Here is a 115343-nt window from a genome sequence, read left to right on the forward strand (position 1 = left end):
TGTGCAAGGCGGTTATGGGCCTGTTGGGAGGGAACTACCAGGCAGAGGGAGTTATTGATTACGGCGGGGAAAACCTCCTGACTTTGTCCAGAGCGCGTCTGGCCCGGATTTACGGCAAGGACATCTGCTATATCATGCAAAACCCTATGACTGCCTTCAACCCCTCTTTGCGGATAGGCAGACAGCTGGAGAAGACCTTTCTTCAGCATCATCCCCAAGGCTCCAGGGGGGAGGTCTTGCCCAGGGCGGCCCCTATCCTGCGCCGCCTGGGCATAGAGGATACAAAACGGGTCTGGCAAAGCTATCCCTTTGCCCTTTCCGGGGGGATGCTGCAAAGGCTGATGATCGTGGCGGCTTTGCTGAACGAGCCCCGTCTGCTGATTGCGGACGAAGTGACCACGGCCATTGATGCCTGCAACCGGATGGAGCTGATGAAGGAGCTGCGCATGCTCTGCCATGAGGGAATGTCAGTGTTGTTTGTGACTCACGATTTGCGTTCGGCGGCCTGTTCGGAGCGCATCCTGATTATGAGTCAGGGGAGAATCATCGAGTCCGGGCCTACGGAGCAGATCTTCAATGACCCGCAGAAGGAGTACACAAAACATTTGCTGTTGGCCTGCCGGCTGGAGAGGAGGTCATGAGGATGATCGAAGTGCGGGATTTAAGTTGTATATTTTCCGGGGGCATCCTGTCGGGAGGGACATTAACCGCTGTATCGCCCCTCAGTGTCAGCTTCCGGAAGGGAGGGCGGTACGCCATTGTGGGGGAATCCGGTTCCGGCAAGACCACCCTGGCCAGGATGATGGCCGGCTTGCAGAAACCCCATGGGGGCAATGTGTATGTGGAGGGAAGGCCGGTGTTTGGCCGGCATAGAGCGGGCAAAAGCCACTTCAAGCAGGTGCAGTTGATTCAGCAGAATTCTGCCGGGGCCTTAAACCCCAAAATGACCATCGGCAAAGCCATTGAGGAGCCCCTGCTGTGTTTTTTCCGGCTGAACAGGCAGGAACGCCGGAAGCGGTGTGCAGAATTGCTGGCTCTCTGCAACCTCCCGGCGGACTATTACCGACGCCTGCCCTCGGAATTATCGGGCGGGGAACAAAAAAGGGTAGCTATTGCCAGGGCTTTGGCTGCGGAACCCGCTTGTCTGATTTTTGATGAAGCGACCAATGGTTTTGATTTGCCCTTAAGGAAGAAGATCATGGAAGAAATTCTGGATTTACAGGAAAAGCTCAGTTTTACCTTGATTTTTATTACCCATGATATGGAGCTGGCCCTGGCGGCGGCAGACGACATTCTGGTGATGCGGGATTCGGTGCTGGTCGAGCAGGTGCCCTTCGGGGGGGATTACGCCGTGTTTCAGAATCCATACACGAAGGTGCTGCTGGCGGCCAGCGGCATAGCTGAGCCGGTAAATCAATATGAAAGGAATGCTTAGCAATGAAGATGAACATGAAGATAAAGATGAGGACGAAAAGATGGTTGGCGGTTGTATGGTCCGGGGTGCTGGTGTTTTCGCTGGCCGCTTGTTCTCAGGACGTCAGCCATCAAGGAGGCTCACAGACTTCCGGCTCAGGGGAGCAGGCCGTTCATTTGAATCTGCCCGAGAGCTGGGGCTTTGAGTCATTCTACCCTGTCATTACCCCCGCCAATTCATCAAGCGGCTATGGGATCACTTATTATCTGACCAGTTTTTACGATACTCTGGTCACTTATGATGAGAAGGGTGAGTTGGCCGGACTGCTGGCGGAGGAATGGTCTGTGAGCACCGACGGCAAGGTCTATACCTTTAAACTCCGGGAAGGGGTGAAATTCTCCGACGGAACCCCGTTGACTGCCGAGGATGCAGCCCGCTCCCTGCTGGCGGTTCCGGTCAATTTGGGCCAATATAACGGCGGCTATGGCAAGCTGTCCACTATTATTGCCGATGCTGTGGCCAAGGACGATCATACGGTGGAATTGCATCTGACCCAGCCTTATTACAGCACCTTGCGGGATTTATGCCTGGCCAACCCCTTTGCCATCGTGTCCAGTGAGCAGCTCAACGGGGATCTGACGGCGAAAACAAGCTTCAACACGGTAAGTTATGGAACAGGGCCTTATATGTACGGGGGGGACGGAGACGGCAAAAAGTATACCTTTGTGAGAAATCCTCATTACTGGGGAGAGCGGCCGGATGTGGACAGTTTCACCATCAAGGTGATTGCTGATAACGATGCCAAGGTGCTGGCCCTGAAGAACGGCGAACTGGATTTTATGTCGGGTATTGCCAAAGTATCCTCGGAAAGCTATCAGGAAATGAAAAACACCAAGGGCTTTGGCGCCGCGGTGGATAAGGCCCCCACTCAAACCTATTATCTGGGCTATAACCTGAAGAATCCCCTGTTCGCGGAGCAAGTGGTCAGGGAAGCCATGGCCGCCGCTATTGACAAAGGGAATATAGTGGAGGGGATTTTCGGCGGCATTCATGAGCAGGCGGATACTTTCTTTGCCCAATCCCTGCCCTATTGCGATGTGGAGCAAACCACCTATGAATTTGACCTGGCCAAGGCCAACCGTTTGCTGGATGATGCCGGCTATGTGGATAAGGACGGGGACGGTATCCGCGAGATCAACGGAACCAGACTGGCCGCTGAGTTTGTCTATCAGACCGAGTCCGTAGCCAACAATGATATGGTGGTTTATCTCTGCGATCAGTTTAAAAAGATTGGCGTGGAATTGACGCCGAAATCAGCCCCGATGATGGAGTGGTATGCCATGATTACGGGAGGACAGTACGGAGTGACTGTTTTCAAAACCCAGGGAGGCTATTATGATCCGGCGAATATTGTCAGCGCTATGAATCCCAGCCAGTCCATGGACCCCATCATCATGCAGGCCGGTGGGTTTTTGCCGGATGGTGTGAATCTGATCAATGAAGTAAATTCAACAACGGATGAGGCCAGAATAGAGGAGATTTATGCCACTATTCTAAACACCATCGCGGATAATTGCCTTATGACCCCCCTTTATTACACCCATCAGGTCGCCTTGTATAATGATAAGGTTGCCGGCTATGATTTCCCGGGAGATGCCAGCTTCACCTCCATTCAGAACATAAGGGCGGCCAAGTAAAGGACGGCAGGACGGCGCGAAAGCGAGACAGCAAGGACAACGAGGGAGAAGGACACGAGACAGAAGGACAGCGAGACAGCAAGGACCATGAACCATAAAGAACCATAAGGACGGGGAAATGTTATGAATCAGCAATCAAGCGGGATAAAACGGCTTCTTGAATTTACCGGCCCCAGCCGGGGGCTGCTCACCCTATCCCGTATCTTATCCGGGATCAGCGCCCTGTTTATCCTGGGACCGTTTCTGTGTGTCTACTTTGCCGCCAAGGATTTGCTGGATGTCTTTGCGGGGGGCTCCCTGGACACGGAGAGCCTTGTCCGGTGGGGAGTGCTGGCCCTTATCCTGGAGTTGATCGGGCTGGCCCTCTATTTTGCGGCCCTGCTTTGCTCCCATGTGGTGGCTTTCCGCACGGAAAAGAATTTAAAGATGGCCGCCCTCACCCATCTGGCCAAAATGCCCCTGGGCTATTTTGATCGGAATCCCAGCGGCAAGCTGCGTAAAATTATTGATGACAACAGCTTTCAGACCCAGACCTTTATCGCCCACCAGCTCCCGGATTTAGTGGGGGCTCAGGTTACCATGGCCGCCAGCCTCGTCCTCATGCTGCTCTTCGACTGGCGGGTGGGTCTGCCGCTGCTGCTGCTGTTTGGGGTGGGCTTTTACCTGCAAGGCTCCCTGAACGGCAAAGACAGCATGAAGTTTATGCAAAGCTATCAGGACGCTTTGGAGACCATGAATCATGAGGCCGTAGAGTATATAAGAGGGATCTCGGTGGTCAAAGTCTTCGGGCAGACGGTGCATTCCTTCAGCAAATTCAATGCCGCTATCCAATCCTATCGGGATGACGCCCTGGCCTTTACCATGTCCTGTAAAAAAGGGATGGTGGCCTTTAACTCCATCGTCAATGCCAGCTTTCTGGTGCTGGTTCCGGCGGCCTTGCTCATCGGGCTGGTTTCTCCCGATTTGCCGGGCTTTATGCAGAGCTTTCTGTTTTACCTGATCTTTTCGCCGGCCTGTGCCGTCATGCTTAACAAAATCATGTATATGACCAGCTACAAAATGCAGGCCGAGGAATCCATGCGCAGGATTGATGGGATTCTGAGCGCCGAGCCCCAAAGGGAAGCGGCCCGGCCCCAGACGGCCGGCGGCCATGAGATCTCCTTCGCAGACGTCACCTTCAGATATGAGGGGACGGACCATCCGGCGGTATCCCACCTCAGCTTCGTCGCCAAGCCGGGGACCACAACGGCCTTGGTGGGACACTCCGGTTCCGGTAAGAGCACCACGGCCAGCCTGATCCCCCGTTTTTACGATGTTCAGGAGGGTGTGATTAGGATCGGCGGGGTGGACATCAGGGAGATGGCCTCTGAGGATTTGATGAAAAAGGTGGCCTTTGTCTTTCAGAACCCCAGGCTGTTCAAGGATACCCTGCTGGCCAATATTTGCGCCGCCCGGCCGGAGGCCACCAGGGAGGAGGCCTTGCAGGCGGCCCATCTGGCCCAATGCGATGATATTTTAGCCAAGCTGCCCCAAGGGATCGATACGGTGGTGGGCAGTAAGGGGGTTTATCTCTCCGGCGGTGAGACCCAGCGGATTGCCATCGCCAGGGCGATTCTGAAGGACGCTCCCATCGTCCTGCTGGACGAGGCCACCGCCTATGCCGATCCGGAGAGTGAGCAGCAGATTCAGCAGGCCTTTAAGGGGCTTACCAAGGGCAAAACAGTGGTCATGATTGCCCACCGGCTGTCCACGGTGCGGGATGCCGAACAGATTGTGGTGATGAAGCAGGGGGGGATTGTGGAAAAGGGGACCCACGACGGACTGGTGGCTCAGGGAGGGGAATATGCCCGGATGTGGGATAACTACACAAAATCCACCCAATGGCATATTGGAGGCGAGGTAAAGTCATGCTGAAGCGTATGTTTGCCCTGAGCGATCAGGGGGCAAGGGATTTAAACAAAGGGATCGCCGCCACCACCCTCAGCAATATCGTCCTGATTCTGCCGGTCAGCCTGCTGATCCTGGTGGTCATGGAGCTGCTCAATGGGATCGGGGGGGAAACCGCCGGACTGCAGAGGACCGTTTCCTGGATGCCCTTGTATGGGGTGCTGACAGTGGTGCTGTTCGCCATGGTCTTTGCCAGCCAATGGCTGCAGTACAACAAGACCTATACGGTGGCCTATCAGGAAAGCGCCAACCGCAGAATTGTGCTGGCGGAAAAGCTCCGCAAGCTGCCCTTATCTTTTTTCGGGCAGAAGAATCTGGCCGATTTGACGGCGACCATTATGGGGGATTGCACAGCCCTGGAGCGGGTCTTTGCCAACGCTATTCCCCAGCTGTTGGGAACAATCTTTATGTTTATACTGACGGTTCTTGGCTTAATTATCCTGGATTGGCGGTTGGGCCTGTGCATTGCCCTGCCGGTGCCGGTGGCCGCCCTGGTGGTCATCGCCGCCCGCCAAGCCCAGCAGAAAGCGGAAAGAGCTAATCTGGACGCCAAGCGCACCGCTTATGACGGGGTCCAGGAATATCTGGAGACGATTGGGGAGCTTAAAGCCTGCTCCCGGGAAAAAGAGTATCTGGAGGGGCTGGAACAAAAGCTGGATCAAGTGGTGCGCTGCTCCTTCCGCAATGAGCTGGCCCCGGGGGCGGCCACTACGGCAGCCCAGTTTATCTTGCGCTTCGGCCTGGTGGCGGTGCTGCTGGTGGGGGGCTACCTGGTTGCCAAGGGTTCCCTGTCCATTCCCATGTTCATCCTCTTCCTGTTGTTTGCCGGCCGGATTTATGATCCTTTCACCAGTTGCTTTATGATGCTGGCGGAAGTCTTTTCCTCCCTGGTCAGTGTGGGGAGAATGAAGCAGATCGACGCCACACCGGAGCAGACCGGGGACCCGGTTTGCAACAACCAGGGATATGATCTGGAGTTCGACGGGATCGTGTTCTCTTATAACGATGAACCCGTACTAAACGGGATTTCCTTCCTGGCCAAACAGGGGGAGATCACAGCCCTGGTGGGCCCCTCGGGCAGCGGGAAATCCACCATTTCCAGACTGGCCGCCCGTTTCTGGGATGCGGATTCCGGCCGGATTACCCTGGGCGGAGTGGATATAACCAGGGTCGAGCCGGAAACTCTGTTCCGGAATTTCGCCATTGTCTTTCAGGATGTGATGCTGTTTGATGATACGGTCATGGAGAACATCAGGCTGGGCCGCCGGGAGGCCACGGATGAGGAAGTCAGGGCGGCTGCCCGGGCTGCTCAGTGCGAAGAATTTATTGAGCGTCTGCCGGAAGGCTACCGGACGAACATCGGCGAAAACGGCAGCGCTTTGTCGGGCGGGGAGCGGCAGCGTATTTCCATTGCCCGGGCGCTGTTGAAGGATGCGCCGGTTGTCCTGCTGGATGAGGCCACGGCTTCCATGGACGCTGAAAGTGAAACCCTGGTCCAGGAGGCCTTGTCGGTCTTGTTGAAAAATAAAACCGTGATGGTCATTGCCCATCGGATGAGGACCGTGGCCAATGCGGATAAGATTGTGGTTCTGGACAAGGGCCGCATCCGTGAACAGGGCACTCCGGCCCAATTGATCGAGCAAGGCGGGCTTTATGCCCATTTGGTATCCCTTCAGCAAATTTAGGTCTTGTGGGGGCAGGGCCCATTTTTTTAAAGAAAAAGTTAGTTTGTACTAACTTTTGGGAATGGTTGGGAGGTGACGAAGAGAAGGCATGATGAGCAATCCCTATTTTGTAAGGACCTTCAAGGGAGCGGCCCGCAACAGACTTTTTTTGTTTCCCTATGCAGGGGGCGGAGCCTCGGCTTTCCATTCCTGGCAAAAGCATTTTACAGACACAGAGATTCTTCCGGCCCACTATCCGGGCCGGGAGACCAGAATCAAGGAAAGGCCGCTGGAAAGCCTGACCCTGCTGGTTGAGGAATTGTGGGCCGGGATGGAGCCCCTGCTTAGGGATGGGACCCCCTATTACCTATTCGGACACAGCCTCGGTACGAAAGTGGCTTATGAACTGGCCCTGCTGATCCGGCAAAGGAATCTTCCCTGCCAGCCCGAGGGAATGATTATCGCCGCCGGAAAAGCCCCCTGCCTCAAGGAAACCCATCCCATTCATCAGTTGGATGATGCTCATTTTGTCCGGGAAATCGGCAGGTTTTCAGCCACACCTCCTTCCATCCTGGACTCCCCGGAATTGATGAGCCTTTTCCTGCCCACCCTCAGGGCGGATTTCCGCCTGGACGAAACCTATCACCGCCGGGAGATCGAAAAGGTTAAGTGCCCGATTCTGACTCTGATGGGGGATCAGGACCCGGAGCTTACCCTTGATGAACTACTGATGTGGAGAAATTATACCCAGGGTGACTTTGCTGTTCAGATCGTGGCCGGGGCACATATGTTTATTCTCAGCAATAAAGAGGCTGTGCTCAGGATACTCCAGGACTATCTGGGCTCATGAACACCCATGGGGAGCGGTTTAAGCTATATCACATCACCGGCAGTGAGGAAGTGGTCACTCCTGAAGTAAAAGAGGGGCTGAACAAGGGGATCCCCCAGCTCTTTCTCGTTAATACCATCAGGGAGGCGTGCCGAATGGAAAGCTTCCGGTATCTAACCAAAGGGGAGGAGCGGCTGCTTGGCTCCTACAGGAAAGAGTCTGATCGAAACAATTACCGGGTGACCCATAGTATTGTCAACTCTATCTATGCCAATTTATTGCATTGCGGGATTGAGGAGCTGCCTTTCCGGCGGGGAAAGCATCAAAAGCCCTTGATAAGCAATGATTTGAATTATCACTATAACCTGGCCCATTCGAAAAACTTTGCCCTGGTGGGGCTCCATGGCCGGGAGCTGGGGGTGGATATCGAGTTCATTGATGAAGGGCTGGACTATACAGCCATTGCCCGGGGCCTGTTCACCCGGGAAGATCGGGAATACATACAGAGGGAGCCCAGGAATTTCTTCAGGCTTTGGGTGGCCAAGGAATCTTATCTGAAATTCAGGGGAACAGGGTTTTACAGTGATCTGAAAGACCTTGCCGTCAAAGGGGAAGAAGAGGGGAGGATCATCCTGCTGGACAAAAGCAGGGGGTCCTGTCACCCGGTCTTTATGGCGGAGCATCTGTCCTGCAGCATAGGATTCAGTTGTCTGTAAAGGAAAGTGCCTGTAGAGGGGAGTGTCTGTAGAGGAAAGTGCTGTAGAGGAAAGTGCTGTAGAGGAAGGTGTTTGTAGAGGAAAGTGTTTGTAGAGGAAAATGTCTGCAAGGGAAAGTGCCTGGAGAAGAAATTGTCTGTAAAAGAAAGTGGGGGAGTTCATGACTGGAAGTCTAAAGGAGAGTCTGGAAAGCTTCTATGCCGCCAAGGTGTGGGAAGATATGACCCTGGGCAAAGCGCTGTCGGCTTGGAGCGAAAACTATGGGGACAACATCGCCTTAACCGAAGCGGACCGGCAAGTGACCTATCAGGAGCTGGAAAGGGAAGCCGGGAGAATAGGGGCCGGTTTGCAAAGGCGGGGATTTGGCAAGGGGGATAAGATCGTCTTGCAGATTCCCAACTCCATTGAGTTTGTCGTCAGCGCTTTTGCCCTGTTCAAATTAGGAGTTATCCCCGTCATGGCCCTGCCGGCCCAGAGAAAAACAGAGATCAAAGGGATTATGGAAAAATCCGGAGCCAAAGGGTATGTGATCAAGGATAATTACCTGGGATTTGACTATAAAAGCCTGGCCAGGGAAATCTGCCGGGAGAGCCAAACCCCTCCGGCGGTGATCGTCATTGGCCAAAGTGACGAATTTATCGCTTATGAGGATTTGCGGGAAGGCCCGGAATTAAGTGATGAACCGGAGATCGGCTCCGGGGAGGTGGGGTTGTTTTTATTATCGGGAGGAACAACGGGAATCCCCAAGCTGATTCCCAGGAGGCATGCCGATTATCTCTATGTGGCGCAAAAGACGGCGGAGCGCTGCCGCCTGGATCAGGAGTCCGTCTATTTGGCGGCCCTGCCGGTGGCCCACAATTTTCCCCTGGGTTGCCCAGGTTTGCTGGGTACCCTGACTGTTGGCGGCAGGGTCGTGATTTGTCCGGTGGCCAGCCCGGACGAAATCATCCCCCTGATTGAGGAGGAAGGGGTGACTATAACCGGCCTGGTGCCGGCCCTGGCCCATATGTGTATTGAGTTTTTGGAGCTGGATGACGGGTACGACATCTCTTCCCTTAAAGTCATCCAGGTGGGGGGAGCGGTCTTGGATTCCTATTTAGCCGCCCGGATCGAAAAGGCCTTTGCCTGTACCCTGCAGCAAATATTCGGAATCGCCGAAGGCTTGATTTGTTGTACGGATTTGGCAGACGGGGAGGAGATCCGGTATCACACCCAGGGGAAACCCATCTCGGCATACGATGAAATATTGATTGTGGATGACAAGGGCAGAGAGGTCCCGGAGGGGGAGTATGGTGAGCTGACGGTCAGGGGTCCCTATACCATCTATGGCTACTATAACCTTGAAGAAGTCAACCAAAGCTGCCTGTCGGACCAGGGCTACTTTAAAACCGGAGACAAAGCCCGCTGGCAGAATGGCAATCTCCAAGTGGCAGGAAGGCTGAAAGAGATGATCAACCGGGCCGGGGAGAAAATCACCCCGTCGGAGCTGGAAGAGCTGCTGCTGAGACATGAAGACATAGGGGATGTTCAAGTGGTGGGGATTGAGGATCAGGAGCTGGGGGAGAGGATTTGTGTCTTTATCCTGGCTCAGAACAAGGGGCTGACGCTGAATGGGCTGCGGAATTATTTAGTGGGGCAGCAGGTGGCTTCATACAAACTGCCGGATCAGCTTGTTTATTTGGAAGCCTGGCCCCTCACCAATGTAGGGAAAATCGACAGAAAGCAATTAAGGGTCTTGGGAACACAGAGGTAAGCAGGAGGTTTTTCATGGAACATAAGGATCTAAAAACAGCGGCCATGGAGTTTGTGGTCCAAAAAGTCCGGGACCTGTTGGCCGCGGAGCAGATCGCCGCCCATAGCAACCTCATTGAGGAGGGGCTCAGCTCCCTCATGATCATGCAGATTGCCGGCGGCCTCCGCAAATACAAGCTGAAGATTTCCTTTGCCGCTTTAATTGAGAAGCCTACCCTGAGGGGCTGGGCGGAGCTCATCAACAAGGCAAAGATCAGGGAAGCCGGGAAGGTCCCGGAAGGGGCGGCGGAACGGGCAGTGGAAAGGGCGGCGGAAGAATCAGGGGGAGAGCCCGGAGGTCAATTCCCCCTTACGGATGTGCAATATGCCTACTGGGTGGGCAGGGATGACGGTCAGCCTTTAGGCGGTGTAGGATGCCATGCTTATCTGGAATTTCATGGACAGTTTATCGATCCCTTAAGGCTGAAGCAGGCCTGGAATGCTCTGCAGAGACATCATCCCATGCTGAGGGCGAAATTCTTCCCCAATGGCCGGCAGGCCATCATGCCTTCCCCTTACAGTGAGGAGATGGAGGTGTTTGATCTGGGGGGATTGGCCCCGGATGAGCTGGAGGAAGAGCTTTTATCCATAAGGTCCGCTCTGTCCCACCGCAAACTCAGGGTGGAGGAAGGTGAGGTGGCCGGCCTTGCTCTGGCTCTCCTTCCGGACAACACCGGCAGGCTTTTCCTCGATGTTGACCTGCTGGTCGCCGATGTTTTAAGCCTCAGCCTGATCATCCGGGATCTGGCGGAAGCTTATCTGGGGAAGAAGCTTGCCGAACCGCCGGAATATACCTTTCAGGATTATATCCGCAGCAGAGAAGCGGAATCCGCACACCAGGACCGGGAGGAAGATAGAGGGTTTTGGGAAGGCAAGCTGCAGGCCATGGACTGGGCAGGGCTGCGGATGCCCCTGCAAACCAAGCCTGAGTTGATCGGCAAAACCAAATTCAGCAGAAGGCAGGTCAGCGTAAGCCGGGAGGATTGGCAAAGAATCAGGCAAACCGCAGCCCGCTACCAGTTCACCCCCTCCATGCTCCTGCTGACCGCCTATGCCCTCGTCCTGGAAAGATGGTGCAGCCAGGAGAGCTTTTTCATCAATATTCCCTTATTCAACCGGGATCTGGAGGACGAGAGGATCAGCACCATGGTGGCGGATTTTACCAATCTCCTGCTGGTTGAATTCAGGAGAAAACCCCGGGAAACCTTTCTCATGACCATGGAACGGGTTAAGAGCACATTTTTGGAGAATGTTGCCCACAGCGGTTATTCCGGTGTGCGTGTGCAAAGAGATCACTTTGGGAAGATGGGGGGGATGGGTTTTGTGGCGCCGGTTGTGTTCGCCTGCAACATCGACTACCCCCTGGAGACCCCCTTATCCCGTCAGGCCTTTGGCAAGGTGGGCTATATGGTGTCCCAGACACCCCAGGTATGGCTTGATTTTCAAACCTATGTCCATGATGAAGAGCTGATGCTCTGCTGGGATGCGGTGGACGAATTATTCCCCGGGGGTTTACTGGATGATATGTTCGGCGCCCTCCAGGACCTGATCCAGGGGCTGGCCCAACATGATGACTGGAATCAGGAGTTTGATGTCCTGCCCCCGAGGCAGCAAGTTCAACGGGCCGGGGAACTGGCAAAGCTTCTTCCCTTAAATCCTCCCTCCAGGACTCTGCTTGACGACTTCCTGAGTCATGTCCGCCAAAACCCTGACAGCATCGCCCTTATCGACAGCGGGACTCAGAGGGAGGTCACTTACGGGGAATTATACCGCAGGGCATTGGCCGTGGCTGGATTATTGGTCCGGAAGGGAGTCCAACCCGGCGACTATGTCGGCATTTTCCTGCCAAGGGGATGCGGACAGATCTATGCCATATTGGGTATTCTCATGGCCGGCGGGGCTTATGTTCCCATCGGCATTAACCAGCCGGAGGAGCGGCGGCGGAAGCTGTATAAGCAGATCGGCTTAAAAGCGCTGGTAACCCATAGAGAAGCTTTCCCCGGCGGGCCTCCGGATCATGAAGGTATCCTGGTGGTGGGGCCGGAAGCGGGGATGGATAGAAAGGGGAGCGATAGAGAGGGGATGGACACAGGAGGCCTGGAGGTGGGGACAGACACAGGAGGTCTGGAAGTGGGGACGGACAAAGGAGGCCCGGAAATGGGGACAGACAAAGGAGGTCTGGAAAAGCCGGTCATGGCTTCCCCACAGGACAGCGCTTATGTCATTATGACCTCCGGAAGTACCGGGAGCCCCAAAGGAGTGGAGATCAGCCATGAGGGAGCGGTGAATACCATTGAGGATATCAATGGCAAATTCGGGATATCAGCCAGGGATTCGGTCCTGATGGTTTCCGCCATCGATTTTGATCTTTCGGTGTACGATCTCTTTGGCATGCTCTCGGCGGGGGGCAGGGTCATTGTCCTGGACGAAGAGAACTATAAAGATCCTGATGTCTGGCTGAGGCTTATGCAACACTATTCCCTATCGGTTTGGAATTCGGTTCCGGTCCTTTTTGATATGCTGGTGACCATGGCGGAGCAGCGGGGTGCGCCTGTTGACTTAAGGCTGGTCATGCTTTCCGGCGATTGGATAGGGCTTGAGCTGCCCCGGCGATTCTATGCTCTGAACAGAAAGGCCACGGTGGTGGCCCTGGGAGGGGCGACGGAGGCTTCCATATGGTCCAATTATCAGGTTGTGCCAAAGAGGCTGCCCCCGGACTGGATCACCATTCCTTATGGTCACCCCTTAAAAAACCAGATCTATAAGGTCATGGACCCTTGGGCCAGGGTCTGCCCCAATTATGTGGCCGGGGAACTTTGGATAGGGGGAGCCGGGGTGGCCAAAGGCTATAGGGGTGATGAAGCCTTGACCGGGCAGAAATTTAAAACGGACACCATCCCCTGGTACAAAACTGGTGATTCAGGAAGAATGTGGGAAGACGGCACCATTGAATTATTGGGCAGGCTGGACAATCAAGTCAAAATCAAGGGTCACCGCATTGAGACCGGAGAAGTGGAAAGTGCCCTGATGAAGCTGCCCCATGTGGCCAATGCTGTGGTGTGCCTCAGCGAAGAACATGGGGATCAGGTGCTGGCGGCCTATCTGGTGGCCAAGGAAAAAAGGTATCTGGAGAGCGAGGGGGTAAAAGAGGCTCTGGCAGACTGCCTTCCCCATTATATGATCCCGGCGGTCTATGTTTGTGCCGGGGAGCTGCCTTTAACGGTCAATGGAAAACCTGACAAGAAACAGATCCGTGAGCTGTTAAAGAACCGTTGGCAGAAGAGGTCTTTCTCGCCGCCGCAGGGGGAAATGGAAGAGCAGATAGCCAAAGTGTGGCAGGAGGTGCTGCACAAAAAAGAGATATCCCGCCATGATAATTTCTTTAAATTAGGGGGGGATAGTCTGAAAGCGGTGGAGATCGTCACCAGAGCAGGAGCGGTGTTAAAGCTTCCCCTGATGATATCCATCCAAACCCTGTTCCGCTTCCCCACCCTGGGGGAATTTGCCCTGGAAATAGCCAAGCTGGGCAGCGGCTATGAAGAAGAGATCATCTGAAGAAGTTCATGAGCTAGGTTAGAGGAGGTTGCCGTCAATGACGATTGAAAAAAGAATGAAGGAATTCCGCAACCAGGGGATTGTTTTATGGCCTGAAGGGTCAGCCTTGAAATTCAAAGCGCCGAAAGGTGCGGTTACGGAAGAGATAAGAGGCTTTTTAAAAGAAAATAAACAAGGGATTATCCAGTACCTGGAGGGGAACCAGCAGGCCGGTTTGGCCAGGAACACGGGGGGCCGGTTCAATAAGTTTCCTTTGACCGATATCCAGAATTCTTATGTGGTGGGCCGCAATAAGCACTATGAATTAGGCGGGGTGGCCTGCCACGGCTATCTGGAAATCGAGTTTGAGGAAATTCTGGATATGAGGAGGCTGGAGGCGGCCTGGAATAAGGTCATCCAAAAGCATGATATGCTGCGGGCCATCGTCTACGATGTGGGATACCAAATCGTTCAGGAAACGGTTCCCCTGATAAGGATTCCGGTCCTTGATCTGGGCGGGGAGAGGAATGACCAGGGCCGGGAAGCCCTGCGGGAAAGCCTGGCCCATAAGCAATACCCCTTGGGCCGGTGGCCCATGTGCGAGGTGGCGGTCAGCCTGGATGCCGAAAAATCAGTGGTCCATTTTTCAGTGGATATGCTGATCGCTGATTTTTCCAGTATGAACATTATCCTCAATGATCTGGAGCATTTTTACAGAAACCCTGAGGGGCCCATCAGCTACCCCACCCTTTACCGGGATAGTGTCATATATCAAAATGACCGGAAGAGGCTGAATCCCCGGGAGCGGCAGGCCGCCGAAGCCTATTGGGAGCAAAAGCTGCCTTCTCTGGGCGAAGCCCCGGAGCTTCCGGTCATCAAGAAAACCGGACTGACGGAGCATACGTTTTCCCAAAAGAAGCTGTTCCTGGAGAAGGAAAGGTGGCAGGCCTTTTGCGAGCGAGCCAAAGAGGCTCAGATTACTCCCTCCGTGCTGGTCATGGCGGCCCTGGCGGAAGTGACCGCCTTATGGTCCTCAAGCCATAAGTTCAGCATCAACACAACCATCTTCAATCGTCCGCCCCTTGCCGAAGATATCCAGCAGGTTGTGGGGGATTTTACCGATGTCATCGTTTCTTCCATCGATCTGGATTTCAGTATTCCCTTCAGCCAAAGGGCCCAGGCTATCCAAAAGGATCTTTGGGCGGATTTGGAACACAGCGCTCTGTCCGGGGTGGAAGTGCTCAGAAAAATGACCAAAGAGCGTAAAAAGAATATCATTATCCCGGTGGTTTTCACAAGTACGGCAGGGATTGCCGGCAAGGAGGACGCCACGGTCCGCAGAAGGGTCCGCTACAAGATCAGCCAAACTCCCCAAGTGTATCTTGACTGCCAGGTAGCGGATGAAAATGGCGGGGCGAAAATAAATTGGGATGTCAGGGATGGGGTTTTTGAAGAGCCGGTGCTCAACGACATGTTTGAGAGTTTTTCCCGCTTAATCAGCTCCCTTTGTGATCCTGAGCAGCAGGTTCTGGCAGATCATTTTCCGGTGGAATTGCCCCTGGGAACCAGGGAAGTAAGAAAGATCATTAACGCCACGGCCAGGGAGTATCCTCCCCGGATGATGGAGGAGGGGTTCCTTCATTCCCTGAGGCACTATCCCAACAAGACGGCGTTGATCACAGACCGGGAGGAGTTTACCTATGCATCCTTTTCCCGCTATGTGAAGACCGTGGTGGATCTGTTGAAAAAACAGGATGTGCAGCCCGGGGACAGGGTGGGCATCAGCATCGATAAAAACCAATGGCAGATCGCGGCGGTCATGGCCGTCCTGTTGGTGAAGGGGACCTATGTGCCCATTGATGTCCACCAACCCTCTGCCCGCCGGGAAAAAATCATGAGGGGAGCCGGCATTAAAGTGCTGTTAATCCAGGATGAGGGCTGCTCTCCCCGGGAGGGCCGTATCGCCCGGGAAGGCAGCCCTGCCCAGGAAGGCTGCCCACCCTGGGAAGGCTGCACCACCGTCAATCTGCAGGAAGTGTCCTTGGGAAGTGAGCCTTTGGATGTCTTTACCCCCGATCCCGATTACGACCGGCCGGCCTATATTATCTTCACCTCCGGGACCACCGGGGAGCCCAAAGGGGTGGTTATTTCCCACCGGGCGGCTATGAATACCATCATGGATGTCAATCACCGCTATGGAATAGACGAATCCGATGTGTTTCTTTGCTTAGCCAATCTCTCCTTTGATCTGTCGGTCTATGATATTTTCGGCTGCTTTGCGGCGGGGGGCACCTTGGTTATGCCCGCTTCGTCACAGATCAGGGACCCCAAATATTTGTATGATCTGATCCTGCTGAACCGGATCAGTGTATGGAACTCGGTTCCGGCACAAATGCAGATGGTGGTCAATTATCTGGAATCTGTGGAGAGCATGAAGAAGAAAACCTCCTTGAGCAAGGTGTTTTTATCCGGGGATTGGATACCGGTCAACCTGCCTGGGCGCATTGGCGCCATGTTTCCCCAGGCCAGGGTGGTCAGCATGGGCGGGGCCACGGAGGCCTCCATTTGGTCGATTTATTATGATATTGCCAAAGGTGAAGTCTTTGGGAAAAGTGTTCCCTATGGGAAGCCCATGGCCAATCAAAGGTTCTATGTGCTGAACGGTGAGGGGCGGCCCTGCCCGGATTATGTGGAGGGGAACCTGTATATAGCCGGTGATGGCTTATCCCTGGGGTATTTGAACGATGAGAAGCTGAACGGGGAAAAGTATGGCAGGCTGTCGGCGACGGGGGAAAGAATTTACCGGACCGGGGACAGGGGGTACTACAGGCGGGATGGCAATATCATGTTCAGAGGCAGGGAGGCCGGTGATGAGCAGATCAAAATCCACGGCCACCGCATCGAGCTGGCTGAAATACGTACGGCCTTAACCGACTATCCCCTGATCGATTCAGCCCTGGCCCTGGCCGTAGGGACGCCCCCCGATGAATTAAAGATCAGTGCGGTGATTACGCCCAAACGCAGGTCGGAACAGCAGGATATCGGGGCAGATGATGAGGAGCTGGCCATGCTGGCCGCCGCGGGCCGGTTTTATGAGGCAGGCATGGACGGGGAATTGCTGGAAAAATGGACGGCCAAATCGGAAGAAGTGGTGATCAGCGATATCTATCATACCTTCAAAGGCTTTGGGATCTTTGCGGAAGTGGATAAGCGCCATGCCTGGGAGGAAATCATTCAAACCATGAACATTCCCGAAAAGCTCCATAAGCTGACCAAATTATGGCTGCAGGTGCTGGTGAAAGAAGGGGTGCTCCGGGAAGAAGAGCAAGCCTTTGCTTTGATGGAACATAACCTTCACCTCGATTCCGGGGCCCTCTGGGATGAGTTCTACCGGATTGAAGAGGAGTTCAACTACAGCCGGGAATTTGTGGATTATCTGAAAAAATCCAGCGATGTGCTGCCGGAAATGATTCAGGGACAGGAAAACCCTCTCAACGTGCTCTTCCCCAAAGGGGATGTGGCACCGGCCATGGCGGCCTACCATGATAACAAAATCAATCAGATCCAGAACGGGATTGCGGTTAAGGAGGTCCTTTATCTGTGCCGCCAAGCCAACCAAAAAGAGCCGGGCCGGCCCTTCCGGATTTTAGAGGTGGGGGCGGGAGTGGGCGGAACATCCCTGGATCTGATCCCCCAGCTGGAAGGCCGGCAGGTGGAATATCATTTTACCGACCTGTCCGCCTTTTTTCTCAATCATGCCCAGGAGAATTTCCGCTCCTATGAATGGGTGAACTATGGACTGTTTGACATCAATCAGGATTTTGCCCTCCAGGGCTATGAGGCCTTTTCCTTCGATTTGATTCTCTGCGCCAATGTTCTGCACAACGCCAGGGATATTCATGAGGTGATGGATAACCTGAAGCACCTGCTGGTGGACCGGGGAACCATGATCATTCTGGAGGAAACCCGCGTCAGCTATATGCTGCTGACCTCCATGGAATTTAAGGACGGACTGACCGGATTCCAGGACGAGCGGGGGGAGGAGCAAACCTTTTTCACCAGGGCCCAGTGGGAAAAGATCTTCAGCCGCCACGGCGGGGAGGTAGTTTTTGAATTTCCCGGTCAGGACAGCAAGCTGGATATCTCCGGCCAAACCATCTATATCACCAGGTATGCCGGGGAGTATGAGCCCTTGGACAAAGGGCGGGTGCAGGAGCATTTAGCCAATACGGTTGCTCCCTACATGATTCCAAGCACCCTGCTGGTGCTGCCGGCCCTGCCCCTGACGGACAATAAGAAGGTGGATATGGGCAGGGTAAGGGCCTATCTGGAGCAAAACCACCAGGCTTCCGGGACGGAGCCGGGAGAAAAAGCCTTGCCGGAAACGGAGCTGGAGAAGCGGATTGCCGCTATCTGGTGCCGGGAATTAAAAATAGCTTCCTTAGGCAGGGAGGACAATTTCTATGAGGTAGGGGGAGATTCACTTCTGATCGCCCAGGTGGTGGGCAAGATGGTGGAAGAGATCGAAGAGGCGGAAGGCTGGGAATGGAGCGCCTTGCTGACGGAAATGATGCAAACGCCCACGGTCAAAGAGGTCGCCGCCAAGATAGAGAGATTCTTCAGCCATAGGGACACCTTTATTGATCCCTCCCTGATCCAAATCAAAGACAGCCGGCTGCCCCGGGAGCAGTCCGTGGCCAAGGTGCTGTTCCATGCGGGAACAGGGACCCTCTCCGCCTATACGGATCTCATCGCCTATATTGAAAAGGACAGCAAAGAGGATGAAAGTGTCCTGGGATTTTCCTTTGGCAATGAGGTTGACTATATTTCCATGGAGACCCAGGAGACCTTCAAGCTGCTGGGCAAAAAATACGGCAAAATTCTCAGCGGCTTAGGGTTTGCCAATTATATTCTGATTGGGCATTGTGTAGGCGGGGTGATTGCCCTGGAGGCGGCGGAGCATCTGCGGGAGTCCGGGCATCGGGTTTCCGATGTCACCTTGATCAGCGCCACCATTCAAATGCAGAAAGAGATGACCCACTACCGGGAGCTGCCCGATCAGGTGTATGCCCGAGCCTTGGAAACCAGCCTGGACAATGAGCTGCTGCTGGAGCGCACCTTTGCCCGGCTGATTAACGCCAATGAGTATGAAGCGGGATATACCACCCAGGAGGCGGATCTGGAACGGTGCATTGAATTCCTGGTCAAAGAACGCCAGGGTGAGGTAAGCGCCGAAGCCTTGTGCTCTTTGGACGGTCCGTATCAGGAGATTGGGGATAACTTTAAGGAGCTGTCCAGAAAGCCGATTTCGGAAAGGCTGAACGATCTCTACGCCACCATTGAGCGGTCTGAGTCCAATTTAATGGAGCATGAACGGAGGATGCTCAATACCTTGTTTAATATTTTTTCCCAGAATTTCGGCTGCGTGGCCAGCCATGAGCCCAGACCCTATGGGGGGCAGGTGCGGTTGTTCTCTTGTGAACAGCAGGAAGGGAGCTTCTTCCGGGAGTTTTTTGGGGAGAACCTGGAGACCTGGCTGCCCTATCTCCAAGGGGAATACAGCTATGAGGTGATCGCCGGCCAGCATTTTGATTGTATTGTTGAACCCAATCTGGAAAAGAACATCGGCAAGATCCTGGATTTCCGATACTAAAAGAGAAGAGGGGATTCTATGCACCGTATAGGGGTTTTAGGCGGTACGGGCGAAATAGGGAGCAGAATACTGAACCTGCTGAAGGGTCAATACAGCCTGATGGCTTCCTATCATAGCCAAGCCAGGCCATCTGCCGCCGGTTGTGAGTATGTAAAGCTTGACATTGCCGATACTGAGCAGCTGCAGCACTTCTGCCGGCAGTGCCATGTCCTGATCAATTGCGCGGGGGCTTCTTTCCTCAATGGGGAGAAGGTCGCCCGGATGGCTGCCGACTGGCAGGTCCCTTATATTGATCCTTCGGGGGAGGCCTTTCTGGAAGAGCGGCTGGCGGACAGAAAGGATAAGGCTGTCTTTGTGCTGTCCGCCGGCTATTTTCCGGGGATGAGCGGGCTGCTGATGCGGCATGTCTGCCAGTCCTTTGACACTCCGGAGACCATCAGCGGCCTGAGTGTAAGCGAAGAAATACCAAGCATGTCGGCTATCGAGGATTTTATTCTCACCAATTTATCCGGTTTTGGGACGGCGCTCAGCTATTATGAGCAGGGGGCTGTGGTCAGGGATGAAGGGGAAAGGAGGGAGAGGATCAGGGGCAGGGAGTTCCGCTTTCAAAATTATCTGACCGTGGAAACGGCAAGGGTTGCTCAACACTATGGGCTGCAGGAAGCCCATTGGTACCATTCATCCTTTGGCGACCGGGTGATCCGCAAACTGCAGGAGGCGGTCATCCAATATAAGCTGGGGAGAGCCGGCTACAAAAGCATTGTCCGGGAGGTGATTGAGATATTCCGGCAAACCATGGCAGGCCGTGAACCCTTCAGTTATACAAGGATTGAGGGGCAGGGGCTGCTGGGGAAGGAGCGGGCCCTGATGAGGGCGGAGGCAGCCAGCCCTTGCAGCAGCGAGACCAGCGCCATCATAGCCGCTTATGCAGCGAAAGCGGTTTTGGCGAAGCCTTTGCCCCCTGGCATCTATTACGCCATGGACATTATTGATATGGAGGAAATACTCAAGGATCTTGCTGAGCTGAAGGCAGAGATCCGGATCAGTAAGGTAGTTTTGGAACAGGAGGTTGATGATGAGTATGAAGAAGGGGAATTGTAAGCTGCACAGGCTGGGGGAACCCCATGGCCCCAAGGTGCTTTTGATTCATGGGGCGGGATTTTATTGGCAAACCTGCTTTGCCAGGATCATAAGGGACCTGAAAGACCGGTATTGCCTCCTGATTCCGGAACTGGAAGGGCATACCGCCCACCCCAGGGAATACATGGTCTCGGTGGAGGAAACGGCCGGTAAGCTTGGCGAAGCTTTAGAGGAACTTAGGGTTGATAAGGTTCAGGCCGTCTACGGGGTTTCCCTGGGTGCCAGTGTAGCCGTGGAAATGGCTATCAGGGATAAGATCAAGGTTATGAACCTGCTCCTGGATGGGGGCCAGTATGAAGCCATGGGGGAAATGACGGAACAATACGCCAATATCATGGCCGATGCTTTTTTAAAACTGCTGGCCGGGGAACACCTCCCCTCCCCGGTTAAAGAAAATATGGGCTTTGCCGCCAACAATGATGTGGAGGTTCTCCAACCCCTCATTTACGAGCAGATAACCCGGGAAGCGCTGCTCCATGCGCTTTTAGCCGCTTACCGCTATGATCTGAAAGGGAAAAACGCCAGGGTGGAGGCCCGGGTCTCGGTGATGATCGGAGGCAATGAGATCTATGGGGCCCAGTTCACCCCCTTGCTGGAAGAAATCAGCAAACAGCCCCTTGATATCTATGAGTTTCCCAACCGAGGGCATGCGGAAGTGTTGAGCAAAGAACCGGAGAAAATAGCCCGGTTGATCAGGGAGATTTTGAATTATTGTTGATGTGGAGTATCGGCAGGAGATGATAGGCGTCTGGCGGGGATTGCCTGGCTGCCATACTGATACTGAAAAAGCCCAAAGGCGAAGCCCATGTGTCGATCCCGCCCGACACATGGGCTTTGTTAAAGCAGGTATCAGCCATGCTGTTTCAATTTGAAGAGAGGGTGGATTTTTGTCAGTGGATGGAAAGGGAGGAGCATCTTATGAAAAAATACTATGAGAAAAACATCTCAATAGAAAGCAGCAAGGCAATTTATGAGATTGCCGGCCGTCTGTGCGGTGGTGAAAAGGAGAATGTCTATTTATATGAAAACAAGGATTGTGTTTCCGTAGGAGTAGGGATATATTGTGAGATCATGGTTACTCCGGAGGAGATGGTTATGGAAAAGGAGAGTGTCAGACAGAGCATCAAGGTATCCGATCTCTGCCGGGATCTTGATAAGCTGTTTAAATCTGTGGCTGTTGATTCCTGGCGAGCCTATGGAATTGCCAACTTCGGGTTGGCCAGATACTTATATGATCTGAACAGGGGAGGGGAAACAGAGGAACTCTTTCATTTCATCATACCTGATAAAGAATACAGGGTCCATAAGGACAGGATTCTGTTGCGTGCTCTTAATCAGGAAGCTATAGAAAGGATGGAGAAAAATATCGTCAATGCCTTGCAAAACAATGCAAGCGAAAACAATGCCATACTTTATGATGGGCAAGAGATCTTAATATTTGATCAAGAGTATTATAAAGAGATCGTTGAACTTGGGGTTAAAGAGATCAGGAATAAAAAATATCAGAAAGTTATCTTATCCAGAAAGATTCCGGTGCACCATCGATTGGATATGCTGCAGACCTACCTGCAGGGAAGACGGGGAAACACGCCGGCCAGGTCGTACTATTACAGATTTCCCGAGCTAGAGGTGGCGGGCTTCAGTCCGGAAACCATTGCTGAAGTGGATGATGACGGCACCGTTTATACATTTCCCCTGGCCGGAACCAGAGCTTTGCTTAATGATTCGGAAACCAATAACTATTTAAAAGAGGAATTGCTGCACGATGCTAAGGAGGTCGCCGAACATGCCATGTCGGTAAAGTTGGCTGACGCAGAGCTGGAACAGGTGTGTGAACCGGGTTCGGTAGCGGTAATCGAGTTTATGTCGGTGATTGAACGGGGAACTGTGCAGCATTTGGGTTCCCGATTAAGAGGAAAGCTCAGGGCGGAGTACAATTCATGGCATGCCTTTTGCAGCCTGTTTCCGGCGGTTACGGCTTCCGGAATCCCTAAAAAGGAAGCAATCGAAGCCATTGGCAGGATGGAAAAGGATGCCCGCAATTTATACAGTGGCGGTGTGTTAACCTATGATAACAATGGAACCTTGGATGCGGCGCTGGTCTTGAGAAGCATAGTTCAGGATTCGGAGGAAACATGGGTTAGAGTAGGAGCCGGAATTGTGGAAATGTCACATCCGGCAAGAGAGTTGACAGAAACTCAGGAAAAGGTCAGCAGTGTGGCAGGACAATTGGTTAAAGAAGGTTAATTGACGCGGACCCAGACCAGCAGGTAGAAAAGGGGCCCCTTTTCCGTGCGGTCAATATAGAGGAGCCGTCCCCCCGTGCAGCTGGCAAAGACATAGCCGTGGGCTTCTGCGTGTTCCAGCAGGGGGGAGATATCCTGGGGGCACAGTGAGAAAAGGTCCCGGGTGGTGATACAGGTGCGGATGAAGCGGCCTCCAGGCTGGTAATAGGCGCGGCCGTCCAGGGGAAGCTGAAACTTCTCCACATAATGAATAAGAGCGCCCAAGCCAATCTGAATGTCGTAAAGATCCGGTCCTTTTCGGCTGTTCAGTTCCTCCAGGGGGATGGTGGCGGATACATAGGTGAAGGGAAAATGCTTTACCCACTGCTCCACCCCGCAGTCCGGGAGAAAGCCCTTCTGCCGGTTAATCGCCGCCACTGCCCAGGTGGGCGGCCCTTCGAATTCCTCCACCTTATTGAGAATCCGTACCCCGCAGCTGGCGTAGATCCGGGTCTCCTGCATGCGGGAAAGCTCCAGCCGGATCATCTCCATTTCCCGCTCCAGCTCATCTTCCCGAGCTGCCAAAAGCTGGTTGTACTCCCCGATGCTGCCGGAGGAATCCCGGATGGATTCAAGCTGCATGCCATAGGTGCGCATTTCTCTGGTCAACAGGGCGGCAAGGGCATCGTTTACAGTGTAGTCGTAATAGCCGTTTTCCCTCACCTTGGGATTCAGCAGCCCGATCTCCCGGTAATGCCGGATGGTCTCCGGCGTCACGCCGATGCAATCCGCCAATTTGCGAATGGTGACTTTCATAAATAATTTCACCTCCGGGTATTGACTCTGTGGTTGCCCCATAGTATACCATATATTTCACAAAGTCGTATAGTCTATACGGCCAAATTAGGAGGGAAAAGGATGAAAAAAACAAAGGTTATCTCAATTCTGGCGGTTTTACTGTGCCTGACGCTGGGGCTGTCGGGTTGTGCCGCTGCTCCCGCCGGAGCAGGAAACCCGGCTCCGGAGAAGGGAGGGATAGTCCCCGGGGACTACCTTGGCGTGGGCAACGGCCGCAACGGCCCCATCGTGGTTAAGGTCACACTGAGGGCGGACAGCATCGACGCCGTTAAGGTTGTCAGTGAAAAGGAAACTTACAACACCGGTTCCGTGCCCATTAAGCAGTACCCTGATCTGATCGTGCAGAATCAGACCCTGGACCTGGATATGGTGAGCGGGGCCACAATCAGCAGCGCCGCCTTCCTGAACGCCGTCAGGAATGCCATCACCCAGGCGGGGGGCGACCCGGCTAAGTTTGCGGGCAAGGTTGCCGCCGATGTGCCCCATGAAGACACCACCGCCGATGTGGTGGTGGTCGGAGCGGGCGGCGCCGGTATGACTGCCGCGATCAGTGCGGCCAACGAAGGAAAGAAAGTCATCCTGCTGGAGAAGCTTGGCATTGTAGGCGGTACCTCTAATTATTCCATCGAGAGCTTTGGGGCCATAGGGGATAAGACCCATGTCGCCCTAGGCAGCGATGTGACTCCGGAGGAACAAGCGGCAAATTTAACAAAGCAGAACCCCAAAGGAACGGCGGAGGCCTTCAGCGTACTGACCGGCAACAATGGCGCGGCAGCGGACTGGCTGCGCAGTATCGGCGCACAACTGACGGTGGCAGGCGGCCAGATCAGCTCCACCGCTTCCCGGGAGGTGGGTGAGTTTGGCAACACCATCGTATCGGCTCTTAAGGCTGAATGCGAAAAGGCCGGCGTGGACGTGCGGGTCAACAGCAAAGCCACTGAGTTGGTGATGAAGGACGGGGTTGTGGACGGCGTCAAGGTTTCCACCAAGCTGGGGGACTACACCATTTCCGCCAAGGCGGTGGTCATCGCTTCCGGCGGGTTTGGGGCCAACAAGGAGATGGTGGCCGAGTATGCCCCTGCTCTGAAGGATTATAAGAGTTCCTGCTCCCCCGGCGGGACGGGAGACGGTCATCTGATGGCTCAAACTGCGGGGGCGGACCTGAAGAACATGGATTATATCCGTGTCAACTTCACCTATACCACCGCGGAGAACGGTTACTTCTATTATATGGGCAGTTTGTTCAACACCGGTGCGATTTTCGTGAACAAGGATGGCCAGCGTTTTGTGAACGATCAGGGCGGATATGGCGTAGGTCCCCAGGTCGTTGCCCAGGGCGGCAGCGGCTGGGCGATCTTCGACAATTCCCTTGTGGCGGGTGTCAAGGATGTGCGTGAGTACGAGAAGCTGGGCCTCTTTGTGAGTGCGGACAGCATTGAGGAGCTCGCGGACAAAATCGGCGTGAACAAGGAGAATCTCGTTAAGACCATCAACAACTACAAGGGTTATGTGGCTGCCGGCAAGGATGAGGAGTTCGGCCGTGCCATGCTGAACATGACCTTTGATGAGGCGCCCTACTATGCCTCCCTCATGACCTGCCGCGTGCAAGGCACCTTCGGAGGTATCGATACGGATGTGAATACCCAGGTGCTTAAAGCGGACGGAACTCCTATTCCCGGACTGTTCGCCGCCGGTGAATGCGCCAACGACGGGACTTGGGGCGCCAACCCGGCCGCTGTGAACCTTGTGTTCGGCCGTATTGCGGGCCAGAACGCTGCTGCCTATGTCAAATAACAGCGGAATCTGCTGACTTCATTTTTCAATCTAAAAAATACAGGGCAAGTTCAGGTATTGTCTGGGCTTGCCCTGTAACTTTAGGATTAGATCTTAATCCAAAACCCTTTGCAGATAGGTATACCGGCCTGGTAGTTAGTCTGCCCGATAAGGAATTGAAGCCTGCTAACCGGCAAATGCCGTCCTCAATTGCATAGATAAAAAATAGTTGTGATCACAGCCGGTCAAGGCTTTCTCAACAGCCGAAAAAAGCAGGGTTACCGGGTTTTGGGTGATACATCCATTTTGACAGATGGACGCTGAAATAATAGAATAGAGTGGGCATTATTGGTATTCGGCTGATCAGGCGGAGTAAGGGAGGTCTGTACGATGGTCGAAATAAAGGAATTCTCCAATAGAGAGGACTTTAGAAAATGGCTGTACGATAATTGCCTGTCAAGTGCCGGTGTTTGGCTGCTATTCGGTAAGGCAGGCGGGCCAAAAACGATCAAGGCGGGGGAAGCCCTTGAAGAGGCCCTTTGCTTTGGCTGGATTGATGGGCAAATGGCAAGCCTTGATGATAAAACCTATAAGAAATATTTCTCTTTGCGCAGAGCAAGCAGTAAGTGGTCGGATAAAAACAAAGCTTTAGTTGAAAAACTGGAGACCCAAGGGATGATGACGGATTATGGCCGCAAGAAAATAGAGGAAGCCAAGAAAAATGGTCAGTGGGATACGCCAAAACCTCCGCCAGTTACAGAGGAGCAGATAGACTCTTTAGCTGTTTTGCTGAAAGAATATGAACCCGCTTATACCCATTTTTTGTCGATGTCTTTATCGGTAAAGAAAACATATACCCGGGCCTATTTTGATGCCAAGACAGATGGGGGACGTGCCAAACGCTTAGCGTGGATGGTTGAACGGCTCAATAAAAATTTAAAGCCGATGTAAGCCTTATTTCATACGGCTTTGCGGAATATCTTATACAAAGCAAGAGCCTTTAAGCTGTTTTTTCGGTTTCCGGCCATAAAAAATATAGCCTTTCCAATACAGACGGTTGGAGAGGCTATATTATATTGATAGGTTAAAAATGTCATTAATGTAATTATTATGATCGTTTCCGGGGGGCAATACTTAATCTAAATGATACCTCATTGAAAATGATAAGTCTAGTATTTTTTGAATTTCCTTCTATACTTGAGGATGTAACTTAAGGGTGTAAATTCAAGGGATAAAGGAGTCCATCATGCTGAATCAAAAGGAAAGTGATGAAAGAAAGCATCTGAGCGGAGTGCAGAGGAAGCTGGAAGCGGCGCTGGAACAAATGCAAGCGACGATAGAGAATTACTCCCGGGAAATATTGGAGACGAAGCGGTATATCTATGAAAACCATCTTGACCTTGCCGAAAAAGCGGCCAATAGAATCGCTGTTCATGATAGCGTCGCCTTTGGGGAAAAAGCGATCAAAGAAAGGGGGAAGCTGCAAAAACTGATTCAATCCCCCTATTTCGGAAGAATTGATTTTGCTGAGACGAAAGGAAGTAAAGAAGAGACATTCTATATTGGCATCCATGCTTTTGCCGATCCCGTCACAGCTTACAACATTATTTTCGACTGGCGGGCGCCTGTCTCCAGCATGTTCTATGATTTTGAAACCGGCCCGGCTTTTTATGAGGCTCCTGCCGGAAAAATTGACGGGGTGCTGACCCTCAAACGGCAATACAGAATTAGGCACACTCAGATGGAGTATATGATTGAAAGCTCGTTGAATATCGGCGACGAGATTTTGCAAAAGGAACTGAGCCGGAATTCCGACGACAAGATGAAAAACATTGTGGCAACCATCCAAAGAGAGCAAAATGCCATCATCAGAAATGACAGTGCCCAAGTCCTGATCATACAGGGAGCGGCAGGTTCCGGAAAAACCTCCATAGCCTTGCACCGGGTGGCATTTTTGCTGTACCGCCATAAAGAGACATTCACCTCGAAAGATCTCCTGATTATTTCTCCTAATAAAGTATTCGGCAACTATATCTCCAATGTGCTGCCGGAATTAGGGGAAGAGAATATGGCGGAAATAAGCTTTGACGATATTGCCGCAGGTCTGCTGGGAAAGTATCATTATGAGAGCTTTTCTGAACAAGTAGAAAGTTTATTGGAGGATGAAGATGCCGAAAGGATTGCCCGAATTGAGTTTAAGGCTACCAATCTTTTTGTGGACCAGCTCCAATCCTATTTGGAAGAGGGGGATGAACACTATTTTGTTCCCACCGATCTGGCCTTCGGAAGTTTTTGGGTTGCCAAAGAAAAGCTGCTTTCCGAGTATCGCGCTCTGCAAAGGCTGCCCGTCAAAAAACGGCTGCGCAAAATAGCAGACGATCTCATCGAAAAATATAAAAGAAATACCGGCAAGAGGATGGACGCCGCAGTGTCCCGCCAAATAAGGGACAGGGTGCAAAAAATGTTCCGCTTTGCCGACACCCTTTCCCTGTATCAAAATTTCTACCACGCCATCGGCCGGGAGGATATGTTCCGCTTTAGCCGTAAAAATACCTTTGAGTTCTGTGATGTGTATCCCTTTATTTATGTGAAACTGTATTTTGAAGGAGCGGAACAGGATTATAAGGGCATAAAGCACTTGTTGGTTGATGAGATGCAGGATTATACCCCTATTCAATATGCGGTGTTGGCCAAGCTGTTTTCCTGCAACATGACCATTTTGGGGGACAGCTATCAAAGCGTCAATCCTTACAGCTCCTCCTCAGTGGAAAAAATTCAGCCCTACTTTGCCGGATGCCATGCCATGGAGTTGTGCCGGAGCTACCGTTCAACCCTCGAAATCAGCGGGTTTGCCCAAAAGATTTTAGAGAACAAAAAACTGATTCCCATCGAGCGGCATGGCCAGGCGCCCACCATAACCGTATGCCGGACTCCCAAGGAACAGCTGGATAAGATACGGCATTTGATCGACCAATTCAGACAGTCCGGGCATGCCTCCCTGGGTATTATCTGCAAATCCCAAAAACAGGCCAGGCTCCTTTTCGAACAACTCCGTACCGCTTATGACACGATGGCTTTATTGAGCTTTGACAGCAGTGAGTTTCAGGATGGCATCGTCATTACTTCTGTACACATGGCAAAAGGACTTGAATTTGATCAGGTGATCGTCCCCGATGTGGCCGATGAGCTTTATAAAACACAAATGGACCGCAGTCTTTTGTATATCGCCTGCACAAGAGCCATGCACCAATTGGATTTAACCTGTTGCGGCGAAAAAACGGGGTTTTTGAACTGAAGCCGGTTTGGGTATTGGCTAGCGATCTATATGGCAAGCATGTACGACAAGGGTATATGGCAAGCATATTTTGGTGTGCGGTTTATGGAAAGGTTTGTTTTATGGAGAGGTTATTGAGAAAAGATTTTTCCCGTGCCTGATATTGACAGATAAAAAGGCAGAGAGTATAATGACTTTAAAGTCAATGATTTTATAGTCAATAATTTTGGAGTCAATAAGCTATGCAAAAAAGCAACCGTCAACTGCAAAAAGAGCAGACAAAAGAGGCCCTTCTGAAGGCGGCTTATCAGTTATTCGCTGAGCAGGGCATTATGAATACCCGCATGTCCGACATTGCCCAGGCGGCAGGAGTATCTCACGGTACGGTATTCGCCCATTTTCAGACCCAGGAAATGCTGATCACGGAAGTGATCGAAACCTATGGCGAGAAGATTGCCCGGCGTACCCATGAGGCGGCAGGCACCTGCGAGCATATGGAAGAACTTCTGGCGGCACATCTGGCCGGAATCGGGGAATTCGAACCCTTTTATGCCAGGCTGGTGATCGAGAACCGGCTGTTGCCGCCTGAGGCAAGGGATGTCTGGGTTGCCATTCAATCCGCAGTCTCCTTTCACTTCAGCCAGGTGGCCCAGCGGGAAATAGGGTCGGGTCAAAGTATCGACCTTCCTCTTTATTTCCTCTTCAATACCTGGGTAGGGTTGGTTCACTATTATCTGGCCAACGGCGATTTGTTTGCCCCGGAAGGCAATGTGGTCGGCCGTTACGGTGACACCCTGGTGGATCATTATATGAAGATGATCCGCAGGGATGGGAGTAAAGGAGGGGGGAGGGAATGATGGCCAAAACGCCCCAGGTCCTTAAAGGGCGATCATGCTACGGACATCTCGGCGGAACCTTAGGGGGACGGCTGTTTGAGCGGCTGGTGGAACTGGGCTGGTTTGAGCAGGAAAAGTCTACGGTTTACTTATTGACGGAGCGGGGTAAACAAGGGTTTGAGGAATTAGGGGTGGACATTTATGAGAGAAGAAGGTAACAGTTCTGCAAAATCCGTTGATGCTCTTGTTGATGCTCTTTTAGATAGTTGAATTTCTAAATTAAGAATTTAAGAAAGAAGGATTGACCATGAAAACCTGTATTGCCTGCGGTATGCCCATGACGAAAGCCGCCGATTATGCTTTGGGAGACGAGAGCAAGGATTATTGTCTCTACTGCGCGAGGCCCGACGGCTCCATGCAGTCTTATCCGGAGAAAGTGGAGGGGATGACGGATTTTCTCATTCGCACTCAGGGGCTGGACCAAGAAGCAGCCCGGCAGACGGCTATCCGCACCTTGAGCAAGCTCCCGGCGTGGCAGGATCCGGAAATAACGTCTTGTTAGACCTGACAGCACTGAACGAACAGGGATAGGCTTTGATTTTGAGGCATAGGCTTAAATGCGCTGGAGTGGCTTTATGTAAAAAGGTCTGTCCGAAATAGGTACGCGCGTACCTATTTCGGACAGACCTTTTTTATGAACCGAAGAGCAAGGAGACTTAAGTTATGCTCGGCCTAGGCAATCTGATTCAGCAGATAACGAAGCATGGCACATGTGTAGGGTAAAAAAACCTCGCATATGTGCTTTTTAATTTCCCCTATCAAAGCAGACGGCAGGGCCGGGTCAGGGCCCGGAGCCTTGCCGCTGCTTGAAATAGGGGTTAGTGCGACAATGACCGATTATAAAAAGATGTATTTTCAACTGGCGGCTAAAGTTGCCATGGGCATCCTTTTAAAAGCACAGCATGTGGAGACCGCAATCCTGTTGCAACGTCAAAACGCTTGATATAAGCGGGTTCACAGGATTGTTGTTGAAATATGCTTTGACGTGAAAGGATGATGCTTTCACGTCTTTTCTTTTGCAAAATAATAATGGGATTACTCTACCTTACATTAAGGTGATGAAGGAATGTAGATGAAAACTGTTAGGATTATTCCCGCTATACCCAAAGAGAATATAAAGCTTAGGGTTGCCGCCTATTGCCGGGTGAGCACGTATGGACAAGCGCAGCTTCGCAGCCTGGCCATGAAGATAAATCATGTATCAATGTTAGATTGAGCAAAAGAGAGTAGTTTGTCAGGGGGGGGAGATGGGCAATAATTGCTCGTATTGCAGTTCTTGCTAAATCCCCCTATCATCTTTGTCCAAAATATGGCATAATATAAGAAAATTCTGACTCTGGTTATCATAGAGTGCCTTTTATATGCTGTTGATACTTTATACCATCGATTGTTTTAGACACATGCGCATTCAAGATCCTTTTCCAAGGCCACTGGATCACTATGATCAAGAAATGTGGAAAGCTTATTCAGTTAGAAATATAGGCTAAAAAACAGGGTGATGTAGTAAGTATCTATATTGAAAGGAACTAAATATGCCTACATTAAAAACATCTGATGAGTTACTTAAAATTTTTTCTTGAAGCCAATAAACGCTTTTTATCACAGAATGTTGAACTTTTTACTACAAGGGTGTCGGAAAGAACACTTTGTGGCGCATTGATGATGGCGATGAATGGCGTAATAAGGCGGCGAAATAGATATTTCAATTACAAAGGGTATTTTGTCGACATTGAATACAATAGAAATAGTGGTAGAGTAAAAACCATTATAAATGATGACTTTAGAATTATCAAAATAAACTGTGACTTAATTTTACATAGTCGAGGTCATAATAAATGGCAAGACAATCTCATTGCACTTGAAATGAAAAAGTCAAATCGCCCAGAAAAAGAAAGACAATCAGATCGGGAAAGATTGATTGCGCTGACAAAGGATAGCGATGGCGTCTGGTCAGCTGATGGTATTACTTTGCCTGAGCATGTTTGTGGCTATGTCCTTGGTATATATTATGAAGTTAATCAGCGAGAAAATGAAATTTTATTGGAATTTTATAAATGCGGAAGGAAATTTTCGGATAGCAAAATAAACTTCTGAAATATAGTTGCTACCAAGGCAGCACCAGATTTATTTAACATCTTTTTATCACCTAAAAGCATGAAGTATGCAGAGGGAACTTGAGCTACATGAAATAAAGATATAAGAGAATACAGAAAAACTTGTGATAAGGAGAAAAATTCATGAAGGTAAAAACAGTTAAATTAAAAAACTTTAGAAGTTACAGAGATGAGGTGTCTATCGATTTTTGTGACTTAACTACTTTTGTAGGGAAAAATGATATCGGAAAATCAAGTATTCTAGAAGCACTGGATATTTTCTTTAACGAAGGCAAAGGGGTTATCAAGATAGATAAAGATGACATTAACAAGCAAGCCGTTTCAGAAGGTGATTCCGAAATATGCATTTCTGTTTGTTTAGAAGAACTCCCGACCAATATCATTATTGACAGTACCAATGAAACGACATTACATTCTGAGTATTTGGTTAATTTGAATAGCCAGCTTGAAATTATTAAAAAATATCCCAATACTGGAAAGGAAAAGGTGTTTGTAAGAGCATATCACCCAACAAATCTACAATGTAAAGATCTACTTCAAAAAAAAGATACAGAACTTAGGGCAATAATTGATCGGCAGCAAATACAGTGCATTGATAGGACAAGAAATGCTGTTATGCGAGCAGCCATTTGGAATCATTATAATGAAGATCTGCAATTAGCTGAAATAGAACTTGATGTTACAAAAGGTGATACAAAATCCATTTGGGATAAACTTCAAAGCTATCTGCCAATTTACACACTATTTCAATCCGACAGGAAAAATAGCGATGGTGACAGCGAGGTACAGGATCCACTCAAGGAAGCAGTTAAGCTAATCTTAAACAACGAAGAGTTAAAGCAAACACTCAGTGAGATTGCTTGCGAAGTAGAAACTAAACTTAAAGAGGTTTCTGACAGAACTCTTGAAAAGCTAAGGGAGATGAACCCTGATATAGCTAATAGTTTGAATCCTGTAATTCCACCTGCTGAAAGCCTTAAGTGGTTGGATGTTTTTAAAAACGTATCTATTTCAGGTGATGAGGGCATTCCGATTAATAAAAGGGGAAGTGGTGTTAAGCGATTAATTCTCTTGAATTTTTTCAGAGCGGAAGCAGAGCGGAGAATATTAGATAGAAATAGTTCAAGCATTATTTATGCGATTGAGGAACCTGAGACCTCACAGCATACTGAGCACCAAAAAGCATTGATCAGAGCATTCTTAACGCTTGGAGCATCTCCTAACACACAAATAATTATAACGACCCATAGTGCGAGTTTAGTAAAGGAACTAAATTTTGAGAACCTGCGCTTGATTTCAGTTAGTGGTATATCAAAAACAGTTGAATCTGTTTTGCCAGGCCAATTGCCCTATCCCTCTTTAAATGAAGTAAACTTTTTGGCATTTTCAGAAGTTACAGAAGAATATCATAACGAGCTTTATGGTTATATTGAGGCCGAAGGTCAACTAGAAGCCTATAAAACAGGGAAACCAACAATAAGGTATATAAAGATTCAACGAAACGGAAGTACAAGGGAAGAACAGATAATTCTGACTGAATATATTAGGCACCAAATCCATCATCCTGAAAACATACATAATCCAAGATATACTTTTGAACAGCTAAGAGATTCAATATGCCTTATGAGAGAGTTTATTCAAACATTACCAAGGTAGTAAAATCAGCATACAAATGCTGAAGAATTTGATGATGATTCACGTCCTATAGTTCTCACCCTGAGTGATGCCTAGATATGAATAACAACATGTAATATAAAATGTGTGTAGGGCTGAATAGCATCAAGAAATTCCGTATAAAGCTTTTTGTAGGGAGATAGCCTTCGCATGCTAGCGAAGAACTCCGTCTGTCTGGTTCAGAAATGCCAGGAGCACAGACAGCTAAAACTTCAACTGCAATTAGGCTTACTACACAACGTTGCTATATTTAATACTGATTTAATGTGTCGAATAAAGCCTTTAAGAGATAAGCTCTCTTAGAAGGTTTTGTTGCTTACAATTTACTTAGATCGCAAAGCAAAAATCAGGTGCCGAACACAAAAAAGTGGCCTGCTAGGCGAAATTTTTCGGAAATATACCCAGCCGCCAAGGCCCTACCAGGCTCAAGCGGTATCTTTTTTGTATCCTCAAGGCGCGTAGAGACCATAATCTTGTTGCAGCACCTGAAACCCTGATGTTGCAAGGCTTAACGGGATAGCGGTAGGAAATATGCTTTGACGTGAGTGAATTCCCTCACGTCTTTTCTTTTGGTAGAATATTAATGGGCGTCTCATTTTATATAGATGTGAGGACAATGAAAAATGTAAGAATTATTCCGCCTAAACCCAAAGAGAATAAAAGGCTCAGAGTCGCCGCCTATTGCCGAGTCAGTACCTCAGGGCTAACCCTACTCTGGATGAAGGATGGTTGAAGGATACCATGGGCGCTGCTCTTTACCAGAACAGAGCTTATGGTGAAAGCATAATCAGGGACTGGGTTGATAAGATTCAGGTTTTTGACGCTTATATTCTGATTTTCCGCACAGATGGGTCACATGAGAAAAAGCAATTCCGGAAGGATGAAACTATAGTATAATATTCCAATAAATTGGTTTTCCGACTTAACCCAATCTGTATATTGTAGTTATATTTAAATCTATGAAAAAAAGGGAGGTTAGTTAAACGTGGAACATACACATATTATAAAGTCCGGAGACCTATCACGATATGCAGACACGCGTGATAGTCAGGGAGTGATTCCTGAACTTGTTTATCTCCTTATCCGGCAGTCGGTATCTGATATGATTGAGTGTCGTATACCTTATGGCGATGCTGTAAACCAACCAGGTCTGGACGGCCTTGTGAATTGCAAAAATGGATATCTTCAGTTTATTCCTGATGGAATCTCTTGTTGGGAAATAGGAACAGGAGGAAACCCGCAGGACAAGGCAACCGATGATTTTCGAAAGCGAACTAAGAAAGTCAGTGATTCTGAACGAGCTGCTTCTTCTTTTGTTTTTGTTACTCCTCGTTCAGCAGGAGCCAATGGATGGGAAGAACCTGAACAGACTGCGTGGATTAAAAGGCGTCAGAATCGAGGATGGAAGCAAATCCGAATAATTGACGGTGTTAAACTAGCCGATTGGCTGAGGGAGTTTCCTGCGCTCGGTCGATGGATGGCGTCAAAGATCGGAATCACTCCAAGCCTTGGAGGTATAATAACGCCTCTTGAGCATTGGAGCCTAATCCTATCTCAAGGAGAAAGGACTGATCCACCGCTACCTCCTGCGCTTTTTACTACTTCGAGAGACGGTGCTTGTGCTGCCATTGAGGCTGTTTTCTCAGGGGTATCGAAAAGGCTCTTTCTTTTTGCAGAGAGTGAACACGATGTTGATGACTTCGTTGCCGCCTACCTATCGACACTTGAAGAAGCTGAGGCACAGGAATACGCAAATCGGTGTCTTTTCATTAAAGACGAAAATGCATGGCGAACAGTATCTGAATTGCGGCAATCACACATATTAGTAGCTAGTCCAAGATTAGGTCTGGATTCAGAGCGACAAGATTTACAAGCTGTAGCTACTGGTCGGGGACATGGAGTAATCATACCACTGTGCGGAACCTTGTCAGATTATAGCCCCGAGATCATCAAGCTCCGAAGCCCCTCACAATCTCAGATTGAGGCAGTACTCAAGGCGGCAAACTTCTCCGATATTCGTGCCAGAGAACTTGGTGGGATTGGAGGCGGGAGATTGTCGGCGTTGCGGCGACATTTTCTAGGATTGGGATCTGTTCCTCCATATGTGACGTGGGACACAGCTCGTGAATTGGCAAGAGCTTGTCTCGTTGGTCAATGGAATGCCAAGAACCCGGTGGATGTCCGTGCATTGGAGGGGATGCTGGGAAAAGGTTATGGGGAGTGGATCGAGATTCTCAGAGTTGATACGCTACGCTCGGATTCTCCCCTTATTCAGACTGATGAAAAGTGGAGATTCGTCGCTCGTAGCGAAGCGTGGAGCGCACTCGGGAATAGAATCACGGATGAGGACCTCGATCGCCTCAAAGCTACAGCAGTTTTTGTTCTCGGGGAACGGGACCCAAAGTTTGACTTACCGAAAGAGCAACGATTTGCAGCCAGTATTCACGGAAAACAATTAGAGCATTCACAACATCTTAGGAAAGGTATCGTAGAAACTCTTGCGCTGGTTGGCAGCCGTTCACAAGCGCTTAGTAGTTGTTCACTTGGCAAGGCAGAAACGACCGCAGTTCTTGTCGTCCGTACCCTACTTAACCAGGCAAACTGGGAACGATGGGCTAGTTTAGATTCTCATCTTCCATTACTAGCTGAGGCTGCACCAGATGAGTTCCTTGATGCGGTTGAATCAGTTCTAGTTGATCTTCCAAACTCTCCTTTTCACGAAATATTTGCCCAAGAAGGAAGTGGAGGATTTGGTGGCTGGAATTATATGAGCGGCCTACTTTGGGCGCTTGAGGGTCTGGCCTGGCATCCAGATTATCTTTCAAGAGTAGCAGTAATATTGGCAGACATTGCCTCTATTGACCCAGGGGGAAATTGGGCAAATCGTCCCGCCAACTCTCTTGTAGATATTTTCATGCCGTGGCACATACAGACCACTGCGTCATTTGACAAAAGGAAGGCAGCAATCCAAACCATTCTGAGAGAACAGCCTAAAGTTGGATGGTCTCTACTTCTTGCCTTGCTTCCCCATAGCCATGGTGTCACAAGTGGTTGCCATCGCCCGGTCTGGCGTGATTTTATCCCTCGGGATTGGAAAGAAGGTGTGCTCAAAAGCGAATATTGGGAACAGATTATCGCTCTAACTGAACTCGCGGTGGAGTTGGCAAAGGAGGACTCTGAAAGGCTCGTCGAGCTCGTCAATCGACTTTCGGATCTACCTAAATCTGCACAAGATTCTATTCTTAACCACCTCTCGTCAGACGGCATAGTCAGCTTGCCTGAGCCTGAGCGCCTTCCAGTCTGGGATAAGCTCGATAAACTTGTGCGACGTCACAGAAAGTTTTTCGATGCAGATTGGGCGTTGCCTGAAGAAACGGTCGCCAAAATCGAGGGGACTGCGAAGCTCTTGATACCGTCTTCTCCCGAATTGAAGTATCATCATCTTTTTAATGACAGGGATTTCGATCTGTTCAACGAGAAAGGGAATTATGAGGAACAGCGGAAACGTCTTAATGTAGTACGTCAAGCAGCCGTTTCTGAGATATTAGGCAATGGCAACCTTACCAAATGCTTGGGGTTTGCTAAGAAGGTAGCGTCACCATACGAAGTCGGGCGTGCTTTGGGTGTGATAGCGTCTGATGATATTGAAGACGCGATATTGCCAGCGCTGCTAGATTCTGGCGATGACACCGAGGCGCGAGTCGTTGCCGGATTCGTTTGGGCTAGATTCTGGAACCTCAAAATTGGTTGGGTTGATACGGTTCTGAAAAGAGATTGGAATCCAGAACATCGCGCTAAGTTCCTAACACTTCTCTCTTTTGATGAGGAAATATGGGAGAGGGTTTCATCCAACTTGGGAGAGGCTCATGAGGCGTTGTATTGGCGGAATGCTCAAGTTAATCCTTATGGCCAGGAACGGGACTTAACGTTCGCGATTGAAAAGCTACTTACATACAGGCGTGAAGGGGCGGCCGTCATGTGCGTAGCCTGCACGGCCGATGATACATCCCGGTTCGACGAGACTCTAGCTACGCGTTCTCTTATTGCAGTGCTTGATAGCGAGGACGGGATTAAAGAGCTTGATAATTATGATACAGTCGAACTAATCAAACGTCTCCAGAAGTCGGAAACCGCCGATCAGGACGCCTTGTTTCGGATAGAATGGAATTTTCTTCCATGGCTTGATCGGTTCTCGTCTGGATCGCCGATCACTCTCGAAAAGCGTCTTGCTTCTGATCCTGCTTTCTTTGCGGAAGCGGTGAGACTCGTTTTTCGCTCCAAGAAGGATAGTGACGATTGCGCTAAAGAAAACGATGAGCAGAGGCAACATCTTGTTCGGAATGCTTACAAACTTCTGACAGAATGGAAATACTGTCCGGGCATTAAAGAGGATGGGACGCTTGATGTGAAGGCGTTCAACGAGTGGATCAACGAAACTCGTCGGATTACTGAAGAGACAGGGCACGCGGAAGTTGCTCAGATTCAGATCGGGCATATGTTAACCTGCGCCCCCCCCGATCCTGGTGGACTTTGGATTCACGAAGCCGTCGCTACTGTTTTAAACTACCGGGATACTGGCCGAATGCGTTCTGGCTTTACAACTGAACTCTTTAATCAACGTGGCGTTTACAATTTTACTCACGGTCAAGAGGAGCGGGAACTTGCTAAGCAGAATAGAGAGAAAGCGGAGGCGCTTGATACAAGAGGATTCACTCGTTTCGCGACAGCTATGCGTGAGTTTGCTGAACAGTATAACAGAGAGGCCGAATTAGAGGAGAAAAGAGACCTTTCCGAGGAATAGTACTAAAAAACGTTTGATGGTATATCTCTAAAGGTTATCACCTAACGACCAATCAAATTTTCAGTAATATCAGTTATTCTATTATTAAAGATCTCTTACCCTTAAACTGGAACTTATCAAAGATCTGGTGGATGATGCGCGTAAACTTATAGGTAAATAAATTACATGTTATTTGGTTGAAGTATTGTAGTAACATCAAAGAGTGGTCGTGAATTAATATAACTGTTTTTAGAATCAATTTGAAAGGGTATAAGAAATGATCTGTATATATTACAAGGAGTCATTACCATGCACATCGCAAGAACATATAATTCCGGCTGCATTAGGTGGCATAACTAAATTGCCGGTAGGGGTTGTTTCTGACAAAGCAAATGCAAAGTTTTCTCCTATCGAATTGTCTGTATTACGAAGCAGTTTTTTAGCTGTCAACAGGGAAAATGTTGGTCCGGGAAAACGGGGCTCTTTAAATGTGAAAAAAATCAAGGCACCTCAAATTCGTGTATTACAAGATTATACAATGGAGATTGACAGCTATAAACTTGGATTTGCTTTTGCGGGGCAAACTTATATGATTCCGCAACTTATGATAGATATTGATGATAACAATAATTCTTATGTGCCACTTTTTTTAGCTACACAGTTAGAAGGAGAGGGCAGAGAGTTACTTATAAACTTCAAGGAAAGGCTTATCGACTTTCTATCTGATTCACATAGAGTTTTTTCTTTACTAGATATGCCATTTGAAACGTCAAAGCATTTCATACTTATTGGTGAATATAAAAATAAATGGTTTGCGGCAACTTCTCACAAAGTGGTAAATATGGATTGGCTCTCTTTTTTTATGCTAGATGATATAAAAAGCATTAACGGTGTTTGTCAACATAGTTGTCGCTAAACCCCAAGATTCACATATAAGTTAAGGGAATTTCTTCTCCTTAATATTTTCAGGTTTAATACTCTCTGGATTGAGCCATACCTCTTGCTTCAAACTCCAATTGCGAACATCACGCGACCAGCGCTCCGGATGGGCCGCCTTAGCTGCTTCATAGAGTTTATGTCGCCTTTCGAGAATAGTTTGGTCCATTCCAGTGTGTCGTTGATGCGGTGTTAAGAACTTCAGACCACTATGTCTATGTTCGAGGTTATACCACCGCACAAAATCGAATACCCATGTTCTTGCCTGGGTCAAATCAGCAAATCCTGCTGAAGGATAATTCGGCCGATACTTGCAGGTTTTGAAAATAGATTCTGCGTAGGGATTATCATTACTCACCCGAGGACGGCTCCTTGAGGGAGTGATCCCAAGTTGATACAAGGTCTCTAATAGGGAGGCTCCTTTCATTGGACTCCCATTGTCAGAATGGAGAATAAGCGGCTTTAACGGCACGGAACGTTGCTCTGACAAGGCGGCACGCCGCACCAATTGACTCGCGTTTTCAGCGGATTCTTCCACCCAGATATCCCACGCAACGATTTTGCGGCTAAACAAATCCAGAATTAAATAAAGATAGAAGTAAATGCCTCTAGCAGGACCGGGTAACCATGTTATATCCCACATCCAGACCTGATTTGGTCCAGTAGCACAATGAGTTGAAATAGGTTTACTAATGGGAGCTTTACTACGACCCCGATGATGCTGGAGATTATGATGCCTTAAGGTGCGGTAGAATGTCGATTCGGATGCTATGTAGATTCCTTGATCTGCGAGCATTGGAACAATCTGACTGGGTGGAAGACTCTGATATTCCGGTTGATTCACAACAGAGACAATTTCTCGGGTTTCTTCTTGAGTTAGCTTATTCCGCGGAGAAGGCCGCTTGACAAAAGGTCGTTGATCCTCTAGAGGAGTTGTTTCACTTCTCCAACGTTGTAAAGTGCGTCGACTTATCCCCAATTCATTGCAAGCCATCGTTTCTCTGGCACCGGCCTGAGTGGCTTCTTTAATCAGCATGATGGCCTTTTTGCGATCCGAGGCGCTGATCAAGCGTCCTCGCTGTCCCCCCAAATCGCATTTGCCTTTTTTCTTAGAACTAACAAGGCTGCAGTCTCCGCAAGAGCTGATTCCTTACGACGAAGCTCCTGCTCCAATTTCTTAATCTCTCGTTCTCTCTCTCGCAGATCTTTCTGAAGACGTGACGCTTCTTGGGCAACTCCTCCATTGGCCTGCATACAGGCATCACGCCAAGCTTGAACCTGTTCAACATATAGCCCTTTGCCCCGGCAGTACTCAGCCATTTCCACTTCACTAAGGAGAGCAGTCTCCATGACAATCAGGAACTTATCTTGAGTGCTCCAACGCTCAACTTCCTGTTCCCCGCCGGGAACAGCCATACCCTTGGCTCTAGCTTGTCTTCTCCACACATGCAGGGTGGCTTCTGATAAACCAGTTTCCCTTGCAATTGCACTGACGGATTGATTCTGTGGTGGCATCATCTTTAACATAATTGAATGCTTAAATTCATCGCTATACTTTGCCATTGTTCTCCTCCTCCGAGTTCTCTTAACTCACTATACTTCTCTCGGAGGCCTATGACAACTATGCTAACATAGGGGGTTAACTTGGAGGGGAGTTTGCCCCAAACAATGTCAAATATTAAACAACACTATAAATGGGGATTCCCAGTTGATACAAACTCATACTGTTTCCTGTACCTGAAAACTGCATTCAATACCTGTGCATATTATATTGGAGAAGAAAAGATTCTCGAACAGTGCTTTGATCCAATTCGATACGCTATTCTAGAAAATACTAATTGTGATGATCGTATTGAAAGTCTCGATATGCTTACAATTTGGAGAGGGGCTTTTGAAAAAATTCCCGATAAAGGTCATTACGTGATTATTGAATCGACACATCAAGGAGTAACTGCATATGTGGGATTTTATTCTGAGCGTATTTGCGGGAAAATGCTGTTATCTTCACAACCAATTGGTAACTACTTTACAAATATGTTGATCTGTGATTGGCAACATCGCAACGAATATACTATATGCTTAACCAATAATATAGGCTGATAGAATGCCTTTGGTATCATTTGTTATTTGTTGCTTCCGGTATGTTTGTGATTGAAAAGAAGACATAAGTAAAAACTCAAATGACCAATTGTCCGGAAAAATAGGACAGTTGGTGAGTCTTTATGAACTACTCGAAATTCCCGAATAGCTGCCGACAAGGGGCTATCAGCTTCAGGCGGCATCTTTTTTGTCACCACAAGGCACGTTGATAGTATAATAATGACGACATCTAGTGGTTGAAAGGGCAAATGAGACGGTTCAGACACCATATATAGCGTTTATGGAGCGAAAATTGAAAAAGTGTATTTTTCGACCCATTTTTTTAACCTATATATTAATTATTTTAGCTGAGCGTATAAATATCGATATCTGTGAAGCGCTGCAGGTATTTTTGAGAAAAAAAGAAAAACCGCTGGTCGATTAAACAATGCAGTCTTACAGTATAGGATGATCATTAATGACAAAAAACCTAAAGGCATCGGGATGAAATTCTAATGCCTTTTTTATGCTTCTCTGATCTGACGGTCGATCTCGAAACCCTCTTCGAGGATAGTTAGCATTAAAAGGCTTATTTTTACTGTGACTGAGATGCACGAGCCAGGAGTCTATATGACTAGAAAGCGCAGAAGTAGGGATATAATGTGATATACACTAATGCTGCTTATTCATTCAGCAGGTTAATAGAGCATTTCAAATCATAGGGTATAAATCTATGGCGGGGGATGGAATCGGGACCATTACCTTGACTTTGGTAGCCAAGCTAAAAAGATCTGTGGAATTAAATTTGGCCAACCCTATTGACACTATCATTATCCTATGGCAAACTGAGTCTAGTTAAAACGGTGATGGCGTATTAACTTGAATTATTATTAAAGAAATCACAATTGATACTTCTGGATAAGTGATAATAATCGGATTATCTGGAACGTGGAGGAATATTATGTTATTAGAATTCTCTGTTGAAAACTTTGCCGCAATAGGTAAAAGGCAGAGTATTAATCTTATCACTGGAAAGGCAAGGGGTAAGCCTGGTCATCTTCTTAAGGCATACAAACAAGCAGTTTTAAAATTTACATCAATCTATGGTGGAAATGCTGCGGGAAAGTCTACAATTATTAAAGCCATGCACTTTGGAAAAGAAATGATTTTGAACGGCTGCTTGGACAAGCGGTTTATGTCAGTGAATAAGTCAGATGAAGTATGGGTTAAAAAACCAACGGAATTTATATACACTGTCTTTGTTAATAAAAAGGTGTACGAATACGGCTTTACGTTGTCTTGGCATGAGGAAAAAATCGTTAAAGAGTGGCTTAGTGAAAAAAACTCCAGATTAGAGCAGAAGTTAATTTTCATAAGAGATTTTACACAGCAGCACTTTGAGCTTGCAATAAAAGCCAAAAACCCTGAAATTGATAGGCGCCTGTCAATTTATTTTTCTGACGCTTCAACTGAAGAAAACACTTTGTTTTTAAAAGAGATTAATTTTAAAAAAGGTAATCTATTTGAATCTGATCCGTCGTTACAATATTTTAAATCTCTCTATCGCTGGTTCCTAACAAAGATGAAATTTGTTTACCCAAATAGCAACTCAGACTTAGGTAGATATAGTTTTTTAAATTATCCTGAAAACAATGAAAAGCTGTATGATTGCTTGTTGCAACTTGATATCCCCATCGACAAAATGTCATATGTAGACATTTCCATTGAGCAAGCATTTAAAGATGCGCCAGCCTCAATGGTAGAGGAAATTGAGACTCATTTCAAAGAAATGTACCAACGGAAGGAAAATCAAGAGGGCGAACCGATTTCAGTAACTATGCGTTTGGAGGACAACTACTACATTATTGAGGCGAACGCAGATGGCTTTCAAAGTATTAAAACCATACAATTCTCTCATGGTAAGTATGGACAATATGAGTTTAAAGAAGAATCCGACGGGACTAAGCGAATTCTAGAGTTATTAGAAATGATAACATCACCTGAAAAAGATGTTACGTACATCGTGGATGAAATTGATAGAAGCTTACATCCGTTGTTGACTGAACAACTTGTATCAATGTACCTAAATCCTGAAACTCCTAATCACAATCAGCTTATCATCACTACACATGAATCCCGTCTTTTGAATTTAAGGAAATTGCGGAAGGATGAGATTTACTTTGCCACAAATCGTAATGGTGAATCTGAATTTATCAGGTTAGATGAGTTTGAAAGTGGAGAATCTCGTTCTGATTTAAATATAGAGCTAGCATATTTAAATGGACGGTACAATGGTATTCCGACCATTGTCAAATATGAAGATAATTAAGGGGGGTGTGACTTAATGACACACAACCAAATTTTATCTGTCTATTGCTCAAAAGAAGATTGCTTTATAATCTCAAAAGAAAAAAAGAAATCATTACCAGGAATCCATTTAGATACCACAGTTATGAAAACAAAACTATCTTTGAGAAAGATATGCTTGGATCAGAGAAAGCGGTACGTACTTCAAAAAGGTGACTATATTATTGCGATCGATCATCTAGCCACATGCATATTTGAAAAAGACTATGAAGCAGAAAATCTACTACACTTTGCATCACTAAATTTCTTTTTCGAATGGTTGGATGAGAACATTAGGAAGCGATCAATTTAAATGAGAGGGGGGATTATATTGATTGTAGAAAAAAGGCATTGATATCTACGGGAATAGATATCAATGCCTTCCCGACCGAAGTCAGGGGAAAGTTGAGTACAAGCTCTTTCTAACCGTTAGAATTGTATCATTTTTTCTCCTTGACCACAATAGTAATCAAAAACTATATTAACAAGGAGGAATTCGTTATTCATATTTCGCAGAAATTCAGGAGGCTGAAGATTAACGGTCATAAAGATATAGCTTTCATTGATATTTAAGGGGTTACGATGGAAACAAAAGTACCGTTCTACAATATAGTGAACATCTTCCTGCCAGGGCTAGTGCTGCTTGGTTCAAGCGTGTTGCTGTTCTTTGACGAGGTAAAGACACTTGTGCAATCTATCGCAAATCTTGGCAGTACCGGACTGGAAATTCTGGTCACGGTGTCGCTGTTCGCAATTGCCTACGAGGTCGGTTACATCATATTTCGGCTCGGCTCGGCGGCGATAGAGCCGTTGCTTAAAAAGATGTTCGGGTGGGCTGAATACAGCGATTTCATCGCCGCAGGGAAGACGAGCGAGAAAGCCCATGACAAACTTGAAATGCTGTCGCGGGAATACGGTTATGCGAGAACGCAAATCACGTTGTTCATCGCGCTTGCCGTTCTGACAGGCGTTCGGACGCAGTGGTGGTTTATGTTTGTCTGTATCCTCTGCGTAGGGTTATTCACTCTCACCGCTCGCGGACATATGAAAAAGACTCAGAAAGCCGTGAAACAATATCTCCCCGCAAGCTGCGGCGAAAGTTAGGCTTACAATGGCTAAACGAACACTACCTGCAGGGTGGCTTAGCGTGAAGTTGGAGAGTATAGCCGGTGAGTATAAGGCAAAAAACCGTGACTTTGTTCATACATTGGTGCTGACTAACTCTGCACAGAGCAGGATTATCCCGCAAACAGAACACTTCGACAAAGAGATAGCCGTGGAAGATAACATCGATGGCTACTTTGTCGTGAGAGATGGAGGGGAGAGGTGAAATATGAGTTAGAACGTAGGCGGGTTAAGAACATCAATCTGCGTATCCGCCCCGATTGCTCCGTGTATGTTTCGGCTAACAATGGTGTTCTCCAAAGTGCGATTGAGGCGTTTCTTTCCAAGAAAGCGGGCCACATTCTCAACGCTCTTGATAGTCGGATGGAAAGAATGTAAACACATACTTGAAAGCAGCAGCAATCTACCTGTACAGAAAGGGATTTGAAACTATGAGTCAGAAAATCACATTCTACCCGCTGGGAAACGCGGAAACCGTGCTGTTGGAACTCTCCAACGGCAAGAAAATGCTAATGGACTACGCCGCTATGCGCACAGACGAAGCCGGAGATAAACGGTACGATATCACGACCGCACTTAAAAAGCACAAGTCGTTCGATGTGGTGATGTTCAGCCACGCCCACGATGATCACGTTAAGGGTGCGAAAGACTTCTTTGAGTTTGACCACGCCGACAAATATAAGGGCGATGGGCGGGTGCAAATCAAGGAGCTTTGGGTGTCATCAGCGTTTGTGCTTGATTCAAATGTTTGCGAAGATGCCCGCGTGATACGGCAGGAAGCTCGGCACCGCTTGAAAAACGGCTATGGCATTAAAGTGTTCGCCGAGCCGGATAAGCTCGACCAATGGCTTGAGGATAATGGCTTGTCAACCGACGACAGCGAGAACTCCATTATACACGCTGGAACGCTACTGAAAAATGCAGACCACAGCTTAGGCGACGAACTTGAGGTGTTTGTTCATGCACCCTTTTCGGAAGACTCTGATGAGGTTGAAGACCGTAACGACCCGTCTATTGTCCTGCAACTGAGATTGGCGAATTTTTTACGCACAACAACTATCTTCATAACAGGCGATATACCGCACGAAATTCTCGACAAGATAGTCGAGCGTTCAGAGAACGGGGGGAATGAGAATTATCTCTACTGGGATATTTACGACATACCGCATCATTGTAGCCACACAGGTCTGGCTGACGAGCGTGGCGATAAGATTACCGAAACATCAGATAATATCAAGCGGCTCTTGTCCGATTATTCTCAGCAGAGCGCCGTAATGGTTGCGTCGTGCCGGGCATTCAGCGATGTCGGCAAGGACGACACTCAGCCCCCTCATTTTCAGGCAAGAGATGCCTACATAGAATATAGCGGCGGGAAAGAGTTTTTCGCAACGATGGAGTATCCCAATGAACGCAATCCTCAACCGCTTGTGTATGAAATTGATTTTCATGGTATAACCAGAAAAGTTATCGCGGTGAGTCCGATAATTACTTCACCGGCACCGAGGGCAGGCTAAATGGAAACCATTTCCATCAATCCGGCATACGAGCTAACGAAGCAGATACTGGCCGTATTAGGCTGCGGCGACCCGTATCGCGCTTCGTTGCGCAAATTTTGGCAAGACAGTAACGCTAGTGGCATGATTGATATTTTGGAACTTGATTATGAAATCGCCGGACTATGTCAGTATCCTGATTATGAAATCCGCCGAATCGAACCGATAACAATATCAGTTCAGGACGGAGAATTGCCGCAAGTTGATGTACGAGAAGACTTTCCGACAGTACCGCACCTTATGGTCAGTCGCGATGGCAAACAGCGGTATCTTTGTTATACCGATTTGTCGTATTCCGAAATAAGGTACAGACTCAATGGGCGGTTTATTGTAGAATGTATCAATGAATGGTTTGCAAAAACTGCCCGTGGTGAGCTTCATCGTGATGATCAACCTCTCGAGCCATTTTTCTACGGGACGCAAGATGTGATTATCGTCAACCCACGGCATATTAGCAGGAACTTTGCGAGATTCAGAGAAACTCATCAAAACGGAAGGCTTATGTTATGCCAAGTCTCTGATATTGCCGACCGCACAGGAACAAGTCTGTATGTAATTATCAGGTTGAGCTTACAGCCGAGTGCGGACAATATTATCCATCACCCACCGAACACGTTGCGTGAATTATTAGGGTGGTTTTCGGTCAAACAACTTGCGGAACAACTTTTAGGCGAGCTACGGTCAATTCTTAATATTCGGCATAAACCGAAAGAATTTCAAAGTCTATTCGCAAGCACGGCGGCACTGTTTAGCTGCCCCTGCATTATAACATTGAACATACCTCAAAGAAGAAAGCAATCTGGGACTGTCGAGCGGTCTGATTATCGTGTGTTTTTAACTGAAAGAAAGACATTTGGAGATGTTCTGCGTGACTTTGGAATCCAACGCGAAAGAACGAACGGGAATAAAAATAAGAAAGGTAAAGTTAGCAATAAGCCTATTGATACCGGAAAGAATAATTTGGGCGAGAACATAGGCATTCGTCAACTCGATCTTCATTGGGCAATTACGCCTACACTCGCCCAAATTTATAACGGCATCGGAGTCGGCTATAAGCACTTGAATTACGTTCTCGTCGGGGCGGGGGCTTTAGGTTCTCAGCTGTTTGAACATTGCCTGCGCTCTGGCTTTGGGAAATGGACAGTTATAGACAAAGACGTGGTGTTTCCGCATAACCTTGCCCGGCATATACTTGCCCTTAATTCAATCGGTCAACCAAAGGCAACAGCGTTGGAAAACTACGCCAAAACCATCCTTGAAGATGCAGAGGTTTCCTCTATTGTCGCAGATGTGCTCGACCCCACAAACGGCGAAGCTGTCGAGGCTCTTGATGCCGCCGATGTGATTGTGGATGTTTCCACATCTGTCGCAGTGGAACGTATGCTTGCGATGGATGTAAAATCAAAAGCTCGTCGTATTTCTTTGTTTTTAAACCCGTGCGGCAATTGTCTTGTTATGCTGTGCGAAGACGCAGAGCGAAAAGTTACGCTTGATCAATTGGAGATGCAGTTGAACTCAATACTGGCGGGGAAAGATGATTATGCGGAATACTACAGCCTCCCATCGACAATCGCGTATGCCACTTCGTGTCGCGACATTACCAGCAGAATTTCACAAGAGTACATTGCGCTCTCTGCCGCCGCCGCGAGCAAAGAGTTGAAGCGGGCTCAGGTAGCCGCATCCGCGAACATTGTGATATGGAGTATCAGCGATGATGGCATAGTTGCCGACAGGTATGATGGTGAACGATGGCATTCTGTTTCTTGTGGTGATTGGCGGGTTTTTATGCGCGGTTCATTACTGCAATCTCTGCAAACAAAGCGCACCGAGCGGCAGCCGAACGAAACAGGCGGAGTGCTCATCGGGCAGTATGATTTTTCTCGAAAAATAATCTACATAGCCGATATGATTTTTTCGCCGGATGACAGCATTGAAGCACCAACCTCATATATCCGCGGTTGTGAAAATCTGCCGGAACAGATTCAGCAAATAGCGAAACGAACTTACAACAGTTTTGGCTATGTCGGTGAATGGCACAGCCACCCCGGAAGTTGCACCGCGATGAGTTCTGTTGATGAAAGGCTACTCTGCACAATCAGCGAAGTAAACGAATCGGACTGTCTGCTCGGTTGTATGATAATCTGCGGCGGCGTTGATAACTTTTCCATTTACATTCATGAGAACAGCGCGACGCATTCAGCGATGTTTAAGTACATTTCGAAGTCGTAGCCAAATAAGAACTTCTAGAACATACTGTTTTACTGAGGACTACCTATCCGGGCCTTTTTTATAGTATATGTCTGCGGCTTCCGGCTCCAGATAACAAGGTGTTCTATAACTTAGCCAATATTCATGCTCCCTTGCATTTTCTTTCAAACAAGCTATAATTAGGAATAGGTGGAAATTAAAAAGTCGCCGTGACCTGAAAGTGTTGGCGCACTCTCAGGCACGAGCAGGTGTAAGGGCACCTACACGTAACAGTCCAGCTGTCCACGACGACATTCTTATTATACAATGCCGCCCCTTTCCGCACAAGCGAAGCGCCTGTGCCCGGGTGAAGCGAGTGTAATGAGGTGCCGGCAGGGAACAGAGCAGACTGTGCGGCTTCACGCAGCAGGAGATTCAGCCTATTCCTGACCCAGGCAGCGGAAAGGAATTGTTCGCATACGGTTATGCGGACCGCTTTTCTGTTCACAGCCGGTTTGTTTCCGGTTGAGTGGGGTTAGGTGTTTAGGATTCAGCAGATAACGAAGCATGGCACATGTGTAGGGTAAAAAAACCTCGCATGTGCTTTTTAATTTCCCCTATCAAAGCAGACGGCAGGACCGGGTCAGGACCCGGAGCCTTGCCGCTGCTTGAAATAGGGGGTATAGACGACAATGACGGACTATAAAAAGATGTATTTTCAACTGGCGGCTCAAGTCGCCGATGCCATGGATATCCTGCTTAGAGCACAGCAGGAGGGTGAGAAGGAATACATGGATGGGGAGCCGTTTCCTGAGGGGAAACTCATGGTCATTCCGGATGAAGGCTGTGAGTGTGAATAAGGAAATCTTGGCTCTGATTAGTAAAATGCCGGGAACCGGGTTTGTCCCCAAATGCGACAACGTTGTCGTGTTTGGGGACAGGTTTCTTGGACATGTTTGTGCCGGCCGTCCCTCGCACCAGTTTTTTTAAAGGAGCCTTCTTCCTGAAAAAATAGACCTCCCAGAAAAGAGGTCTAAAGATTGTTTTGAATCCGCTCCAGTTCAGCTACTATAAAATTAAAATCAAATTCAGGGATTTTTCCCATGAAACCATCTCCTTTGATTAATTGGCTTAAGTCTGATTTCATCAGAGGATCAGCAGGCTTGGCGGGCGGCGGGGAAGGTTTGATGGAGGCTTTATAATTGTGGAAAAATACGGTAAAATAGGCTTGGGGGGTGAAGCTATGCCGGCGATTAATGAGATTATGGCTAAACGTGACCAAATTCTGTCCACAGCAGCTCAATACAAGTTTTTTAATGTGAGGCTATTTGGTTCTGTACTGAGAGGGGAAGAAAAGACGGAAAGCGATATAGACTTTTTGGTTGAGTGCGGCGAGGATTGTTCTTTATTTGATTTAATCTCCCTTAAATATGATCTTGAAGAAATCCTGGGCAGAAAGATAGATGTGGTCACTCCCGATTCTGTTCATTGGACGTTAAAAGATAAGATTCTCCAGGAGGCCAGGCCTATATGAAAGATGACAAGGTCTATCTTCACAGTATTCTGGAGAGCATTGTAAAGATTGAAACATATACGAACTCAGGAAAAGAGGAATTCATGACATCAGGAATTATCCAGGATGCGGTGATTCGGAATCTTGAAATTATTGGTGAAGCGGCAAAGCGGGTTTCCCAAGGGCTTAAGGAACAAACGCCTGAAATTCCATAGAGGCAAATGGCCGGACTTCGTGATGTGTGATCCATGATTACATGGGCATTAGTTTAAACATTATAGGAATGTGGTGCGAAATGAGTTGCCACAGCTCAAACGAAAGATGGTGGAATGCTTGGAATAAGCACTGGATGATTTTGTTCAGTGCTTAATGCCATTTAGGGCTGGGCTATGAGAATGATGCAAACTCAATGCCCGATGGGCGATTATGTTTAGGGGGAGCAGGTAATGATTTATTTTGAGACGCCAAGGTTAATTTTTCGTGACTGGAAGGAACAGGATCTAAGGGAATTCAGAATGATGAATAAGGATTCAAGGGTGATGAGATATTTCCCCGAAACCCTTACAGAGCAGGAAACCGATTCACTCTATGAGAAGATTCGCGATGAACTCAGTTTGGGATATGGACTTTATGCTGTGGAAGCCAAAGACAATCATGAGTTTATCGGGTTTATAGGCTTTCATAGAGCAACATTTGAGGCGGCCTTTACTCCTTGTGTGGAAATAGGATGGCGGCTTAACTATGCGGCATGGGGAAATGGCTATGCTACTGAAGGGGCAAAAGCATGTTTGGACTATGGATTTAATACTCTGGGATTGGATAAAGTCTATAGTTTCACGGCGAAAGTTAATCTTCCATCGGAAAATGTGATGAAGAAGCTTGGTATGAAAAAGGTTATGGAATTTAAACACCCCCATGTTGCAGAGAACAGTCCTCTATCTGAACATGTTCTCTATATGTGTCAATTGAAAGGTTAGCTCACTTAAGGGTAAGTGGGGTTGCAGCTAGAATGGTGTCCGGCCTGCTGGTATAGGGTAATAAAATAGACGGAGGCAGGGCGGTTCAAGGGAGCGGAAGCAACTGTCTTAAAGGTATGGAGTGGCTTTATAACACAGGTCTGTCCGAAATTAGTAGGGGCGTACTGCTTTCGGACAGATACCTCCGGATATTGATTCTATGGCGGCTTCATAGTATACCGTATAGTTCACAAAACCGTATAGTCATACGGCCAAAGCCGGGAGGAAGACGGCTGAAAAGAATCAAGGTCCTGTCCTGTCTGATTCGGGATAGTTGGAATAGTTGAGAAGAAAGGCTTAAAGGATTGCTGTCTTTGATTTTAGTGTTCCATATGCTAACATTATCAGGAAGGGTAGGGGACGGGCTGATTTTAGAAGGGGATGGGTTAGGTTTAATTATGTGAATTTACCGTCGGTATGGAGTAAGGTAAGGATGCTCTGGGTCTTTAGTCTGCCTATGAGGGATTGAAACATCGTGGTCGTTGTCGGCGCGGTCTTTATGACGTTATGTTGTTAGCCTGCCTATGAGGAATTGAAACGTGGTTGTTAATTCAGGCCATACCGAGGAAGGATGGGGAGTGGCAGAAAATGAATTTAGAGATTTATTTTAAACCTTTGAGGGAACCGGTTGTATTGCCTATTCACTATAATTATTTGGTTCAGGCAGCGTTGTATAATTCCATTGATCAGGAGCTGGCGGCTTTTTTGCATGAGAAGGGCTATAGCGACGGAAACCGCGCCTTTAAGCTGTTTTGTTTTTCTTTAATCCAGGGTGTGTATCAAATGGATAGGGTGAATAAAAGGATTGCTTTTGAAGGAGAGCTGAAGTTGACGGTATCCTCTCCGTTGCAGGATTTTTGTCAGTCCCTGGTCAATGTGCTGCTTACAAAAGGGGTTATGCGCTTAGGGGCCCAGGAGCTGGAGATCGATAGAATAAGTGCCGGTCAGTATAAGGTGAGAGAAAATAAGGTTATGGTGAGAACCCTTTCCCCGGTGGTGCTGTACAGTACGCTGCTCAGACCGGATGGCAGGAAATATACGGTCTACTTTCAACCGGGGGAAACAGATTATAGCCGTTTATTCAATGAAAATTTGCGCAAGAAATACCGGGCTCTCTATGGATCAGAAGGACCGGAAGGGGAAGTGGAAATCCGACCGCTGGGAATACAAAGGATGAGGATCGTCAACTATAAAAACACGGTAATTAAAGGGTATGCCGGTAAGCTGTTTTTATCGGGGCCGAAAGAGCTGCTTCAATTGGCCGTCGATGGAGGAATAGGAAGTAAGAACAGCCAGGGATTCGGGTGTGTGGAGATTATCAATGGATAGTAAACATCGCCGTTGGGTCTGTCCGAAATAGGTACGCGCGTACCTATTTCGGACAGACCTTTTCATGGTAAAGTGATACTGGAGTTTGGTATTAAAGCGGTTACCTTTTTCAACAATCCCGGAATTTTGATTTTAATTTAATCTCTTCTTATGCTAATATTAGCATGAGAGATAGGGCTGATTTCGTTTTAGACAAACTAGCCGGTTTATTACTTCTACCACTAGATTAGGGGGAGGATAAAAGGCTAAGTTTTAATCGTAGCTCTTGTCGTCGATGTGCAGTGAGGTAAAAATGCCCGGGGATCGACGACAAAGAATATGGCTAAATAAGCGGGCTAAGAAGAGAAGTGCTGATTTGGTTAACTTTGGTCAATGGCTGTAATGGCTTATTTAATGCTGGTGAAATGGGTTGTTAGCTTACCTATGAGGGATTGAAACCTCAGTCTCGTACGGCTCCCCTGTGATGGTCTCAAACGTTGTTAGCTTACCTATGAGGGATTGAAACGAAACTTAGGTCAAGCTTCTCAGGTGACCGGGTTTAGTTGTTAGCTTACCTATGAGGGATTGAAACTAGAGCAGAGAACACAGTTTCCGCGTAAAGTATGCTAGTTGTTAGCTTACCTATGAGGGATTGAAACGGAAAACAATCACCGGTTACCGGGAGCAGTATTTTGTGTTGTTAGCTTACCTATGAGGGATTGAAACCCCTGCTGCTGGAGATGGGCTTAGGTTAGCAAAACGGGTTGTTAGCTTACCTATGAGGGATTGAAACTTAGATGTTTTGAACATAGCAAAAATTAAATACGAGTTGTTAGCTTACCTATGAGGGATTGAAACATATGTATACCTAATTCATCTGCTATTACTCGGATGTGATTAGCCTACCTATGAGGAATTGAAACGTTATTATCTCGCTAAGATAGGATTGCTTAATCCCCGTGTTGTTAGATTACCTATAAGGGATTGAAACTCGGATGTTGGAGAGTATTCCCCACCCAAAGGGAAAACGTTGTTAGCTTACCTATGAGGGATTGAAACCATGGATTCCAAGCCATTCTGAATAGTTGTAATACCGTGATTAACTTACCTATAAGTGACCTTTTCTCGATAAAACGGACACTCCAGAGTTAGCGATTCTCTCAGAATCGCAAGATTGCTTCTTTTTTCATCTTAGGTAAATACTCCAAGCTGCTCTCTCAGGGGTCAGCCCCTGAAACCCCGCCCCCGCCGGGTGGCAGAAGAACGGTCTTTAAACTGTTCTGAGGCATAAGTCTTGGCCATGTTAGCCAATCAAGGGCAAGGACTTCGTCTCGGCTGACGCCGCCCCTTGACAAGCATCTACCGAGTTGATAATCAGCATCACAGATAAATTTTTCAATGGTGTCAGGTGTGGCAACATTGCCGGGAAATTCTATATTAAGGGATTAAATATGGAGAATAAAAGCAGGCTATGATATACTGTTTCCATACAATGGATATTGAGGTCGATAGTGATAGTTTCATAACGGAGGATGATCACGATGTCAATGGACGTGGCAGAAATAAAAGATAAACTTTTCCCTATATTTGAGGCTGCCCCTATTTACCAGGCGATACTCTTCGGTTCTTTTGCTCAAAATAAGGCTACCGACAGCAGTGATGTGGATATTGTAATTGACAGCCGGGGAGAATTGTTAAATATCAAATTTTATGGGGTGCTGGAGGATATTACTCAGACGTTAGGGCGCAAAATAGATCTCTTTGAAATTTCCGAAATAAGGCCTGGTTCACCCATCGACCACGAGATTAGGCAGCAGGGAGTTTTGCTCTATGACCGATAAAGATAGAATCATTCTTCATAAGATTATGAATTATGTCCAGGAGATAATCGGGTATGTCGATAATATGGACTATAAACAGTTTGTGGGTGATCGTAAAACAATAGCTGCTTGTGCCTTTTGCATCGGACAAATTGGGGAGCTGGCAAAAGATATCAGCGCCGAGACACAAGAATTAAATCCTGAGATTGCTTGGAAAAGTATTCGAGGTATGCGCAATAAAATTGTTCATGATTATGAAAATGTCGACTTGGGGGTTTTATGGGGTACTATCAGGGAAAGCCTTCCCGAGCTGGTGCGACAGATAAATCAGCTCTTGGGAGAAAAGAGAACTTAATTTTTTGGCAAAAATAAATAGAAGTATATGCAGGAATTGGTATTATTTAGTCGAATGAAAACAAGGATAGGTAAAAACCTGTCCTTGTTTTCTGTATTTCTCAGTAGATGTTCAAATATTAGAACGGTTGAAGAAAACTACAAGAAGGTGATCCAATGCTAGCCGAAGCCATCATCCGCATCGGCCGTCCGATCAAAGACAGCGACATGCCTTGCCGGGACAAAATCCGGCTGTTGACCGATGTAAGCAGTGAAAATTGCAAGAATTTTTTCCGCCATGTCTTCCTGCTTGAGATCACGGAGAAGGATATCGGCTTTCAGCTGATGGAGGTAGGGGATAGGGAGACCAAGGAAAAGAAAGAAACCTTCCAAGTTAATCCTATAAGAAATGTGGCTTTTCCTATTTTCTATCCCAATGGGGGCAACCCCCTCCATGCCCAAGGCATTTATCCTCTCCCGTGTTATCTGGTGTACGACCCTCATATTAAAGCCATGAAGGATGAAGAGGCCTTTAAAAAAGAGTTTCTTCTTCCCCGCCTGGGCAAAACTTTAGGCTATCGGGATAGAACAGAGGCAAAGAGAGTTGCTTTGGCCGACCGGATTGCTGAATTATTAGCTGCTCGGGGGGCTGAACTGATCACTGAGGACAAGCAGCTGGGAGTCATGATGATCTTCGACCAAGAGCTGCCGATGTTTCATAGATATCAGGAAAAGAGAGGGAATGAACAGTCTTTGTGGATTGCCGAAAGCCCGCTGACTCCCGGAGCCCATCTCCATTTAGACGGGGAAGAGGTCCTGAGAAGAATTGGCCGGGCCAAGTTTTACGAGGCTGCTGAGTTGGGGAAAGAGAGGGATGCCCTGTCTACCTTCACCAATCGCAAGACGGATGAGGTGGTCTCCATCTACAACAAATCCTGGCTTTGGCTGTCTCCCACCTGGGAATCCCCCCGTTCCATCTATTGGAATGATGACGAATGGACCAAAGGTATTAAAGTGGACGAGGAAAGCTATGCCGCCTATTTATACGGAGTGCAATTCCTCAAAGAAATCCAGGTGCCTATTTCCAGTGCTGTTCTTAAAGAGATGTTTGCGCCTATCACCAGTGTGGAAGCGAAGAAGACAATGAGCATGGAAAGCTTTGAATCTATTTACGGCATTCCTTTGGTTCTGCCTCTGATGGACGGTGACTCCCGGCAACTTTTTGCCAAGTATCAAAGGCTGCTGAAAAAGCGCGACGAGAAGCAAAGCGACGGCGATCTGCAGCTTAAAGTGCTGGCAGGCATCGACAGGATCGTTCCGGAAATGGGAGATGAGCATCGCTTGACCATCCTCTATTATTCCGGTGATTTGTCCCGTGGCAATATGCATATTCGTGCCATGATCGAAGACGTGATCCCCAGTGTGGCCGGTCAGGTGGAAAAAATACTGTATCGGCTAAGCGCGCGGGAAACAGGCAAAATCCAGGAGGTCTTTGGAGTGAGGGAACAACCTGTCTATCGTACTCAGAACCTTCCGGCGCTGCTGGCCAATGTGTATGGTCCAGGCTATGTGTGGGAGAGTTTGCGGAGTGTTTTTCACAAGGAACCCCTCAGATTGGAGCGGCTGCACATGGCCACCGCCCGGAAGCTCAATGAATCGGCCAATAGGGAAGACCGGGGGCAAATGCTCCAGGAGCTGGTGTTCCATTATAGCTTTCTATATTTTTTAAAGGAATATGAAGAGAAGATTTTGCACAAGCAAGGGGGAGTGGGAACTTTGGCGGATTGGGATGAATTCAAAGCGTTGTATGCCCAGGGGAAGCTGGAGCTGAGTCATCTGGTCAAGGCAGAGCAATTGGGCTTTGCTGCCGGTTTATTGCTGAAGCAGTTTTCCAACTCGTATTACCAAAAGACGGGTAAGGATTTTCTCAAACAGCGGGTGATGAAATTCGGCAGCAAATTGACGCCGGCAATGATCTGGAAAAATGGCTTGCTGCGCTGCGAAGAGCTGGCCCAGCAATGGTCCATGAAGCTGGGGAGCAATTTCCGTCCTATGCTGGCTCAAACTCTGCTGGGGTTTTTGGAAAAGGAGCAGGAATTGATTCCGGAAAAGGATACCTTTATGACCGCTTTTTGGTCGGGCTATTTGCTCTATAAATCGGATAAGAACAACGATGGTGGAACTGGAAGTGATCCTGAAGTTAAGGAAGAGGATGGAGGCAGAGATAATGAATAGCGGCGAGATTTTGTTTGTCAAGTCGGTGAAGGATGGGATACCCAACCGGGACCCTTTGAATGACAGTGACGCCAGGCGGCTGTTTCCCGAAGAGGACGGGCGTATCTCTTTAAGCGATGTGAGCATTAAAAGAGATGTGCGGGATTTTGTGATTGCTCTGGAGCAGGACGGCGGTAAGGACCAGAAAAACCACATCTTTGTCCAGGAAAAGGTGAATGACAAAGGGAAGCTCCTTGGCCGGGGCAGTTTGGCGGAAGGAATTGCCAAAAGCGTGGGCAAAGAGAAAAAGGCCAAGGAAGACATGAAGAGTGTCCTGATTGAACATTGCTTTGATGTGCGCACCTTCGGTATCGTCTACTCGGTGAAGCCTAAGTTCAACCTTACCGGACCGGTTCAATTTGGGTGGGCCCACTCCCTTCACCCTGTGGACACCCAATATGTGCAAGGAACGGTGGTCATGCCCAGTATGGATTCCACCGCTGACGGAGAGGGAAAGACTCAGGGGACTATCTGGACCAGCTATACAGTGCCCTTTGCCGTGTTTGCCATGCCGGCGGTGATCAACGCCAAGGCGGCGGAGCATTCGGGAATGACTGCTGAGGATCAGGAATTGCTGCTCCGGGCGCTGTGGCAGGGCACTCAGCACCGCCAGGCCCGGGGAAGAGGACAGCAGCAGCCCCTGATATTGATCCATATTGAATATAGCGATCCCTTTTACCGGATCGGTTATCTGGAAGATCTGATCACCATGTCTCCCGATACCACGGCCTGGAAAGCTGCTGGAAAGCTGCCTTCATCTCTCCAGGATATTTCCTTCGATTTGACCCGGCTTTTAGCAGCTGTCGCAGAAAAGCAGGATAAGATAGCCCAATGCCGGATTTGGGCTCATCCGGGAGTGACCATCAGCGGAGATATCGCCCCCTGGCTGCAGCCTTTATGGTAAGCTGCGCTTATGAAGAACAACACTATACTAAAAGGAGAAGGTTATGAAAGGATTGGCATTTGATGTCCTGGGCACTGTAGGTCATTTCCGCCGCCCCGACACCACGGCAACCCAGCTGACCTATCCCTTTATTACACCTACAGCGGCCAAAGGGCTGGTGGGGGCGATTCTGGGGATTGAGGATTTTGTGACCACCGACCAGGTGGGTATTGAGCTGCTGCGTCCGGTGCGAACCGTAGCTCAGCAGATGTCCATGCTGGGGAAAGATCCGGGAAGCACCTTTAACCGTCCCACCACTATTGAATTGTTAGTCAATCCCGGCTATCGCATTTATTACACCGGGGAAGAGTATACGGAGCAGTTGCTGGATTTTCTCACTGGGGAAAGGGCGGTGTATACTACTTATTTAGGTACTGCCTATGCCCTGACTAAGCCGATACTCTATAGGGTCTACCCGGAAGTATCCTATCCGGTGGCGGAGGGAAAGGAAATTGAGATGAGGACAGTTGTACCTACGGCTCTTATCCGGGAGATCGTTCTCAAGGCGGATCGCTATTATTGCCGGGCAGGTGGGTATTTGTATGAGTATAAAGGGCAGCGGACCTTTGAGAAATCAGTGGATTTCCTTTATGAGAAAGACGGGAAGCCTATTGCGTTTATCCCTAAAAGTGATGGCCTGGATTCGCCTTTGGATCTCAGAGTGGCGCAGTTCGGAGAGGACTTGGTATGTCTTGTTTAATGGCCTTGGCTTAATGGGCGGAGATTATTTTGCTATATGAAATTGTCGTCGGTGTGTAGTAAGGTAAAAATGCCTGGAGACCGACGACAAGGACTATGGCTTAACAAGCAGCTTGTGGGGGAAAACGCGGATTCTCTGGGCTGAACTTGTTAAGCCATAAATGCTGATTGTATGCGGGTAAAATGGGTTGTTAGCTTACCTATGAGGGATTGAAACTCGGTGAGCTTAGTGTAAATGACCCCGCCATTGGTGGTTGTTAGCTTACCTATGAGGGATTGAAACTCTACCAAAAGGTACTAAGTGGCACCCTGAAGGGCGTCGTTGTTAGCTTACCTATGAGGGATTGAAACAAGATTCATCTAAGAGTATGAGTAACTTTGGGGCAGTTGTTAGCTTACCTATGAGGGATTGAAACAAACTCAAGGTTGAGCAGGACGAAGAATTTCTCTTTGTTGTTAGCTTACCTATGAGGGATTGAAACCGCGGATAATAGCGAATGGGCGATCCCTGTCAAAGGTTGTTAGCTTACCTATGAGGGATTGAAACAGTCGCTCCGTCAAGCCTCAGGCTTGGAAGGATTCCGTTGTTAGCTTACCTATGAGGGATTGAAACTCAATTCTGCCGATGACCTTATCTCTTGTATGGTTGAGTTGTTAGCTTACCTATGAGGGATTGAAACTCGGTATCTGGGCAGGAGTTGATGAATGACGCAAATGTTGTTAGCTTACCTATGAGGGATTGAAACTAGATTGTGTGGGCCTGAGCAGGATAACGGCCTCCGTTGTTAGCTTACCTATGAGGGATTGAAACGCCAGGATCCGACCGGTGCCAACGCAGAGGCGTACGGTTGTTAGCTTACCTATGAGGGATTGAAACATTTCATCGACCGGCGCGTCCTCGATACTCTCTTCGTTGTTAGCTTACCTATGAGGGATTGAAACCCCTCAAGGCTCCACTCGCGGTCCTCATCGGGTAGCGTTGTTAGCTTACCTATGAGGGATTGAAACCTGTCAAGTTTTTTCATCTCATTAAGATAATCTTGAAGTTGTTAGCTTACCTATGAGGGATTGAAACAGGGACTATAAGGACTTTTATAACGTGGCGCGGTCCATGGTTGTTAGCTTACCTATGAGGGATTGAAACCTGATTCGCATACTCTCCTTGGGTCTTTGCAAAGTGTTGTTAGCTTACCTATGAGGGATTGAAACCAAAATCGCCCGTATGAATCGCAAAGCCAAAAAACAGTTGTTAGCTTACCTATGAGGGATTGAAACATGGTATGGAGTAAGCTTTTTCCGCGGCTCTTAATTCGTTGTTAGCTTACCTATGAGGGATTGAAACTTAACCCATGATTTGACTTACTTGCTCTGAATCTGTTGTTAGCTTACCTATGAGGGATTGAAACGCTTGTAATACAATTGCTCCGGAGCGATGCCAGGCCGGTTGTTAGCTTACCTATGAGGAATTGAAACCGTCTAATAGATTAAGTTTTCGAACAAGACGCTGCGTTGTTAGCTTACCTATGAGGGATTGAACATATGTATACCTAATTCATCTGCTATTACTCGGATGTGATTAGCCTACCTATAAGGGATTGAAACCGCAATGGTGGAGAGTGTACTAATTGCGAGGTTTAGTTGTTAGCTTACCTATAAGGGATTGAAACCAAAAACCTTGCGCTTCCATGCTGCCCAGGAGGTAAAGTTGTTAGTTTACCTATAAGGAATTGAAACCTAAAAAGGACACAGAATCTTTGGAGGCTGAATACAGTTGTTAGCTTACCTATAAGGAATTGAAATATGAACTTGGTAGGGCTTTGTTTGATGTTCGTTATCTTGAAAAAAGTTTTAAGACCCTTGATAATTCCCTTAAGGCCTGTGAGCAGAGTTTAAAGAATATATGTAATACATTTCGCTGGCTGCAGCTCCTGGCATTGTATTACATATATCCTTGTGGTAACATAAAAATTAGGAGGGATAAGGCATGGATGATAAATTAGATTTGATTTTAGACAGATTAACGGCAATGGATAGGGGCTTAAAAGCTGAGATAGGTTCTTTAAAATCTGAGATAGGTTCTTTAAAATCTGAAACTCAGGCGATTAGTGAAAAAGTGGATATGACATGGAGAGCTATTCAGGAATTGAGGGATGATAAAACCGAGTTGAATGAACTTCGCAAGAGAATAGAAATTTTGGAATCAAAATTAGCAATGTAATACATACCCAGCTGGCAGCTCCGCGGCTGGCTTTTCTTTTTGTATTACAAATTCCTGCTGGGGCCAGGGGGGATTCCCCCCTGAAAACGAAACGAAGTGAGTTGTAGCCGACGAGATGTTTACATGTGGTGCTCGTTGTTAGCTTACCTATAAGGAATTAAAACGATCACTTAACAGACCTGATAGAAATTACAGTTGTTAGCAGCTTCTAAAAGCCGCAAAGAGCGGTTAATCAAATGCCACCTTGGTTAAAGAAAGCCCATCTTGCTGCTGCCAGTTGTTTGCCCAGGGATGGAGGCGAAACATTGGTACAAATTTTTACAAACAAGCCTTGCTCCACTTGCGCAGGCATTTCCGAAATGGCTTCTGGACTTGACAATATAAAATAAACTGATCGAAACTATAAATAGTCATATTCTCTTTCAAGATGTGGTATATAATAAAATCAAAGAAGAGCCATGCGCTAACATGGTTCCCTGCAACAGCCGCTTAAAGGGCGGACGGCTTTAAGTTAACACGGATAGACCGCATCACTTTTGCAGGATGAGCGGTCTATTTCCGTTTATCGGAGGTAAGTAATAAGGCGACTAATGTTCCAAAAGAGATCATTAGTGCTAAAGCCTCGTATACTTCCATGGTATCATCTCCTTCCGGAGGAAAAGCCGACCTCCCTGCAAACCTTTTCTGTTACAGAATAAAGTATTTACATACGAGCACTCGTTTGCGGGTGCTTTTTCCTATTTGGAGAGAAGTCCTAACCCGGCAAGGCTCGGTTCAACATTAAATAGTGCCGATAGCTTTTGGGATTCGCCTCAAAAGAAGATATTAAAAGATAAAAATATTAAAGGATTTTACAATTTATGGTCGAAATGCCTAAATAGAGAGATGTTTTTATATAATCCCTGTGATACCATACGGCGGTGAAAGATCCGGGAGCAGGACAATAAACCTGCTCAGTTCAAGGAGGCTTGAAGATGTCCCGATTGATTCCCTTTGCTCAATGTATTGCCCGGCCCGATGAGCAGGGCAGAACACATCTGTTGAAGGACCATTTGCTCGGGGTTAAGGAGGCAGTGGAACAACGGCTGAAAAGCGAATGCTGCCCCTACTGCCATGACCGTATATTCATCCGCTTGGCCGGATTGGCCGGGGTTTGCCATGATATGGCCAAGGCCCATAGAAGGTGGCAGAGTTACATCCGGGGACAGGACAAGGGGGGGCCGAACCATGCTCCAGAAGGTGCTTTTCTTTTTTCGTATTTGGGTTTTCATCTGCTGCAACAGGAAAGTAAATGGCCCTCATATGCTGTTTTCTGGCTATGGCTGACCCGGGATATAGCCGATCACCATGGGGCGTTGAAGCATCTCGATGAGAAGCATCGGATAGGAGCAGGGACTTGGGAAAAGATGGATTTGTCCGGTATCACCAAGTTCATAGAACAAATCTATCCTGAGCTTCGCCAGGTCCCCATAACGGCTGAGGCTTTGGACCAATGGATCGACCGGCTTTATGATGTGCTCCAAGAGGCATACGATGGTTTGAATTCAGGATATTCCCCCGATTACGGCAAGGCAATGGCTCAATTGACTTTTTGGCGGGAATTAACCACAGCCCTGATTGCCGGGGATCGGTTTCACGTTGCCCCTATGGAAAGGGTCGGATTTAGTCAGGAGGATCACATCCGGCATGACCGGGCACTGGATGAATTCTGCCGGAATAATGGGGAGCAGGTCATGGCAGACATCCGCAGCCAGGCGCAAAGGCAGATTCTCAACCAGCTGGCAAGGGACCCCCGGCGCAGAATCTATACCCTGGAGATGCCCACCGGCTACGGCAAGACCATCACGGCTCTGAAAATCGCCGCCTGGCTGGGACGGGAACAAGGCTATGAAAAAATCATCTATGTAGCCCCTTACCTGTCCATCCTGGAGCAGACCAGCGGTGTGATAGAAAAGGCTATGGGTGTCTCTGTCCTGGAGCATCACTCCTTGGCTGTGCTGGAAGAAAAGCCGAAGGGTGAAGACCGGGAAGAGGAAGAACAGTTTCATTCCGGTCAACTGATCATGGAGGCCTGGGCCAATCCTGTGATTTGCACCAGCTTTCAGCAGTGGTCCAAAGCCCTGTTTCCGGGCAAGGCTCAGGACACTCTGCGGCGGGCTTATCTCCACAATAGCGTGGTGATTATTGATGAACCCCAGATCTTTGCCCCTGAAAGCTGGAATGTTTTTCTGTGCGGTTTGGAGTCCGTCGCCCAATTATATAATCTGCGCATTTTCTTTTTGTCCGCTACTATGCCTCCTTTTGATTACGGCTTGTCGGAACAGCCGGGTTGCCTGGCTGTAAACCCTGTACAGCAAATTGAACGCTACCAGGTGGAGCAGAAAGGGGAGATGGATGAACAGGGAGTGGCCGACTACCTGCTGAAGGGAAGCGAACTCTTGGCAGCGGATGAAAGGGGCCTATCTCAGGCAGCCATTCTCAACACCATTGCCGATGCCTATCTGGTCTATAAACAATTGGCCGCCAAGGTAAAGCCGTCTCAGCTGAAGCTCCTGCACGGCATGATGATTCCGCTCCATAAACGGGTGGAAATCGAGAAAATCAAGCACTTTCAGGCGAAAAATAAGGGAGAACCTCAGTATGTGGTCTCCACACAGATTATCGAAGCGGGGGTTGATCTCAGCTTTGATCATATCATGCGGGCCTTGCCTATCCTTCCTTCCCTTATTCAGGCAGCAGGACGGGTCAACCGCAATGGTTCCGGGAGGCGGGGGATTTTGACTCTGATGAGCTTTTTAAGGGGAGGAGAGAAAAATACCCGCGGCTTCATTTACCCCTCTGCCCTGCAGAAGCTCACTGATGAACTTTTGCAGAAGCAGGATGTATGGCTGGAGTCGGAGCTGTTGGAGCTGATCAAGGAGTATTATAGGAGGATGTTCGCCCGCAACTCTTACGAGACGGGCAAGCAGGCGATTATTGATGCCTATGAAGGGAATTGGCCCTTGCTGGGACAACAGTTCAAACCCTTTGGGGAGGATTACTTTAAATTGCCGGTGTTTGTTCCCTGGCAGACCGAAGAAGAGGATCAAGCCTATTTTCCCCAGCGGTTTGTCGAGCTGCAGGAGCGGTTGGGACTTTATGGGGCGGAAGATATTTACGCTTGCTACGAAGACAGGGATTATTATTCCCGCCTGTCCTTCAAGGGCAGAAAAGAATTTATGATCCTGATGAATCATTATGTGGTCAATGTTCCGGCTAAGCTGGCTTTTTCCTTGGTGGGCAAAGAACTCTATCTAAAGAACAGGATACCTTGCTTGTGGAGCGGGAATGATTATGATCCGGTGGCAGGTCTGGCCAAAAGAGCTGTGGAAGGGTTTGACGCCATAATTTAAGCAGTGGGGAGGGAGAGAGTTTATGGAGCATCTGGAGTTTAATCTTACCGGGACCCATATCTGGTATTATTATTGCTGTCCCAGGGAGGTCTGGCTGATGCTCCGCCAGGTCAATCCGGATGAGGACGACCCTAATCTGGATTTGGGACGGTTCATCCATGAAATGAGTTATGCCAGAGACAAAAACAAGGAGATCTCCTTGGGCAATATCCGGCTGGATATCGTGCGTCAGGATAAAGAGGGCTTGGTCATTGGAGAAGTCAAGAAAAGCTCCAAATACGCCAAAAGTGCCCGGATGCAATTGGGATTTTATCTTTTGGAGCTGAAAGAGCGGGGCATCGAAGCCAAAGGGGAACTGTTTTTTCCCAAAGAGCGCAAGAAAGAAGAGGTGGCTCTGACAGAAGACATGGAGAAGGAACTGCTGGAAACCATGGAAAAGATCAGAGGGATCGCCCTTCTGGAAAGGCCTCCCCAGCCCCAAAAGATTCATTTCTGCAGAAATTGTGCCTATAAGGAATTTTGTTGGGCTTAGTGCGTGTGCATAGTGTGCTGCCAAGGCTTGAGTTAGCGCACCTGGCTTGACGAAAATGGAGGTGGACTTGTGAAAAAAACCTTATATATCTTCTCCAATGGTCAGCTCCGGCGGAAGGATGATACGATTTTCTTCGTCAATGAGGAGGGGGATCAAAAATACATCCCTGTGGAAGATACCTCCGAGTTGATGGTCTTTGGGGAGGTGGATATTAATAAACGATTCCTGGAGTTCTGCACGCAAAAGGAGATTATCATTCATTACTTTAATAATTATGGTTATTATAGCGGCACCTTTTATCCCAGGGAACACTATAATTCAGGGTATATGATACTGAAGCAGGCTGAAACTTACCTGAATGAGGAAAGAAGGCTGTTGCTGGCGCGGCAATTTGTGAACGGTGCTTTTTTAAATATCAGGCAGGTTCTCAAATATTATGCCAATCGGGGCAAGGAGGTGGGACCCCGGTTAACGGAAATAGAAAAACTGAGTGAAGGTATAGGAGCTGCCGGCACGATTCCTGAACTGATGGCTTTTGAAGGGAATATCAGGGAACATTATTATAAGGCCTTTGACGCAATTCATGGCCACCCGGAATTTGTGTTCGAGGGGCGCTCAAAGCGGCCTCCTAAAAATGCAATGAATACCTTGATCAGCTTTGGCAATTCCATTGTCTACTCCACAGTGTTGAGTGAAATTTATAAAACCCATCTGGACCCGCGCATCGGCTATCTTCATACCACTAATTTTCGCCGGTTTAGTTTGAATTTGGATGTGGCGGAAATCTTCAAACCGATTTTGGTGGATCGGGTGATTTTTACTCTGATTGGGAAAAAGATGATCAAAAAGAGTGATTTTAAAAAGGAGTCTGGGGGCTTGATGCTGAAGGAGAACGGACGGAGGGTTTTTGTTGAGGAGCTGGAAAACCGTTTGAAAACCACCATCAACCACCGGGATATAGGCACCCCGGTGTCTTATCGGCGCTTGCTCCGTCTTGAGCTGTACAAGCTGGAAAAGCATCTCATGGGTGAGAAAGATTACGAGCCTTTTGTCAGCCAGTGGTGAAGCGTTGAGAGCACACTATCGAAAAGAGGGTATGCAGCGGTTTTTGAAAGGGCTAGATAATAAATTTGGGGGAGAGAAAATTGGGAAGATGAGGTATAATTATGTTTGTGATCTTAGTCTATGATATGGGGGAAAAGCGGGTAGCCAAAGCACTGAAACGGTGCAGAAAGTACCTGAACTGGGTGCAGAATTCTGTCTTTGAGGGAGAGATTTCGGAAAGCAATCTGGCAAAGCTGAAGATGGAACTGGACAGGATTATAGTGCCTGAAGAAGATTCGGTTATTATTTATACACTGAGGACGACCCGCTATTCTGAGCGGGAGATCATGGGTTTGCGAAAAGGAGGCCAGAATTTAATCATATGAAATTGTCGTCGATGTACAGTAAGGTAAAAATTCCTGGAGATCGACGACAAGGAATGTAGCTTAGTAAGCGGTCTGCAGAGAATAATGAAATTTTTGAGACGGCTCAAGGGAGCTGTAGCTGTTGATTTTATGCGGGTAAAATGGGTTATTAGCTTACCTATAAGGGATTGAAACCTATCATTGATACAATAAAAAACTCCATTGGACTTTAGTTATTAGCTTACCTATAAGGGATTGAAACTCTATTTTTGGTTTCACCTCACTTAAAAATAGCCTGTTATTAGCTTACCTATAAGGGATTGAAACCCACAAAACATACTGCTCTGCGGATCCGCCGGCAGCCGTTATTAGCTTACCTATAAGGGATTGAAACAGGGCTGCATCAACATCCGGAATATGGCTCCACCCGGGTTATTAGCTTACCTATAAGGGATTGAAACCTCGAATGGCCCAGGCATGAGGATGATAAGCCCCAGGTTATTAGCTTACCTATAAGGGATTGAAACCCGCCAAACTTCGCGAGGAGCGCGGAGCCGATAAAAGTTATTAGCTTACCTATAAGGGATTGAAACACCCATGTCGCCGCTGTGGCTGTGGGGGCTATGGAGTGGTTATTAGCTTACCTATAAGGGATTGAAACACCAAGGATCCTGAACTCCGCTACGGCCAAAGCGGAGTTATTAGCTTACCTATAAGGGATTGAAACTTTCTTCGCCGTCCTCTATCATTATCTCAGCTTCTTGAGTTGTTAGCTTACCTATAAGGGATTGAAACATTAACTACGTCCCAGATTCCCTCCCGAAACGCTTCCGTTGTTAGCTTACCTATAAGGGATTGAAACTTAATAAGGAAAACCTGCCAAAGCTAATAACGGCCGTTGTTAGCTTACCTATAAGGGATTGAAACACGTCGCTCACAGCCGGATACGTTCCCGTTCTATTTGTTGTTAGCTTACCTATAAGGTATTGAAACACTGATAATCGTTAGATTTGGCATAGTATCACCTCGCTTGTTGTTAGCTTACCTATAAGGGATTGAAACTTAAAATAACTTGTGCTTGTTCCGCTGTAGCTCCATGTTGTTAGCTTACCTATAAGGGATTGAAACAAGCCATCCAAGGTAGAGCCATTTATAAATGCGGCTTGTTGTTAGCTTACCTATGAGGGATTGAAACTGCCGATTGAGGATTTCCAGGAGCCTTTCACCGCGGGTGTTTAATCTACCTTAATTTGGTTTACTGGCGGGCCATGAAACGGGCTGCTGACAACGCAACAGGCTGTATGCTCCCATAAGAGGGAGTATACAGCCTGTCTGTTGTGGGGGATGGGTGACAAATTGGAACGGGGGCACCCCAAAGGAGGCCAGCACTGCGCCGGTCAGCGCTTCTCTCAGAGTATAGGTGAGAGCTATGCCCGCCAGAATCCCTGTAAGGAGAACGAGCAGAAAGCGAGCGAAGAGCTGGACGATGATGTCGCGGCTTGTAAATCATAATGCCTTCATAACGGCGATGGCAGGCCGATCCTTGGCAATCAGCAGCTTCATCAGCAGCAGTGTAACCCATAGGGTCATGAACAGCGCCCCAAGAAATCCCCTGGCAGAGACGCTTCCGACGGAACGGAGAGTGGCCGAAGGTCTGGGCGACATAACCGTCGATATCGGCAATCTTGGCAAAGGGAAACTGTCCGGTGTAGTCTCTTACCTTGTCACGAATAGAACTGTTGGGAGTTATTGGAGGAGGAAGAAAAGAGTGAAACTGCGGCACGTTATTTAGCCTTTATAGCCAATAGGACGGAGGCCTTGAAGCAGCTTACAGAAGAATTGTTCCGCTACTCGGTTATCCTTGCTGTCCGGGATACGATGCAGCTGGAAATGATCAGCGTCAATGCGGTCTGGGTGGAAAGGGAAGTATTTTTATCAGGAAAAAAGACAGCTATTCGCACAATGCGGAGCTGGGAATCGGAAAATTGACCTTGCCCCTGCTCTCTGCTCCCTACTTTCGTTCTTACTCTTTTACCCTATCCGCGATGTAGGCAATGATGTCCTCCGGCGTTGGTTGCCCTCTCCTATGGGGGATAGATTTCCAAAATGCCTGTGCTTGTGGCTCGGGATTTGTCATAGCTTCCGCTATGGCAATTTCCATTTCACGGTATATTTCTTTTTTGCTGATTCCTTTTTGCTTGGCAAGTTTTTTCAACGCTCTTTTGGCTTTTGCAGTATCCATAGGGTTCTCTCCTTTTCACATGGTATGTGTAAGTAGTCTAACAAGACTTATTATATCTTATTTATCAATTCTACTTAGGACATACTATAGATGTCAATAGTGTGGATGTTTAATGGGTAAAGGAGGGCTTCCGATGGAATACGGAACAATAAGAATAAAGCTGAATGAACTGATTGAAAAAGAGGGTATCAGCAAAAACAAATTGAGCCACAGAGCGGAAATGCAGCGTTCCCAGATCAATAATTACTGCAATAACAGCATCAGCAGATTGGATATTGACGTGCTGGCCCGGATATGTACGGTGCTGAATTGTGAAATTGGCGATTTGTTGGAATTTGTACCACCAAAATAGACCAGAGCGCTGGACAAAGAACAGGGAAGATTGTCCCTATTCGGCAGTTGTGAAACCAACGTGAAAAAAGGGCTCACAGGGCTGAACCTCAGCCCTGCATTCTCCCCCGCATGGCTTTGAGCAAAAAGTCATTCAGCTTGCTCATATATCCGGCATGGACCTGAGCATCAAGATTGGCCAGCAGATCCAGCTCATAGGACAGTTCCTTGAAGGCTCTTTCCAGAGCTTCATATTTGAAGGCGACCTGGCTGGTGAACAGCTTGGCTTGGGCGGCGGCCAGGTCGTTGCGCACCCTTTGATAGCTCTTATAATTCATGTTTTCTTTGAGCTTTTTATTCTGAAGTGCGGCTTTCTCTATGTTCTCCTGCAAGGCCTGCTGAGTCTTGCGCAGATCCACCGCTTCCTGCTTCAGGCTGTCCCGCTCCTTGGCCAGCTCGGTGTTTTCCTCCTTGACTCCGTCCAGAGCTTGCCGGAGGGCCGTATTTTCCTGCTCGGCCTGTTCTTTTTCCTGTTGGATTTGTTTTTGTTTGTCCACGGCCTTCTTCAGCTCCCGGGTGCTCATGTTTTCGATATCCAGATCGAGGAGGAGCTGAGTCCGTTCTTCTTCCGGGACGCCCAGCAGGATCAGGGCCTGGGTATAGCTTAACTTGGACAGCGCCTGATCCTGTGCGGCGGAGTTAAGCAGGGAGGAGTGAGGGAGACCGTAAGCATCATAGAGGCGCATCAGCTTGGCGGCTCTGTTAGGGGAAAAGTCCACCGATTCCTCCAGCCACTGCAGCCACTCCCCATGAGGGAGCAAGGCCTTGGCCTCATGCAGACGCCTGCCGATCTCAATAAAATTATGCAGCACTAATTTTTCCGTCTGGTCCTTGATGCTGTTGATTTCCACGGCAATGATCAGGGAGGTGCGTTCCGGGACAGTAGAATTCATGGCTACACCGCTCCTTTCTTTTCCTTCTTTCACATCATATGAGCAGAGAGGGACCCCAATGACTGGCAGAAAAGGCAGGACCTGTCCGAAATAGGTACGCGCGTACCTATTTCGGACAGGTCCTTTGGCATTAAAGAACCGGTAGATAAGTTTGGGGGTACAGCTTAGCCTTGCACTATCAGAAAGTATAAGCTTGCGCACTATACTTTCTAAGCATAAGGGCAACCAGCGACTTCGCCTCCTTCGTAAGTATGCGTTTAAGGCACGGCGAAGCCGGGTTTTCTTTAACGTATCAGAAAGTATAAGTTTTTTGGGGATCCCCCTTTACTAGAGTATTTGGTAAAATGGAGTTATGGAAACAAACATATTGAGACGGATATTCTTCGATGAGAATAACCATTGGGATAGATTTGTAGAGAAATACGGGACACGAATAAGACCGATTGTGGTAAAAGAGGTCGAGAAGTTCCGTAACTGTGGTAACCCTAAAAATGGATTTAAGCTCTTAGTGTGTGAAGGCTGCCATGACATACGAATAGTACCGTACCGTTGTAAGGGGAGATTTTGCACAACGTGTAGCAGTGGAGAAACAGAGGAGTGGAGCCGAATGATGGCTGAAGACGTCATGCAGGTTAATCATCGACATGTCATCTTCACAATCGATGAAGGGCTAAGAGTGATCTTTCAAAAACACCGACACTTGCTAAAACCCTTAATGGATGAGGCGGTCAGGATAGTTCAAGAGTGGTTTAAGAAGAAGTGCAAATTGACCCCGGGTGTCATAGCCGGACTGCATACCTTTGGATCCCGAATGAACTTCAATCCCCATGTCCATATGCTCGTGACCATGGGTGGAATGAAGAAAGATGGAGAATGGAAAAGCTATGACTACATTCCATTTCCCTTGCTAAGAAAGCAATGGCAAACGGTGGTCTTAAAACTCATTCGAAGCCACTTAAACGAGGAGGAAAAGAAGAAAGTCCAGCAATTGCTACAGAAAGCCTATTCAGCCAATGGAGAAGGTTTCTATGTCTATGCCCCGAAACAAAGAGGGAATGTCAAGGTGCAACTAGGATATATAGGGCGTTATATTCGTCGGCCGGCAATAGCCCTGCATCGGATTGAAGAATATGACGGTGAGTATGTAACGTTTAAGTATCATGATAAAAATGAGGGGCAAGAGAAACGAGAAAAGCTCACAGTGGAAGAGTTTATCACGCGATTAATCGTGCACATACCGGATGAACAGTTCAAAACCATTCGTTATTATGGAGTCTATGCTCGTCGGATTAAATCACAATGTAAAACACTAGTGTCCGCATGGCAGAAAGAAGTGAGGAAATGGATTGTAAAAGTTAAAAAGACAATAGCACGCAGGAAATGGGAGCAACGGCTCAAGGAACAAACAGGAAAAGACCCCATGGTATGTCCCCATTGTCAGTGTTATTATGAATACAAGGGAGAAGTGTGCCTAAAAGCCGGACACTTAGAAATTAAGCATGCGAGATGTGAGACAAGCAGAGCATGCCTGGAAAGGATGATCGATCATTTCGCCGGTATCCAAAAAACGCAAACCAAGCAAAAAGAAGAAGCCTCAAAGTGTGGAGAATTCAGTCAACTACATTTGTTTGCAGTGTAATGGACAAGAGGAGATTGCATTGAAGGTGGTCAGGGAATTTGATGCTATGGATGATGGTGACCCAACGGTTCCTCCACAGTTTAGTTGTGAAAAATGTGGGGGAGAAATGTATCCAGAGTATTATAAGGGACTTCACGGTTACGACTATAAAATTTCAGATGTGAGAGAGCAATAAAAGGACCGAGGCCGCAGCCTCGGTTTTTCTTTATCACGCCTATCTTTGCCACAAGGCTGAGCCCATCAGTCTCCCGCCCCTCAGAAAAAATTGCCGCTCCGGGTAACCTCAGCTAAAGCAGGCCCATAGACTGTAGAGGCGGTCTAAACCCTATCAATCCCCGGAAAGGAGGCGGTATAGCATGGCGGTAACATCCACCCCTTTGAGCTCAGCTCTGGTCATCGTATACCAAGCCGGGCTCACCCCCTTGGGAGCTCCGGTAACCAGGCAGAAGAGCCTGAACGGTTTGCGGTTCGACGCTGATGAGCAGGCGATTTATAATGCGGCCCACGCCTTGTTCAGTTTATCCCAGTACTCGGTGCTGGATGTCCTGAACCGGAAAACCTTCGAGCTCCTTGAGGAGTAAGAAAAAGCTTAAAGAGTACGGGAAAAATCCAGGTGGGGAGGAGGTGAGACCATGGCGATCACAACCACTAAGGTGGTGAGATTAACCTTTACCACTACGGGAGGAAAGACGTTTTCCATAACCATCCCTAATCCCAAAGATGATTTGCAGCAGGTCGAAGCAGTGGCTGTTATGAATTCCCTGATTGAAAGTGATCTGTTTTTAACTGCCGGCGGTTCTCTGCTGGGGATCAGGGATATCAAGGTTATTGATACCCAAACCAATGACCTTTATGACCCGCCTCAGGTGTAAGGGGTCCTGCTTAGCGGAGCAGTCCCTATCTGCGGGACTGTTCCCATCCATGATCCTATCTGTCGGACTGCCGGTAAAATCTGTTGCCGGCAGTCTTGATCTGTCCCTGGCCGCGGGTCTGGGATGCCCTCCCCAGAAATTTAAACCATGACCAGAGGCCGTCCTTAGGGGCGGCTTTTCGTGCGCGGCAGGCAGTTCCGCTGCCTCGTTTAACGGGCAGGGAGTCAAAGAAGATGGCTTGGCGCCCTAAACAGCTTAAATAGCTGTCCGTGCATATTCATCGGGAATTCAAGGTAAACTAACGATGCTGTGGGCATAGACAGCCAAGGGGCTGCCCATGGAATCAGAATCCGGAAGACGAGGTAGGGACGATGAACAAGAAAAAGCGCTGGGCGTTTAAGGGAATTATTTTTACACTTTTCTTTAGTTTTTGGTTGTTTGCCAATGGGGCGGAGGTCCTTGCTCAACTCAACTGCAATCAATGCCATGCCGATGTAGCCAATGAGTTTAAAAGCTCTGTTCACAGCTCCCTGAGCTGTACAAGCTGTCACAGTGATGTGACCACCTACCCTCACCGGTCAAGCGCGAAGGTAGATAAGAAAAAAAGCGTTGCCATGTGCACTACCTGCCACACCGGGCGGGTAGCGGACAGTTATCAGCATAGTTTTCATGGCAAAGCCGTATTCCTGGGCAGCCAGCGCTCCGCCAGCTGTGTGGACTGCCACAGTGCTCATGAGGTTTTAAGCCAAGATAACCCTAATTCTCAAGTGGCCAAGGAGAATGTCCCTCAGACCTGTGCACAATGCCATGATAACCCTTCTCCGGGTTTTGCCCAAGGGACGGAGCATTTCGAGCTGTCGGCCATGGGTCCGGGAAAACCCATGTATTATACGGCCAAGTTCTTTGTGTGGCTGACCATGATTGCCATGACCTTATTGGTGATTCATATTGAATTGCAGTTGTACCGTGAGTTGCGAACCATACTGCAAAAGCGCAGGAGGAGTTGATCGGAATGGGTAAGGAGCAGGTTTATCAGCGTTTTGATATCCATCAGCGTATTCAGCATATTGGCATGTTTATCAGTTTTTTTGTCCTGACCATAACAGGATTGCCGATAAAATTTGAACAAAGCAGACTATCCCAGGGCGTTGTCTCCTTGTTTGGTGGTTTTGATAATCTTTTTTACGTCCACCTGCTGGGAGGGGTGCTCATGATCTTCGCCAGTGTCTACCATCTGATTTATCTGGTGGTGGTCCCCCTGGGAGGCAAAAAGAAATCCTGGGCCATCGTCCCCACATTCAAAGATTTTAAGGATCTGATCCAGAATCTCGGCTATTTCTTCGGATTCAAAAAGGAACCGGCGCGGTTTGACCGTTATTCTTATAAGGAAAAATTCGACTATTGGGCAGTGTTCTGGGGAATGGTGATTATGGCCGGTTCGGGCCTGATGATGTGGTATCCTCAGTTCTTCACCCTGTTTTTACCACGCTGGGTGATTGATTCATCCCGCTATGCTCATACCGATGAAGCTATTTTAGCGATCAGCGCGATTTTTATCTGGCATTTCTACAATGTCCATTTCAACAACAGATACTTCCCTATGAGCAAGGCCTGGTACGTGGGAAACCTGACCCGTGAGGAAATGGAAGAGGATCATCCCATTGAGCTGGAAAGAATCGAGAGAGAGCGAAATGTACTTAGCAAGGATAAATCTAAGGAGTGAACCTGATGTCCGAATCCAGATTTAAAAACAGCATCACCTTAATTGTTATTGAGATGATTGTCTATGCTGCGGCCCTGGTCGCCCTTCTTAACTGGGGGTTCCATTCCGCTGTTTAGGGAAGCCGGCAGGGAAGAATGGAACAGGTAAGTGAATAAGGCTTAAATTCAAATGAGCAAGTCCCTGATGATGACTCCCCGCTATCCAAAGTGGCGGGTATCATCATCAAGGGCTTGCTCTTTCTCAGCTTAAGGTGAGCAGAGCTTTAGCGGGAAAGGCCGTAAAAGGTAGGTCTTAGAGGCGCTTATGACCGCTGTTGTTCAGGCAGCCGGAACGCTGATAGGCCAGGATATCCGCCGGGATTTCCTCCGGCGGCAAATTTTTCGGCACCTCCTCGGTTCCGCCGGCCAGGGCCGTGTCATAATACCAGCATTTGAAGCGGAGGGTGTTCAGGGTTTTTTGCAGTTCCTCCATTTGCTTGGTGACGACCTCAAGACGCTCATAAAATAGATTTCTTCTTTTTTGCAGAGAACTGTTGCCCTCCTGGCACCAATCCAGAAACAGCTTGATTTCCCTGATCGATAATCCGGAAGTTTTTAAACACTCAATGATGCCAAGGGTTTCGATCTCTGTATCGGTGAATTTCCGGGTCCCGCCGTGGCTGCGGTCCAAATTTGGGAACAAGCCTTCACGGTCATAATAACGCAGGGTGGAGATGGCAATACCGGCAATGTTCGCCACTTCCCCGATGGAATACTGCTGCATGATCGAACCTCCCGAAATTTTTTTTGAAATCTGACTTGATCTGAACCTGACTTTAGGTTCTATCATAGACAGTAGAGAATCCATTGACTTCTGTCAAGCTTCATGGAACAGGAAAGAAGGAGAATTTGTATGCCAAATAAGGAAATTTTCCCAAAGGGCAGTCAGGCTGCCGCAAATTTCACCGGCACAGCGTTTGTCAACATGCTCGTGCCTGATGTAAGCGGCACTTATAACTGCCAGGTGTATGACGTAATATTTGAGCCCGGCTGCCGGAATGACTGGCACACTCATCCCGGAGGACAGATCCTGCTTTGCACCGACGGAATCGGGTACTATCAGGAAAAAGGCCAGCCGGCCCGGCGGCTGCAAGGGGGCGATGTGGTGGAAATTCCGCCCCAGGTGGAGCATTGGCATGGGGCAGCACCGGATCGTTCATTCACCCATATCGGCATCAGCCCCAACACCCAAAAGGGCGGAGCAACCTGGCTTTTGCCGGTGACGGATGAAGAATACAAACAAGCAACAGGAGGAAATAACCATGTTTAATATGTATGTACCTACCCGTTTTGTCTTTGGCAGCGGCCGCCTGAAGGAGCTGCATCAGCAAAAAATGCCCGGTAAAAAAGCGCTGATTGCTATTTCCAACGGCAAGTCTGTCCGGGAAAACGGCGCCCTGGACCGCACACAGGAGCAGCTTCGCCTCGCCGGAGTGGCAACGGCTGTGTTCGACAAAATCGGGGCCAACCCCACCAAGACCGCCGTGATGGAGGGGGCACAATCTGCCCGTGACCACGGCTGTGATTTTATCGTGGCTTTGGGTGGGGGCAGTGTCATGGATGCCGCCAAAGCCATAGCCATGATGGCGACCAACGACGGCGATCTGTGGGACTATGTGGGAGGCAAAACAGGCAAAGGGCTGGCCCTCCGCCATGAGCCCCTGCCCCTGGTCTGCATTACGACCACGGCCGGAACCGGCAGCGAGGCGGACCAATGGGGCGTTGTGACCAACGAAGAGACCAATGAAAAGATCGGTGTCGGCGGCTATGATTCCAGCTTCCCGGTTTTGTCGATCATTGACCCTGAACTTATGGTATCCGTGCCTCCCCAGTTTACCGCTTACCAAGGATTTGACGCCCTGTTCCACGCCACCGAGGGCTATATTTCCAAATTTGCCAGCCCTATGAGCGATATGTATGCCCTGACGGCCATTGAGAACGTGGGCAACTATCTGGTCCGTGCGGTCAAGGACGGCAGGGACATGGAGGCCCGGGAAGGCATGGCCTTTGCCAATACCCTCTCCGGTGTGGTGATGACCGTCAGCGTGACAACGGCGGAACATTCTTTGGAGCACGCCATGTCCGCCTATCACCCCGAGCTTCCCCACGGTGCGGGACTGATTATGATTTCCCGGGCCTTTTATGAATTCTTTATCGAAAAACACGCTTGTGATCAGCGCTTTGTCCGTATGGCCCAGGCCTTGGGCAGGAAGGATGCCGCCAGGCCGGAAGATTTTATCACTATGCTGGTTAAGCTTCAGGAAGACTGCGGTGTGGCAGACCTGAAAATGAGCGATTACGGCATGACCCCCGATGAGTTTGACAAGCTGGCAGCCAATGCCCGTGAGACCATGGGCGGGCTGTTCGCAGCGAATCCCTATGAAATGACTCATGAGGACTGCGTGGAGGTTTACAGAAAATCATACCGCTGACAGCGCCGGCGGTGGCGTTTTGAACTGGTCCTTTATCCAGGCCGGCATGTGCGATGAGCTGAGTGTTCTGATCGCTGCCGCCGCTGATGGTTCCTCGGAGACTCCTACTTTATTTGAGACACGGGGCGGCCTGGCTGCAGATATCCCCGTCGGTTTCACCTTAAAAAGCGCCCAAGTCAAAGAAGGGGGAAGTGTGTGGCTGCGCTACACCGTGAATAAGTAAAATGAATGGAAAAAGCCTGCAGGCTCCATGTTTTGGATTCTGCAGGCTTTTGTGATGTGCCACGCATGGTGATTAACCGGATGATAAAAGTCGACATACTCGCAGTTTTTGAGTTGGAATGTAAACTATCATTGCAGTTGGCTTTATGTGATACTTTTTAATTTTTCAGCCAGCCAAGTCAACGCGTTAGGGGTGTTTTTCCACACTGTACAGGCATCTGTCGCGTAAATAACGGCTTCCTCTATACTCCCAGGGGAATAGTAGGCAGGCTGAGACCAGGGCAGATGTTTTGAGCCTAACAGGTATGGGGGCACATGAGGATTGGAGAGAAGGGCTTCTTTTAGTGATGCCTCAGCTTTGCGATGCTTTAACCTACGGAAGGACAAGAGGGCTTCGCTGTATAACATAAAGCAAGATGACTCAGGGTATGTTGACAGGAGTTTTTCCGCTTCCCCGTCCAGCCCCTCAGCCAGCAGGCAGTTGATCAGGATATAGCGAATTCCCTGATTATCGTTTGGATTTAAACGAAGCAGTTCTTTATAGCTCTCAATGGCTTCCTGCCGGAGTCCGTTTTTCCAGAGACATTCGGACAATCCGGCTAAAGCTCTCATATAAGGTCGGGTTTCAAGATATCCCCAGAAATGGCCTGCCTGCTCTTGAAAAAAAGAATCTCCCAAGGCCATGCGGCCAGCTGCTACTCCCTTTGTGTATAATTCCCGGCGCTCCTCAAGTAATTCGCATTTTTCAGCCAGCAGATTATAAGCATCTGCGCAATAGGGTGAGACGCGCAGGGCTTTGCGAGCCAGGGCAAGGCATTTTTGTCTGTTCGGCTCTTCCCAGGCACCATAAATTAATTCTTGGGCGTGACTGAGTTTTTCCTCAGAGAAGGGGGGATAATCGGGAGTTGCTTTTTTGCTTTTCCGAGTTCGCTTTTCCAGCTGCTTGTCTTTTGGAACCTGATTTAGCGGGATAGGAGAGGGGGCTTTGGGATCAGCGGCGGGGAAGAAGTTAACAAAATCAGAATAAACAGGAGTAGTTCTTGGATGACTTTGGTAAGTCAAACCTGCCTTCCAGTTGGAGAATTTATTGTCCCGGTGAGAAGAATTGATGAGATATTGATATACTCTGAAGCGTAGTTTGTTGAGGCCTTCCAGGCTGTAATCAACTGTTTCCCTCATAAAGAAACACAAGTCGTTTTCAATATCCCTGATGACTCTGACTCCTGAAGCAAATCCGCTGGGAGGGTGCAAGGGCCTGACATTCAAGGCCTCTAAACCCGATAAAAGCTCCTCGCTGGCAATCATTTGGGGGATAAAGAGAGAGTCCGGCATACCCCAGATGAACTTTTCCTCTCCCTTAGGTTCACTCCAGGCGTAGTGCAGGAAATCGGCAAGAGGAATCAGTCTTTTCGTAGTGGCAATTTGGAAGGTGAAAGTACCGCTGAAGTGATCCCGTAAAACATAATAGACCAGGTGCTCCTTTCGTGATTTATGGCAGCTTTTAATATTCACCCCCAAGGGTTTTTTCTGGTATGTTACATAACCGTCTTTGTCAAAATATAAATGCTGGGAAACGGAAACCAGCAGTTGATGCAGTTGGTTGGAATATTCGGTGATGATGGAATAGCTCAAAGCATCAGCTCCTTATGTTGATAGCCTTTTGATTTTATTATAGCAATGTTTTAACTCAGAATGTTAAACTATTAACACAGTACTTCAAGTTCTTCCGTTTTTTGCGATACTTTTAGAGGTGAGGTGGGTGCAGCGATGAGCAGTAAAAAACCAAGAGTAAGATATGAGCTGAACAGCGGTGATGTAAGCTATTTAACTGATGAAGAAATCAGATCAATACTCCGTGCAGCTGATGAACTCGTTGCTATAGGAGGCAGAAGCATGTTGGCCAAAATTCTCAAAGGCTCCAAAGATAAAAAGGTACGGGAGCATGGACTGGACCAATGTCCTGCCTACGGATACTATCAGGAGCTAACCTTGTCGGAAATAACAAACCGTATTGATTGGCTGATCAAGAAAGATTACCTGAAAATCGAATACAGGGATAGGCTTCCCGTACTTGTCTTCTCCGAAAAAGGCTGGGAAATAGAACGGGAAACCTATGCCGAGGAATTGCTGCAACAACTTATCCAGCTGCTGGAAGGAAAAGATTATAGTTTTGTTCAGGACTTGAAGGATAGAAACAGAGGAATGATCCTGCTGTTGCTTGAAAAAATCAGACGAACGGGCAATGCACGATTTATACCGCTCCTTAAAGCCTGGAAGGAGATTGAATACAAAAAGGTGCAGACTGAAATTCAAAAGGTCATTGATTACTTGCTGAAAGAAGAACACTACGCTAAAGGATGTGGTGATTGCAGCCGAGAATGAGATATCAAGCGGTGTATAGACGATGGAAATGATGAGAAATGAAAGCCTGCAGGCTCCATACTTTTGGATTCTGCAGGCTTTCGCGTTCTTAGTCGTTATTGTTGAAATGTTTCATGGTGCTTATCACAATTTGACGCTGTTCCTGAGTAAGCGTCCCCCATAACAGCAGGAGCTCTTTCTGGTCTGGCGTGAGCACCACGGCCTCGCCTTCATCAGCAAAGAACTGTGCCATTGTAATGCCAAACGCCCGGCATATTGCCTCTATTGTGGGGTATGTCGGAGCGTTATTTCTTTTGAACAAATGAGAGATTGTGGATTGTGGTAGGTTGGCTTCTTTGGCCAGCTTATATTCCGACCAGCCCTTTGTATCCATCAATTGCTTGATGCGTTCTTGTATGTCCATACATTTACCACCCTTCATACGGCAAGCAAAGCAAAATGACGCCGGAACTCTGCTCCGGCGTTATCTTTTATAGTAGGCCATGAATGGCCGTCAAGGCATTTCCTCTCCCTCGCTGGCCAGCAAACGCTCCACAATCTCCTCTTGGGGAGTCAGATAGAGGGTCCAGTTCTTCTCATAGATAACCATGCCCGGCTTGGCGGCATTAGGTTTTTTAATGTTCTTCACATGAGTATAATCCACCGGAACCAAAGTGGAGCCCTTAGCCTGACTGAAATGGATAGCCAGGGCAGCCGCTTCTTCCAAAGTGGCGTCATCGGGGAACTCCTCACCCTCTTCCAGGGGAATCAGCACATGGGAGCCGGGAATGTTCTTGGTGTGGAGCCAGAGGTCCTGGGGACGGCCCTTTTTCAGGGTCAGCCAATCATTCTGACGATTGTTTTTGCCCACCAGAATGGGGCGGTTTTGACTGGAAACGTAGATTTTGGGCTGGGGGGATTCTGCTTTAGAACCCTGTTTAGGGCCCTGCTTAGCTCCTTTGGCACCCTTGCCGCTCTGCCCCTGCTTACCCTGTTTATGAGGTTTGCCGTTCTGTTTGTTTTGCCCCGGATTTTTTCCTTCCCCTGCCAAGGGCTTGCCATGGTGTTTGCCGGACAAATAGTTTTCCTCAATCAGTTCCTTATGAACCTCATCCAGCTCAGCGGGTACAGTGGCTTGCTCCAGGCTTAAAAGAACGGAATTAAGATAAGTGATTTCCTCCTCCACAGCGTCTTTAAGAGGCGTTGTTTTCTGAATGGTGGCTTTGGCCTTATTGTAAAGCCGGTAATAGCGTTGGGAGTTTTCGATACCCGTAAGCTGGGGATCCAGGGGAATCGTTACTTGGGGCAGGGATTCCTCATTATAATCCTCCGCCACAATCTCCTTCATCCCCAGCTCAAGACGGTAGAGGTTGGCTGTAAGCAGCTCTCCCCAGCGCTGATAGTTTAGTCCTTTGGCGGCCGTGGCCAGGGTATCCTCATAGATGCCTTTTTTCTTGTTCAGATGCTGGAGCTGCTCCTGAATGATTTTGCGCAGGGAACCCCGTTTGGCCTCCAGGGTGTTGCTGGAGGCTTTGCTCTGATAAAAACTCTCCACGGCTTCAGCCAGGGTGGCGAAGCTCTGGGCAGGAAGGCCTTGGTACTGTTGGAAGGGCAGAAGGGTAAAGGCAGTGGGAAGAGGGGTGGGGCGGGTGAGTTTAATCGCTCCCTGATAATAGAGGGTGGGCACCAAAGGAGGAGTATGAGCTGGATTGGCTAAAAGGGTGTAAGCCTGGAAAATCCGGGAGAGGTCAATATCCCCGCACTGATCCAGGGTGATCGTCTGGGCCAATCCGGACCGGGTCATGATTTCCCGGGCCAGCTCCGGGCTGATTCCCGCGTAGTGCCTGACCAGCAAATCGACAACTTTTTCGCTGAGTCCATTCCGGAAGAGGATGGTGCGCCACTCTTCCTCAAGTTCCAGAGGATCGGCCTTTCCTTGAGAAGGAGGGGCAAGGTAAAGGCGTCCGGGCAGCACCTCACGATGACGGCTTAAAGCATGGGAGTAGCGCTTTAATCCGTCGAGGATCAGGCCGCTTTGGGGATCCACTAAAATAAGATTGCTGTGCTTGCCCATAATCTCCAGATAAAGATGAAGGGTGGCCAAATCCCCATACTCGTTATAGTTTTGCACGGTGAGCAGGACGATCCGTTCCAACCCTAACTGCTCCAGGGCCAGGATCTTGCCTCCCTCGATGTGTTTGCGCAGGATCATGCAGAACATGGGAGGGGAAGCGGGATTCTTCTTGCTTGTTTGGGAAAGATGCAGCCGTGCCGCGGTGGCAGAGATATTGAGCAGGAGCCGGTAGGACTGGCCCTGGCTGCGCAGCTGGAGATGGATTTCCTCTTTCTCCGGCTGGGTGATTTTATCAATGCGGGCCCCCGCCAGTTGGGGGGCTAATTCCTGAACCAAATGATGCAGGGTAATGCCGTCTAAGGCCATATGTAATCTCCTCTCTGAGTTGGAAGGTTTCACTCAAACCGCTAAGGGAGCCATGCTCGGCATCCCCTAAGCTTCCGGGCAACAAAATGCGGATTGTCCATAGTATAACACAAATCTTGGGTATTTTTCCTGCTCCTCCTGAATAAGCATGTACAAAAAGGTTGGACAACAGTCCAAAGGAGGACGATAGAGAAATGAGGCAGCAAGCATGGCATGTTTTGCCCTGGCTGGATGTGGTTAAGGCTTTGGAGGTGCATCCCGGCAAAGGGTTAAACCTGAAGGAGGTTAACCGGCGGCTGGGCGAAGTGGGGAGAAACATTCTGGAGACCAAAAAAGGGGTTCATCCTGTCTTTCTCTTTCTCGGACAATTCAAGGATTTTATGGTCTTGGTGCTTTTGGCTGCGACCATCGTTTCCGCACTCTTAGGAGAAATCGCCGATGCCGTAACGATTATGGCCATCCTGGTCCTGAATGCAGTCCTGGGCTTTATCCAGGAATTCCGGGCGGAACGCTCTATTGAATCCTTAAAATCCTTAACGGCCCCGGAAGCCCGGGTCTTGCGGGATGGGCTGGAAAGCAGAATTCCCGCGGCGGACCTTGTTCCGGGAGATATCGTTCTTCTGGAGGCCGGGGATCGGATTCCTGCCGACATCCGCTGGATTCAGGCCGTGAATGTGGAAGTGGAGGAATCCGCTTTGACCGGAGAATCCCACCCGGTGGCCAAGCGGTTGGCTCCTTTGACTGATGAACTGACCCCCATGGCCGATCGGGTGAATATGGGGTATATGGGCACCGCTTTGGTCAGCGGCCGGGGAGCCGGCGTGGTAGTGGCTACAGGTATGGAGACGGAAATGGGCGTCATTGCCGGTATGATCCAGAGTGTGGAAGAGGAAGAGACTCCTCTGCAGAAGCGCCTGGCCCAATTGGGCAAATATTTGGTCATTATCAGTATTATCGTCTGCGCTATTGTGGTTCTGACCGGGGTTCTGCGGGGGGAAGGTTTCTATAAGATGTTCCTGGCCGGAGTCTCCCTGGCTGTAGCGGCCATTCCGGAGGGGCTGCCGGCTATTGTCACCGTGGCTCTGGCCATCGGGGTGCAAAGAATGGTGAAGCGCAAAGCCATCATCCGCAAGCTCCCCGCTGTGGAGACCCTGGGTTGTGCCACAGTCATCTGTTCCGATAAAACCGGGACCCTGACTCAAAATGAAATGACCGTACGCCAAATCTATACGGATCGCAAAATGGTTGCCGTAACCGGACAGGGCTATGATCCTAAAGGGGACTTCCATGGGGCGGATCCCACCAAGGAAAAAGGCCCCTTACAGTCCGCCCTGAAAATTGCTTCCCTGTGCAATAATTCCTCCCTGAACCGCAAGGGGGTGCAGGTGGCGGGGATGTTCCGGGCTGCGGGCAAGGATTCCCCCTGGGGAATCGAAGGAGACCCTACGGAAGGGGCCCTGCTGGTTGCCGCCGCTAAGGCGGGAATCTGGCGGGAAACCCTGGAGCGCAAGGAAGAGCGGGTTGGGGAAATTCCCTTTGACTCGGATCGCAAGCGCATGAGCGTGATCTATAAGGGCAAACGGGAAAAGAAGGCCTATGTCAAGGGCGCTCCTGATGAGATCCTGAGGCGCTGCCGCCATGAGCTGACTTCCGAAGGCATTGTGGAATTGAATGAGCTGAGAAGAAGAGCTATTCTGAGGGCCAATGATGAGATGGCTAAAAAAGCTTTAAGGGTCCTGGCCTTAGCCGAGAAACCCTTGCAGGAAAACGAGCGGATTGACGAACGGGTAGAGGAAGATTTGACTTTCGTAGGGCTTATGGGGATGATTGACCCGCCCCGGGCCAGCGCGGCCAAAGCGATTAAAGTGTGCCGAAGGGCCGGCATCAAGCCGGTCATGATCACAGGGGATCACCGCCTTACAGCAGAGGCTGTGGCCCGGGAACTGGGAATTCTCAAAGGCCATGGCGATGGCATACTGACCGGCTCCGATCTGGACCGGATGTCCGATGAAGCGCTGGAAAAGGAAGTCATGAATATATCCGTCTACGCCCGGGTTACACCCAAGGATAAACTTAGGATCGTCCGTGCCCTCAAGAAGAACGATCAAGTGGTGGCCATGACCGGGGACGGAGTCAATGATGCTCCCGCCGTCAAAGAGGCGGATATCGGGATCGCCATGGGCAAGACGGGGACCGACGTCACCAAAGAAGCCTCGGCCATGGTCCTGGCCGATGATAATTTCGCCACTATTGTGGCCGCCGTGGAAGAGGGCCGGGCCATCTACGATAATATCCGCAAGTTTATCCGTTACCTGCTCTCCTGCAATATCGGGGAAGTTCTGGTCATGTTCCTGGCCGCTTTGGTAGGGTTGCCCTTGCCCTTGCTGGCTATCCAGATTCTCTGGGTTAACCTGGTGACCGATGGTTTGCCGGCCATGGCTTTAGGTGTGGACGGCATGGATAAAGATATTATGAACCGCAAGCCCCGGGAACCCGGAGAGAGTATCTTTGCCCGGGGGTTGGCCCGGAAGATCATGGTTCGCGGTCTGATCATTGGTTTAGGCTCCCTGCTGGTCTTTGTGATTGCCCTGTTCTTAGGAGTGAATATGCTGGCGGCCCGGACCATGGCCTTTACCACCCTGGTATTCTCCCAGCTCTTCCATGTTTTCGATTGCAAATCGGAAACCCGGGGCATTTTCGAAGTGGGAATCTTCTCCAATCCTTATCTGGTAGCGGCAGTGATCGGCTCTACCCTGATGCAGCTCAGTGTCATTTACCTCCCGCCTCTCCAGGCCATTTTTAAAACCACACCTTTAATGGGCTGGCAATGGGCATTGATCTTAGCGGTAGCCGGCGGTCCTTCCATTTTGATTGGCTTATATCGTTTAGTACGCAATACCTGGCGGGGCAAAGAAATCATGGTGGGTGGAAAATAGGCAACAGTTTTCTGAGGAGATCATCCCTTTAAGCATCTGACAAACAACTAACATGATAACAGAACAAACGGTGCTCAAAAACATTGGCTTGACCAGTTTTGAGCACCGTTTGTTATTTTTTTCAACAACTTCAGTACATACTTTTTTCAGATAGAACATGTCGGTAAGCTGTTGGCCATACTTCAATAATAGGGATGGTCATGGTTTTTTTTATAAAAAGAGATGGTAATTGAACTGTTCTTGGTTAGTCCTTATCAAATTCCAGAAACTTGTGGGGCGGAACATGGAATAAATCCGCTATGGCAAAGAGTGTTTTCAAAGAAATCGGCTGCACGCAGGATGGGGTTTCCACTTGCGATAAATATTTCGACGTAATTCCGATCCGCTCTGCAAGCTGATCCTGGGTCATTTCATTCAGTTTTCGATAATACGCGATTTTTAAGCCGATTTGGATAAAACGTTTATCGTTAATATCCCATGATTTGGACATGTCATCACCTCTTGGTATAAGTTTACAGACTTGAAGAAAAGAGGCGAACTGCTTATAATGTAGAATAATCTATATTATATATAGATATTTGTGATTATAAGTAAGAATAATCCCAGAAAGGATGGAGTGTATGAAAGCTTGTTGTATTACCGGGCCCCGCGCAATACCCATGGAGAAAATCCATTACGTTCGACAAGCCCTTCGCCGAGAAATTGAGCAGGCCATTGCCGACGGCTTTACCGGCTTTCTCAGTGACATGGACAAAGGAACAAATTCGGAATTTACAATGCTGGCGGCGGAAAAGAAGCAAGAAATCCCCGGGCTGTTTCTGGAGGCTGTTTATCCCCATGCCGGCCGCATGAAGGTAAAAAACAAGCAGGTAAAGCACCTTATGTCCCAGTGCAATGGCTTTAAGCTGATAAGTCAGGAATACAGCCGTGACTGTCAGTTTGCTGCCAATCGTTACCTCCTTGAATTTTCTGAAAGAGTCATAGCCGTTTCTGACGGAAATCCGAAAAGCAATACGGCACAAATGATCCGAATGGCTACCGCAAAAGAACTGGATGTGCGCGTCATTGAGCTTGCTGAAAATACCATTTAACTGACTGATAGGGTAGGTTAAGCGCGCTTGGATTCATGACTGAAAAAACAGCGGCAAGTGCTCCTGAACGGTTCTGTTTAAATTAAATAAAATAAAGTATATAATAATGATCAAGAACAAGTTTTCAGGGGGGCTGGTTTTATGTCCATACCAAGGGCGAATAAAAAGCATACGTATGCCGACTATCTTACCTGGCCCGGAGAGGAACGCTGGGAGATTATTGACGGCACTCCTCTTCTGCAGTCCGCACCCACTTGGCAGCATCAGGCGATTTCCGGGGAACTGTTCAGGCAGTTCAGTAATTATTTGGCAGATAAACCCTGCCATATCTTTGGCGCACCATTCGATCTGCGGCTGCCCCTGGCTGCAGAAGCAGATGAAGACGCAACCTATGTCTTTCAGCCCGACCTGACCGTAATCTGCGATAAAACCGGACTCAAAGGGACGGGCTATTTTGGGGTGCCGGAGCTTGTGGTTGAAGTATCGTCCATCTCCACCGGGAAATTTGACAAAGTTTCAAAATTTAACGCATACGAAAAGGCTGGCGTCCGCGAATATTGGATTGTGGAGCCTGAACAGAAAGTGGTCAGTGTCTTCAAGCTGCAGGACGGCAGCTACGGCAGGCCCGAGACCTATACGGAAGAGGACAATATCAGTGTCGGTATTTTCCCGGACTTGGCGATAGAGCTTAAACGTGTGTTTGCCGATCTCTAAACCAATGGCGGGATGACTTGCTTAGTCGATGGCTGGAACCGGCCGGAGGATCTGGATCTTTTTTTCGGAAGCAAAGAAGAAGAGAATGGTCCGCAAGCCCTTGATACGAGGGTTTGCGGGCTTAATATTTTGCGGAAGGTTGTGGTGTAAAAGGGCGGTGAAACAAATGAGAAAATGAGCGTTGATAGGCTCATAGGTACTGTGTTAGTTTCATCTATTGATATTTTCTATAGATGCCCATCCTCCTATAGTATTTTGGAGCACTATGTCAATAAGTATTGCATGGGCCAAGACCCGTCTTTATGATTAGGGAGGATAGACGATTTAATATTCAAAAAAGTAAACGAAAGGCGGTCTAAATATGAGTGAAATTCAGCTGCCTAGCCAATTTGAAAGCTTTGCTGAGGCGCGGAAACAAGGGTTCGTTGCGGTCAAAAATTTAAAAGAGCAGGGAAAGAAAGTGGCAGGGGTGTTCTGTACCTACGCCCCGGTGGAATTGGTCCTCGCTGCGGGAGCCGTGCCTGTCGGGCTTTGTGCTTTTAGTGACGAAACCATCCCTGAAGCAGAAAAAGAGCTGCCCAGAAACCTCTGTCCCCTGGTCAAATCCAGCTACGGCTTTGCCATCACCGACAAATGTCCTTATATGTTTTTTTCCGATCTGATGATCGGTGAAACCACCTGCGACGGCAAGAAAAAAATGTATGAGCTTTTAGGGGAATTCAAAAACCTCCATGTCATGCAGCTTCCTCAGACCCAACAGGATGAAGCCTCCCAGGAATTGTGGTATAAAGAAGTTCTGCGCCTGAAGGACAGAATCGAGCAGGATTTCGGAGTAACCATCACCGAAGAAGGTATCAAAAAGGCCATCAAGGTAAAAAATGAGGAACGTAAGCTCCTCAAAGAATTTTACGAGCTCAGCAAATCCTGTCCTCCTCCCATCACCGGGGCGGAACAGCTTAAAGTCCTCTACGGCTCCCAGTTCAAGTTCGACCCGGAGGTCAAAAACCGGGAAATCAGGGAAACCATTGACAAAGTCAAAGCCGATCAGGCTAAGGGCGTGGAAAATGTTTCCCCCGCCGCCAAGCGAATCCTGATCACAGGCTGTCCTTTGGCCGGAGTCACCGAGAAGGTGGTCAGAGCCATCGAAGAGTCCGGCGGCGTGGTCGTGGCTTATGAAAACTGTATCGGGGTTAAACCCGTGGAGCGCCTGGTTGACGAAACCATCGATCCCTACCGGGCGATCGCCGACCGGTATCTGCAGATCGGCTGCTCCGTCATGACCCCCAACCCCAACCGCTTGGAGCTGCTGAGCCGGCTGGTCCGGGAATTCAAGGTGGACGGCGTTGTGGAAATGACCCTCCAGGCCTGCCACACCTACAATCTGGAAACCACCCAGATCCGCAAGCACATGCAAAAAGAAGATATGCCCTTTATCAGCGTGGAGACCGACTATTCCACTTCGGACGCCGCCCAGCTTAAAACCCGCCTGGCTGCGTTCATTGAGATGCTCTCGTGAAAAAGATCTTTGTCGGCATCGATTCAGGCTCCACTCAGTGTAAAGCCGTGGTGATGAGTGAAGAGGGGCTCCTTGATACTCTGGCTGTAAAAACCGGCTGGAACCCCAAAACCTCCGCCGAGGAGAGCCTGGCCGTCTTAAAGGAAAGAAATGCCCTGGACAGCCGGGAAATCCTGGTTGCAGCCACAGGCTACGGCCGGGAAGCCATCGATTTTGCCGAGTATACCATGACGGAAATCACCTGCCATGCTTACGGCGGCATTTACCTGATGCCGGATATTCAGGGCATCATCGATATCGGTGGCCAGGACAGCAAGGTCATTCAGATTCAGGCCGGGAAGCCGGTCAACTTTCTGATGAACGATAAATGCGCCGCCGGCACAGGCCGTTTTTTAAAAATGGCCTGCGATACCCTGGAGATCCCCCTGGACCAGATCGATGAATTCACCGATCCCCACCAGGCGGTTTCCATCAACAGCATGTGTACGGTTTTTGCGGAATCGGAGATTATCGGGCTTTTGGCCATGCAGAAGGAGCGGGCCCAAATCATGGCCGGGGTTCTGCAATCCATTGCCCGCAAAATACAGCAGCAGGCGGGCAAGCTGGAGTTCACGGCAGATAAGCCCATCCTGATGACCGGCGGTTTGTCCCAATCCGGGCTGCTCATGGACACCATAGCCCAGCATATCGGCTATGAGGTTAAATCCTGCTCCCAGGCTTTGTACGCCGGAGCCATCGGGGCCTGCCTCTGTGCCGCTCAAAAATCCAACCATTCCATAAGGGGGGTGTAACCGGCTGTGATCTATTTTGACAATAGCGCCACAACCCTCATCAAGCCGCCGGAAGTCGGTGAAGCGGTAGCTTACGCCATCGATCATTTTGGCAATGCCAGCCGTTCCTTTTACGATGCCGCCATGACGGCCAGCCGGGAAATCTACAAGACCAGAGCGGCCATCGCCGCTTTGGTCGGCTGCGACGAGCCCCTGAATATAGCCTTTACCTCCTCTTCCACCGAGAGTCTCAATCTGGTCATCGGCGGCCTGGTGAAGCAGGAGGACGCCGTCATTACCACCGTGACGGAGCACAATTCGGTCCTGAGGCCCCTCTATCTCAAAGGATGCCGGCTGGATTTCATCGACTGCGATGAGAATGGAGTTTTACAGAGGGATGCTTTTGAAGAGCTGATCAGGCCGGAAACCCGCTTTCTCATCTGCACCCATGGGTCCAACGTTACCGGCAATATTACGGAAGTCAAACGCCTCTATGACCTGTGCCGGGCTCATGATCTGATCATGATTCTCGATGTTTCCCAGACCATGGGGCTGATTCCCGTCAGCGGGGATATGGCCGACGTGCTCTGCTTTACGGGCCATAAGGGACTGTTCGGCCCTCAGGGCACGGGGGGGATCATTGTCAACCGCCGGCTGCCTTTTGAGATTGTCAAGACAGGGGGAGCAGGGGTACACAGCTTTGCCATGTTCCAGCAAAATGAGATGCCCGACGTTTTTGAAGCCGGCACTCTGAACAGCCATAGCCTTTACGGCCTGCAAAAAGGGGTGGAGTTTATTCTCCATACAGGCATCGAGGCCATTCACAGCAGAGAAAACCGCTTGACCCGGTTGTTTGTGGAGGGCATCAAAGAGATCGAAGGCCTCAGGCTTTACGGGGATTTTTCCGGCGGTAACAGGCTGCCGGTGGTTTCCTTGAATATAGAGGGACTCCCGGCCTCCGACCTGGCCGGGCTGCTTTGGGAAAAATACGGGATCGCCACCCGGGCCGGCAGCCATTGCGCCCCCCTTCTTCATCAGCGATTCAAAACCGTGGAAACGGGGATGGTCAGATTTTCTTTTTCCTATTTCAATACTGAAGAAGAAATTGCCACAGGGAGCAGGGCCCTGAAAACTATTGCGGAAGAGTATGGTCGATAAGCATGGAATATATTATTACCTTTAAAAACACCAATTGGGCCATCAAGTCTGAACAATATCTGCTGGGGGAAAAACTCCAGGTGAAAGTCATGCCCCTGCCCGCCCAAATCAGCGCCGGCTGCGGGATCTGTCTGCGGATACCCGCCGCGGAGATAGAGACCGCTCTGGATATTCTCACGGCCAGGCAGGTTGAGGGTGTGGGGCTTTATACAAGAGTCGAGCAGAATAAAGGCTATACCTACAGCGAGATCATCGGGAGATAATCTGCTGTATAATCTTATTAAAGAAAAACGACCTTATCCCCACTTTTGTGGTAAGATAAGGTCGTTCCTTATTGTCCATACCTGGGGAAACCAAGCATTTTAAAAAGGATTTTTGCCTGTAATGCAGAATACCTAGAAGAATCATGGATGTAACTATTTCATTGATTTCAGGATAAACTATTCAAGGCAAGAGGAGGACGATCATGTTTGAATTTTTGATAGGATTTGTTTTGGCAGATAATATTGATACCCTATCCTATATTGTCGTTGGCTTATTAGCGATCTTCACGGTTTCCTTAATCATAAAAAAGGTCTTCAAATTAGCCCTCATTTTTACCTTAATCACGATTATGGCTTATTATCTGGTGCCGGATCTGTTCGCCTCGATCGCACTTCCCTAGGAAAAACACCCAGGATCATGGGTAAGGAGTTGAAGTTAGCTATGGAAATTGTCAAAATGCACGGCCTGGGCAATGATTTTGTCTTTATCGATCACTTTCAGGGCGCCCCGGCAGAGCTCCCCGATTATCCGGAGTTGGCCCGCAAGCTTTGCCACCGCCAGTTCGGGGTAGGGGGAGACGGGCTGATTATCGTCCTGCCCTCGGCAAAAGCGGACGCCAGGATGCGCATCCTGAATTCCGATGGCTCAGAGCCGGAGATGTGCGGCAATGGCATTCGTTGTTTTGCCCGCTATATCTATGATCAGGGCTATGTTACCAGAAACCCCCTCCAGGTGGAGACCTTGGCCGGGATTCTTACCCTGCAGCTCATCATCACCGGAGATCAAGTCACCGGGGTGCGGGTGGATATGGGGGAGCCGATCCTGAAGTCGGAACAGGTTCCGGTACTTATTCAAGGCGATCCTGTAGTGGGAGCCAAGCTTGATGCGGATGGGCAGGAATTCGAATTTACGGCAGTGTCCATGGGCAACCCTCACTGCGTGATCTTTGTGGAAGATTACGAAACCCTTGATTTTGAGCGGATCGGCCCGGCCATTGAAAAACATCCTCTCTTTCCCCGCAAAACCAATGTGGAGTTTATCATCGTCAACAGCCCCCGGGAACTGACCATGAAAGTATGGGAACGGGGGGCGGGCCCCACCCTGGCCTGCGGAACAGGGGCCTGCGCTTCTGTAGTGGCCGCCGTCCTTAACGGCAGGACGGAGCGTAAGGTCACCGTTCATTTGCCGGGAGGCGATCTCCTGATTGAATGGGGAGAGGATAACCGGGTGTATATGACCGGACCGGCGGCCTATGTCTTTAAAGGCGTTTTGCTGGAGGATGCCTTCAGCTAAGAGCGGGGAAGCCAGTACTCTGCAACACTTAATCCTGCCATTTCCGGCGGTTGAATTCCCGCCGGACTACGTTGCCGTCAATCGTAATATGACCGGTGGTTTTGTATTGAATTAAAGCACAAGATGGACTGCTTCATGGGGATGAGGCAGTCCATCTTGGCATATTGCCGGGGGATACTACTTATGGTAGGGATAGTTAAATCTCCTTTTCCCGGTAATCCTTTTCCAGGGCAATGGTTTTAGCCTTAACAAGCAGGGAAGGCTGTGTAAGCGAGGAATCAGGCAGGATGGCTAAATCGCGGACACTTCCGCTGCCGTATTGAGCTTTTAATTCCTCCAGCTCTCCCCAATGAATAGCCCGCAGAGGACAGGCGTCCACGCAGACAGGATTTGCACCTTCCTCGACCAAATCTTTACACATATCGCATTTGCTGATCTGCCCCAAAGCTTCGATAAACTGGGGCACACCGTAGGGGCAGTTCCAGACACAGAACCGGCAGCCAATGCATTTGTTTTTATCATGATCGACAATGCCGTTTTCCAGCTTGTGCAAAGCAGTGGTGGGGCATCCTTCCGCACATTTCGGTTTTTCACAGTGATTGCAGGTTTCAGAATAGTGATAAATGCCGGGTTGGGGAAAGATGCCTGTCTCATAAGCCCGCACTTTGCGGAAGAAAGTGCCTACATTCAAATTGTTTTTATCCTTACAGGCGATTTGGCAAGTCCGGCAGCCGACACAGGCGGTCATATCAAAATAAAAGCCCTTTTGACCCATGCGTCACCCACTCCTCTCTAAAAGAAAATTCTTTGGGGTTTTTCTATATCCGGGATAAGGGGGGCGCCGGCATACTTTTCCATGTTGACGGCACAGGTGTTCCAGCCGGAAACCCCTTGACCGGTGGGAACAGAGCCGCAAAGAATATTGTCTGCTCCGGCCGTATCAATACCGGTCTTCTCATCAATATCCACCCAGGCGCCGTGGGGCAGCCCGATGACCCCGGGCATGAAGCGTTCGGTCAGGCAAGCCCTGCGCAGGGTCTTGCCATGTCTGCTGGTCAGCAGTACGGTATCCCCATCCATAATGCCTTTGGATTCGGCATCCTTGGTATTAATAAAGACCGGGTTGGGCCAGGTTTCTCTGAGCCATTGGACATTGTCAAAAACCGTGTGGGAACGCCTTAGATAATGAGGATTGAGGACCTGATAAGGATAATCCCCTTTAACCTTGTTGCCCCAATCCTTAAAGGTGGATTCATAGCCATCAGGGGCGGGGATATGAGTGGGAATCGGTTTGATCTTGCTGAAGCCGGTACCATTGATAACCTCAGCCAGGCTCCGGCAATAAATCTCGAATTTACCGCTTTCCGATGGCAAAGGATTCTTTTCAGGATCGGTGACAAAATCCGCACAGGCGATATACCCATAGTTATCCCCGGGATAGCGCTCCACCTGATAAATGCCCTTTTCCTGAAGCTCCGGCAAAGTGATGCGGCCCTGCTGAGGTGTTCCCTGGACCCCCCATTGGGCAATATCCGCCGCAGTAATAGTGACGAGAGGCTCGAAGTCCTTGCCGTCGGGTGTAACCACCTTAGAACCGGCGATTTTATTAAAGAATTGCTGCTTCTCATCAAAAGGATAAAGCTCCTCCGGCTTAAAGCCTAAGCGTTTGGCCAATTCCGTGACAATCCATTGATCACTCTTGGCTTCATAGAGGGACTCTGTGACCTGGGAATACATAATGGCCATTTCCCGATTGCCGGTGAGGAATCCCCCTACCCGCTCCCATTCTGTATTGATAGGCAAAACAATATCGGAATACTTGGCAGTGGTTGTTAAAAATTGAGCATGGGTGACCACAAAATCCACTTTGCGATGGGCTTCAATGCCTAAATTCATGCCGTCCGTTGTCTGCAGCAGCGCCCGGCCGGCATGATAGATGACGTGGATATCCACATCACGCTCTACCCCGGGGTCCTGACCGCCGGGTCCCATATACACATATTTACCGTCCACAATACTTCGCCAGATATGAGCGTCATTAAAGACATCATCCAGAGGATTCTTCACGCCGGGAAGCCCGTCTTTGCCGGGACTGACCAGAGCATCTCCGCCGTTGCCCGCACCGGCATGGCAGCTTACCCCGGTACAGTGGCCAGGCTTGCCGATATGGCCGGTCATAGCGCCGATGGTCATAATCATTTGGGGAAGACCGTCCACATTTTGATTGCGGGCACTGGCCCACCCGGCCAGAAAGGCTACTTTTTTGGTCTTTGTGAATTGCCGGGCCAAGCTGCGGATAGTATTAGGCTCGACACCGCAAATCTCCGCCGCCCATTCAGGGGTTTTGGGGACGCCATCATAAGTGCCCAGCACATAATCTTTAAAATTCTCTTTAGGATCGGCTCCTTCAGGCATACTGTCCCCATCAAAACCGATGGTACATCGTTTTAAGAAATCCCAATCAATTAAAGGATTAGTGCTCGGATCATCTTCCGTAATCAAGGTATAAGCCACACCGGTCAACAGGGCAACATCGGTTTGCGGGCGGGTAGGGATCCAATCGGCTTCCAGCAAAGCGTAGGTATCATTATAAAAAGGATCAATACCGATAAATTTAGCCCCTGCCTGCTTCATTTGCAGGAAATGATAAGACGGGCTTCCCGCAGAACTCCAGGCAGGGTTGGAACCCAGGAGAATAATCGTCTCACAGCCCCGCAGATCAATACGGTCATTAATGGTTTCTTCACCGGCATTGAAAGAATAACCAATCTTTCCCGGAGTGAATTTCCAGGCGCCGTAAGAAGTGGTGCCCCAGCGGGTAATATGTCCGCCGTACAGGTTCAACAACCGGCCTACTTCAGTTCCACAGGCGAAAAGGGAGCGGTTGCCATAAGTTTCTTTAGCCTTTTTGAGTTCGGCAGCCACTAAATCCAGGGCCTCATCCCAGGAAATGCGTACCCACTCATCCCGTCCCCGCAGTGATTTATCCCCGCCGCCGGGTTCCCAATGTTTGCGCTTCATAGGATATTTCAAACGATCCGCCCCAAAGACCTGGTTTCTTTGGGCGCGTCCCCTCAGGCAAGCTCTCTGCTGGAAATAATCCGGGCTGTCCGGATGTGTATCATCGGTTTTCTGGCGCACAACCACACCGTCCACCACATAGGCCTTGTTAAGACAGCGTCCGCCGCAGTTATGCCAGCAGGCGGCTGTAATCCATTTCCCTTCCTGAGCAGTCATTTTATCAGCGCTGGCCGTTGTTAAGGAATTTCCGCAACCGGCAAGTGATAAGCTGGCTGCAGCGGCAGCACTTGCTTGGATAAACCTTCGGCGGCTCATTGCAGAATGGGTAATGCTGTCGAAAAGACTTGCCATTTCCTAATAACCTCCTTGATTCTAAATCGTCATTTAAGCGGTTTAACCGGGTTTGTACGCTGCCCTCCTTTCCATGTATTTTTATGGGATTGTAATAACTATCACTAAACAGATGCTAGCATAAAAATATTAATAAATTAGAGTTGAACTGAGCCAAATATTAATGAAATGTTAATGCGAAATTATTTTTTGATTATTTTTTTGAATTTTTAAATAGCATAAATCCAGCTGAGTACCATTTGGAAATTTCCATAACAAAAGATGGACTGCTTCCATTGCGGTGAGGCAGTCCATCTGATATCCATATCCTATTCATAGGAGGATCGTTGCTCTTGATTCTTGCCATAACCCCGGAAAGATGGCAAAAAATATAGCTCTCCCAATAGAGAATATTGGCAAAGCTATAGGACATAACATGCTAAAATATGTAAACAATGTTTATTTTTGCATTATTTCCTGGGGGCAATACTTAATTTAAATGATATCACAGCGAAAATTATAAGTCTAGCATTTGAAAAAATTCCTTCTATACTTAGACTATGAACTTAGACTATCAATCCAAAGGGAACCATAAAGGAGATCAAAGATGTTTAACCAAAAGGAAAGCAATGAAAGAAACTATTTAAAAGAAGTACAGAAAAAACTTAAAACAGCACTAGAACAAATAAAAGCCAAAATAGATAATTACTCCAGAGAGATCTTAGAGACGAAGCGGTATATCTATGAAAATCACCTTGACCTTGCCGAAAAAGCGGCGAATAGAATCGCTGTTCACGACAGCGTTGCCTTCGGCGAAAAAGCCATCAAAGAAAGAGAGAAGCTCCAAAAATTAATCCAGTCTCCCTATTTTGGGAGAATTGATTTTGCCGAAGCAAAAGCGGAAAAGGAAGAGGCCTTGTATATTGGCGTCCATGGGTTTGCCGATCCGGTGACAGCTCACACCATTATTTTCGACTGGCGGGCCCCTGTTTCCAGTATGTTCTATGACTTTGAAAGGGGTCCGGCTTTTTATACGGCTCCCCTTGGCAAAATCGAGGGAATGCTGACCCTAAAGCGGCAATATAAAATCAGACAAGCGCAAATGGAGTATATGATTGAAAGCTCCCTGAATATTGGGGACGAAATTTTGCAAAAGGAATTGAGCCGGAATTCCGATGACAAAATGAAAAACATTGTCGCCACCATCCAAAGAGAGCAAAACGCCATCATCAGAAATGAGACGGCAAACGTGCTGATCATACAAGGGGCGGCAGGTTCCGGAAAAACCTCGATTGCCTTGCACCGGGTGGCCTTTTTACTGTATCGCTACCAAGGGACTTTAACAGCGAAGAATCTTCTGATCATTTCCCCTAATAAAGTATTCGGCAACTACATCTCCAATGTTTTGCCGGAATTAGGGGAAGAGAATATGGCGGAAATAAGTTTTGATGATATTGCCATGAGCATGCTTGGCCAAAAGTACCCCTATCAGAGCTTTGCCGAACAAGTAGAAAGCTTATTAGCGGCTGAGGATGCCGAAGGGATTGCCAGAATCAAATTTAAGGCCACTAACTTCTTTGTCCAGCAGCTTCAATCCTATTTGGACTATGCCGATGAAAACTATTTTGTTCCCACCGATCTGGCCTTGGGAAGCTTTTTTGTTGGCAAAGAAAAACTGCTTGCCGATTACCAGGCTCTGAAAAGACTGCCCATCAAGAAGCGGCTGCGCAAAATCGCCGACGATTTAATAGCAAAACACAAGCGGCATACCCCTAACAAGATGAATCCCGCAGTTTCCCGCCAAATCAGAGACAGCGTCCAAAAGATGTTCCGATTTACCGATACACTTTCCCTGTATCAAGATTTTTACCACAGGATCGGTCAGGATGATTTGCTGCGCTTGATCCGTAAAAATACCTTGGAATTCGGCGATGTCTATCCCTTTATCTATGTCAAAATGTACTTTGAAGGAGCAGAGCAGGATTACAAAAGCATACAGCATGTGTTAGTTGACGAAATGCAGGATTATACACCTATCCAATATGCCGTGTTAGCAAAATTATTTTCCTGCAACATGACCATTTTGGGGGACAGCCATCAAAGCGTGAATCCTTACAGTTCATCCTCTATGGCAAAGATTCAGCCCTACTTTGCCGATTGCCAAGGTATGGAATTGTGCAGGAGCTACCGTTCAACCATTGAAATCACCGGGTTCACCCAAAAGATTTTAGAAAACAAAAAGCTGATTCCCATCGAGCGGCATGGCGACATACCAACCATAACCGTATGCCGGACCCCCAAGGAACAGCTTGCTGAAATACAGCATTTGATCGAGGAATTCAGGCAATCCGAATATGCCACATTGGGTATTATCTGCAAATCCCAGCAACAGGCCAGGCTGCTGTTTGCACAACTCCAGGGCTCTTATGACACTATGGTTTTATTGGATTTCGGCAGCAGCGAGTTTCAGGAGGGCATCGTCATGACGTCTGTGCATATGGCCAAGGGGCTTGAATTTGATCAGGTGATCGTCCCCGAGGTTTCCGATGACCTTTTTAAAACCCAATTAGACCGAAGCCTTCTCTACATTGCCTGCACAAGAGCTATGCACAAATTGGACCTAACCTGTTGCGGCGAGAAGACGAAATTTCTGCACAGTTGTTAAGCCCGGCCTACCCCTTAGGAAATGAGATCATTTCTTAAAAGAATGATCTCATTTTTATAGAAATCGATCATCCCTTCATCCCGCATCAGGCAAAGCTCCCGGGAGAGGGCGCTGCGGTCCACCCCCAGAAAATTAGCCAACTCCTGGCGGTTGAAAGGGATATTCACCGTATTTCCGGAGCGGCCCACAGATTGCAGATAAATGAAGATCCTGTCCCTGATCTTTTTCTGAGATAAAATCTCCACTTTTCTGCTCAGAAAGATATTATTATCCACCACTTCTTTAAGCAGATTTAAAGCCACCTGCGAGGCATAAGGGCAAGTCAGGGCCTTTTCCATAAACAGATGGGAAAGGCAGACAAACAGGATGCTGCTGTTCTGGACAGCCGTTATTTGCAATACGCCGTTGTCCATAGGATCAGCCCGGCAGGCCAAAGCTTCACCGAAAATATCTCCCGGATCAAATTGCTGAACATAATGCTCTGTGCCGGTCACACTGACCATGGACATATTGACCCGGCCGGAAAGCACAATGCCGGCACTTTTCAGGGGATCCTGCAGGCTATAGATGATCTCGCCTTTGGCATAGTCTTGAATACGTCCGTTCAGACAGGAAAGAACATTAGTATATTTATCCGGTTGGATATTTTTAAAGAGAGGCATTGATTGCAATACGGAATCAATTTTTTTCATATGACCTCCTCCGGGTTGCTATAGCAACCGATTTACCGGCAAAAATCTGCTAAAACTATAGTGAGGTTAGCTTTTGCTAACCATATTTTGCACTGTCAGAAAGTATAAACTTGCGCACTATACTTTCTAAGCATAAGGGCAACCAACGACTTCGCCTTTTGTGCAGTGTGAAACTAAAGCTCGGCGAAGGCGGGTTTTCTTTACCGCCTTAAGTTAGCTTTAGCTAACCTGGTGTTAGTATATATCAAAAAGGGAGGATTTTCAATGAAAAAGACCTTATCGAGGACTATACCAATACTGATCATGCTTTTCCTGGTTCTGACCTTAGCGGCTTGCGGCACTGCCCAGCCGGCCCAGTCGGAAGGACCAAACAACCAGGAGACTCAAGGAACTCAGGAAACAGCCTCAGAACCCATAACCATTAAAGTCGGTGTGCCCACCGCACCTCCGGCTCTGCCTGTTCTGCATATGATGGAGACCAAGGCTCTGGGTGAGAATGTGAACATCGAGCTGTCCATCTGGGATGAACCGGAAACCTTAATCGCCATGGTTCAGGACGGCGAACATGCCCTGTTTGCTTTTCCCCTGACGGTGGTCGCCAAACTCTATAACAAAGGGTTGGACGTGCGCTTGATGAATGTCAACACCTGGGGAGTCACCTACTTTGTGACCTCCGACCCTGACCTAAAAGAGTGGCAGGATCTGAAAGGGAAAACAGTCTATGTCCCCTTGCAGTCCTCGCCGCCGGATGCTTTAACCCAGTATTTCCTCCATGAAGCCGGTCTGGAAGCAGGCAAAGACCTGGAGATCATCTATGCTTCAACTCCGGAAATCGCCACACTCCTTGCCTCAGGCAAAGCTGCCTATGCAACCCTCATCGAACCCCAGGTGACAAGAGCCTTGCTGGCTAATCCCCAATTGCGGATTGCCTTTAGCTTCGAAGAGGAATGGCAAAGGGTGAACGCTACGGACACCAAAATACCTAATGCCGGTTTCGGAACAACCCAGAAATTCATCGACGCTTATCCGGAATTAACAGCTCAATTCCAGGAAGCCTATGCCCAATCCACCCAATGGGCTAATGAGCACCCTGAGCAAATGGGTGAGCTGGCCGAAAAGTATTTGGGATTGAAAAAAGAGCTGGTGGCCAAAGCCTTGCCCAGTATGGGGCTGACCTTCCAAAGCGCCCAGGATTCCCAAACAGAGCTGAAGATGTTCTATGAGCTGCTCCGGGATTTTGAACCCTCTATGATTGGGGGAAAGGTTGCCGACGACGGCCTGTATTATGGTGGTAAGTAAGGGAGCGCACGGTGAAAAGTAGAGGATTGCTGACCAAGGACTCCGGTTACAAACTCCTGTCTTTCCTCATGGTCATCAGCTTGTGGAAAGTGCTGACGTTGCACTTTTCACCCCTGATCGTGCCCACCATGGGCAGTGTGCTGGCGGAGATCCATAAAATACTGACAAGTCCTGATCTTTACGCCATGATTCCCCTGACCGCCGGAAGGCTCCTGGCCGGCTTATCCCTGGGAGTGAGCCTGGGATTGGTTTTAGGGATTTTAATGGGGAACTTTTCACAGGTTAAAGGGGTACTGTCCCCCCTGATCGGGATCATGCAGACGGTGCCCCCCGTCTCCTGGGTGGTTTTGGCTCTGGTCTGGTTTGGATTCAACGGCAAACCTGCCGTCTTTATCGTCATCCTTTCCACCCTGCCGGTGATCACCATCAACGTCTGCGCAGGATTTCGGCGCATCAATAAAAACCTTCTGGAAATGGCCTGTCTCTATCGTTTTTCCAAGGTGAAGAGATTAAGGCATGTGATCCTTCCCTCCATACTCCCTTATTTTAAATCCGCTTTCCAGATTGCCTTAGGGAGCGGCTGGAAAATTGCGGTCATGGCCGAAGTGCTGACTACCAGCGACGGAATTGGCGGGATGATCAAACTGGGACGGCTCAATGTGGAACCGGAGAGCATCATCGCCTGGTCCATCCTCGTTGTGCTCTTATTTTATCTTTCCGATTTCCTCATCGGTAAGTTTCTCTTTAGGAAGGAAAAAAATTATGCTGCAACTCCATGAGATCAGTAAATCCTTCGGCACTCTCCCGGTCCTTAACAAGGTAAGTTTCACTGTGGAAGATGGCGAAATCGTTGCTTTAATCGGACCATCAGGCTGCGGAAAATCCACCCTGCTCAATATTATCGCCGGAATCCAAAAACCCGATGGGGGAGCTCTTTCCGGAGGGTCGGATGCCATGGCCTATGTCTTCCAGGATGACCGACTCCTGCCTTGGCGGACCGTCTGGGACAATATCCGGCTGGTCAGGGACCAGGAGAATCGGTCCGTGATTCAGGAATTGATTGATACGGTGGGTTTAAGGGGATTTGAGACCTATTATCCCGCCCAGCTCTCCGGAGGCATGAAAAAACGCTGTGGAATCGCCCGCTCCTTTTACTATGAAAGCCATCTGCTCCTGATGGACGAACCCTTTCAAGGGCTTGATTATTGCTTGCGCAGGGAAATGCTCCAGCTGCTGTTAAAAGTTTGGCAAAAGCATAAACAAGGAGTGCTGTTTATTACTCATGAGATCGATGACGCTTTAACCATTGCCAGCCGGATCATCGTTTTATCCCCCAGACCCGGTGAAATCAGCAAAGAATTTAGGCTGCCGGGACAAGAAGGAAGAGATCCGGGTTCACCTGAGCTGACAGACATCCGGCGGGAGATTATTGCCGCAATCACACATTAAGGAGGGAGAACACATGGCAAGACTGAAGAATTTGCCCCAGGAGCAACCCCTACCCCTGGCTTCTTTGCTCGAAGCCCGTGACAACCAAGTACTCAGCATGGCGCTTGCTCAAAGCGACCGTGTTCAAATCAGTTTATTTAGTTTCGCTGACGGGGAATCCGTCAGTGAAGAGGAGTATTTTGGCGATACCCTGTATCTTATCCTCCAGGGCGAAGCCGTCATAACCTTTGCCGATCAAAAAATTGCTTTAGCCCCTGAGGATGTGTTGATGGTTCCGGCTCACAAAATCCATGCCATAGCAGGCAAAGGCCGGTTTAAAATGCTGCAGATAACATTATTGAATGAGGAGAGATAAATAAATGACTGAAAAACTTATTAAGAATATTGAGCACTCCGCCCCTTTTAAGCTTCTGGATTTAGTGGCATACGAACCAGGCAAAGTAGCCAGCTTAACCCTTGCCCAAAAACCCGGCGTGGGCCTGACCATTCTGGCCTTTGCGGAAGGGGAGGGCGTGAGCACTCATGCGGCCCACGGAGATGCCATGGCCTATATTATGGATGGAGAAGCGGAAATCACCATTGCTGAAACCCGTTACCGGCTTAAAGCGGGAGAAGGGATCGTTATGCCGGCCGGAATTCCCCATGCCGTACAGTCCATAACCTCCTTCAAGATGCTGCTGACGGTGGTTAAGAATTCCTAACCCTGAGCTAACCCGCCTTTGTCCCCTGCCCCGATAGGCGGCGGGCCAAAGGGCGGGTAAGCCCAGTAGGGACCAGGGTGATAATCAAGGGGATGAATCCCCCTGAATTAAGTCTCGTTCAACCCATAAGGCCACGAAATTAAGGAGAGATAGACGATGTATAGTCTAGGGATAGACATAGGGAATGTTTCGGTAAAAGTCATCCTGCTTTCCGAAACCCAAACCATACTGTATAGGAGATATGAACTCCATGGGGGAAAAGCCCTTGTGGCGGCAGCCAGGATTCTTAAAGAAATGACTGAAATCTATCCAGAAGAACATCTGTATGGGGCACTGACCGGAGTCTACGGCAAGGTTCTGGGGGATGGGTTTGGTCAGGTAAGTGATATTCCTGCCCTTGAATTGGGTCTGAAAGTTCTCTGCCCCCAGGCGAAATCCGCGATGGAAATGGGCTCCCAAAATGCCCGGTATTTAACCAGGCTTTCCGGCCATACCTTGCCCTTGTATGGAGTTAATGAGAGCTGCGCCGGGGGCACAGGGTCTTTTTTTGAGGATCAGATGCGCCGCCTAGGCCTTGAGCTTGAAGATTATTCCGGCATCATCGAAAAGGCCCAAGGGGTTCCCAGACTATCGGGCCGCTGCTCTGTCTTCGCCAAAACAGATATGATCCATCGGCAACAGGAAGGGGCGCCCGTTGCCGATATCCTTTTAGGCTTATGCTATGCTGCCGTCAAAAACTTTAAAGCCACCATCGTCAAAGGGATGCCCATTGAAAGGCCCCTGGCTTTGTGCGGCGGCATCCTCAAGAACAAAGGGGTCATTCAAGGGGTAAAGGATGTTTTCGGCTTAAGGGATGAGGAGTTAATCGCCGATGAAGACCTGATTTTTGTCCAGGCTGTGGGAGCAGCCCGGTATGCCTTGGCCAACCAGCTCCTTGTGCCCGCCGCTCAGCTGATCCATGCCTTCCACCGGACAGAGGCCCAGGTCAAACTGGGAACCTCTCTTCCCCGGCTCAGCCCTCTTGCTCTCAGGGAGGGGACGAGGACTGAGGATCCCCAATGTCGGGAAATTGCGGAAGGGACCCATTGTCTCCTCGGTATCGATGTGGGTTCCACAAGCACGAACCTGGTGGTCACCGATGGGGAGGGCCGTCTCCTTGATTTTCAATATCTGAGAACCCAGGGGGATCCCCAAAGGGTGGTCCGGGAAGGTCTGGCCTCTCTTGGCCAGCGATTGGGAAGCGGACTGATCATAGATGCCGTAGGGGTAACCGGTTCGGGACGTCATTTAATCGGGGAAATGATCGGGGCCGATACGATTAAAGATGAAATCACCGCTCAGGCCAAAGCCGCTCTGAAAGTCAATCCTCATGCGGATACCGTCTTTGAGATCGGGGGGCAGGACTCCAAATATATTTCCCTGGAGAAGGGAGAAGTCAGCGACTTTCAGATGAATAAGATCTGTGCGGCAGGAACCGGGTCCTTCATCGAGGAACAGGCCTTGCGCCTGGGTATCCCCATTGAAGAGTATGGGGGGATCGCCTTAAAAGCTCAGTCCCCTCTGGATCTGGGGGAACGCTGCACCGTATTTATCGAAAGCAATATCGGGGCGGCCTTGGCCAACGGCGAGGAGAAACCGGATATTTTGGCAGGGCTGTGCCACTCCGTCATTCGCAACTATCTCCATAAGGTGGTAGGGAACAAGCCCGTGGGCCAAGAGATCGTTCTCCAGGGAGGGGTTTGCTATAACCCGGCTGTAGTGGCCGCTTTCCAGGGGATCTTCGGGGATAGGGTTCAGGTGTCTCCCTGTTTCTCGGTAAGCGGAGCCTATGGAGTAGCTCTGCTGGCCGGTGAAAGTATCGGGTTGAGCCCCGGCCCCAGCCGCTTCAAAGGGTTTGACTTGTCCCCGCAGAATAAGGTCAAGTCCGCACAAGATAAGGCCGAAACAGCAGAAATCAGTCTCAGCAGCCATCATAACGGCTTTAGCCATAATAGCTACTTTAGCCATCATAACTACTTCGCTGAGGCCCAAAAGATGCTGTTGGGGGATTATACCGGAAGGATTGATCCGAAGAAGAAAACCATTGGGGTTCCCTATGTTTTGGTGGTCCATAAATTCTTCCCCATGATCAAAGGTTTCTTTGAGTCCCTGGGCTTCAATGTCCTTTTGTCCGCTGAAAGCAATGAAAAGACCATTGCTCTGGCCCAAAACTATGCCCAGGCGGAAACCTGCTATCCTGTCAAACTAATCTACGGTCATATGGCGGAACTGGCGGAAAAAGGGGTGGATTATATTTTCCTGCCCAGCATCCTGACCATGAAACATGAAACCTCCAGGGTGCATCACAATTATAGCTGTGTCTATATGCAAAAGGCTCCGGAATTTGTCTTTAAAACCTTGAAACTGGCAGAAAAGGGGATTCAGCTCCTCAACCCTGTCTTCAACCTTGATTACGGCAAGCCGGCCATGGCAGGAGCCATGATTGAGATCGGCACTTCTTTGGGAAAAATGAAGCCCTTTTGTGTCAAAGCCCTGGCGGAAGGAGCCATGGGAGTGCGCAGGTACACTGCTCAGGTGGAAAAAGCCGGCCGGGAACTGCTGGACTCCCTGCCGGATCAGGAAAAGGTCATCGTCATCATGACCAGGAACTATGGCATCAGCGATCCGGTGCTCAATATGGGCATACCCCAGGAGTTCATGAAAAGAGGGTATAAGGTCATCACTTTGGGACATCTTCCCGGTCATGACCTGGATCTGTCCCATGAGTATGAGAACCTCTATTGGCCTTTTGGCCAGCACATTATCGGTGGCGCCAAAATTATCAAGAACCATCCCAATCTTTATGCAGTCTATCTTAATAACCATGGCTGCGGTCCGGATACGATGATTTCCCATCTTTTCCGGCAGGAGATGGGAGATAAGCCTTACCTGAATATTGAAGTGGATGAACACTATTCCAAAGTGGGAGTCATAACCCGCATTGAAGCCTTTATCAATACCCTTGAGCATCGGCCCGCCCCCGGGAAAGTGAAACGGGATTTCCTCAAGGATCTGCCCCGGCGGGAAGTTTCTTTAAGAAAAACTCCTGAGCCGGGTGTGCCGGTCTATTTCCCCCATCTGTATCCTTATGCCGATTTGCTGGGGGATACGCTGAAGAAGCATGGCTATGAGGGGCATGAGCTCCCGCCAACCACGGTCGCCAGCCTTAATCTGGGCAAAAGCAAAACCTTGGCCAAGGAATATTTATCCTTTACGGCTCTGCTGGGGGATGTGCTGCACAAAGCTCAGGATCAGGAAAAGATGCAGGTGATTCTCCCCGCCACAGAAGGGGGAGAGATCGACGGACTCTACAGCCGGGTGATTTACGATATCCTGGCCAGAGAGCATATGGACCACGTCACGATTATTTCCCCCATCCTGGAAACCTTGCCTTTTCAATCGTCTTTATGCCCCCAGCTTTTTATCAGCATCCTGGCCGGGGATTTAATCCTGGCCGCCCCCGCGGAAAGCAGGGAAGGCCTCCGTCAAAGGCTGAAGAGCCTTGCCTCCCTATCCATGGAAGATCTGCTGGAGGCCGCCCATGAGGTCGGTCGGGATCTCCGGGATGTTCAGGCTCTTCATGATGTTCAGGATATTCAGGCTCTCCGGGATGTTCAGGCTCTAAAGCCGGGAGCCGGGAAGATAGCCGTCCTGGGGGAACCCTATGTGCTCTACAATGCCTATTTAAATGGTGAACTATTTAAAGAAGTTGAGAAAAAGGGCAAAAAGATGGCCACGATGCCCCTGAGTGAATACTTGTGTTTTCTGTGGTACACCCGCTGTGAGAACAAAAGAGAGCGGGGAGTGGTGGCCGGATATATCTCACAAATGGAGCGGCTCTCCGCTGCTTTAGGGGAAAATACCCCTTTTGCCTCCAGCTTTGCTGATCTCTTAGCCAGTGCGGATGACCTTATTCCCGATTTCGCCGGAGCCAATGGCCGCTATCGCCGGGTCAAAACCATGGACTGGCAAAGGCAGGGGATTCCCTGTATCGAAGTGGCTTCCCTCTATGAAAATGCCCAGACCGTGCTGCACTTGCTGGCGGGGGAGGAGGATGGCCTGGTTTTAAGGCTGGGCTTTGATGAATCCGGTGTTGCCACCATGAAAGACCGGCTCCATTCTTTTCTGTATTATATGGAGAGAAAGAAAGATTGAAACCTGTGCCCAATTCCCAAGCGCTTGGGAATTGGGCGCTGAGTCTTTTTAGAGGTATATAGATTGGTAAAATGCCCTATATGAGGGGGGGACAAGTGTGGTATACACAGTTAAGATGGATTGTCTTTCGGTGAGGGATACGGTAATATTTTGAGTGATAAGATAATTCTGCAAATCAAATATTATCTTAAGGAAAGGAGGAGGGCTATGCTTTTCAACAATAGTGATTATTTTAAGATTTGCTCGGACATAAAAAATCAAATACGCTCTGCGCAACATCGGGCGATAATTGGAGCCAATCGCGAGCTTATTACGCTTTACTGGAATATTGGTAATGTTATTAACGCAAACTCCAAATGGGGTAATAAATTTATTGAAAATCTCGCCCGCGATATCAAACTCGATTTCCCTGACACAACAGGTTTTTCAGTTCGCAATTTGAAATACATGGCCAAATTTTCAAGTCTTTATTCAGACATTGAATTTGTGCAGACGGTGTCTGCACAATTAAGCTGGTCACATAATGTTGCGCTTTTGGACAAGGTAAAGGATGGCGAGCAAAGAACCTGGTATGCGAAAAAAACCATTGAAAATGGCTGGTCAATTAATGTTATGGTTCATCAAATAGAGTCAATGCTTTACAAACGTCAGGTCCTCGCCGATAAAACAACTAACTTTGAAACGCATTTGGCGAGCCCACAGAGTGAACTGGCTCAGCAAACTTTGAAAGATCCTTATATTTTTGACTTTGTACAGCTACGCGAAAATGCGATAGAACGTGATATAGAAAATCAGCTTGTAAGAAATGTCACTCAGTTGCTGCTCGAACTGGGAACCGGTTTTGCCTTTATTGGCAATCAATATCACATGGAGATTGGAGGAGAGGACTACTATCTCGACCTTCTGTTCTATAATCTAAAGCTTCGCTGCTATGTTGTTATCGAATTAAAAACAGGTGATTTCAAGCCGGAATATGCTGGAAAGCTGAATTTCTATCTTTCTGCAGTTGACTCCAAGTTGAAAAAGGAACAGGATAACTCTTCCATTGGCATTCTCTTGTGCAAATATAAAAACAGATTAATTGCCGAGTATTCTTTGCGGGATATGACAAAGCCTATCGGTGTTAGTGAGTATCAAATAACGAGTCTCTTGCCAAACGAATTGAAAGATACTTTGCCGTCGGCGGAGGATATTGAAAAGAGAGTTTTGCCGGCAGAAAACGAGTAATATACCGCTTCAAGCACTATGACGTTTGCAGACCTTGCCATTCCTCTTGAAGAGGTTTTTCGTCAAAAGCAAAAAGCCAGGGCTGTATAGTGACTGTGACAAAAGTCTGTTGTTATACGGTCTTTATTTCTTTTATTTATAGAAGGAAACTTGCTTCAGACAGAATTTCAACTTCATCTGCGTACCTTCACAGCATACAAATAATGTATCCATAACAAGCCATTATCCAAGTCAAAATCAACTTAAATTGTTTTTTTGAACATTAATCGCTATAATAAATTAAAAACTTAAAAAAGAAAGTTGGTCAGAGCATGGCAAACAGTATGACAGGGTTTGGCAGGGGGGAAGCCTCCGGTTACGGTTACCAATTCACCATCGAGCTGAAAGCGGTCAATCATCGCTTTTTCGAGACGTCGGTACGGATGCCCCGCCATCTGAATAGTTTAGAAGATAGAATACGCAAAATCCTGCAAAGCAAAATCAACCGCGGACGTATTGATGTCTATGTTAATGTGAAGGAAACCGAAGAAAAAAAGAGATTGGTGAAGGTTGACAAAGATTTAGCCCTGTCGTATGATAAGACACTGAAGGAACTCGCTTTAGCCCTCAATACAACCTATGAGACGGATATTTACCGTTTAGCTGCCTTGCCCGAGGTTTTTGACCTAGAGGATACGGATATTGATCTGGAACTGATTTGGGAACCCTTGAGCCGTGCCGTAGCCGAGGCTTTGAATGGCTTCACAGCCATGCGGCAGGTGGAAGGGGAAGGCTTAGCGGCAGATCTTTTGCACCGTTTACATACCATCATGCTGGCTAAAGATGAAATAGCAGGTTATACCGACAGCATCGTTATAGATTATCAAACCCGCTTACAGGAGAGGATAGAGGTCCTTCTGGGAGATAAGGCCATTCTCGATGAAGCTCGCCTGGCCAATGAAGTGGCTTTTTTTGCAGACAGAGCATCCATTACCGAAGAATTGGTTCGTCTGCAGAGCCATATTGACCAAGGCCGGGAAGCTCTGCAAAGCTCTGAACCCGTCGGGCGCAAGCTGGATTTTCTGGTTCAGGAAATGAACCGGGAGATCAATACCATTGGCTCGAAGGCTAATAATTTAAGCATTACTCAGCATGTCGTTCAGATGAAAAGCGAATTAGAGAAAATTCGGGAACAAGTTCAAAATCTGGAATAATTGGAGGGTTAAGTTTTGGACATTAAATTGATTAACATTGGGTTTGGCAATATCGTATCCGCCAACCGCATTATCTCTATTGTCAGCCCGGAATCAGCTCCCATCAAGCGGATTATCCAGGAAGCACGGGACGCAGGAATGCTGATCGATGCCACCTATGGCCGCAGAACCCGGGCCGTGATTATCTGCGACAGCCATCACGTCATTCTGTCGGCAGTTCAACCGGAAACCGTGGCCCATCGCCTTTCCGCGAAAGAAGCCAGCAACACTGCCGAAGACCCAGCTGATTAAGGGGAGGACAAGAGTGGAACAAAATCATGGCTTATTGATTGTTCTATCCGGTCCTTCCGGGGCGGGAAAAGGAACCCTTTGCCAGGAACTGCTGAGACAGCTGCCTCAGGTAAAGTATTCCGTGTCGGCCACGACACGTCAGCCCCGTCCTGGTGAAGTGGATGGATTGCATTATTATTTCCGTAGCCGGGAAGAATTTCAAACCATGATCGAACAGGATCAACTTTTGGAATGGGCAGAGTTTTGCGGCAACTATTACGGAACTCCCCAGTTCGCTGTGGAGCAGGCCATTCAAGCCGGGAATGATGTCATTCTGGAGATTGAAATTCAGGGAGCTTTACAAGTCAAGCAGCGTTTCCCCCAGGGAGTGTTTATTTTTGTCGTGCCGCCCTCCATGGATGAACTTTCCCAGCGCATCCATAAACGGGGCACCGAATCCGAGGAAGTGATTCAAAAACGGCTGCAGACTGCCGCTCGGGAACTGGAGTATGTGAGCGAGTATGATTATGTGGTCGTCAATGATGAAATTCCTCTGGCAGTAGACAAATTAAAGAGCATTCTGCTGGCTGAGAAATGCCGTGTGAAAAGAAAACCTTATGTATTTCAGGGGGTGTAATCATGAAACAGCCTTCCCTCGATATTTTGTTGAGCAAAGTGGACAGTAAATATACCTTGGTGCTGGCGGCGGCGAAACGGGCCCGTACCCTCATGGAGGATCCGGAGTTTGAAGTGAATTACCGCGGTTCCAAACCGGTAAGCCTTGCTTTTGATGAAATCGCCAAAGGGAAATATCATTTTGAATTAACCCGTGAAGGAATTAAATAATGTTGCGGGGTAAGAAGCTCCTCATAGGCGTCACAGGGGGGATTGCGGCTTATAAAGCTGCGGATGTGGTGAGCCGCCTCCGCAAGCAGGGCGCCATCGTCTATGTGGCGATGACGAAGGGGGCTGCTGAATTTATTGCCCCCTTAACCCTGAGGACCCTTTCCGGTAACCCGGTCTATGTGGATATGTTCGCAGAGCCTAAGGTGTGGAATGTTGAGCATATCGCCCTGGCGGAAGCAGTCGATGCCGTATTGGTTGCTCCGGCTACGGCTAATCTATTGGCCAAAATGACCGTGGGCCTTGCCGACGATTTTCTCTCCACTGTCCTGCTGGCCACGCAGGCCCCTATCTTTGTGGCTCCGGCCATGAATCATCATATGTACCATCATCCAACTACCCAGGAGAACCTGAAACGGTTACAGGAACGTTCCGTACGCATTCTGGGACCGGCCACAGGCTTTCAGGCCTGCGGCACCGATGGCGACGGCCGTATGAGTGAGCCCCAGGAACTTGTGGAGGCTTTGCAGAGTTTTTTTGCCGCCTCAGGAGTGTTGGTGGGCAAAAAAGCCTTGGTCACCGCCGGGGGAACCCAGGAACCCCTTGACCCGGTCCGCTATCTCGGCAACCGTTCTTCAGGCAGGATGGGGTTTGCCGTGGCTGAAGCCTTAAGGGAGGCCGGTGCGGAAACAACCCTTGTCTCTGCGCCCAATGAACTGCCCACCCCGCCGGGAGTAAGGCGAATCAATATTATGACAGCTCAGGAAATGCATGCTGCGGTCATGGGCGAATTTGCCCGGATGGATATTGTGGTCAAAGCTGCAGCAGTTGCCGATTACCGGCCCGCGGTCAGTGCTGAGCAGAAAATCAAAAAAGCTGGGACAAATCTTGCTCTGGAACTTGTGCCCAATCCCGATATCCTGGCGGAATGCGGCAGGAAGAAAGAAAACCAGTTTCTGGTGGGGTTTGCCGCTGAGACGGAAAACCTTTATGAGCATGCTCAAGCCAAGATGCAGCGCAAAAATGTCGATATGCTGGTGGCCAATGACGTAACCCAGCCCGGAGCGGGATTTGGCAGCCCTACGAATATCGTGAGCCTGCTTTTCCCGGATGGGAAGAAAATCGATCTGCCCCAAATGAACAAATTAGACGTAGCTCGGCGGCTGGTTCAGGAGATTGCTGAGCGCCTTAGTGAAAAGGAGTGACTTCATTGGCAAAAAAACTGTTTACCTCCGAATCGGTCACAGAAGGACATCCCGATAAAATCTGCGACCAGATTTCCGATGCCATCTTAGATGCTATCTTCGCTAAAGATCCCAATGCCCGGGTCGCTTGTGAGACCTCGGTGACCACCGGCCTGGTGTTAGTCAGCGGTGAAATTACGACTAATTGTTATGTGGATATTCCCAGCACAGTAAGACAAACCATCCGTGAAATCGGCTATACCCGGGCCAAATATGGCTTTGATGCCGATACCTGTGCCGTGCTCACCTCCATCGGGGAGCAATCCGCCGACATTGCTTTGGGAGTGGATAGAGCTCTGGAAGCCAAAAACGGCGAGATGAGCGAGGAAGAGATCGAAGCCATTGGCGCCGGCGACCAAGGGATGATGTTCGGCTACGCCACCAACGAAACGGAAAGCTATATGCCCCTGGCCATTGATCTGGCCCATCGCCTGGCCCGCCGCCTCAGTGAAGTCCGCAAGTCGGATATCCTGGATTACCTCCGTCCCGACGGCAAGACTCAGGTGACGGTAGAGTATGAGGATAATCGCCCTGTCCGTATCGATACCATCGTGATCTCCACTCAGCATCATCCGGAAGCAACTCAGGAGCGGATTCGCCGGGATCTCCTGGAACATGTGGTCTTTCCCGTGGTCCCATCGGAATTGCTGGATGAGAGCACCCGTTATTTTATTAACCCCACAGGCCGTTTTGTCATCGGCGGTCCCCAAGGGGATGCCGGTTTAACCGGCCGCAAGATCATCGTTGATACTTATGGCGGCATGGCCCGCCATGGGGGAGGAGCCTTCTCCGGCAAGGACCCCACAAAGGTCGACCGTTCTGCCGCCTATGCCGCCCGTTATGTGGCTAAAAACGTAGTGGCTGCCGGTTTGGCTGAGCGCTGTGAAATCCAGCTGGCTTATGCCATCGGGGTAGCCCAGCCCGTATCCGTCCTGGTGGAAACCTTCGGAACCGCCAAAATTGACGAGGAAAAAATCGGCGAACTGGTCAAAAATAATTTTGACCTCCGTCCGGCAGGGATCATTAAGACTCTGAATCTGCGCCGTCCCATCTACCGCCAAACGGCTGCTTACGGACACTTTGGCCGCACCGATCTGGACCTGCCATGGGAAAAGACCGATAAAGCCTCTGCTTTGCGGGAGCAAGCAGGCCTATAAATTATAAATTTCAAAAGCAGATGGATCAGGCCGGAGGATTGTTTCAATAGGAACAATCCTCCGGCCTTGATTAGTTTAGAAGATAGAACAACCCCTTACTTTGGCAATAGGACGAATTTTTGACTTGACATTATTCTGGTTTTGGCTAAACTGAATTTAGTAGGTTTTAACAATTTAAGGATTTCAGGTGCCCTTCGTCAAGAAGGGAGAATAGGGAACCGGGTGCAATTCCCGGACGGACCCGCCACTGTAAAGAGGAGTCTCAGCGCTGAATGCCACTGGGTAACTGGGAAGGCAGCAAGGAGACAATGACTCGAAGTCAGGAGACCTGCCTGGATCTGGGGACACATGAAGTTTGGTAAAGTTCATGGTCATTTTGCTTTGTCTGCAAGGAGAAGCGAGGTGGCTATGGACTTTTTATTTTTATAAAAATTATTGGAGAGGAGAGTTGAAGGCCTTGGGATATCAGGGAAGAGATGTTGAGGTGGTTGCCCTGAATGATGCTCAATATCTTGTCGCAGCCTGCGATTCATGCGGTGCTATTGGTGAGAAAGAGCTGGATGCAGTCAAAGTTCCCTGGAGGGTAACCGGCAGGATGACGGCCCGGGTAGCTTTATTGGAAGTGCTGGCGGTGGGAGCAGTTCCCCAGATGCTCAGCATTGCCATTGCCAATGAACCCATACCCGCAGGGGAAGAAATAATGAAGGGGGTGAGAGAAGAGCTAAAGGCTATGAATCTGCTCTCCCTGCCTGCGGCCGTCAGCACGGAAAAGAATATGCCCACAGAACAAACCGGCTTAGGCATTACGGTCATAGGGCTTTGCGATCAGGATAAACTTCGCATTGGCAGAGCCAGGCCGGGCAACAGCCTGTTTTGTCTGGGGCTCCCCAAAGTGGGAACTGAGGCGGCTGACCCGGAAGATCCGGATATTCTGCAGGGGATACATCTTATTCAATTGCTTAATATTCCTGGGGTGTATGACATTATTCCCATAGGCTCCCAAGGGATACGGGGTGAAGCCGAAGCCCTTGCCCAAGCTGTCGGTGCCCGATTCAGAGAAGATACCCAATGTGAACTTGATCTCAATAAATCGGCAGGACCTTCTACTTGCCTCATTTATACGGCAGCAGAGGATATTGAATTAGGGGCTTTCGGCAAGCTGCCCATCCATAAGATCGGCAGGCTGGAGGAGATGGAGGCGGAGGTGGAGGCCTTCCAAACAGGACAGGAAATAAAGACTAAGCTCCAGGAAGAATATTAATGCAGCATTTAAATTTAAACAAAATGAAACTAAATTAAACGAAACGAAACAAAAAGAAAAGAAGAAATAAAGGAGAGAATAACAATGATTGAACCTGCAAAGAAAACAACGGTCCCCAAATCAGCCCAGAATATCAGACGGATTGCCATCATGGCAGTCTTTCTTGCCTTGAGTGCGGTAGGCGCCTTGATCAAAATTCCCAGCCCGCTGGGGACAGTGGCCCTGGATTCTGCTCCGGGTTTTTTCAGCGCTTTGGCTTTTGGCAGCATAGAAGGCTGTCTTGTGATTGCCATAGGTCATCTGCTCACCTCGGCGGTGGTCGGTTTTCCCCTGGGAATTCCTATGCATTTGGTCATCGCCATCGAAATGGCTGTCTTTGCCTTGATCTATCGCCTGGTCAATAAGAAAATCGGTTTAATTCCTGCCGTGATTATTACATCCCTCCTCAATGGTGTGGTGGCGGCCTTTTCCGTATTCCCCATGGGTGGTATGGGTGCAGTCTTAGGGTTAATGCCCTTTCTGTTATTAGGGTCGGTCTTGAATGTTGCCGTATCGGCCTTAGCCTATAAAGCGCTTAAAGGAAGCCGGTTGATCTAGAGGAGTGCTGGGGTGGAGAGAGTGATTGAATTAAGAGATGTTTCTTATCGTTATCCAAGAGCTGAAGAAGAGAGTTTAAAACAAATCAGCCTGACAGTGGCCAAAGGAAAATTCATCGCCTTGATGGGTCCCACAGGAGCGGGAAAAACAACCTTAAGTTTGTGTCTGAATGGATTGATTCCCCAGTTTCTGCAAGGAGAGCTGCAGGGAGAGGTCAGGATTGGAGGGAAAGACACAGGTGAGGTCCGGGTGCAGGACCTGGCTAAACAAGTAGGGCTGGTGCTTCAGGATGCAGAAAGTCAGATCGTCGGGCGAACCGTGGCAGAGGACGTGGCTTTTGGTCCCCGCAATTTCGGCATACCCTTGGCGGAGATTCAGCAAAGGGTTGCCCAAGCCTTGGCCAAGGTCCGGCTGAATGGCTATGATCAGCGCTCTACGGCAGAGCTGTCCGGCGGAGAAAAACAACGGCTGGTGATCGCCGGGGTGCTGGCCCTGGAACCGGAACTATTGGTCATGGATGAACCGGCTTCTGAACTGGATCCGGAAGGACGGTTCCAGGTCTATCGCACCTTGGATGATCTCTGTCGTGAAAGAGAGCGGACGATTCTGGTCGTTGAACATTCCAGTGAAGAAATCCTGCATAGAGCCCACGAAGTTATCGTGCTTAAGCACGGGAAAATTGCCTGGCAAGGGGCGCCGGAACAGCTTTTTCGCAATATCCCTCTTTTGCAGGAATTCGGGATCAAGCCCTTGCCGGTCAGCTTATTAGGCTGGAGTTTTTGCCAAAGAGGATGGATTGAAGGCCAGGACATTCCTTTGGATGTTGCCGAGGCCGAATCCCTGATCCGCAAATTAATAGGGGAGCCAGCCCTACACAACAGAGTGGCCCCGCTGATTGCGCCGCCGGCAAGAGGCAAAGTCCATCAAGAAAAGGAAGCAGAGAAGAGACCGCCGAATTCAGCCTTGATTCAAATTAAGCAGCTTGTGCACCGATTTGAATCGGGACAAATAGGCGTGCAGGGAATCGATCTGACCATTGAAAAAGGAGAATTTGTGGCTCTGGCAGGCTCCAACGGAGCCGGAAAAACCACTTTAGCCAAACACATCAATGGCTTGCTTAAGCCCACCCAGGGGGAAGTTATCGTCAAGGGTCTGAATACCAAAGATGTTGATACGGCCCAGTTGGCCAAAACCGTGGGCTATGTGTTTCAGAACCCTGATCACCAGATCTTTTCCGTCTCAGTGGAGAAGGAGCTGGAGTTTGGCCTGAAGAACGCCGGCTTTACCCGGGCGGAGATTGCAGAGCGGATCACCCAGGCCTTGGCCTTAACCGGCCTGGAAAACTATCGCCAGGTTCATCCCTACACTCTAAGTAAAGGGGAACGGCAGTTCATCGCCGTGGCTTCCGTTTTAGCCCTTACCCCGGAAATTCTCGTCATTGACGAACCGACAACAGGTCTTGACTGGGTGGGAGTGGAGAAAATCATGAAGCTGCTTCAGCAGCTCCATAGAGAGGGGACCACCATTCTTATGATCAGCCATGATATGGACAGCGTTGCCGACTATGCAGAACGGGTGATCATTTTGCGGGGGGGTCAGGTGATGGGGGATGCCCCTCCCTGGGGGGCCTTTGCTGATGAGTCCATGCTCCGGCAGGCGGCAGTCCTTCCTCCCCAATTATGTGTCTTAAATCAAAGACTGCAGGATTTGGGCTATCAAGCGCAATCGGCTGCGGAATTCAGGCGGGCATTGTTTCAGATCATTGAGGAGGGGGAGAGGAAATCTTGTTTATAGACTATTTGCCAGGAGACTCTCTGCTGCACCGTCTCCATATCCGTACCAAAATAGCGGGTTTTCTGGTGGTTGTAATCTGGTGTTTTTTGTTTGAAAACCCTCTCTACAATTTGAGCTTTTTGCTTGGTATCCTAATATTAGCACTGCAAAGCAAAATCGCTTATCAGAGAATTTGGCAGATGATCCGGCCTTTAATGCCCATCTGTCTCTTTCTGCTTCTTTTTACCGGCATAACCTACCCCCCGGAAAGATTTCAGAGCGAAATAAGTCAGGTTATTCTTTTCTCCGCAGCCAATGAGGGGCGGGTTGCCTTGTCCGTAGGCGGCTTTTTAACGGGGGTTAATTACATCTGCCGCCTGCTTATTATGGTATTGGGGTCCTCCCTGCTGACCCTAACGACGCCCCTGGATGAGTTCATGCTGTTTTTGAATCAGCTTAGAGTTCCAGCGGAAATAACCTTTATGATCACGACGGCCTTGCGCTTTATCCCCACTCTGGATAAAAAAAGATTGCTGATTATCGAAGCGCAAAGGGCCCGGGGTGTCAGGCTCAATGAGCAAAGCAGTATGGGGCGGCTCAAAACCTATCTTACGATTATGGTCCCCTTATTTGTCAATGCCATTTTGATTGCCGAGGACTTGGCCAAAGGTATGCTGAACCGCGGTTACGGATATAGGGCCTCGGTAATCCCCAGCCATGAACACCCTGCGACGGCAATGGATTACTGGATTCTAGGAGTTCTTTTGCTAT

98 protein-coding genes, 1 pseudogene, 3 CRISPR repeat arrays and 1 riboswitch (2 of these 103 only partly in view) are annotated in these 115343 nt (G+C 48.8%); of the genes and pseudogenes, 87 read left to right on the forward strand and 12 right to left on the reverse strand.

The features are described 5' to 3' along the window. The 13 genes from DESLBE_RS22970 to DESLBE_RS23030 all read left to right on the forward strand — a co-directional run. Positions 1 to 641: the 3' portion of an ABC transporter ATP-binding protein gene (locus DESLBE_RS22970; protein ID WP_005817506.1), read on the forward strand. It extends 133 nt beyond the left edge of the window; the window shows 641 of its 774 coding nt (coding positions 134-774); the start codon falls outside the window, past its left edge; it ends in the stop codon at positions 639 to 641. 2 nt (positions 642 to 643) lie between these two features. Next, positions 644 to 1435: an ATP-binding cassette domain-containing protein gene (locus DESLBE_RS22975; protein WP_172625485.1), complete on the forward strand. Its 792-nt coding sequence runs from the start codon at positions 644 to 646 to the stop codon at positions 1433 to 1435. Positions 1436 to 1437: 2 nt separating this feature from the next. Next, a complete protein-coding gene (locus tag DESLBE_RS22980) occupies positions 1438 to 3111 on the forward strand; it encodes a nickel ABC transporter substrate-binding protein (protein ID WP_144678315.1) in 1674 nt (557 codons plus the stop codon). Positions 3112 to 3234: 123 nt separating this feature from the next. Continuing rightward, the gene (locus DESLBE_RS22985) at positions 3235 to 5025 is read left to right on the forward strand and encodes an ABC transporter ATP-binding protein (RefSeq protein WP_144678316.1); all 1791 of its coding nucleotides are present in this window, start codon (positions 3235 to 3237) and stop codon (positions 5023 to 5025) included. Beyond that, positions 5019 to 6743 (forward strand): ABC transporter ATP-binding protein, encoded by a 1725-nt coding sequence (locus DESLBE_RS22990; protein WP_172625486.1) that lies wholly within the window; start codon positions 5019 to 5021, stop codon positions 6741 to 6743. Before DESLBE_RS22985 ends, DESLBE_RS22990 begins: the two co-directional genes overlap by 7 nt. 91 nt (positions 6744 to 6834) lie before the next feature. Beyond that, positions 6835 to 7572, forward strand: a complete 738-nt coding sequence (locus DESLBE_RS22995) for an alpha/beta fold hydrolase (RefSeq protein ID WP_243131367.1) — start codon at positions 6835 to 6837, stop codon at positions 7570 to 7572. Continuing rightward, the gene (locus DESLBE_RS23000; protein WP_144678319.1) at positions 7569 to 8267 is read left to right on the forward strand and encodes a 4'-phosphopantetheinyl transferase superfamily protein; all 699 of its coding nucleotides are present in this window, start codon (positions 7569 to 7571) and stop codon (positions 8265 to 8267) included. The genes DESLBE_RS22995 and DESLBE_RS23000 overlap by 4 nt, the downstream gene beginning before the upstream one ends. A 160-nt stretch (positions 8268 to 8427) precedes the next feature. Beyond that, a complete protein-coding gene (locus DESLBE_RS23005) occupies positions 8428 to 10020 on the forward strand; it encodes an AMP-binding protein (RefSeq protein ID WP_144678320.1) in 1593 nt (530 codons plus the stop codon). 14 nt (positions 10021 to 10034) lie between these two features. Next, entirely contained in the window at positions 10035 to 13613 is a 3579-nt protein-coding gene (locus DESLBE_RS23010) for a non-ribosomal peptide synthetase (RefSeq protein ID WP_144678321.1), read from the forward strand. 37 nt (positions 13614 to 13650) lie between these two features. Then, positions 13651 to 19245: a non-ribosomal peptide synthetase gene (locus DESLBE_RS23015; protein WP_144678322.1), complete on the forward strand. Its 5595-nt coding sequence runs from the start codon at positions 13651 to 13653 to the stop codon at positions 19243 to 19245. An 18-nt stretch (positions 19246 to 19263) separates the two neighbouring features. Then, positions 19264 to 20346, forward strand: a complete 1083-nt coding sequence (locus DESLBE_RS23020) for an NAD-dependent epimerase/dehydratase family protein (protein ID WP_144678323.1) — start codon at positions 19264 to 19266, stop codon at positions 20344 to 20346. Beyond that, positions 20321 to 21103, forward strand: a complete 783-nt coding sequence (locus DESLBE_RS23025; protein ID WP_144678324.1) for an alpha/beta hydrolase — start codon at positions 20321 to 20323, stop codon at positions 21101 to 21103. The genes DESLBE_RS23020 and DESLBE_RS23025 overlap by 26 nt, the downstream gene beginning before the upstream one ends. Before the next feature lie 200 nt (positions 21104 to 21303). Continuing rightward, positions 21304 to 22632 (forward strand): salicylate synthase, encoded by a 1329-nt coding sequence (locus DESLBE_RS23030; RefSeq protein WP_243131368.1) that lies wholly within the window; start codon positions 21304 to 21306, stop codon positions 22630 to 22632. On the opposite strand, the gene DESLBE_RS23035 is transcribed toward DESLBE_RS23030, so the two are convergent. Further along, on the reverse strand, positions 22629 to 23426 hold the full coding sequence (locus tag DESLBE_RS23035) for a MerR family transcriptional regulator (protein ID WP_144678326.1): 798 nt from the start codon (positions 23424 to 23426) through the stop codon (positions 22629 to 22631). The two genes, DESLBE_RS23030 and DESLBE_RS23035, sit on opposite strands and share 4 nt — an antisense overlap. Positions 23427 to 23528: 102 nt before the next feature. On the opposite strand from DESLBE_RS23035, the gene DESLBE_RS23040 reads away from it, so the two are divergent. The 11 genes from DESLBE_RS23040 to DESLBE_RS23090 all read left to right on the forward strand — a co-directional run bounded on the left by DESLBE_RS23040 (position 23529) and on the right by DESLBE_RS23090 (position 38895). Beyond that, positions 23529 to 25262: an FAD-binding protein gene (locus DESLBE_RS23040; RefSeq protein ID WP_144678327.1), complete on the forward strand. Its 1734-nt coding sequence runs from the start codon at positions 23529 to 23531 to the stop codon at positions 25260 to 25262. A gap of 369 nt (positions 25263 to 25631) precedes the next feature. Further along, entirely contained in the window at positions 25632 to 26192 is a 561-nt protein-coding gene (locus DESLBE_RS23045) for a YdeI/OmpD-associated family protein (RefSeq protein ID WP_144678328.1), read from the forward strand. A gap of 295 nt (positions 26193 to 26487) precedes the next feature. After that, positions 26488 to 28536 (forward strand): UvrD-helicase domain-containing protein, encoded by a 2049-nt coding sequence (locus DESLBE_RS23050; RefSeq protein ID WP_144678329.1) that lies wholly within the window; start codon positions 26488 to 26490, stop codon positions 28534 to 28536. Positions 28537 to 28757: 221 nt separating this feature from the next. Beyond that, complete coding sequence (locus DESLBE_RS23055) at positions 28758 to 29372, forward strand: TetR/AcrR family transcriptional regulator (RefSeq protein ID WP_144678330.1); 615 nt, start codon at positions 28758 to 28760, stop codon at positions 29370 to 29372. Then, entirely contained in the window at positions 29369 to 29569 is a 201-nt protein-coding gene (locus DESLBE_RS23060) for a hypothetical protein (protein ID WP_005817542.1), read from the forward strand. The genes DESLBE_RS23055 and DESLBE_RS23060 overlap by 4 nt, the downstream gene beginning before the upstream one ends. 89 nt (positions 29570 to 29658) lie before the next feature. Next, complete coding sequence (locus tag DESLBE_RS23065) at positions 29659 to 29913, forward strand: zinc ribbon domain-containing protein (RefSeq protein WP_144678331.1); 255 nt, start codon at positions 29659 to 29661, stop codon at positions 29911 to 29913. A gap of 570 nt (positions 29914 to 30483) precedes the next feature. Continuing rightward, positions 30484 to 30627 (forward strand): hypothetical protein, encoded by a 144-nt coding sequence (locus DESLBE_RS23070; protein ID WP_243131369.1) that lies wholly within the window; start codon positions 30484 to 30486, stop codon positions 30625 to 30627. A gap of 443 nt (positions 30628 to 31070) precedes the next feature. Continuing rightward, a complete protein-coding gene (locus DESLBE_RS23075; RefSeq protein WP_202980551.1) occupies positions 31071 to 31505 on the forward strand; it encodes a hypothetical protein in 435 nt (144 codons plus the stop codon). 143 nt (positions 31506 to 31648) lie between these two features. Next, positions 31649 to 33181 (forward strand): ATP-binding protein, encoded by a 1533-nt coding sequence (locus DESLBE_RS23080; RefSeq protein ID WP_144678333.1) that lies wholly within the window; start codon positions 31649 to 31651, stop codon positions 33179 to 33181. Between the two features lie 1003 nt (positions 33182 to 34184). Then, the gene (locus DESLBE_RS23085; RefSeq protein WP_144678334.1) at positions 34185 to 38000 is read left to right on the forward strand and encodes a hypothetical protein; all 3816 of its coding nucleotides are present in this window, start codon (positions 34185 to 34187) and stop codon (positions 37998 to 38000) included. A gap of 340 nt (positions 38001 to 38340) precedes the next feature. Then, positions 38341 to 38895 carry a hypothetical protein gene (locus DESLBE_RS23090; protein ID WP_144678335.1) on the forward strand — a complete coding sequence of 185 codons (555 nt, stop codon included), beginning with the start codon at positions 38341 to 38343 and terminating at the stop codon, positions 38893 to 38895. Between the two features lie 21 nt (positions 38896 to 38916). On the opposite strand, the pseudogene DESLBE_RS23095 reads toward DESLBE_RS23090, so the two are convergent. Beyond that, positions 38917 to 40478, reverse strand: a pseudogene (locus DESLBE_RS23095) (IS3 family transposase). 105 nt (positions 40479 to 40583) lie between these two features. On the opposite strand from DESLBE_RS23095, the gene DESLBE_RS23100 reads away from it, so the two are divergent. The 25 genes from DESLBE_RS23100 (at position 40584) to DESLBE_RS27190 (ending at position 67651) form a co-directional block, all read left to right on the forward strand. Further along, a complete protein-coding gene (locus DESLBE_RS23100; protein WP_207706458.1) occupies positions 40584 to 41015 on the forward strand; it encodes a hypothetical protein in 432 nt (143 codons plus the stop codon). Positions 41016 to 41955: 940 nt separating this feature from the next. Continuing rightward, entirely contained in the window at positions 41956 to 43323 is a 1368-nt protein-coding gene (locus DESLBE_RS23105) for an ATP-binding protein (protein ID WP_144678337.1), read from the forward strand. A 599-nt stretch (positions 43324 to 43922) separates the two neighbouring features. Then, positions 43923 to 44444, forward strand: a complete 522-nt coding sequence (locus tag DESLBE_RS23110; RefSeq protein ID WP_144678338.1) for a hypothetical protein — start codon at positions 43923 to 43925, stop codon at positions 44442 to 44444. Positions 44445 to 44487: 43 nt separating this feature from the next. Further along, a complete protein-coding gene (locus DESLBE_RS23115; RefSeq protein WP_144678339.1) occupies positions 44488 to 44670 on the forward strand; it encodes a hypothetical protein in 183 nt (60 codons plus the stop codon). Next, positions 44667 to 44843 (forward strand): DUF45 domain-containing protein, encoded by a 177-nt coding sequence (locus DESLBE_RS23120; protein ID WP_144678340.1) that lies wholly within the window; start codon positions 44667 to 44669, stop codon positions 44841 to 44843. Before DESLBE_RS23115 ends, DESLBE_RS23120 begins: the two co-directional genes overlap by 4 nt. Positions 44844 to 44896: 53 nt before the next feature. Further along, a complete protein-coding gene (locus tag DESLBE_RS23125; RefSeq protein WP_144678341.1) occupies positions 44897 to 45979 on the forward strand; it encodes a hypothetical protein in 1083 nt (360 codons plus the stop codon). Further along, positions 45980 to 48247, forward strand: coding sequence for a ThiF family adenylyltransferase (locus DESLBE_RS23130; protein ID WP_144678342.1), 2268 nt, complete (start codon positions 45980 to 45982; stop codon positions 48245 to 48247). 650 nt (positions 48248 to 48897) lie between these two features. Continuing rightward, positions 48898 to 49065 (forward strand): hypothetical protein, encoded by a 168-nt coding sequence (locus DESLBE_RS26720; RefSeq protein WP_172625487.1) that lies wholly within the window; start codon positions 48898 to 48900, stop codon positions 49063 to 49065. Between the two features lie 383 nt (positions 49066 to 49448). Further along, positions 49449 to 49739 (forward strand): nucleotidyltransferase family protein, encoded by a 291-nt coding sequence (locus DESLBE_RS23140; protein WP_072772872.1) that lies wholly within the window; start codon positions 49449 to 49451, stop codon positions 49737 to 49739. Further along, positions 49736 to 49933 carry a HepT-like ribonuclease domain-containing protein gene (locus DESLBE_RS23145; RefSeq protein ID WP_051085549.1) on the forward strand — a complete coding sequence of 66 codons (198 nt, stop codon included), beginning with the start codon at positions 49736 to 49738 and terminating at the stop codon, positions 49931 to 49933. Before DESLBE_RS23140 ends, DESLBE_RS23145 begins: the two co-directional genes overlap by 4 nt. 231 nt (positions 49934 to 50164) lie before the next feature. Further along, positions 50165 to 50695, forward strand: coding sequence for a GNAT family N-acetyltransferase (locus DESLBE_RS23150; protein ID WP_144678343.1), 531 nt, complete (start codon positions 50165 to 50167; stop codon positions 50693 to 50695). 627 nt (positions 50696 to 51322) lie between these two features. Beyond that, positions 51323 to 52063, forward strand: coding sequence for a CRISPR-associated endoribonuclease Cas6 (gene cas6, locus DESLBE_RS23155; RefSeq protein WP_035249505.1), 741 nt, complete (start codon positions 51323 to 51325; stop codon positions 52061 to 52063). A gap of 408 nt (positions 52064 to 52471) precedes the next feature. Continuing rightward, a CRISPR array of direct repeats spans positions 52472 to 53101; the repeat unit is 30 nt; unit sequence GTTGTTAGCTTACCTATGAGGGATTGAAAC. Positions 53102 to 53583: 482 nt separating this feature from the next. Beyond that, positions 53584 to 53883 carry a nucleotidyltransferase domain-containing protein gene (locus DESLBE_RS23160; RefSeq protein WP_172625488.1) on the forward strand — a complete coding sequence of 100 codons (300 nt, stop codon included), beginning with the start codon at positions 53584 to 53586 and terminating at the stop codon, positions 53881 to 53883. Further along, the gene (locus DESLBE_RS23165) at positions 53873 to 54217 is read left to right on the forward strand and encodes a HepT-like ribonuclease domain-containing protein (RefSeq protein ID WP_144678345.1); all 345 of its coding nucleotides are present in this window, start codon (positions 53873 to 53875) and stop codon (positions 54215 to 54217) included. The genes DESLBE_RS23160 and DESLBE_RS23165 overlap by 11 nt, the downstream gene beginning before the upstream one ends. 155 nt (positions 54218 to 54372) lie before the next feature. Next, complete coding sequence (locus DESLBE_RS23170; protein ID WP_144678346.1) at positions 54373 to 56430, forward strand: hypothetical protein; 2058 nt, start codon at positions 54373 to 54375, stop codon at positions 56428 to 56430. Further along, complete coding sequence (locus DESLBE_RS23175) at positions 56423 to 57373, forward strand: type I CRISPR-associated protein Cas7 (protein ID WP_144678347.1); 951 nt, start codon at positions 56423 to 56425, stop codon at positions 57371 to 57373. Before DESLBE_RS23170 ends, DESLBE_RS23175 begins: the two co-directional genes overlap by 8 nt. A 43-nt stretch (positions 57374 to 57416) precedes the next feature. Further along, positions 57417 to 58112 carry a CRISPR-associated protein Cas5 gene (cas5, locus tag DESLBE_RS23180; protein WP_018212753.1) on the forward strand — a complete coding sequence of 232 codons (696 nt, stop codon included), beginning with the start codon at positions 57417 to 57419 and terminating at the stop codon, positions 58110 to 58112. Between the two features lie 186 nt (positions 58113 to 58298). Next, positions 58299 to 59911: a CRISPR direct-repeat array (repeat unit 30 nt; unit sequence GTTGTTAGCTTACCTATGAGGGATTGAAAC). A gap of 184 nt (positions 59912 to 60095) precedes the next feature. Then, a complete protein-coding gene (locus tag DESLBE_RS23185; RefSeq protein ID WP_018212757.1) occupies positions 60096 to 60329 on the forward strand; it encodes a hypothetical protein in 234 nt (77 codons plus the stop codon). Positions 60330 to 61303: 974 nt separating this feature from the next. Then, positions 61304 to 63721: a CRISPR-associated helicase Cas3' gene (cas3, locus tag DESLBE_RS23190; RefSeq protein ID WP_144678348.1), complete on the forward strand. Its 2418-nt coding sequence runs from the start codon at positions 61304 to 61306 to the stop codon at positions 63719 to 63721. Between the two features lie 22 nt (positions 63722 to 63743). After that, entirely contained in the window at positions 63744 to 64253 is a 510-nt protein-coding gene (gene cas4, locus DESLBE_RS23195) for a CRISPR-associated protein Cas4 (protein WP_018212759.1), read from the forward strand. 69 nt (positions 64254 to 64322) lie between these two features. Next, positions 64323 to 65318 (forward strand): type I-B CRISPR-associated endonuclease Cas1b, encoded by a 996-nt coding sequence (gene cas1b / locus DESLBE_RS23200; RefSeq protein WP_144678349.1) that lies wholly within the window; start codon positions 64323 to 64325, stop codon positions 65316 to 65318. A gap of 101 nt (positions 65319 to 65419) precedes the next feature. Continuing rightward, the gene (gene cas2, locus DESLBE_RS23205; RefSeq protein WP_005817554.1) at positions 65420 to 65683 is read left to right on the forward strand and encodes a CRISPR-associated endonuclease Cas2; all 264 of its coding nucleotides are present in this window, start codon (positions 65420 to 65422) and stop codon (positions 65681 to 65683) included. Positions 65684 to 65827: 144 nt separating this feature from the next. Then, positions 65828 to 66857: direct repeats of the CRISPR family, unit length 30 nt; unit sequence GTTATTAGCTTACCTATAAGGGATTGAAAC. A 149-nt stretch (positions 66858 to 67006) separates the two neighbouring features. Further along, positions 67007 to 67174: a hypothetical protein gene (locus DESLBE_RS26725; RefSeq protein WP_172625489.1), complete on the forward strand. Its 168-nt coding sequence runs from the start codon at positions 67007 to 67009 to the stop codon at positions 67172 to 67174. Next, a complete protein-coding gene (locus tag DESLBE_RS26840) occupies positions 67152 to 67454 on the forward strand; it encodes a hypothetical protein (protein WP_207706459.1) in 303 nt (100 codons plus the stop codon). The genes DESLBE_RS26725 and DESLBE_RS26840 overlap by 23 nt, the downstream gene beginning before the upstream one ends. Positions 67455 to 67480: 26 nt before the next feature. Next, positions 67481 to 67651: a hypothetical protein gene (locus tag DESLBE_RS27190; RefSeq protein WP_243131370.1), complete on the forward strand. Its 171-nt coding sequence runs from the start codon at positions 67481 to 67483 to the stop codon at positions 67649 to 67651. Positions 67652 to 67685: 34 nt separating this feature from the next. On the opposite strand, the gene DESLBE_RS23220 is transcribed toward DESLBE_RS27190, so the two are convergent. Further along, on the reverse strand, positions 67686 to 67904 hold the full coding sequence (locus DESLBE_RS23220) for a hypothetical protein (protein WP_144678350.1): 219 nt from the start codon (positions 67902 to 67904) through the stop codon (positions 67686 to 67688). Positions 67905 to 68037: 133 nt separating this feature from the next. On the opposite strand from DESLBE_RS23220, the gene DESLBE_RS23225 reads away from it, so the two are divergent. Continuing rightward, on the forward strand, positions 68038 to 68256 hold the full coding sequence (locus DESLBE_RS23225; protein ID WP_035214020.1) for a helix-turn-helix transcriptional regulator: 219 nt from the start codon (positions 68038 to 68040) through the stop codon (positions 68254 to 68256). 88 nt (positions 68257 to 68344) lie between these two features. Here DESLBE_RS23225 and DESLBE_RS23230 read toward each other — a convergent pair whose 3' ends face one another. Continuing rightward, positions 68345 to 69187 (reverse strand): DUF3102 domain-containing protein, encoded by an 843-nt coding sequence (locus DESLBE_RS23230; protein ID WP_243131371.1) that lies wholly within the window; start codon positions 69185 to 69187, stop codon positions 68345 to 68347. A 352-nt stretch (positions 69188 to 69539) separates the two neighbouring features. Here DESLBE_RS23230 and DESLBE_RS23235 point away from each other — a divergent pair, with 352 nt between their 5' ends. From DESLBE_RS23235 to DESLBE_RS23260, 6 genes are all read left to right on the forward strand, one after another. Then, positions 69540 to 70826, forward strand: coding sequence for a transposase (locus tag DESLBE_RS23235; RefSeq protein WP_080632402.1), 1287 nt, complete (start codon positions 69540 to 69542; stop codon positions 70824 to 70826). 19 nt (positions 70827 to 70845) lie between these two features. Further along, positions 70846 to 71001, forward strand: a complete 156-nt coding sequence (locus DESLBE_RS23240) for a hypothetical protein (RefSeq protein WP_018214534.1) — start codon at positions 70846 to 70848, stop codon at positions 70999 to 71001. A 181-nt stretch (positions 71002 to 71182) separates the two neighbouring features. After that, positions 71183 to 71407, forward strand: a complete 225-nt coding sequence (locus DESLBE_RS23245; RefSeq protein ID WP_005811933.1) for a DUF1659 domain-containing protein — start codon at positions 71183 to 71185, stop codon at positions 71405 to 71407. 51 nt (positions 71408 to 71458) lie between these two features. Continuing rightward, a complete protein-coding gene (locus tag DESLBE_RS23250) occupies positions 71459 to 71698 on the forward strand; it encodes a DUF2922 domain-containing protein (protein WP_144678351.1) in 240 nt (79 codons plus the stop codon). A 371-nt stretch (positions 71699 to 72069) separates the two neighbouring features. Continuing rightward, entirely contained in the window at positions 72070 to 72705 is a 636-nt protein-coding gene (locus DESLBE_RS23255; protein ID WP_144678352.1) for a cytochrome c3 family protein, read from the forward strand. A 5-nt stretch (positions 72706 to 72710) separates the two neighbouring features. Next, positions 72711 to 73421 (forward strand): cytochrome b/b6 domain-containing protein, encoded by a 711-nt coding sequence (locus DESLBE_RS23260; protein ID WP_018212765.1) that lies wholly within the window; start codon positions 72711 to 72713, stop codon positions 73419 to 73421. Between the two features lie 291 nt (positions 73422 to 73712). Here DESLBE_RS23260 and DESLBE_RS23265 read toward each other — a convergent pair whose 3' ends face one another. Next, the gene (locus DESLBE_RS23265; RefSeq protein WP_018212767.1) at positions 73713 to 74183 is read right to left on the reverse strand and encodes a MerR family transcriptional regulator; all 471 of its coding nucleotides are present in this window, start codon (positions 74181 to 74183) and stop codon (positions 73713 to 73715) included. 129 nt (positions 74184 to 74312) lie between these two features. Between DESLBE_RS23265 and DESLBE_RS23270 the strand changes: the two genes are divergently transcribed. The 3 genes from DESLBE_RS23270 to DESLBE_RS23280 are packed head-to-tail and all read left to right on the forward strand — an operon-like array spanning position 74313 to position 76114. After that, the gene (locus DESLBE_RS23270; RefSeq protein ID WP_018212768.1) at positions 74313 to 74729 is read left to right on the forward strand and encodes a cupin domain-containing protein; all 417 of its coding nucleotides are present in this window, start codon (positions 74313 to 74315) and stop codon (positions 74727 to 74729) included. Further along, complete coding sequence (locus tag DESLBE_RS23275; RefSeq protein ID WP_242830539.1) at positions 74722 to 75891, forward strand: iron-containing alcohol dehydrogenase; 1170 nt, start codon at positions 74722 to 74724, stop codon at positions 75889 to 75891. Before DESLBE_RS23270 ends, DESLBE_RS23275 begins: the two co-directional genes overlap by 8 nt. A 19-nt stretch (positions 75892 to 75910) precedes the next feature. Next, positions 75911 to 76114 (forward strand): hypothetical protein, encoded by a 204-nt coding sequence (locus tag DESLBE_RS23280; protein ID WP_018212770.1) that lies wholly within the window; start codon positions 75911 to 75913, stop codon positions 76112 to 76114. Between the two features lie 143 nt (positions 76115 to 76257). Here DESLBE_RS23280 and DESLBE_RS23285 read toward each other — a convergent pair whose 3' ends face one another. Continuing rightward, complete coding sequence (locus DESLBE_RS23285) at positions 76258 to 77745, reverse strand: tetratricopeptide repeat protein (protein ID WP_144678353.1); 1488 nt, start codon at positions 77743 to 77745, stop codon at positions 76258 to 76260. A 135-nt stretch (positions 77746 to 77880) separates the two neighbouring features. Here DESLBE_RS23285 and DESLBE_RS23290 point away from each other — a divergent pair, with 135 nt between their 5' ends. Further along, positions 77881 to 78495, forward strand: a complete 615-nt coding sequence (locus tag DESLBE_RS23290; protein ID WP_035249509.1) for an RQC-minor-1 family DNA-binding protein — start codon at positions 77881 to 77883, stop codon at positions 78493 to 78495. A gap of 88 nt (positions 78496 to 78583) precedes the next feature. Here DESLBE_RS23290 and DESLBE_RS23295 read toward each other — a convergent pair whose 3' ends face one another. After that, a complete protein-coding gene (locus DESLBE_RS23295) occupies positions 78584 to 78898 on the reverse strand; it encodes a helix-turn-helix transcriptional regulator (protein WP_144678354.1) in 315 nt (104 codons plus the stop codon). Between the two features lie 90 nt (positions 78899 to 78988). After that, positions 78989 to 80914, reverse strand: coding sequence for an NFACT RNA binding domain-containing protein (locus tag DESLBE_RS23300; RefSeq protein WP_144678355.1), 1926 nt, complete (start codon positions 80912 to 80914; stop codon positions 78989 to 78991). A 194-nt stretch (positions 80915 to 81108) separates the two neighbouring features. Between DESLBE_RS23300 and DESLBE_RS23305 the strand changes: the two genes are divergently transcribed. Next, positions 81109 to 83850 (forward strand): calcium-transporting P-type ATPase, PMR1-type, encoded by a 2742-nt coding sequence (locus DESLBE_RS23305; RefSeq protein WP_144678356.1) that lies wholly within the window; start codon positions 81109 to 81111, stop codon positions 83848 to 83850. Between the two features lie 244 nt (positions 83851 to 84094). Here DESLBE_RS23305 and DESLBE_RS23310 read toward each other — a convergent pair whose 3' ends face one another. Further along, positions 84095 to 84340: a helix-turn-helix transcriptional regulator gene (locus DESLBE_RS23310; RefSeq protein ID WP_072772844.1), complete on the reverse strand. Its 246-nt coding sequence runs from the start codon at positions 84338 to 84340 to the stop codon at positions 84095 to 84097. A gap of 130 nt (positions 84341 to 84470) precedes the next feature. Here DESLBE_RS23310 and DESLBE_RS23315 point away from each other — a divergent pair, with 130 nt between their 5' ends. From DESLBE_RS23315 to dapF, 8 genes are all read left to right on the forward strand, one after another. Continuing rightward, positions 84471 to 84941 carry an SLOG family protein gene (locus tag DESLBE_RS23315; protein ID WP_172625491.1) on the forward strand — a complete coding sequence of 157 codons (471 nt, stop codon included), beginning with the start codon at positions 84471 to 84473 and terminating at the stop codon, positions 84939 to 84941. A gap of 141 nt (positions 84942 to 85082) precedes the next feature. Beyond that, positions 85083 to 85655, forward strand: a complete 573-nt coding sequence (locus tag DESLBE_RS23320; protein ID WP_144678358.1) for a Uma2 family endonuclease — start codon at positions 85083 to 85085, stop codon at positions 85653 to 85655. Between the two features lie 361 nt (positions 85656 to 86016). Further along, positions 86017 to 87171, forward strand: a complete 1155-nt coding sequence (locus tag DESLBE_RS23325) for a double-cubane-cluster-containing anaerobic reductase (RefSeq protein ID WP_144678359.1) — start codon at positions 86017 to 86019, stop codon at positions 87169 to 87171. Continuing rightward, positions 87168 to 87962 (forward strand): acyl-CoA dehydratase activase, encoded by a 795-nt coding sequence (locus DESLBE_RS23330; protein WP_144678360.1) that lies wholly within the window; start codon positions 87168 to 87170, stop codon positions 87960 to 87962. Before DESLBE_RS23325 ends, DESLBE_RS23330 begins: the two co-directional genes overlap by 4 nt. Before the next feature lie 6 nt (positions 87963 to 87968). After that, positions 87969 to 89099 carry an aminotransferase class V-fold PLP-dependent enzyme gene (locus DESLBE_RS23335; protein WP_144678361.1) on the forward strand — a complete coding sequence of 377 codons (1131 nt, stop codon included), beginning with the start codon at positions 87969 to 87971 and terminating at the stop codon, positions 89097 to 89099. A 2-nt stretch (positions 89100 to 89101) separates the two neighbouring features. Beyond that, positions 89102 to 89362 carry a DUF3343 domain-containing protein gene (locus tag DESLBE_RS23340; protein WP_005811899.1) on the forward strand — a complete coding sequence of 87 codons (261 nt, stop codon included), beginning with the start codon at positions 89102 to 89104 and terminating at the stop codon, positions 89360 to 89362. Positions 89363 to 89565: 203 nt separating this feature from the next. Further along, entirely contained in the window at positions 89566 to 89763 is a 198-nt protein-coding gene (locus DESLBE_RS23345) for a hypothetical protein (RefSeq protein WP_144678362.1), read from the forward strand. A gap of 41 nt (positions 89764 to 89804) precedes the next feature. After that, on the forward strand, positions 89805 to 90656 hold the full coding sequence (gene dapF, locus DESLBE_RS23350) for a diaminopimelate epimerase (protein WP_172625492.1): 852 nt from the start codon (positions 89805 to 89807) through the stop codon (positions 90654 to 90656). A 196-nt stretch (positions 90657 to 90852) separates the two neighbouring features. Here dapF and DESLBE_RS23355 read toward each other — a convergent pair whose 3' ends face one another. Beyond that, complete coding sequence (locus tag DESLBE_RS23355) at positions 90853 to 91431, reverse strand: 4Fe-4S dicluster domain-containing protein (RefSeq protein WP_144678364.1); 579 nt, start codon at positions 91429 to 91431, stop codon at positions 90853 to 90855. 17 nt (positions 91432 to 91448) lie between these two features. Next, positions 91449 to 94028, reverse strand: coding sequence for a molybdopterin-dependent oxidoreductase (locus DESLBE_RS23360; protein ID WP_144678365.1), 2580 nt, complete (start codon positions 94026 to 94028; stop codon positions 91449 to 91451). Positions 94029 to 94614: 586 nt separating this feature from the next. Here DESLBE_RS23360 and DESLBE_RS23370 point away from each other — a divergent pair. Next, positions 94615 to 96672: a UvrD-helicase domain-containing protein gene (locus DESLBE_RS23370; protein ID WP_144678366.1), complete on the forward strand. Its 2058-nt coding sequence runs from the start codon at positions 94615 to 94617 to the stop codon at positions 96670 to 96672. 14 nt (positions 96673 to 96686) lie between these two features. Here the strand turns inward: DESLBE_RS23370 and DESLBE_RS23375 are convergent, their stop codons facing one another. Next, positions 96687 to 97364 (reverse strand): Crp/Fnr family transcriptional regulator, encoded by a 678-nt coding sequence (locus tag DESLBE_RS23375; RefSeq protein ID WP_144678367.1) that lies wholly within the window; start codon positions 97362 to 97364, stop codon positions 96687 to 96689. A gap of 264 nt (positions 97365 to 97628) precedes the next feature. Here DESLBE_RS23375 and DESLBE_RS23380 point away from each other — a divergent pair, with 264 nt between their 5' ends. From DESLBE_RS23380 to DESLBE_RS23460, 17 genes are all read left to right on the forward strand, one after another. Continuing rightward, the gene (locus DESLBE_RS23380; protein WP_144678368.1) at positions 97629 to 98663 is read left to right on the forward strand and encodes an ABC transporter substrate-binding protein; all 1035 of its coding nucleotides are present in this window, start codon (positions 97629 to 97631) and stop codon (positions 98661 to 98663) included. 11 nt (positions 98664 to 98674) lie between these two features. Next, positions 98675 to 99442, forward strand: a complete 768-nt coding sequence (locus DESLBE_RS23385; protein ID WP_144678369.1) for an ABC transporter permease — start codon at positions 98675 to 98677, stop codon at positions 99440 to 99442. Continuing rightward, the gene (locus DESLBE_RS23390) at positions 99426 to 100112 is read left to right on the forward strand and encodes an ABC transporter ATP-binding protein (protein WP_144678370.1); all 687 of its coding nucleotides are present in this window, start codon (positions 99426 to 99428) and stop codon (positions 100110 to 100112) included. Before DESLBE_RS23385 ends, DESLBE_RS23390 begins: the two co-directional genes overlap by 17 nt. 13 nt (positions 100113 to 100125) lie before the next feature. Next, positions 100126 to 100467: a cupin domain-containing protein gene (locus tag DESLBE_RS23395; protein ID WP_144678371.1), complete on the forward strand. Its 342-nt coding sequence runs from the start codon at positions 100126 to 100128 to the stop codon at positions 100465 to 100467. A gap of 4 nt (positions 100468 to 100471) precedes the next feature. Next, positions 100472 to 100813: a cupin domain-containing protein gene (locus DESLBE_RS23400; RefSeq protein ID WP_144678372.1), complete on the forward strand. Its 342-nt coding sequence runs from the start codon at positions 100472 to 100474 to the stop codon at positions 100811 to 100813. Positions 100814 to 100969: 156 nt separating this feature from the next. Then, positions 100970 to 105007, forward strand: a complete 4038-nt coding sequence (locus tag DESLBE_RS23405; RefSeq protein ID WP_144678373.1) for an acyl-CoA dehydratase activase — start codon at positions 100970 to 100972, stop codon at positions 105005 to 105007. Positions 105008 to 105214: 207 nt separating this feature from the next. Next, positions 105215 to 106234: a PDDEXK nuclease domain-containing protein gene (locus DESLBE_RS23410; protein ID WP_144678374.1), complete on the forward strand. Its 1020-nt coding sequence runs from the start codon at positions 105215 to 105217 to the stop codon at positions 106232 to 106234. A 311-nt stretch (positions 106235 to 106545) separates the two neighbouring features. Next, positions 106546 to 107427 carry a YicC/YloC family endoribonuclease gene (locus tag DESLBE_RS23415; RefSeq protein ID WP_005811868.1) on the forward strand — a complete coding sequence of 294 codons (882 nt, stop codon included), beginning with the start codon at positions 106546 to 106548 and terminating at the stop codon, positions 107425 to 107427. 15 nt (positions 107428 to 107442) lie between these two features. Then, complete coding sequence (locus DESLBE_RS23420; RefSeq protein WP_005811866.1) at positions 107443 to 107718, forward strand: DUF370 domain-containing protein; 276 nt, start codon at positions 107443 to 107445, stop codon at positions 107716 to 107718. Positions 107719 to 107731: 13 nt separating this feature from the next. Next, positions 107732 to 108334, forward strand: coding sequence for a guanylate kinase (gene gmk, locus DESLBE_RS23425; protein ID WP_015944867.1), 603 nt, complete (start codon positions 107732 to 107734; stop codon positions 108332 to 108334). A 2-nt stretch (positions 108335 to 108336) separates the two neighbouring features. Further along, positions 108337 to 108543 (forward strand): DNA-directed RNA polymerase subunit omega, encoded by a 207-nt coding sequence (rpoZ, locus tag DESLBE_RS23430; protein WP_005811864.1) that lies wholly within the window; start codon positions 108337 to 108339, stop codon positions 108541 to 108543. Continuing rightward, positions 108543 to 109745: a bifunctional phosphopantothenoylcysteine decarboxylase/phosphopantothenate--cysteine ligase CoaBC gene (gene coaBC, locus DESLBE_RS23435; protein ID WP_144678375.1), complete on the forward strand. Its 1203-nt coding sequence runs from the start codon at positions 108543 to 108545 to the stop codon at positions 109743 to 109745. Before rpoZ ends, coaBC begins: the two co-directional genes overlap by 1 nt. A gap of 5 nt (positions 109746 to 109750) precedes the next feature. Then, a complete protein-coding gene (metK, locus tag DESLBE_RS23440; protein WP_035214008.1) occupies positions 109751 to 110941 on the forward strand; it encodes a methionine adenosyltransferase in 1191 nt (396 codons plus the stop codon). Positions 110942 to 111109: 168 nt separating this feature from the next. Continuing rightward, positions 111110 to 111292: riboswitch (cobalamin riboswitch) on the forward strand. Positions 111293 to 111389: 97 nt separating this feature from the next. Beyond that, complete coding sequence (locus DESLBE_RS23445) at positions 111390 to 112202, forward strand: AIR synthase related protein (RefSeq protein WP_243131372.1); 813 nt, start codon at positions 111390 to 111392, stop codon at positions 112200 to 112202. An 84-nt stretch (positions 112203 to 112286) separates the two neighbouring features. Then, positions 112287 to 112799, forward strand: a complete 513-nt coding sequence (locus DESLBE_RS23450) for an ECF transporter S component (RefSeq protein WP_018306996.1) — start codon at positions 112287 to 112289, stop codon at positions 112797 to 112799. A 12-nt stretch (positions 112800 to 112811) separates the two neighbouring features. Continuing rightward, entirely contained in the window at positions 112812 to 114593 is a 1782-nt protein-coding gene (locus DESLBE_RS23455; protein WP_144678376.1) for an energy-coupling factor transporter ATPase, read from the forward strand. Continuing rightward, on the forward strand, positions 114584 to 115343 hold the 5' portion of the coding sequence (locus DESLBE_RS23460) for an energy-coupling factor transporter transmembrane component T (RefSeq protein WP_018212801.1). 53 nt of this gene lie beyond the right edge of the window; the window shows 760 of its 813 coding nt (coding positions 1-760); it begins with the start codon at positions 114584 to 114586; its stop codon lies beyond the right edge, outside the window. Before DESLBE_RS23455 ends, DESLBE_RS23460 begins: the two co-directional genes overlap by 10 nt.

Source organism: Desulfitobacterium sp. LBE (assembly GCF_007830365.1).
Taxonomy (GTDB): Bacteria; Bacillota; Desulfitobacteriia; order Desulfitobacteriales; family Desulfitobacteriaceae; genus Desulfitobacterium; species Desulfitobacterium hafniense.

Bases quoted from the DNA above. Each gene is read 5' to 3' on its own strand.
- DESLBE_RS22975 (WP_172625485.1), top strand. From the start codon at position 644: ATGATCGAAGTGCGGGATTTAAGTTGTATATTTTCCGGGGGCATCCTG.
- DESLBE_RS22980 (WP_144678315.1), top strand. From the start codon at position 1,438: ATGAAGATGAACATGAAGATAAAGATGAGGACGAAAAGATGGTTGGCG.
- DESLBE_RS22985 (WP_144678316.1), top strand. From the start codon at position 3,235: ATGAATCAGCAATCAAGCGGGATAAAACGGCTTCTTGAATTTACCGGC.
- DESLBE_RS22990 (WP_172625486.1), top strand. From the start codon at position 5,019: ATGCTGAAGCGTATGTTTGCCCTGAGCGATCAGGGGGCAAGGGATTTA.
- DESLBE_RS22995 (WP_243131367.1), top strand. From the start codon at position 6,835: ATGAGCAATCCCTATTTTGTAAGGACCTTCAAGGGAGCGGCCCGCAAC.
- DESLBE_RS23000 (WP_144678319.1), top strand. From the start codon at position 7,569: ATGAACACCCATGGGGAGCGGTTTAAGCTATATCACATCACCGGCAGT.
- DESLBE_RS23005 (WP_144678320.1), top strand. From the start codon at position 8,428: ATGACTGGAAGTCTAAAGGAGAGTCTGGAAAGCTTCTATGCCGCCAAG.
- DESLBE_RS23010 (WP_144678321.1), top strand. From the start codon at position 10,035: ATGGAACATAAGGATCTAAAAACAGCGGCCATGGAGTTTGTGGTCCAA.
- DESLBE_RS23015 (WP_144678322.1), top strand. From the start codon at position 13,651: ATGACGATTGAAAAAAGAATGAAGGAATTCCGCAACCAGGGGATTGTT.
- DESLBE_RS23020 (WP_144678323.1), top strand. From the start codon at position 19,264: ATGCACCGTATAGGGGTTTTAGGCGGTACGGGCGAAATAGGGAGCAGA.
- DESLBE_RS23025 (WP_144678324.1), top strand. From the start codon at position 20,321: ATGAGTATGAAGAAGGGGAATTGTAAGCTGCACAGGCTGGGGGAACCC.
- DESLBE_RS23030 (WP_243131368.1), top strand. From the start codon at position 21,304: ATGAAAAAATACTATGAGAAAAACATCTCAATAGAAAGCAGCAAGGCA.
- DESLBE_RS23035 (WP_144678326.1), bottom strand. From the start codon at position 23,426: ATGAAAGTCACCATTCGCAAATTGGCGGATTGCATCGGCGTGACGCCG.
- DESLBE_RS23040 (WP_144678327.1), top strand. From the start codon at position 23,529: ATGAAAAAAACAAAGGTTATCTCAATTCTGGCGGTTTTACTGTGCCTG.
- DESLBE_RS23045 (WP_144678328.1), top strand. From the start codon at position 25,632: ATGGTCGAAATAAAGGAATTCTCCAATAGAGAGGACTTTAGAAAATGG.
- DESLBE_RS23050 (WP_144678329.1), top strand. From the start codon at position 26,488: ATGCTGAATCAAAAGGAAAGTGATGAAAGAAAGCATCTGAGCGGAGTG.
- DESLBE_RS23055 (WP_144678330.1), top strand. From the start codon at position 28,758: ATGCAAAAAAGCAACCGTCAACTGCAAAAAGAGCAGACAAAAGAGGCC.
- DESLBE_RS23060 (WP_005817542.1), top strand. From the start codon at position 29,369: ATGATGGCCAAAACGCCCCAGGTCCTTAAAGGGCGATCATGCTACGGA.
- DESLBE_RS23065 (WP_144678331.1), top strand. From the start codon at position 29,659: ATGAAAACCTGTATTGCCTGCGGTATGCCCATGACGAAAGCCGCCGAT.
- DESLBE_RS23070 (WP_243131369.1), top strand. From the start codon at position 30,484: ATGAAAACTGTTAGGATTATTCCCGCTATACCCAAAGAGAATATAAAG.
- DESLBE_RS23075 (WP_202980551.1), top strand. From the start codon at position 31,071: ATGATGGCGATGAATGGCGTAATAAGGCGGCGAAATAGATATTTCAAT.
- DESLBE_RS23080 (WP_144678333.1), top strand. From the start codon at position 31,649: ATGAAGGTAAAAACAGTTAAATTAAAAAACTTTAGAAGTTACAGAGAT.
- DESLBE_RS23100 (WP_207706458.1), top strand. From the start codon at position 40,584: ATGTCAAATATTAAACAACACTATAAATGGGGATTCCCAGTTGATACA.
- DESLBE_RS23105 (WP_144678337.1), top strand. From the start codon at position 41,956: ATGTTATTAGAATTCTCTGTTGAAAACTTTGCCGCAATAGGTAAAAGG.
- DESLBE_RS23110 (WP_144678338.1), top strand. From the start codon at position 43,923: ATGGAAACAAAAGTACCGTTCTACAATATAGTGAACATCTTCCTGCCA.
- DESLBE_RS23125 (WP_144678341.1), top strand. From the start codon at position 44,897: ATGAGTCAGAAAATCACATTCTACCCGCTGGGAAACGCGGAAACCGTG.
- DESLBE_RS23130 (WP_144678342.1), top strand. From the start codon at position 45,980: ATGGAAACCATTTCCATCAATCCGGCATACGAGCTAACGAAGCAGATA.
- DESLBE_RS26720 (WP_172625487.1), top strand. From the start codon at position 48,898: ATGACGGACTATAAAAAGATGTATTTTCAACTGGCGGCTCAAGTCGCC.
- DESLBE_RS23140 (WP_072772872.1), top strand. From the start codon at position 49,449: ATGCCGGCGATTAATGAGATTATGGCTAAACGTGACCAAATTCTGTCC.
- DESLBE_RS23145 (WP_051085549.1), top strand. From the start codon at position 49,736: ATGAAAGATGACAAGGTCTATCTTCACAGTATTCTGGAGAGCATTGTA.
- DESLBE_RS23150 (WP_144678343.1), top strand. From the start codon at position 50,165: ATGATTTATTTTGAGACGCCAAGGTTAATTTTTCGTGACTGGAAGGAA.
- cas6 (WP_035249505.1), top strand. From the start codon at position 51,323: ATGAATTTAGAGATTTATTTTAAACCTTTGAGGGAACCGGTTGTATTG.
- DESLBE_RS23160 (WP_172625488.1), top strand. From the start codon at position 53,584: ATGTCAATGGACGTGGCAGAAATAAAAGATAAACTTTTCCCTATATTT.
- DESLBE_RS23165 (WP_144678345.1), top strand. From the start codon at position 53,873: ATGACCGATAAAGATAGAATCATTCTTCATAAGATTATGAATTATGTC.
- DESLBE_RS23170 (WP_144678346.1), top strand. From the start codon at position 54,373: ATGCTAGCCGAAGCCATCATCCGCATCGGCCGTCCGATCAAAGACAGC.
- DESLBE_RS23175 (WP_144678347.1), top strand. From the start codon at position 56,423: ATGAATAGCGGCGAGATTTTGTTTGTCAAGTCGGTGAAGGATGGGATA.
- cas5 (WP_018212753.1), top strand. From the start codon at position 57,417: ATGAAAGGATTGGCATTTGATGTCCTGGGCACTGTAGGTCATTTCCGC.
- DESLBE_RS23185 (WP_018212757.1), top strand. From the start codon at position 60,096: ATGGATGATAAATTAGATTTGATTTTAGACAGATTAACGGCAATGGAT.
- cas3 (WP_144678348.1), top strand. From the start codon at position 61,304: ATGTCCCGATTGATTCCCTTTGCTCAATGTATTGCCCGGCCCGATGAG.
- cas4 (WP_018212759.1), top strand. From the start codon at position 63,744: ATGGAGCATCTGGAGTTTAATCTTACCGGGACCCATATCTGGTATTAT.
- cas2 (WP_005817554.1), top strand. From the start codon at position 65,420: ATGTTTGTGATCTTAGTCTATGATATGGGGGAAAAGCGGGTAGCCAAA.
- DESLBE_RS26725 (WP_172625489.1), top strand. From the start codon at position 67,007: ATGGGTGACAAATTGGAACGGGGGCACCCCAAAGGAGGCCAGCACTGC.
- DESLBE_RS26840 (WP_207706459.1), top strand. From the start codon at position 67,152: ATGTCGCGGCTTGTAAATCATAATGCCTTCATAACGGCGATGGCAGGC.
- DESLBE_RS23220 (WP_144678350.1), bottom strand. From the start codon at position 67,904: ATGGATACTGCAAAAGCCAAAAGAGCGTTGAAAAAACTTGCCAAGCAA.
- DESLBE_RS23225 (WP_035214020.1), top strand. From the start codon at position 68,038: ATGGAATACGGAACAATAAGAATAAAGCTGAATGAACTGATTGAAAAA.
- DESLBE_RS23230 (WP_243131371.1), bottom strand. From the start codon at position 69,187: ATGAATTCTACTGTCCCGGAACGCACCTCCCTGATCATTGCCGTGGAA.
- DESLBE_RS23235 (WP_080632402.1), top strand. From the start codon at position 69,540: ATGGAAACAAACATATTGAGACGGATATTCTTCGATGAGAATAACCAT.
- DESLBE_RS23245 (WP_005811933.1), top strand. From the start codon at position 71,183: ATGGCGGTAACATCCACCCCTTTGAGCTCAGCTCTGGTCATCGTATAC.
- DESLBE_RS23250 (WP_144678351.1), top strand. From the start codon at position 71,459: ATGGCGATCACAACCACTAAGGTGGTGAGATTAACCTTTACCACTACG.
- DESLBE_RS23255 (WP_144678352.1), top strand. From the start codon at position 72,070: ATGAACAAGAAAAAGCGCTGGGCGTTTAAGGGAATTATTTTTACACTT.
- DESLBE_RS23260 (WP_018212765.1), top strand. From the start codon at position 72,711: ATGGGTAAGGAGCAGGTTTATCAGCGTTTTGATATCCATCAGCGTATT.
- DESLBE_RS23265 (WP_018212767.1), bottom strand. From the start codon at position 74,183: ATGCAGCAGTATTCCATCGGGGAAGTGGCGAACATTGCCGGTATTGCC.
- DESLBE_RS23270 (WP_018212768.1), top strand. From the start codon at position 74,313: ATGCCAAATAAGGAAATTTTCCCAAAGGGCAGTCAGGCTGCCGCAAAT.
- DESLBE_RS23275 (WP_242830539.1), top strand. From the start codon at position 74,722: ATGTTTAATATGTATGTACCTACCCGTTTTGTCTTTGGCAGCGGCCGC.
- DESLBE_RS23290 (WP_035249509.1), top strand. From the start codon at position 77,881: ATGAGCAGTAAAAAACCAAGAGTAAGATATGAGCTGAACAGCGGTGAT.
- DESLBE_RS23295 (WP_144678354.1), bottom strand. From the start codon at position 78,898: ATGGACATACAAGAACGCATCAAGCAATTGATGGATACAAAGGGCTGG.
- DESLBE_RS23300 (WP_144678355.1), bottom strand. From the start codon at position 80,914: ATGGCCTTAGACGGCATTACCCTGCATCATTTGGTTCAGGAATTAGCC.
- DESLBE_RS23305 (WP_144678356.1), top strand. From the start codon at position 81,109: ATGAGGCAGCAAGCATGGCATGTTTTGCCCTGGCTGGATGTGGTTAAG.
- DESLBE_RS23310 (WP_072772844.1), bottom strand. From the start codon at position 84,340: ATGTCCAAATCATGGGATATTAACGATAAACGTTTTATCCAAATCGGC.
- DESLBE_RS23315 (WP_172625491.1), top strand. From the start codon at position 84,471: ATGAAAGCTTGTTGTATTACCGGGCCCCGCGCAATACCCATGGAGAAA.
- DESLBE_RS23320 (WP_144678358.1), top strand. From the start codon at position 85,083: ATGTCCATACCAAGGGCGAATAAAAAGCATACGTATGCCGACTATCTT.
- DESLBE_RS23325 (WP_144678359.1), top strand. From the start codon at position 86,017: ATGAGTGAAATTCAGCTGCCTAGCCAATTTGAAAGCTTTGCTGAGGCG.
- DESLBE_RS23340 (WP_005811899.1), top strand. From the start codon at position 89,102: ATGGAATATATTATTACCTTTAAAAACACCAATTGGGCCATCAAGTCT.
- DESLBE_RS23345 (WP_144678362.1), top strand. From the start codon at position 89,566: ATGTTTGAATTTTTGATAGGATTTGTTTTGGCAGATAATATTGATACC.
- dapF (WP_172625492.1), top strand. From the start codon at position 89,805: ATGGAAATTGTCAAAATGCACGGCCTGGGCAATGATTTTGTCTTTATC.
- DESLBE_RS23355 (WP_144678364.1), bottom strand. From the start codon at position 91,431: ATGGGTCAAAAGGGCTTTTATTTTGATATGACCGCCTGTGTCGGCTGC.
- DESLBE_RS23360 (WP_144678365.1), bottom strand. From the start codon at position 94,028: ATGGCAAGTCTTTTCGACAGCATTACCCATTCTGCAATGAGCCGCCGA.
- DESLBE_RS23370 (WP_144678366.1), top strand. From the start codon at position 94,615: ATGTTTAACCAAAAGGAAAGCAATGAAAGAAACTATTTAAAAGAAGTA.
- DESLBE_RS23375 (WP_144678367.1), bottom strand. From the start codon at position 97,364: ATGAAAAAAATTGATTCCGTATTGCAATCAATGCCTCTCTTTAAAAAT.
- DESLBE_RS23380 (WP_144678368.1), top strand. From the start codon at position 97,629: ATGAAAAAGACCTTATCGAGGACTATACCAATACTGATCATGCTTTTC.
- DESLBE_RS23390 (WP_144678370.1), top strand. From the start codon at position 99,426: ATGCTGCAACTCCATGAGATCAGTAAATCCTTCGGCACTCTCCCGGTC.
- DESLBE_RS23395 (WP_144678371.1), top strand. From the start codon at position 100,126: ATGGCAAGACTGAAGAATTTGCCCCAGGAGCAACCCCTACCCCTGGCT.
- DESLBE_RS23400 (WP_144678372.1), top strand. From the start codon at position 100,472: ATGACTGAAAAACTTATTAAGAATATTGAGCACTCCGCCCCTTTTAAG.
- DESLBE_RS23405 (WP_144678373.1), top strand. From the start codon at position 100,970: ATGTATAGTCTAGGGATAGACATAGGGAATGTTTCGGTAAAAGTCATC.
- DESLBE_RS23410 (WP_144678374.1), top strand. From the start codon at position 105,215: ATGCTTTTCAACAATAGTGATTATTTTAAGATTTGCTCGGACATAAAA.
- DESLBE_RS23415 (WP_005811868.1), top strand. From the start codon at position 106,546: ATGGCAAACAGTATGACAGGGTTTGGCAGGGGGGAAGCCTCCGGTTAC.
- rpoZ (WP_005811864.1), top strand. From the start codon at position 108,337: ATGAAACAGCCTTCCCTCGATATTTTGTTGAGCAAAGTGGACAGTAAA.
- coaBC (WP_144678375.1), top strand. From the start codon at position 108,543: ATGTTGCGGGGTAAGAAGCTCCTCATAGGCGTCACAGGGGGGATTGCG.
- DESLBE_RS23450 (WP_018306996.1), top strand. From the start codon at position 112,287: ATGATTGAACCTGCAAAGAAAACAACGGTCCCCAAATCAGCCCAGAAT.